Here is a 113,502-nt window from a genome sequence, read left to right as displayed (position 1 = left end):
TTCATGATGTGCGCGGGACTGAAAAAGTGCAGCCCCAGCACTTGATCCGGCCGCCTTGTCGCCGCTGCAATCGCATCGATATCCAGCGCCGACGTATTACTCGCCAGCAATGCCTCAGGCTTGAGCAAACCATCGAGCTCGCGGAAGATTTTTTGCTTGAGTTCAAGGTTCTCGTACACCGCTTCGATCACCAGATCGACATTGCGAATCGCCGCATAGTCCGCCGCTGAGCCAATCCTCGCGATCCGCGCATCGGCCTCGCCCTGATCAATGCGCCCCTGACGCACGTTATGCGCGTAGGTATCGGCCACTGCGCTCAGCGCCTGTTCAAGCATCTGCGGATTGTTGTCGACCCATTGCACCGTCACCCCGGCATTCGCCAGGCACATGACAATGCCACGGCCCATGGTTCCTGCGCCGATCACGGCGGCTTGCTGAATATCGAAGGCTGTCTGGCTCATTGTTGTTCTCTTGTTGGAGATCCAAAGACAAGTTTCACCATAGTCAGCCATCGGCGTTTTTTGAAGTTTATTAGCGTGATGATCAACATTCAGCGCGTGGATGAGACTGACTCAGAGGTGCGCCTCGGCCCAACTGCGCACTTGGGCATACGGATACTCCTCCAGCGCAGCAAATCCCGGAATTGCCCGAGCCTTGAGCTTGGTAAACAGCGGCACACTGATCCCGCACAAGAACCGCGTCAGGCGTTCTGCCGAAGGCGCATTGCCAGTGTGCTGCTCGTGCCTGTGGATAAAATCACTGCACAGCGCCTCGAAGTTTTTATCCACAAGCGCTGGCAAATCCGGGGGCGCCGGCAACCGCGCGATCTGACCATGGCAAACCGAACAATGCCCACATTGCTCGGGCGCATTGTGATCGCCGAAGTATTCGGCCAAGCGATAACCGAGGCAGCGCTCAGTGGCGAACAACTCAAGCATCGCGTGGATCCGCGCGACTTCTGTCTGCTCATGTCGGGTGAAATACGTGTGCAGTTCCGCGCTCAGACTCTGACTGTCGAAGTCAGTGTTCAGCAAACTGTAGACCTCGGTCATCTGCTTGCTCTCAAGCTCTACCCAGCCCTTCTCCTGAAAATAATCCAGCGCCTTCACCACCCGATTACGCTCAGCCGAATACTGCTCGTACATCGCGTCGAAATTCACCGTCGCCCATGTCCGTGCGCGACTGGACGTCCGGATGATCGCTGCGACGAAATCCTTGCGCTCGCCCTCGAAACGCTCCAGCAATGCCTCCGGCTCCAGCAGGTATTTGAAGCGGTACTCGGCGTAATACGCATAGCGCGGTGCGATCAGCCGACGCAGTTCCAACTGCACCAGCAGGGTCTTGAGCGGCAGCGCGCGGATGTTGCTCTGATCCGCCAGTGGCCCGAGCAAAAACTCCCATTGGCCGTCAGGTGCAGCGAGCTTCATTTCATCCAGCACATGACGGATGCCATCGCGCTCCGGCGTGTCACCGTAGACGAAGTTTTCCAGCACGTTGAGGCTGTCGCGGTTGGCCAGCACCAGACAATCCGAAGGCTGACCGTCACGCCCCGCACGGCCGATTTCCTGACTGTAGTTTTCGATGGATTTGGGCAGGTCGAAATGCACCACGTTGCGGATGTCGCTCTTGTCGATGCCCATGCCGAACGCAATGGTGGCGACGATGCAATTGGACTGCCCGCCCATGAAGCGTTTCTGGATCGCCTCACGTTTTTCATGTGGCAGGCCGGCATGATAAGCCTCGGCCTGAATGCCGCTGCGGCCAAGATGTTCGGCAATCTGCTCGGCGGTTTTTTGCAGGGTCACATAGACGATGCTTGGCTGGCCTGGACGCGCGCTCATCCATTCAACCAAGCGTCGGCGCTTGTCCTGGCCACGTACGGGCTCGACCAGCAGATTGAGATTGGGTCGGTAGAAACCGGTGGTTACCACGTCGGCCTCGGCGATGCTGAATTTGCTCTGCATGTCGGCGATGACTTTCGGCGTTGCGGTAGCGGTCAACAGCAAGGTTTGCGGGATGTTGAACTGGCGTTGATAGTCCGGCAGCTTGAGGTAGTCGGGTCGGAAGTTGTGGCCCCACTCGGAGATGCAGTGCGCCTCATCCACCACCAACAGCGAGATCGGTACCTGCTGCAAAAAATTGCGAAAGCGCTCGTTCTTCAAGCGCTCCACGGAAATCATCAGTATCTTCAATTCGCCGGACCGGGCACGAGCCATTACGTCGTTGGCATCATCGCGGCTCTGCGCCGAATCGATGCTGCCGGCCGAAATGCCGTGGCGTTGCAAAAAACCCAGCTGATCCTGCATTAGCGCCAGTAACGGCGAGACCACAAGAGTCAGATGCGGCAGTAGAAGCGCCGACAATTGATAGCAAAGAGACTTGCCCGACCCAGTGGGAAAAATCGCCGCTGCCGAGCGACCGGCGAGCACCGCGCTGACTGCCGCTTCCTGACCGGGACGAAACTGTGGATAGCCGAAAACCTGTTCCAGGGTGTTGTGCATTCGCTGTCACTCCGTTGACCGCTGACATGCCAACAGCCTAGCGGGCGATCGCAGCGAGTCGAGAAAAGGTCGGGGGCAATTCGATACGGGATGATACAGCGTCGGGCGACGGGCCACGGGTTGAAACAGGCGAGGTAATTTGTTTATCGCGCCGTTTGTCCGCCAAGCGGTAATGTGCCGGCTCCACAAAAATCTGCGCATGCCCCTTCACGCCAGGACGGCTGACGGGCGCAGATTCTCACCAAGGAATGATCATGTCGAACCGGTTGAAGTTACCCCTCGCCCTCATCGTCGCGTCACTGCTGCTGAGCGCATGTACGCCGCCACCCGATGGCTTACCGCCGCGCGCCGGTCTCTGGTTAGCGGATGCGGCTCAAGTGCGATGACCCCGCGCTAGGGCAACAGCACCGCAAGGCGCAGTTGCTCGTTCAATACCTGCTCATGCACGCCTGGGCTTTTACTCGCCCAGAGTGCATGGGCAGGGCTGATATCGCCTGTGAAGGCCGCTGCCAACTGACGCAAGTCGGCGACGCTGCGTACCCGCGGGCAAAACGCTTGGGCGTCACAGCTCTGACTGGAGTCGCGGTAAGTGCTCAGCAAACGATCCCAAAGTCCGTCACGTACTTGCCGGATCGATTCGAGGTGCACTTGCGGCACGCCCAGTTGCTGTTTCAATCCGCTCTCGTTCAACGCTTCGCTGGCGAGCAGCGCCTTGCCGAACATCAGCACTTCGGCGCGAGACGCGGTGTCGATGCCTGTCTGGTTCGTCAGCGAATCCGGCCACCCGGTGCGTTCCAGATTGGCCAGCACCAACCCGTTGCCCGCATCGGAAGCCATCGTCAAACGACAACCGCTGGCCCACAGCAAAATGATCGAGGCCATTCGTAGCCAATGCATACCTAATTCCCTTTAAGCGCGTGTCGGACGTTTGGAAACGCCCTACGGATTCTGGCGCGCACCATACAGAGGTTTGCCAGGAAACACCTGATAATCCAGTAGGAAACTTCTCATCTAAGGGTTTGGTGATGAAAAAGCCTCGAAAAGTCGTAGGGCAAATACCCGAGCCACGGAAAACCCCCTACGCATTCTGTCCATCGCGGCTGTCTTGTCCCGCTTGATCAGGCCCTTCTATAGTGGCCGGCGCGGCTGAACACTGGGTGTCGGCCCGCCCAAGCGACTGCATAAAGGACGCGCCTCAACCATGAACACCTTCGAACCGTTTGAATCCCGTTATCGCCCCCTTAAAAGCAACTACTGCGACAATCCGGTGCTGGTGATTGATACCGACGCAACTCAGAGTGATTTGCTCAATGCCGCCGAGCAACGCATGCGTGCAGCCACTGACCTTCTGGAAACTCTTTACTGCTTGTGTTTCAAACAGGCGGATGTGAAAGACATTCCGAACATCACCAATGCGCTTTATTTATTGATGCAGGATGGATGCGACCTGCTGGAAGTTGCAAAGCAACAAATTAAATAAGCCACATAATTTACAGACCTACAAAACTCGCAACAACCCACCGCTTTATTTATCGGAAAAACCAGCACTAGTCTGTTTGCTCTTACATCAACCAAGAGCACTACTCATGACAACATTAACTATTTTCTTTTGCGGCACGGGTTCCACAAAGTTTGATACCACCAATGGCAACTACTGGGACGGCGAACTGGTTTCCACGCTCGCCTCGCATCACGGCGGCCGCGAGTTCGCCGAGTGGCTGGTGGTTGACGGTCCCGGCACCAGCAATTTGCAGGCAGACGAACTGTTCACCAAGTCCAAAGACTACGGGCTCAGCGGCACGCTATTCGGCAAGGGCTGGGACGAAAACGTGCAACACGCCATGAATATCATTAAAGGCAAGTGTGACTGGCACCGCGAGCAACTGACCGAGGCCGAATACAACCGCCTGAAAGCCGCCGGCATCCCCATTGAAGATGTCAAAGTCGAAGGTTCGTGGATGTGGCGCAAATATAACTACGGCGATCGCAGCGTCACGCAACAGAAGTTGCAGGAACAGATAATCAAAACGTTTCGCAAGGACGGTGTTATCCCAACCAAAGTCAATCTTGTGGGTTGGAGTCGCGGTGGCATCAGTTGCCATATGCTGGCCAACGCAATGTTCAACGACAGCGCACTGAAGAACATCCCGGTGAACATCTTCGCGATTGATCCGGTGCCGGGCATCGGCAACTTTCAGGAGAACCGGGTCAAACTCAATTACAACGTAAAAGAGTACGTGGGCTTCTACGCACGCGACGAACGCTCGAAAGGCTTCAGCTGCGTCATCCCGCAAACGGCCACCGGCACCAAAACCAGCATCTACCCAATGCCCGGCCGCCACGCCACGCTGGTAGGCAATGCCGCGGCCGATGGCGTCGCTGGCGCGAAAGTGCTGGCCGAACCGGGCCTGATCGTCCGTCACTTCGCAGAAACCTGCCTCAAGCGCTGGGGCGTTACGCTGGCCAAGCCACTCAACCTGACCCCGGCCGACCTGCAAACCCACCACAACGCCATGACCCGCGCAGCCGCGCAGTACAAGGCGATGGAAAAGCAGTCCTACACCTATTTCACCGAACTGGATCAAGGCGAGCGCTACGTTTCGCTGGGCAGCAAAGGCGTGATTTTCTCGGCGGTGAAGGGCACGATCTACGCGCCGGCCACGGGGCTGAGCACCGCGCTGGGGGATGTTGCGGCGTATCAGCATATTGGTTGAGGCGACGAAAAAACCTACAGCAACGGCCTATGCGAACTTCGTCCTGTTCCTACAAGTGAAGACTCTTTATCGCCTATCGCGGCTTGGTGGCTCGAATCTATAGTCGACTCCGCCGCTGCAAGATATCAGCGGCTCAGGTTTGGTCACCTGAAAAACAGAGATAACTGATGCATGCCCTTGTATGCTGCCGACGTTTTTTGTCGGCTCGCTATATGGCGGCTGTGTTTGGGACGCTTCGGCGTACCGGGTTATCTCTGCCGGTTTGACCAACTTGAACACAGTCCGCCTCCACCGCTTGGTCACGGTAGCAGCGGTTTATCCGAAGCCTACAGAGATCGCATTTATGAATTCACGGAAACAGTTCCCCACCGATCGCTACCAGCCACTCGAATCCAACCTCACCGACACCAAGCCCTTGGTGATCGACACAGAAGCCAACCCGCAAGACATCCTCGAATGCGCCTTCCAACGCCTGCGTGCATCCGCCGATCTGCTCGAAACCCTCTACTGCCTCTGCTTCAAACAAGCCGACGTCAAAGACATACCCCACATCACTCATGCGCTCTACATCCTGACCCAAGACGGTTGTGACCTGCTCCAGGTTGCCCAGCAACGCATGATGAATTGGAAAGCACCGGCCTGAAGCCAAGGGAGAACTCATTCCTGCGCTTCGCGTGGGAATGATCCAAATCAGGAAACAACCATGAGCCGATTTTTTGAAGAGTTACTGGAAAGCGTGCGGGAGATAGACGACATCGTTCGAGGTTTGCAGCGTCCCTCTCGCGAGTTCCATGTTGAAACACCGAAGAACGAACTGGCTAGATTGGAGCCAGATAAATCGAACCTGTCGGCAAATGTGGCCACGGTAACCGCCCAGGATGACCATCGGCACGAATCCTCCAGCGCAGCTAAGTGGCAATATTCTGCCTACCTAGCGATGAAAGCACTGGAATATTGATACTTAACCAATCACTTTACTCATTTAACTCGATCAAGCATGCCCCCTTCCAAGTGCTATTATTCTGGCAGTTAAGCTAAAAAACTGAGGGAATATTGGCACATGGCTAAGAAAACAGCGCCGCTGCTGCCCGCCACATCCAGACTGCTTTCAGAGTTTGGCGAGCGACTGAAACTGGCTCGCCTGCGCCGCAAGCTGACCGCCAGACAAGTCGCCGAAAGATCGGGCATGTCGCTGACAACACTGCGCTCGCTAGAGTCCGGTGGGTCGGGCGTCACCATGGGGGCTTATCTGTCGGTAATGCAGGTGCTTGGCTTGGAGAAGGACTTGAAAAAAATGGCCGACGTCGATGATCTGGGACGCCAACTGCAAGATGCCCAGTTGCTGCCAGGAGCAAAACCCCAGAGAGTCCGTGGAACGGCGAAGATCAACAAATCGCCCCCAGCCAATGGCACAAATACCGGGGTAATTGAGGACAGCGCGTACATCGCAAACCTGACCAAAGACTTTCCGCTCAACACCCACTCGCTTTCCGATCTGCTGAACAAGAAGAAAACCGACCCGAAGCCAGGTAAAGAATGACGCGAATTGCCGTTTATGCAGACTGGGAATCCTTAAAGGGCGCGAGACGCTTAGGGTTTCTGCACGCCAGAAAGGCCCGAGCTAACGAAGGGTTCCAGTTTGAGTACGATCCTGCCGCACTTGCGGATCCGGAATTGAGCTTCATGGGGCTGGATCCCCGGATCAAACTTTTCCAGGGGCACCAGTTTCCGGGTGGTCATCAATCCCAATTCGGGGTGTTCGCAGACTCAAGCCCTGATAGATGGGGACGTTTGCTGATGAAGCGGCGTTTGGAACGAGAAATTCGCGACGCAATAGTGCCTGGAGGCAGCAAGCTCTTTGAGTCCGATTACCTGCTAGGAGTGCATGATGCCTTTCGAGTAGGAGCCCTGCGCTACAAACTCAATGATGAAGGCCGATTTCTCGATGACCGAGAAAACATGGCGGCGCCACCATTCCTGAAATTGCGCGCGTTGGAGCAAGCAAGCCGCGCACTGGAAAACGATCCCGACAATACATCAGTCGAAGGTGGCGAATGGCTAAGAATGCTGATCGCACCCGGCGGATCACTGGGTGGCGCAAGACCTAAGGCCAGCGTCGCAGACCAGCGCGGGCAACTGTGGATCGCCAAATTTCCGAGCATTCGAGACGACTACGACGTCGGGGGCTGGGAAATGGTGGTGAATGCTCTCGCCAATAACTGTGGATTAAGGGTCGCAACCGGTACCGCTCAACGCTACGCCAGTGATCACCACTGCTTTATGGTCAAACGTTTTGACCGAAACGAAAGCGGTGGCCGTTTCCACTTCGCCTCTGCCATGACCATGACTGACCGCGTCGACGGCGACGATGCTTCGACTGGCGCGAGCTACATGGAATTGGCTCGGGTAATCATTGAGCATGGCTCCGATGTAGACACCGACCTGCGCGAGTTATGGTCACGAATAGTCTTCAACATTCTGGTCTCGAACACCGATGACCATCTGCGCAATCACGGCTTCATTCTCGATCCTGGTCGCGGGTGGCGGCTATCCGAGGCTTATGACATGAATCCGGTAGCGCATGCTGATGGGTTGAAGCTGAACATCACGGACTCCGATAACGCTTTGGATCTGGAGCTGGCGCGAGAAGTGGCGGGAACTTTCCGCGTTAATAACGAAGATGCCGAACAGATCATCAATGACTTTCAGCTAACCGTTATGCAGTGGCCGACATTGGCCAGCGCGCTTGGCATTCCAAGGCGTGAACAGGAAAATATGGCTCCTGCTTTTCAACTGTCGGAAAAGTGAAAGTAAGCGTCATCAAACCGTTATCCACAAAAAAGCCGCCCCAAAAGGCGGCTTTCTCATTCACCAGAGCTAAGTCTTACAACTTGGGACCAGCAGCCTTGATCGCGTCGCTCACTTCGAACTTCTTGAAGTTCTCGATGAACAGACCGGCCAATGCTTTGGCGGCTTCGTCGTATGCAGCTTTGTCAGCCCAGGTGTTGCGTGGGTTCAACAGGCCAGTTTCAACGCCCGGTACGGCCAGTGGCACGTCGAGGTTGATGGTGTCCAGGTGCTCGGTTGCAGTGCCGATCAGGGCGCCGCTCTGGATCGCTGCGATCACCGCGCGGGTGGTCGGGATGTTGAAGCGTTTACCGACACCGTAGCCGCCGCCGGTCCAGCCGGTGTTGACCAGGTAGACCTTGGAGCCGAAGCCGCGGATGCGCTTGATCAGCAGCTCTGCGTATTCGCCGGCCGGGCGCGGGAAGAACGGTGCGCCGAAGCAGGTGGAGAAGGTCGACTTGATGCCGCTGCCGGAACCCATTTCAGTCGAGCCCACCAGAGCGGTGTAGCCGGACAGGAAGTGGTAGGCCGCTTGTTCTTCGTTGAGGATCGACACTGGCGGCAGTACACCGGTCAGGTCGCAGGTCAGGAAGATTACAGCGTTCGGCTCGCCACCGAGGTTCTTCTCGGAGCGCTTGGCAACGTGTTCCAGCGGGTAGGCGGCGCGGCTGTTCTGGGTCAGGCTGACATCGGCATAGTCGGCGTGCTTGGCATCGTCGATAACGACGTTTTCCAGCACTGCGCCGTGCTTGATAGCTTTCCAGATGACCGGCTCGTTCTTCTCGGACAAGTCGATGCATTTGGCGTAGCAGCCGCCTTCGATGTTGAAAACAACGCCTTCGCCCCAGCCGTGTTCGTCGTCACCGATCAGGTAACGGCTTTCGTCGGCCGACAGAGTGGTTTTGCCAGTGCCGGACAGACCGAAGAACAGGGTAACGTCGCCTTCTTCGCCGATGTTGGCAGCGCAGTGCATAGGCAGCACGTCAGCGGCCGGCAGCAGGAAGTTCTGCACCGAGAACATGGCTTTTTTCATCTCACCGGCGTAACGCATGCCAGCGATCAGGACTTTTTTCTGCGCGAAGTTGAGGATCACGCAACCGTCGGAGTTGGTGCCGTCACGTTCAGGCACGCACTCGAAGTTGGCAACGTTGAGCACTTGCCACTCTTCACGGCCAGCCGGGTTGTACTTTTCCGGGTTGATGAACAGGCAACGACCGAACAGGTTCTGCCAGGCAGTCTGAGTGGTCATTTTCACGGCAAGGTAGTGATCGTCGGCCGCGCCTACATGCACGTGGGAAACGAAATGCTCTTGCGCGTTGTTGAACGCTTCAACGCGGTCCCACAGGGCATCGAACTTGTCGGCCGGGAACTTGCGGTTGATCGGGCCCCAGGCGATAGCGGCCTGGGTGGAAGGCTCTTCAACGATGAAGCGATCGACTGGCGAACGACCGGTGCGGTGACCGGTGCGAACAACCAGAGCGCCGGTATCGGCAAGCTCGCCTTCACCGCGGTTGAGGGCTTCTTTTACCAGATCATCAACACTCAGATCGGTGTACACGGCGTTATTGGCTTGCGTCATGAGATTCCCCGTCGGCCAGTGGCCGAGTGTGCTCCAAACGTTTTGTAGTAGAAAGTCGTGCACTACTACCGCGACAAAAAGTGGGCCGGATTATGCCAGAAACGCCCAAAAAGAGTAGGGTCCTCCCGTCGTAACGGCGTAATTCCGTCGTGGAGCAGTGAATTTACCTGCGCTGAACCGTTTTAGTGCCGGGTATCTGACGGGGTCTCGACACCTGCACCCGCGAACAATTGGACAACATCTGTCGCATCAAACAGGTAGCGTTCGTTGCAGAACTGGCAATCGATCTCGATATTTCCACCGTGCTCGATGACCAGTGCCTGCGCATCTTCCAGACCGAGGCTGACCAGCGCATTGCCCGAACGCTCACGCGAGCAGCTGCAATGGAAATGCAAATGCTGCACATCAAACAGACGCACCTGCTCTTCATGGTAGAGACGGTGCAGCACGGTTTCGTTGTCCAGGCTCAACAGTTCATCGGCGGTCAATGTACTGCCCAGCGCGGTGATGTGCTGCCAACTGGCGGCGCGTTCTTCTTCGTCCTTCAAGCGGTCGGCCGGCAGCTGTTGCAACAGCAGACCACGGGCGCGACGGCCATCGGCGTACAGCCAGAACCGCGTGCCGACCTGTTGCGACATGACGAAGTAGTTGGTGAAGCACTCGGAGAGGGTTTCGCCGTCGAGATCGACGATACCCTGGTAGCGTTGGCCAACGGTCGGATCGACGGTCAGGGCCAATACGCCGTTCGGCATGAGGTCGCTGAGGGTCGCGTCCGGGGCGATCTGGTCCGCGTGATAACGCGCCAAACCACGGATCTCGCGCTCGCTGGAGCACTCGATCATCAGCATCGGGATCGGGCCTTCGGAGCGCGCCTGCAGAATCAGCAAGCCGTCGAATTTCAGCGTGCCAACCAGCAACGACGCGGCAGCCATCAGCTCGCCGAGCAACTGCGCGACCGGCTCCGGGTACGGATGCTTGGCGAGCACTTCGGCATAGCTGCGTTCCAGCGACACCAATTCGCCGCGAGTGTCGCTGTCATCGAAGATGAAGCGTTGGGTGTAGTCGGTATCCGGGAGATCGGTCATAGGTCTGGGTATCTGAATTGATGACAAAATGGTTACAAGATATGAGAATGCCGCGCTTCTTTGCACCTGTTTGGTGCGTAACGTTCAGCCACGGGAGGCATTTTATGAACAATCCGGGTTTGTTCCAATCCAGATGGAACCTCGGCCGGCTGGTTCTGTGCAATGTGGTGCCGTTGGCGCTACTGGCTTTCTGGTTATGGCCTACGGGTCAGATGCTGTGTGTGATTTTCGACGAGTGGCTGTTCCGCTCACTCAATACGCCGCTGGCCAGCAACCCCATATGGCTCCACATCTGGGCAATTGCAAGTCTGCGCCCGTTCGACATCGTTGTCGGACTGATTCTGCTGACGCTTCTTATCAAAGGCGACTGGGTGTTCAAGGCGATTGATGCGCGTCGGGCATTTTTCGGTTTTTTCTCGATTCTGTTGTTGATGGTGGTGATTCGCGCGCTGTTTTCCAAGTTCGCTGATCGCATGGGCTGGCAGCACAGCAGCCCGTCGATGGTGCTGGAAGGTGCGGTACATCTGAGCGATTACTTCCCGCACCTTGAGAAAACCTGGGAGCTGAAGGATCGCTCGAGCCAGAGCTTTCCCGGTGACCATGCTTCGGTATTGCTGATCTGGGCGCTGTTCATGGGCGTGTTTAGCCGCACGGTTGGCCAGTTTCTGGCAGTGTGGGGTCTGGCGCTGTTGTTTATGCTGCCGCGATTGGTGGCCGGTGCGCATTGGGGCCAGGACGACTACATCGGCGGAATGCTGTTGGCGGTTTGGGCGTTGGGCTGGGGTTACTACACGCCGTTTGCTTATCACGCGGCGAATTTCTGGCTGAAGGTCACGGCGCCGATTTTTAGTTTGCTGGGCAAATTGCCGGTGGTGTCGCGGATGAGTGTGGTGCGTAGCGCCTGATACTGCGTCGCCTATGGCGAGTGCTGCGCACTCGATCGCCAGCAGGCTGGCTCCCACATTGGAATGCATTTCACTGTGGGAGCTAGCCTGCTAGCGATGAGGCCGCAACAATCACTACACAAATATCATCCTTACTCGCTGCTGCTGTTCCCACGAAATTTGAACAGATCCCGCCGCTGCTTTTTGCTCGGCTTGCCATCGGTGGTCACGCCAATCGCACCGGCCTTGCGCATCTCGGCGGAGGCTTCGCGCTTGGCGATGCTGGCTTCGGTCTCCGCATACAGCGTCTGCGCCTCAGGCGCGCCACGGCGTACGATCGACAGAGCCTGCACCACGACAACTTTTGAATCGAACCCGGTGCGAATCTCGAATTCATCGCCGATGCGTGGCTCTTTGCCAGGCTTGCAGCGCTCTCCCCGACAATGCACCTTGCCACTCTCGATGGCGGCTTTGGCCAAGGCGCGGGTTTTGTAAAAGCGCGCAGCCCATAGCCACTTGTCGAGACGGACCTTATCGTCCTCTTCGCTTTTTTGTGCCATGGCATGTCCTCATTCTGAAATATTGGTGAACTGTACTACCGTTCCTGTCATGCCATGAATTACCCCGACGCGCATTGCAATGTGCGCGTCGCCGTCTGGCTTGAACTACCAACAATCCGGGCCGTCGATATCTGTCGCCTTTTAACCATTATTCTGCGTGAATACCGCCAATCCGAGCCAATACAGGCCCGTCGGCAGTTTTCACCGGTTGAGCATTTTTTTGAAGACATTTGACCATTTGACCGTTGTCGGTCTGCGCGAGTGGGTGGCGCTCCCGGATCTGGGAGTCGCCGGCCTTCGGGCAAAAATAGACACCGGTGCCAGCACCTCCAGCCTGCACGCCACTGACATCGAGCCGTTTGAGCGCGATGGCCAGAAATGGGTGCGTTTCACCGCGCACCTGGGCACGGTGGTGCAGTTGCGCCATCGGCGTTGCGAAGCGCCGCTGGTGACCCGCAAGACTATCAAAAGCTCTAACGGCCACGCGCAGGAGCGCTACGTGATCAGCACGACGCTGGCCCTCGGTGATCGAGTCTGGCCGATCGAGTTCACCCTCGCCTGCCGCAAGTCCATGCGCTATCGCCTGTTGCTCGGTTCCAAAGCCCTGATCGACGGCCACCTGGTGGTCAATCCGGGCATCAAATATGTACAAGACAAGCCGGTGTTCCCGGTATCTACCTCTTCCACAGGTGTTGCATGAAGATCGCTGTGCTGTCGCGCAATCCGCGTCTGTATTCCACCCGCCGTCTGGTCGAAGCCGGAACCGAGCGCGGGCATGAAATGGTGGTGATCGACACCTTGCGCGCCTATATGAACATTGCCAGCCACAAGCCGCAGATCCACTACCGTGGCAAACCGCTGGAAGGCTTCGATGCAGTGATTCCCCGAATCGGCGCGTCGGTGACGTTTTATGGCTGCGCAGTGTTGCGTCAGTTCGAAATGATGGGGGTGTTCCCGCTCAACGAATCGGTGGCGATTGCACGTTCACGGGACAAGTTGCGTTCGCTGCAACTGCTGTCGCGCCGCGGTATCGGTCTGCCGGTAACTGGCTTCGCGCATTCGCCGGATGACATTCCAGACCTGATCGACATGGTCAACGGCGCGCCGCTGGTGATCAAGGTGCTGGAGGGCACCCAGGGCATCGGCGTGGTCTTGTGCGAAACCGCGACGGCCGCGGAGTCGGTGATCGAAGCGTTCATGGGTTTGAAGCAGAACATCATGGTCCAGGAATACATCAAGGAGGCCGGTGGCGCCGACATCCGCTGCTTCGTGGTCGGCGACAAGGTGATCGCGGCGATGAAGCGTCAGGCCAAGCCTGGGGAATTTCGCTCCAACCTGCATCGCGGCGGCAGCGCCAGCCTGATCAAGATCACCCCGGAAGAACGCATGACTGCGCTGCGTGCGGCCAAGGTCATGGGACTGGCGGTGGCGGGTGTGGATATCTTGCGTTCCAATCACGGGCCGCTGGTGATGGAAGTGAACTCGTCGCCGGGGCTGGAAGGGATCGAGACCACCACCGGGAAGAATGTGGCGGGGATCATCATTGAGCATCTTGAGAAGAATGGCGGGCCGAATATGACTCGCACCAAAGGCAAGGGCTAAAGCAAGGAGCAAGAGCCCCTCACCCTAACCCTCTCCCATAGGGAGAGGGGACTGATTGGGGGATATTGGAGAACTACGCCGACTTGAGCGATTAAGGGTGAATCCATGATCGCTGGTAACTTGAACGAACCCATAATCGACTGGCTCTCTCAGGTCGATGTATAGCGCGAGACAACTCGGTCGGCCCCCTCTCCCTCCGGGCGGTCCGACGTTTCGGGAGGGCTGGGGTGAGGGGCTTTTGGTGGTTAAACGGCGTCTCTTGGAAGCATCAACCCCAGCGGCAACCGAACCCGCGCCTCCAGCCCACCCCCGGACCGATTGCGCAACTCAACATTGCCGCCATGCATCGAAGCAATCCGCTTCACGATCGCCAGCCCCAAGCCAGTCCCCTTCCCGCCCCGCGCCCGATCACCACGGGTAAACGGATTGAAAATCGCCTCAAGCTCGGACGGGTCAATCCCCGCGCCACGGTCCATCACACTCAGCACCACATACGGCGCACTGGTGTCGCCGGATACATAAGCCGCCACTTCAACCCCGCTACCTGCGTGATTCAAGGCATTGCCAATCAAGTTGTTCAGCAAACGTTTCATCGACACCCGGCGTAACGGAAACGGCTGGATCGGCTCCAGACGCAAACGCACTTTCTCTTCGCTCTGGTTGTACGGCGCAGCCACTTCACGCACCAGATCGCTGAGATCGACCTCTTCCACGGTTTCATCACGGCCGTCACGAATGAACGCGAGGAACTGGTCGAGAATCGCGTCCATGTCTTCGATGTCGCGCACCATATCGTCGGTCAGATCGGTGTGATCGCCCATCAGCTCAAGCGACAAGCGCAGGCGCGTCAGCGGCGTACGCAAATCGTGAGACACGCCCGCCAGCATCAGTTCACGCTCGCGACCGGCCTGCTCGACGTCTTCCGCCATCTGGTTGAACGCGCGGTAAACCTCGGTCATTTCGCTCGGTGTATCGCTGATCGGCAGGCGCACACTGCGGCCCTGACCCAGTTGCCGTGCGGCATAAACCAAGCGCTTCAACGGTTGATTGAGCTGGCTGACAAAAATCCACGCCGACGCGGTGGACAGCAAACCAATGGCGAGGAACCAGCCGAGCACGTTCCAGATCTTCTGTCCGCGCAACGGATGCGGGTACAGCGGCACTTTCAGCCAGCCATCACCCAGGCTAGGCGCGCGCACCCACAGCGCCGGCGGCGAGTGCATACGCAAGCGCACTTCGGTGTCGGCACCGAGTTCTGCCTGCATCTGCCGCTGGTAGATTTCGCTGTAAGGCCAGTGCTGTTCGCCTTCCGGCACACCGGCGCCGACCACGCGGATCAGGGTTGCGGCATCGGCAATCTTCTCGCGGTTTTCTTCGTCGGCCGCCCAATAGGCGCGCAACGTCAGGGCCACGCCGTGGCTGTATTGGCGATCCACCAGCACGTCTTCGTTCATCAACAGATAAACCAGGGTCAGCGCCTTGGAAAACAGCACGACGATGAGCACCAGCCAAAGGGTGCGAGAGAAGAAACTTTGGGGGAACCAGACGGGGGTTTTCATGGATACGCGCTACACACTTGCAGGAGCGAGCAATGCTCGCATATTGCGGATGGCGAGTCTGCGGACAACTCATCCGTCAGACCCGCTCCTACAAATCACCAATCACTTGGTGGCGTTGCCATCCGGTACGAACACGTAGCCCACGCCCCAGACAGTCTGGATGTAGCGCGGTTTGGACGGATCGGGTTCGATCATCCGGCGCAGACGGGAAATCTGCACGTCGATGGAACGCTCCAGAGCATCCCATTCACGACCCCGGGCCAGGTTCATCAACTTGTCGCGAGTCAGTGGCTGACGCGCGTTCATCACCAAGGCCTTGAGTACCGCAAACTCACCGGTAGTGAGCATGTGTACTTCGTCGCCACGCTTGAGTTCGCGGGTCGCCAGCGACAATACGTAATCGCCGAACGTGACGTTTTCGTCTTCGCTGCCCGGCGCGCCTGGCACCGGTGCGGCTTGACGGCGCAGGACCGCTTTGACGCGGGCCATCAGCTCGTCCGGATTGAACGGCTTGGCCAGGTAATCGTCGGCGCCCAGTTCCAGGCCCTTGATACGGCTCAGCTCGTCGCCCTTGGCGGTGAGCATGATGATCGGGATCTGATTGTTCGCGCCACGCAGGCGGCGGCAAGCGGTCAGGCCGTCTTCGCCGGGCAGCATCAGGTCGAGTACCACCAGGTTGAACACTTCGCGGGCCAGCAAACGGTCCATCTGTTCAGTGTTCGGTACAGCGCGGGCACGGTAGCCCTTGCTGACGAAGAAACGTTCCAGCAGGCTGCTCAGCCCCGGATCGTCGTCAACAATAAGAATTTTTTCGCCTTCAGCAGGTTGTGCAGTGCTGCTCATTAGATGCTCCTTTTAGCTCGGCGCGCATTATGGCGTAGCTGTCGTTATACGCACCGTGTGCATTGTTAGCAGATTTTTCCTTCACTGCCAGAAAACCGGGGTTTATGCCTACAGACTGCGTCGCCCCCGAATGACAGAACGCTGGTTATAATGCGCGGCGTTTTGTGTCAGGCAACGTCTGAATCGTTACCTTAGATGGCCGCTGGTTTTTTCCATGGCCAGCGCAGTAATTGTTCGATTTCACGGGTCAATGGCATGCCTCTTGACCCAGGCAGCGGCGAACGTCAGGCCGCTCAACCAGACTCCGGGCCTTTATTTTCTTGCCTGCGAGCCTGCTTTCACAATTTGTCAGGTGGTTTTATGGACAGCATCAACAGCCGCATCGCCGAGGAACTCGGCGTACGCCCACAACAGGTCGAAGCGGCCGTCGCGCTACTCGATGAAGGCTCGACCGTGCCCTTCATCGCCCGTTACCGGAAAGAAGTCACCGGCAGCCTCGATGACACCCAGTTGCGTCATCTGGAAGAACGTCTGCGCTACCTGCGAGAACTCGACGAACGGCGTATCAGCATCCTCGCCAGTATTCAGGAGCAGGGCAAACTCACCCCTGAACTGGAACGCGACATCAAGCTCGCCGACACCAAGACCCGCCTCGAAGACTTGTACCTGCCGTACAAGCAGAAGCGCCGCACCAAGGGCCAGATTGCCCTGGAAGCCGGCCTCGGCGAGCTCGCGGACGGTCTGTTCAACGACCCGTCGCTGATGCCGGAAACCGAAGCCGCACGCTTCATCGACGCCGAAAAAGGCGTGGCCGATGTAAAAGCTGCGCTGGAAGGCGCCAAGTACATCCTCATGGAGCGCTTCGCCGAAGACGCCAACCTGCTGGAAAAACTGCGCAATTACCTGAAACAGGAAGCCACCCTGAGTGCCCGCGTGATCGCCGGCAAGGAAGAGGCCGGCGCCAAGTTCCGCGATTACTTCGAACACGACGAACCGCTGAAAAGCATGCCGTCGCACCGTGCGCTGGCGATTTTCCGTGGGCGCAACGAAGGCATTCTCAGCTCCGCACTGAAAGTCGGCGACGAACTGCCGGGCACCATGCACCCGTGCGAAGGCATGATCGGCCAGCAATTCGGCATCCAGAATCAGGGCCGTCCGGCGGACAAATGGCTTGGCGAAGTAGTGCGCTGGACCTGGAAGGTCAAGCTCTACACCCACCTCGAAACCGACCTGCTCGGCGAGCTGCGTGACGGCGCTGAAGCCGAGGCGATCAATGTGTTTGCGCACAACCTGCACGACTTGCTGCTGGCCGCTCCGGCCGGCCCGCGCGCCACCTTGGGTCTCGACCCGGGCTTGCGTACCGGTTGCAAGGTTGCTGTGGTCGACTCCACCGGCAAGCTGCTCGATCACACCACGGTTTATCCGCACGTGCCGCACAACAAGTGGGATCAGACCCTCGCCGTGCTGGCTGCGTTGTGCGCCAAGCATTCGGTCGACCTGATCGCCATCGGCAACGGCACCGCCAGCCGGGAAACCGACAAGCTGGCCATCGAGCTGATCAAAAAATACCCAGCAATGAAAATGACCAAGGTCATGGTTTCCGAGGCTGGTGCGTCGGTGTACTCGGCGTCGGAACTGGCAGCCAAGGAATTCCCGGATCTTGACGTGTCGATCCGTGGCGCAGTGTCCATCGCCCGCCGCTTGCAGGATCCACTGGCCGAGCTGGTGAAAATCGATCCGAAATCCATCGGCGTCGGCCAGTACCAGCACGACGTATCGCAGCTGAAGCTGGCGCGTGGTCTGGATGCAGTGGTCGAGGATTGCGTGAACGCCGTCGGCGTGGATGTGAACACTGCCTCCGTGGCGCTGCTGGCACGGATTTCCGGCCTCAACGCGACCCTGGCGCAGAATATCGTCACCCACCGTGACGAGAACGGCGCGTTCAAGACCCGCGCTGCATTGAAGAAAGTCGCACGTCTGGGCGAAAAAACCTTTGAACAGGCTGCCGGCTTCTTGCGCGTGATGAACGGCGACAACCCGCTGGATTCCTCGGCGGTGCACCCGGAAGCCTATCCGCTGGTACAGCGCATCGCCGCTGAAACCGACCGCGATATTCGCTCGCTGATCGGTGATGCCGCGTTCCTGAAGCGTCTGGATCCGAAGAAATTCACCGACGAGACTTTTGGTCTGCCAACCGTTACCGACATTCTGCAAGAGCTGGAAAAACCGGGTCGCGATCCGCGTCCGGAGTTCAAGACTGCCGAGTTCCAGGAAGGCGTCGAAGAGCTCAAGGATCTGGAGCTGGGGATGATTCTCGAAGGCGTAGTGACCAACGTCACGGCGTTCGGCGCGTTCGTCGACATCGGTGTGCATCAGGATGGTCTGGTGCATATCTCGGCGTTGTCGGAGAAATTCATCAAGGACCCACGCGAAGCGGTCAAGGCCGGCGACGTGGTGAAAGTGAAGGTCATGGAAGTCGATATCCCGCGCAAACGCGTAGGTCTGTCGATGCGCATGGGCGACACGCCGGGCGAGAAAATCGACGGCGCACGTGGCTCGCGTCCGGGATCGGCTTCGCGACAGTCTTCCGGCAACGCGCCGCGTAAAGAAGCCCCAACCGCGACTGCCGCGCCGAGCAACAACGCCATGGCGTCGCTGTTCGCCAACGCCAAGCAGTTGAAGAAGCGCTGATGAAAATTCCGGCCGGGCTGGTCGAGAGCGCATTTTTCAAGCTGTTGGGCTGCCGCCTGCACAGTCTGGAAACCGGGGTGGCGCAAGTTGCCCTGGCGCTGGAACCGCAGTTGCGCAACCGTGGCAACAAACTGCACGGCGGCGCGCTGTTCAGCCTGGTCGACATCGCCATGGGGCTGGCCTGTTCCAGCACCCACGGCTTTGATCAGCAAAGTGCGACCATCGAATGCAAGATCAACTACATCCGCGCCGTTTCCGACGGCGAGGTGCTGTGCACGGCGCGGGTCATCCACCCGGGCCGACGCACGCTGGTGGTTGAAGCCGACGTGATGCAGGGCGACAAACTGGTCGCAAAAGCGCAAGGCACGTTCGCTGTCCTGTAGATGTTGCCCATCATTTTGAGTTAATTTCGGCGCTGTGACCGCAGCGTTGGAATTTTCTTCGCCCGCGTCTGCCAGATTCAGGGAACGAAGTCGGCATTTCCAGTGGGGCTTCCATGGCCCGAAAACCAGGCGAAAACGCCAGTTTCAACTTCACCCTTGTAGACCGTCCTGCCCACCCCCATATTGGGGCGACTGACGCGTGAAGGAATCCAAATTGAGCGAACTTCTCAACCGCCGCCTGGCTCTGCTCGGTGAGCGCGCCAACCTCTCTCTGCTCGAGCAGTGCCTGCACGGTATCGAACGTGAATGCCTGCGCGTGACCGGCGAGGGTCGTCTGGCGCAAACACCGCATCCCGAAAGCCTGGGTTCCGCGTTGACCAACGAACAGATCACCACCGACTATTCCGAGTCGCTGCTGGAGTTCATCACGCCTGCCCTGCCGGATCCGGCCGATACGCTGGCCAGCCTCGACAAGATTCATCGCTTCGCCTACAGCAAGCTCGGCAACGAGTACCTGTGGAGTCCATCGATGCCGTGCCCGTTGCCGGCCGAGGAAGATATCCCGATCGCCTATTACGGCAGCTCCAACATCGGTCAGTTGAAGTACGTCTACCGCAAGGGCCTGGCCCTGCGTTATGGCAAGACCATGCAGTGCATCGCCGGGATTCACTACAACTTTTCCTTGCCGGAAAAACTCTGGCCGCTACTGAAGGAAGCCGAAGGCTTTGTCGGCACTGACCGCGATTTTCAGTCGGTTTCCTACATCGCGCTGATCCGCAACTTCCGTCGCTACAGCTGGCTGTTGATGTACCTGTTCGGTGCCTCGCCGGCGCTGGACGCGGGCTTCCTGCGCGGTCGTTCGCATCAGCTTGAACAGCTCGATCCGGACACCCTGTACCTGCCTTACGCCACCAGCCTGCGCATGAGCGACCTCGGTTACCAGAGCAACGCTCAGGCCGGCCTGACGCCGTGCTACAACGATCTGGCGAGCTACACCGACAGCCTGCGCAAAGCCGTGGCCACGCCGTACGCGCCGTACGTTGAAGTCGGTACGCACCAGGACGGCGAGTGGGTGCAACTCAACACCAACATCCTGCAGATCGAAAACGAGTACTACTCGAACATCCGCCCGAAACGCGTGACCTACACCGGCGAACGGCCGATTCAGGCGCTGGTGGCGCGTGGCATTCAGTACGTCGAAGTACGTTGCCTGGACATCAACCCGTTTTTGCCGATGGGCATCGACCTCACCGAGTCGCGCTTCCTCGACGCGTTCCTGCTGTACTGCGCGCTCAACGACAGCCCGCTGCTGACCAACATATCCTGCAGCGGAGCCACTTCGAACTTCCTGAGCGTGGTCAAGGAAGGTCGGCGTCCGGGCCTGCAATTGCAGCGCGACGGTGAGCCGGTCGAGATGAAGGCATGGGCCGCCGAGCTGCTGGAGCAGATCGCCCCACTGGCCGCGCTGCTCGATCAAAGCCACGGCGGCGACGCTCACAGCAAGGCGCTGGATGTGCAACTGGCCAAGGTCAAGGATTCGTCGCTGACGCCTTCGGCTCAAGTGCTGGCGGCGATGGCGGAACACAAGGAGAGCTTTGCGCAGTTCTCCCTGCGCAAGAGCCAGGAGCATGCCGAGTATTTCCGTAGCGAGCCGTTGGCAGCTGAGGAACAGGCGAAGTTTGAAGAGCTGGCGCGGACATCACTGGCGGCGCAGGCAGAGCTTGAGCAGAACGAGGTTGGGGATTTTGATGTGTTTGTCGGGTCGTATCAGGCGAGTATTTTGGCGATCAGTAATTGACAGAGATCCCCTGTGGCGAGGGAGCTTGCTCCCGCTCGGCTGCGCAGCAGTCGCAAACCCATAAAACACGGATTACTTGTCACACCGCGTTGAATCGATTTGGGAGTCCTTCGGCCTCCAGCGGGAGCAAGCTCCCTCGCCACGAGAGTTCATCCCTGCCTTAGATTTTTCCGTTAATAAGCTAATTCGAAAAAGTTATTTATTTCTGGATTCTTAGATCATTTAGTCTCCTCACACGCCGACCCTCGGCCGCCTGATGAGGAGCTCCCCCATGAAAATGAATTCCCCGCTTCGCCTGCTGGCAGCAGCCTCTCTGGCTGCCGCGAGTTTTATGGCGCAGGCCGCCGACTTCACCGTCGCCTACCAAACCACCGTTGACCCGGCGAAAGTCGCCCAGGCCGACGGCGCTTACGAAAAAGCCACCCACGCCAAAATCGACTGGCGCAAATTCGACAACGGTGCCGACGTCATCACTGCCATCGCTTCCGGCGACGTGCAGATCGGCTACCTCGGTTCCAGCCCGCTGACTGCTGCGATCACGCGCAAAGTCCCGGTGGAAACTTTCCTCATCGCCACCCAGATCGGCGCCGCTGAAGCACTGGTCGCTCGCGACGGCTCCGGGATCAAGACGCCACAGGATCTGATCGGCAAGAAGATCGCCGTACCGTTCGTGTCCACCGGTCACTACAGCCTGCTGGCGGCGCTGAAACACTGGAACATCGATCCATCGAAAGTCACCGTGCTCAACCTCGCGCCGCCAGCGATCATTGCCGCGTGGAAACGCGGTGACATCGACGCCACTTACGTGTGGGATCCGGCGCTGGGTGTAGCCAAGGAAAACGGCAAAGTGCTGATCACTTCCGGCGAGCTGGCGAAGTTCGGCGCGCCGACTTTCGATGCGTGGATCGTGCGTAAAGACTTCGCCGAGAAACACCCGGAAATCGTCACCGCGTTCGCCAAGGTCACCCTCGACGCCTACGCCGATTACCGCAAAGACCCGAAAGCCTGGCTCGCCAATCAAAGCAACGTCGACAAGCTGGTGAAACTCTCCGGCGCCAAGGCCAGCGACATTCCATTGCTGCTGCAAGGCAACGTCTACCCGCTGGCAGCGGACCAGGTCAGCGACCTCGGCGCGCCGACCACCAAAGCCATCACCGACACCGCCGTGTTCCTCAAGGAACAAGGCAAGGTCGACGCGGTACTGCCGGACTACGCGCCGTACGTCAGCGCCAAATACATCACCAACTGATCGGGAGCTAAATGCGATGGCCTTGCTACAGCTGGAGCGTATCAGCGCACAGTATCCCGGCAGCCCTGCACCTGTGCTGGCGGATATCTCTCTGACCCTGGGGCCTCAGCAATTGCTGGTGGCCCTCGGCCCGTCCGGCAGCGGCAAGACTTCGCTGTTGAACCTGATTGCCGGTTTCGTCGAGCCGAGTGCCGGGCGCATCACCCTTGATGGCGTGCCCGTCAAAGGCCCAAGCGCCGAGCGCGGGGTGGTGTTCCAGGACGACGCGTTGCTGCCATGGCAGGACGTATTGGCCAACGTCGGTTTCGGTCTGGAACTGGCCGGAGTGGCCAAGGACAAACGCGAAAAAATCGCCCGTGAAATGCTTGCGCTGGTTGACTTCTCCGGTTTCGAAAACCGGCGTATCTGGCAACTCTCTGGCGGCCAGAAACAGCGCGTTGGCCTGGCCCGCGCCCTCGCCGCCGATCCGCGCGTTTTGTTGATGGACGAACCCTTCGGCGCCCTCGATGCGTTCACCCGCGAACAGATGCAGGAACTGTTGCTGCAAGTCTGGCAACGCACCGCCAAACCGGTGTTCCTGATTACTCACGACATTGAAGAAGCGGTGTTCCTTGCCACTGACCTGATTCTGCTCGCGCCCAATCCGGGGCAGATCGTCGAACGTCTGCACCTGGATTTCGGCCAGCGTTACGCTGCTGGCGAGTCGGCGCGGGCGATCAAATCCGACCCGCGCTTCATCGAAACCCGCGAACACGTGCTTGGCAAAGTGTTCTCGCAACGCAGCGCCGCCCAGCGGCAGGAGCGCGCATGAGCAGTTACGACGTTTCTGCAGCCACGGTAAAACCCGCCGGCACTTCGGTGGTAATTCCGGTTCGGCGCGGCCTGAGCACGCGCTGGATCAGCCTGCTGACATTGTCGGCATTGGTGCTGATCTGGTGGGCCGTAACCGCCAGCGGTTTGATCGAACCGCTGTTCCTGCCGCCACCCTCCGCCGTGCTGCAAAAAGGCTGGCTGCTGGTGACGACTGGCTATATGGACTCAACCCTGTGGCAGCACTTGGGCGCGAGTTTGAGCCGCATCGGTCTGGGCCTCGGCTTCGCGATTCTGACAGCGGTGCCGGTCGGCATCGCCATCGGTTCCAACCGCATCGCCCGTGGCGTGCTTGATCCGCTGATCGAGTTCTACCGGCCGATTCCGCCACTCGCCTATTTGCCGCTGATCGTGATCTGGTGCGGCATCGGCGAGTTGTCGAAAGTGCTGCTGATCTACCTGGCGATTTTCGCGCCGATTGCCATCGCGACCGCGACCGGCGTACGCACGGTCGACCCGGCCAAATTGCGCGCGGCGCAGTCGTTGGGCGCGACGCGGGCACAGCTGATTCGCCATGTGATTTTGCCCAGTGCCCTGCCGGATATTCTGACTGGCGTGCGCATTGGTCTGGGAGTTGGCTGGTCGACCCTGGTCGCCGCTGAACTGATCGCCGCCACCAGCGGTTTGGGCTTCATGGTGCAGTCAGCCGCGCAGTTCCTGGTTACCGATGTGGTGGTGCTGGGGATTCTGGTCATAGCCCTGATCGCCTTCGCCATGGAAATGGGCCTGCGCGCCCTGCAACGCAAACTGGTGCCGTGGCACGGCCAGGCCCACTGACAGCCCCGGAATTGAAGAGAACCACCATGAGCAGCCTGCATATCACCCCATTAAGCTCAGCCCTCGGCGCGCAGATCAGCGGCGTCGACGTCAGCCAGCCGCTGAACCTCGAACAACGCAACGCCATCGAACAGGCGCTGCTCAAATACCAGGTGTTGCTCTTCCGCAACCAGCCGATTCAGCCGTCGCAACAGGCGCGCTTCGCCGCCTATTTCGGCGACCTGCACATTCACCCGATCTACCCGAATGTGCCCGAGCAACCCGAAGTGCTGATCCTCGACACCGCCGTCACCGACGTGCGCGACAACGCGATCTGGCACACCGACGTGACTTTCCTGCCGACCCCAGCGATGGGCGCAGTGCTCAGCGCCAAGCTGCTGCCAGAGTTTGGTGGCGATACGCTGTGGGCCAGTGGCATTGCGGCGTATGAAGCGCTGTCGGCACCAATGAAAAGTTTGCTCGAAGGCCTGACTGCGACGCACGATTTCACGCGTTCGTTTCCGCTGGAGCGCTATGGCAACACGCCGCAAGCGCTGGCGCAGTGGGAAGAAGCGCGGCGCAAGAATCCGCCGCTGTCGCACCCGGTGATTCGCACGCATCCGGTGAGCGGACGGCGCTCGCTGTTCGTCAACGAAGGCTTCACGTCGAAGATCAATGAGCTGTCGGAGACCGAGAGCGAAGCGATTTTGAAGTTTCTGTTTGCGCATGCGACACGCCCGGAATTCACCATTCGCTGGCGTTGGCAGCAGGACGATATTGCGTTCTGGGATAACCGCGTGACGCAGCATTATGCGGTGGACGACTACCGCCCGGCGCGGCGGGTGATGCAGCGGGCTACGGTGTTGGGGGATGTGCCTTTCTTCCGCTGAACCCAGAATAGTTGGTTGAATGTGAGGGCCTCATCGCGGGCAAGCCCGCTCCCACAGGACTGGTGGCGTACACAAAACTTGTGAACGCCGCTGTACCTGTGGGAGCTGGCTTGCCAGCGATGGGGCCGGAAGAGGCGCCGAAGAATCCGGCGCCGAACAGTTACTCAGCCGTTGAAGGCCGCTCCCAAAGATTAATCCCGCCCTCCTGCGCAAACCGGTCAATCTCCGCCAATTCCTCCGCACTGAAACTCAAATTCTTCAACGCCCCGACGTTCTCGATAATCTGTTCCGGCCGGCTCGCACCGATCAGCGCCGAAGTCACTCGCGGATCACGCAGTGTCCACGCCAGCGCCAGTTGCGCCAGGCTCTGCCCGCGACGCTTGGCAATCTCGTTCAGCGCGCGCACGTGAGCAATATTCGCCTCGGACAAGTGCGAAGCCTGCAACGAACCGCCGCCCGGGCGATTGACCCGCGCATCCGCCGGCACGCCGTTCAGATATTTGTCGGTCAACAGACCTTGCGCCAGCGGTGTGAAAGCAATCACGCCAGTGCCGAGCTCTTCGGTGGTGTCGAGCAGGTCTTTTTCCACCCAGCGATTGAGCAGGTTGTACGCCGGTTGGTGGATCAGCAGCGGCACTTTCCATTCTTTGAGCAGCGCAGCAATCTCACGGGTTTTCACCCCGGAATACGACGAGATGCCGATGTACAACGCCTTGCCCTGTTGCACCGCAGTGGCGAGGGCGCTGGCGGTTTCTTCCAGCGGGGTGTCCGGGTCGAAGCGGTGCGAATAGAAGATATCCACGTAGTCCAGACCGAGGCGTTGCAGGCTCTGGTCGAGGCTGGCCAGCACGTATTTGCGCGAACCGCCGCCTTGGCCATACGGGCCGGGCCACATGTCCCAGCCGGCCTTGCTCGAAATGATCAGCTCATCGCGGTACTGCTTGAAGTCTTCGCGCAGCAGACGACCGAAGTTGACCTCGGCGCTGCCGTACGGCGGGCCGTAGTTGTTGGCCAGGTCGAAGTGATTGATACCGAGGTCGAACGCGGTGCGCAGCAGCGAGCGCTGGGTATCGATCGGCGTGCTGTCGCCGAAGTTGTGCCAGAGGCCGAGCGACAGCGCCGGCAGCACCAGACCGCTGCGGCCGACGCGGCGGTAAGGGATGGAGTCATAGCGGTTTTCGGCAGCGGTGTAAGTCATCGAATCCTCTCTTGTCTGTCTTGAATTGGGTGTCGATTGCTACGCAAATCGATTGCCGGGCCGGGCGAGGCCAAGGTTCTGGCGCAAGGTTCGGCCTTCATACTCGGTTCTGAACAGCCCACGCCGTTGCAGTTCCGGCACTACGCCGTTGGCGAAGTCTTCGAGACCGCCGGGCAGATGCGGCACCAGCACGTTGAAACCATCCGCCGCGCCTTGCTCGAACCACTCCTGCAAGCGGTCGGCAATCTGCGCCGGCGTGCCGATCAGGCTGTAATGCCCGCGACCACCGGCAATCCTGCGACCGAGTTCGGCGAGCGTCAGGTTCTCGCGGCCCGCCAGTTCGGTCAGCAGTTTCTGACGGCTCTGCTGGCCACTGTCGGTCAGCGGTAATTCCGGCAACGGCCCGTGCAGCGGGTACTTCGACAAATCGAAGTTGCCCAGCATACGCCCAAGTAATGCCACGCCAACCTCGGGTTCGACTAATTGCTGAAACGTTTCATATTTCTCCAGCGCTTGCTGCTCTGTCTCGCCAACCACGACAAAAACACCCGGCATGATTTTCAATGAATCGGCGCTGCGGCCGAACTTGGCCAAGCGTCCTTTGAGGTCGGCGTAAAACGCTTGAGCGCTGGCCAGTGAAGTCTGCGCGGTGAACACCACTTCAGCCGTTTGCGCAGCCAGTTCGCGACCGGTTTCCGAAGACCCCGCCTGCACAATCACCGGTTGCCCCTGCGGCGAACGCGCGACGTTCAGCGGGCCCTTGACTCGAAAGTGTTCGCCGACGTGATTCAGCACATGCAACTTCGCCGGGTCGTAGTAAGCACCGCTGGCCTTGTCGCGAATGAAGGCATCGTCCTCCCAGCTGTCCCACAACCCGGTCACGACTTGATGAAACTCGCGCGCCCGGCTGTAGCGTTCGGCGTGGCCGATGTGTTCATCGCGGCCGAAATTCTGCGCTTCGGCGGCGTTGTCCGAAGTCACCAGATTCCATCCCGCGCGCCCGCCCGACAAATGATCGAGCGAAGCGAATTTGCGCGCGACGTGATACGGCTCGTTGTAACTGGTGGTCGCCGTGGCGATCAGCCCGATGTGTTCCGTGACTGCGCTCAAAGCCGAAAGCAAAGTCAGCGGCTCGAAGTGATCCGAGCGCGCCATGCGGCTGGCGATGTCGTGGGTCGGCGCTGCAACGCTGTCGGCGACGAACAACGCATCAAACTTTGCCGCTTCGGCGATCTGCGCCAGCCGTTTGTAATGAGCGAAATCCAGCCCGGCATTCGCCGGTACATCCGCATGCCGCCACGCCGCCACGTGGTGCCCGGTGGCCATGAGAAACGCGCCGAGTTTCAGCTGTCTGCTCATCTCAGAAATCCTTGCGCAGTTGCACGCCGAAGTAGCGTTCGTCATCACGCGGCACGGCGCGATAGATGTAGCTGCCGCCGCTGGCCAGCAGGGGCGAATAAGACTTGTCGGCGAGGTTTTTGCCGAGCAAAGCCACGCGCCAGCCATTGGTGTAATCGGCCAATCCGATGCTGGCGTTCCAGATGCCGTAAGCGCCCTGTTTGGTGTCGACGTTCTGACTGATGTCGTATTGCACTTCGCTCTGCCAGCTGTAGTCGGTGCCGAGTTCGACATCCAGGCCGTTATCCAGCGGGATTGTGTAATCGGCGCGCACATAGCTTTTCCAGTCCGGGCTGAACGGCAGCGGTTTGCCGTTGACGTTGCACGATGCCGCCGCGCCTGCCGGGCAGGCGAATTCGTCGATGCGTGCGCGGGTGTAGGCCAGTGCGCCGGAGAGTTTCAGCTGCTGAGTGGCCTGCAACACATAGTCGAGTTCGACGCCTTCAGTGCTGACGCTGCCAGCATTGATCAGGCGCGTTACGACTTGGCCGGCAACGGTGTCAAAAAAGTTCGCCTGATAGTTGTCGTAATCACTGTGGAAAATTGCCAGGTTGGTGGTCAGGCGATTGTTCCAAGAGGTGGCTTTGATCCCTGCTTCCCAAGTGTTGGAGGTTTCCGGTTTCAGCGCCTCGGTGTCGCGCGGCTGCATGTTGAAGAACACGTTGTAGGCCGGGCCTTTGTAGCCGCGCGAGTAGGTCAGATAGCTGGTGACCGCATCGCTCAAGTCGTATTGCACACCGAGGCGCCCGGACCAGCCGTCCTCGTCCACCGAACCGGAGCTGCTGGTCGCTGGTTGAATGCCGCTGACGGTGGTCGCCGAGGTCGAGACGCGGCGGTGATCGTATTCCAGATCATCGTGGGTGTAGCGCAGGCCGGCGATGCCACGAAAGTCCGAAGTGAAATTCAGCGTGCTCTCACCGAACACCGCGTAGCTGTCGCTGGTGGTGCTGTAATCGGCCACGCCTCGCTCGGTGCGGGTGGTTGTGGTGAGTGTGCGCTGATAGGTCTCGTCGTCCTTGCCGTGCATGTAGAACAGGCCACCGACGTATTCGAGGAATTCACCTTTTGGCGAAGCGAGGCGCAGCTCTTGCGAGTATTGATCGAAGGCCAGATCGCCCTTGTCCGCCGTGCCGGGGAATGCTGCGGTCACCGTGCCGAGACGGTCGCCGTCCTGATACTGGGTGTTGTCCCAGCCGCGCCACGCGGTGATCGACGTCAGGGTGTAATCGCCGAGTTGCCAGTCGAGTTGCCCGGACAAACCTTTGTTGGTGTCCTCGACGTGGCTGCGGGTGTCGGTGTTGATGTCGCGGTTGTAGCTGGTCGCATTGACGGGGCGCAACGCGTTAGTGAACGCTGGGGTCAGCGACTTGCTGACCACGCCGTTAGGCGCGTCGTCGTGCGACTGCATGTAGTCGGCGATCAGGGTGAAGGTGAGCTCATCATTCGGGGTGAATTCGAGTTTTCCGCGCACGCCGCGATGGTTGTAACCGTTGACCTCGTGCCCGTTATGTTGGTTGTCGACGTTGCCGTCGTAGCTGCCGAACAAAGTGCTGATCGAGCCTTTGAGCGTGTCCGGAATCAGGCTGCCACCAATGCCGAAACGCGTGCGGCTTTCGTTGCCGCTGTAGTACGACTGATCGATGTAGCCGTGGGTCTCGTTGGTTGGTGCCTTGCTGGTGATATTCAGTACGCCGGCCGAGGCGTTCTTGCCGAACAACGTGCCTTGCGGACCGCGCAGGACTTCGACACGTTCCAGATCCAGCAAATCCAAAGTGGACTGTCCGGGACGCGCATAAACAACACCGTCGATCACCGTGGCCACGGTCGGCTCAACGCCTGGAGAAGTGGAAATCGTACCCACGCCGCGCACGAACAACGAGGTGTCCTTGTTCGATGCGCCAGTGCGGAAGTTCAGCGACGGCACTTGCTGGACGATGCTCGCCACGCCGTTGCGGTTATCGCGTTCCAGCTGTTCGCCGTCGATCACCGAGACCGCCACCGGGACCTTTTGCAGCGACTCTTCACGACGAGTGGCGGTGACCGTTACGGACTTGAGTGTCGGTTCTTGATCGCTGCTGTCGGCGGGGAACGCAGCGGGCATTGGCAACGCGGCCAATCCGGTGAGTAGCCAGCCCGCAGCGCGAATCGATTGCGCCAGTTTGTGTGTCGCCCCAGGAATGTTGTGCATGCTCTGCCCGCTCGAAAGTTGCCCTGGACCGCTGCCGTTCTGCGACGACAGCGCCTGTTTTGGTGTCATGGGCATTCGCTCGAGCGAGTAGCAGACAACGCGCTTTGTTAGCGCTAACATCGCCAGTATTGGCAACTCAGCCATAGAGCGTCCAATACTGAAAAATTACTTTTATATGCGATTTGGTTTTCAAGAAGGATCGACCCTTGAGTGAAGAAAAACCGCGCAGACGCCGTGGCGCCGGGCGCGTGACCCTGAATGCGGTGGCTCGGCAAGCGGGTGTTTCGGCGATCACCGTGTCGCGTTACTTCAATCAACCGGAGCAGGTTTCGCCTGAGCGCCGCGAGCGGATTGCGGCGGTGGTGGAAGCGTTGGGCTACGTGCCGAATCTGGTGGCCGGAGGATTGGCTTCGGCGCGCGGCAAAATCGTTGGCATGGTGATCCCCAACATCTCCGGGCCGATCTTCGCCAACACCATTCAAGGCTTCAGCGACACCCTCAGTCGTCACGGTTATCAGCTGTTGTTGGCGTCGAGTTATTTCAGCACCGAGCAGGAAGAAAACGCAGTGCGCGCGTTCCTCGGCTGGTCGCCGGCGGCACTGGTGCTGACCAGTCATTTTCACAGCGTGGGCACGGAAAAGATGATCGCTGAGGCGGATATTCCGGTGATCGAAACCTGGGATTACCAGCCTGATCGCGAGCCGATGCAGATCGGTTTTTCGCACTTTGCAGTGGGCGTCAGCGCCGCGCGCTACCTGCACGACAAAGGCTATCGGCGCATCGCGTTCGTGCAAAACAGCGCGCCCGGCGACTTCAGCGCATTGGAGCGCCGCGATGGGTACGCTGCCACTGTGCGCGAGTTGGGGCTGCAGCCGTGGGTGTTTGCACCGGATGCCGACCGTGCGCCGTTCGAGGCCGGCAAGCAGGCGATGCAAACGCTGATGAGCGCTTCACCGCGCCCCGACGCAATCATCTTCGCCAACGACAACCTCGCTGCCGGCGGCTTGCTCGCGGGCCAACGCGCCGGCCTGAAAATCCCCGAAGACTGCGCCGTGCTCGGCTTCGGCGATTACCCGTTTGCCGAGATGCTGCTGCCGAGTTTAAGCACGATCAAACCGCCGGCACTGGAGATTGGCGTGCTGGCGGCGACGCGGGTGCTGGAGAGCCTCGGGGTAATACCAACTGATGAAGTGCAGCGCTTGAATTTGCTGGAGTGCCGAATCATCGAACGCGAAAGCACCAGCCCCACAGAACTGTAGCTGCTGCCGCCAAAAAACCGTAACGCCTGCGGAGAAGCACCCCGGTACATCCGGGACAATCACTCCGTAGTCCGAGTCGGCATCCTTGTGCAGAACGACCGGGAATTTCATGTGGCTGAATCCTTCCTCTGCTAGCCCGCGTCAGCAAACACTTCCCCCAACCAATCCACAAACACCCGAACCCGTGGCGACATGTGTCGGTTGTGCGGATACAACACCGAGACCGGCATTGGCGGCGGTGGCGTTTCAGTGAGCACTTCGCGGACCAGGCCCTGTTCGATCTGGGTTTGCATGCGGTAGTGCGGGCACTGGATCAGGCCTAGCCCGGCAATGGCCGAGGCGGCGTAGATTTCGGCGCCGAACACCGACAGAGCACCGTCGATGGCGACTTCCTGCAGTTCGCCGTCGACCATGAATTCGAAGGGAAACAACTTGGCCGTGGTGCGCGAGACGTAGTTCACCGCGCGATGGTTTATCAATTCAGAGAGGTTCTTCGGCTCACCGTATTGACGCAGGTACGCCGGGCTGGCGCAGGTGATCTGGCGCAGGTTGGCGACTCGCTTGCCGATCAGGCTGGAATCGCCAAGCGTCCCGGCGCGCAGCACGCAATCGACGCCTTCGGCGATCAGATCGACGAAGCGGTCGGCCTCGCTGATCGACAATTCGATGTCGGGATAACGCTCCATGAATTGCGGCAGCGCCGGGATCACAAAATGCTTGGCCAGCGTCCCGTGCAGATCCACCCGCAGCCGTCCTTTTGGCGCCACGCCGCGAAACGCTAATTCGGCATCCTCCAGTTCCGCGAGCAATTGCACACAGCGTTGGTAGTAAGCCTCGCCGTCCAGTGTCGGCCGCACTTTGCGCGTACTGCGCTCAAGCAAGCGAGTGCCGAGCCAGGCTTCGAATTGATTGAGGGTGTGAGTCAGTGTCGCCCGTGGCAGGTTCAGGTCATCGGCCGCCAGGGTGAAGCTGCTGCGCTCGTAGATCCGCACGAACACCTTCATTGCTTTGACTTGATCCACGGCGCTTTCCCCGGCTTTTGATTGTTGGCGATTTTTGAACAGTCAAGGCAACTCTCGTGCATTTATCGGTGTGAGTAAACATGTGAAATTGGCTCCACACCCAATCAACACCTGCACAAGGATCATCGCCATGACTCAGCAAACTTCGAAAGTCGCCCTCGTAACCGGTGCTTCTCGCGGCATCGGCGCCGTGATTGCCAAGCAACTGGCCAGCGAGGGTTTCGCCGTCGCCATCAACTATGCGAGCAGCGCCAGTGAAGCCTCGAAACTGGTGGTGGAGTTGCGCCAGGCCGGGCATCAGGCCATGGCGGTCAAGGCCGATGTCGCCAATGCCGACGACGTGCAGCGCATGTTCGATGAGACCGAGGCACAACTGGGCAAGATCGATGTACTGGTGAACAACGCCGGCATCCTCAAGGTGTTGCCCTTGGCGCAACACACGGACGAACTGTTCGAGCAGAACTTCAACATCCACGCTCGCGGCACTTTCAATACCCTGCGCGAAGCAGCGACACGCTTGAACAGTGGCGGGCGGATCATCAACTTCTCCAGCAGCACCGTCGGCATGAACCTGCCGGGTTACGCGGTGTACATCGCCAGCAAAGCAGCGGTGGAGTCGCTGACCCAGGTATTCGCCAAGGAAATGCGCGGACGCAACATCACCGTCAATGCCGTGGCACCGGGCCCGGTCGCTACTGAGTTGTTTCTGCACGGCAAGAGTGAAGAGCAGATTCAGACCTTCGCCAAGATGCCTCCGCTGGAACGCCTGGCTCAGCCAGAAGACATTTCCCGCGTCGTGTCCTTCCTGGTCGGCCCGGATTCGGCTTGGGTCAACGGGCAAGTCCTGCGCGTCAACGGCGGCCTCGTCTGAGCGTCCTCACCCGAGTCAAGGAGAAGAAAATCATGAGTCATCCAGCCAATACCGCCCACACCGGGCAATCGAAACTGATGTTTACGCTGTTCACTGCGGTGGCTGCCGCCACTGCCGCACTGGCGGCCGGTTCCAGCCTGTTGCTGACCCTGCCAGTGTGGGCGATGTTTGTCGGTTGGGTTGCGTTCTTTAGCCGTGGCCTGACCTTACGCGACGGCCTGGTGAACCTCGGCTGTGTGCTGATGGGCATCGCCTTCGGCATGGGTGCGGCGCTGAGCATCGGCGCCCTGACGCCCATGTTGGGCCTGTTTGCCCTGCCGGTCGTGGTGTTTGTCGTGGCAATGGTCGTGGTGTCGCTGCGTGCCACCCGGACGATGAACAACCTCGTCGCTTACTTTCTCGGCCTGATCGCCTACTTCGCCTCGCACCTGGAACCCTCCCTGGAAAGCTTCGTTGAACTGGGCGGCGCCGGCGCCCTCGGTTCCTTCGCCGGCTGGTTGTCCCACGTCGCGCAACAACGCCTTCCTCGTCGCGCCTGAAACCACCCTCACTGTGCAGAGATCAACGCCATGAAATCCGTCATTCTGATTACCGGTGCCTCCAGCGGTTTTGGTGCACTGACCGCCCGCTCGCTCGCCGACGCTGGCCACACCGTCTACGCCAGCATGCGTGAAACCCTGGGCCGCAACGCACCACAGGTGACTGAAGTGCAGCGCTACGCCGACCAGCATCAGGTCGACTTGCGCAGCGTCGAACTGGACGTTGCGTCCACCGAATCGGTCGAGGCCGGTGTCGCAAAAATTATCGAGGATTGCGGTCAGCTGGACGTGATCATCCACAACGCCGGACACATGTCGTTCGGGCCCGCCGAGGCCTTTACTCCGGAGCAGTTTGCCCAGCTCTACGACATCAACGTGCTGAGCACCCAGCGGGTCAACCGCGCAGCACTGCCGCAACTGCGCAAGCAAGGCCAAGGCCTGGTGATGTGGGTGTCCTCCAGCAGTGCTCGCGGCGGTACTCCGCCGTATCTGGCGCCGTACTTTGCGGCGAAGGCAGCCATGGATTCACTGGCGGTGTCCTACGCCAGTGAGTTGGCACGCTGGGGCGTGGAAACCTCGATTATCGTGCCGGGTGCCTTCACCAAGGGCACCAACCATTTCGTGCACTCCGGCTCGCCCGCCGATCAGGCCCGTGCCGCCGAATACAACGAAGGCCCGTACGCCGGGGTACCGGATCAGGCACTCAAAGGTCTGGCCGCGCTGGAACCGGCAGACGCAGATGTGGGCGAGGTGGCCGAGGCTATCGTCGAGATCGTCGGCATGCCCTTCGGCACTCGCCCGTTCCGCCACCATATCGACCCGTCGCAGGACGGCGCGGAAATCGTCAACGCCATGGCCGATCGGGTACGCGCCGAGATGTTCCGCCGCATCGGTCTGGAAGACCTGCTGAAACCGACACTGCGCTAATGCCTGCTCTGCCACCGATCGTTCCCATGCTCTGCGTGGGAACGATCATTGATGACCCGTGCCTCGGAGCTCCCCATGCGCCAGAACCCGACCTTGCTTATTCTCGCCCTTGCGCCGTTCTATCGCCTCGGTGAACCCATTTCCTACGCCCTGTTACGCGCCACGTACGGTGTGATCATGGTGACCCACGGCTTGCCCAAACTGCTGGGTCAGTCGCACGGTTCGATGGCCGATCCGATGGCCGCGTCGATCAACCTGATCCAGAACGTCCTGCACCTGCCTATGCCGGGCCTGATTGGCCTGCTGGTGGCACTGCTGGAAGGTGTCGGCGGATTGCTGCTGGCTCTGGGACTGGGCACGCGCCTGCTGGCGGCGATGATGGGTATCCAGATGCTGACGATCGCCAGTATTCTCGGACCTACGTGGCCCTGGATCGACCGTGGCATCGAATACCCGGTGCTGATGGCGTTTCTGTCGCTGTACATCCTGTTTCGCGGAGCAGGACGCTACTCACTCGACCACACTTTAGGTCGAGAACTCTGAAAGTTGCGGTCGCGAGGACGTCGCCATGCACACCACCATCATCATCTTCTTCGGCCTGGTTCTGCTGACCCTGATGCTCTACATCGGCGAGCGCATCGGCTTCAGTCGCCAGACGATGGCGTACAGCTTCGCCGCGCTGTGGCTCGCGTTGACGGTGATTAATGGTGCAGTGGGCGTGGTGCATGCCGGCCAGCCGATGGGGGCGGAACTGGTGATCGGCAGTATGGTTTTCGGCGTGCCAGTAGCGGCGATGGTGTTGTACATGGTGCTGAGCGCCGAGTCCTGACCGGACCCGACGCTCAGCCTCCAATCAACGCACCAGATGCAGGAACTGCATGTGCCGTTCGTACTGGTCGAGGATGTCGTTGATGATCTGCTCTTTGGTGTAGCCGACCAGATCGTAGTCCTGACTGCCCTCGCTCAAATGCACTTCGGCACGGTAGTAGCGGCGGTTGTTGAGTTGTTTGGAACCCATGCCGCCCCGCGCGAACGATGGCGTGAAGTAGCCACGCATCTGCACTTGATAGATGAACGGATGCTGCTCGCCGTGACCGATTTCCAGGCTGACGTTGTCATGCGCCGGATCCGGCTGAGTGACCACGTTCAGGCCCTTCTCGACGAACACAGCGGTCACTTCTTCAATCGCCGGGCGTACCGTGGAGTCCATGAAGCGGTACACCTCGTCCCGCGACGGGAAGTGCACAGCCTGGCTCAGACGCTGACGCCAACCGCCGGTGCCACGCCGCGAACCGGAAACCGGTGCCAGCGAATGCAGCTGCGCGATCTGCTTCTGCGATTCCAGATAGAACGCTTTATGCAGGCCCCACATCATCAACAACAGAATCAGCGAGAACGGCAGCGAGGTCAGTACCACCGCTGATTTCAGCGCATCGATGCTGCCGGAGAACAGCAGCGCGCTGGTAATCAGCGCGGTCATCGCACCCCAGAACACCCGCAGCCATTTCGGCCCGTCTTCGTCCGGATTGCCGCCCTTGGCCGACAGGGTCGAGAGCACCACGGTGCCGGAGTCGGCAGAAGTCACGAAGAACACGAAGCTGATAAACACCGTCACCGCGATGACGGTTTTGCTCCACGGGTAGGTTTCCAGCAGCAGATACAGGGTCATCGACGGGTTTTCAATCGCCGACATACCCATCGCCGACATGCCGTGATTAAGCACCTGATCGATGGCGCTGTTGCCGAAAATCGACATCCACGCCAGGGTGAAACCCAGCGGAATCAACAGCACGCCGAAGACGAATTCGCGGATGGTACGGCCACGGGAAATCCGCGCGATGAACAGGCCCACGAACGGCGACCAGGCAATCCACCAGGCCCAGTAAAACACCGTCCAACCACCGAGCCAGTCGCTCGGTTTGTCGTAGGCGTAAAGGTCGAAACTCTTCATCGGCAGCGCGCCGAGGTAGTCGCCGACGTTCTGGATCAAGGTGTTCAACAGGTGCTGAGTCGGACCGGCAAACAGCACGAACAGCAGCAGCGCGCAGGCCAGCAGCATGTTGATGTCGGACATCACCCGAACGCCTTTATCGACGCCGGCCACAGCCACCAGAATCGCCGCGCCCATCATCAGCGTGATCAGGCCGACCTGAATCCATTGCGTATGGGCGATGCCGAACAGGTAGTCGAGACCGGAGTTGAGGTGCAATACACCAAAACCCATGTCCGCACCCAGGCCGAACACCGTGGCGATAATGCCGAAGCCATCCACCGCGTAACCGATCGGGCCGTTGATGCGCTTGCCGATCAGTGGATACAACGCCGAACGCAGGGCCAGCGGCAGGTTATGCCGGTACGCAAAGTACGCCAGCGCCATGCCGACGAAAGCGAACACGCCCCAGCCATGCAAGCCCCAATGCAAAAACAGAATCTGCATCGCCTGGCGCGCCGCATCCGCAGTGCCCGCCTCGCCTTGAGGCGGCTGAAGCATATGCGTCAGCGGTTCGGAGACGCAGAAGAAGAACAGCGTGATGCTGATCCCGGCCGCGAACAGCATGCCGGCCCAGGACAGGTAACTGAACTCGGGCTCGTCGTGGTCGGCACCGAGTTTTATCTTGCCGTAGCCTGATAACGCGGTGACCACCACGAAGACCAGATACAACGTCATCGCGAGCATGTAATACCAGCCGACCGTATTGGCCGCCCAGTTTTGCGCTTCCAGCAGCCAGGCACCGGCCTGCTCCGGGATGGCGATGACCACCAGGCCAAACAGCAGAATCACCGTCGCGGCGAAGTAGAAAACCGGCGGATTCATCCGCACCAGACCGCTGGCGGGAGTAGACGATGCACTCATGAACCGTGCACCTCGAGGGGTTGAAACGTGGCTGAAATAATCGGACTCAGCAAAGGCAAGCCTCCTGTTGTGAGCGGGCAGCGAGCTACCGGTTTAACTTGAATGAACGTTCAAGTTAAACATGGATAGTACGCTAAGGACTAATCGCAGGGCTGGGCGGTAGTGTTTGTACGCTAGCTCAAGGAGGGGTATGACGCGCAATTGAGCCGAATCGTTCAACAGGGTTCGATTACTTCTGCGTCCCGTCATCATGCTGCAAATTCGCCTGGGTCAGATTGCACCCGGCCGGCACGCTCCGGGTCAGCCAGACATTGCCGCCAATCGTCGAGCCCTTGCCAATCGTGATGCGCCCAAGAATCGTCGCTCCGGCGTAGATCACCACATCATCCTCAACAATCGGATGCCGCGGATGGCCCTTCTGCAACTGCCCGTCTTCATCCGCCGGAAAGCGCTTGGCGCCCAACGTCACCGCCTGATAAATGCGCACGCGCTCGCCGATGATCGCGGTCTCGCCGATCACCACACCGGTCCCGTGGTCGATGAAAAAACTGCCGGCGATCTGTGCACCCGGATGAATGTCGATACCGGTTGCCGAATGCGCGATTTCCGAACTGATGCGCGCCAGCAAAGGCAACCCTGCGCGATAAAGGTGATGCGCCAGTCGATGGTGGATCACCGCCAGAATCCCCGGATAGCACAGCAGTACTTCATCCACGCTGCGCGCCGCCGGATCGCCGTGATAAGCCGCCAGCACATCGCTGTCGAGCAGACTGCGCAACTTTGGCAACGCCAAAGCGAAATCCTGAATGATGCGGATTGCCTGCGCTTCGACTTCGGTATCGACCTGCGCACTGTGCCGGGCAACGTAGCGCAGCTCCAGACGCGCCTGAGTCAGCAGCGCATTCAGTGCCACATCGAGGGTGTGGCCGACGTAGAAATCTTCGCTTTCCTCACGCAAATCCACCGGCCCCAGACGCATCGGAAACAGTGCGCCACACAGCGCTTCAAGAATCTCTGCCATCGCCGCGCGGGACGGCAACTCGCGTCCGCCCTGCTCGCCCGAAGCGCGGCCATTCTGTGCGCGCCACTGATCGCGCGCGGTACGCAGCTGGCTGACGATGGTCTGCAATTGCCAATGACTGGAACGCTCGCTCACGGTAAAGACTCCTCAAGGGCGGCCGGACTGTCTGGCCGCGTCAACGGCGACTACTTTACGGCAAGGCCACTGGCGCGAATTAAGAACCGATAGTGCTGGACTCAGTGGATTTGGCTATAAGCGATTGGCGGTTGATCCGGCAAATCGGCGTGCCTATAGTCCTGACATCTTCCTCCGCCAGTACGGGCTCATGATCAAACAACAGCTGGAACGCTTCAATCGTCTCGACTTGCTCGGCCAACCGACTGCCCTGGAAAAACTCGACCGCCTGTCCACCTGGCTCGGTCGCGACGTGTACCTGAAACGCGATGACCTGACGCCGCTGGCCATGGGCGGCAACAAGCTGCGCAAACTCGAATACCTCGCTGCCGACGCCCTCGCCCAAGGCGCCGACACGCTGATCACCGCTGGCGCGCTGCAATCGAACCACGTACGCCAGACCGCTGCGATTGCCGCGAAACTCGGGCTGAGCTGTGTGGCGCTGCTGGAAAACCCGTTGGGCACCGACGACAGCAATTACACCGGCAACGGCAACCGCCTGCTGCTGGATCTGTTCGACACCAAGGTCGAGCTGGTGGAAAACCTCGACAACGCCGACGAGCAACTGGCCGCCCTCGCCGCACGCTTGCGCAACAGTGGCAAGAAGCCGTATCTGGTTCCGATTGGCGGTTCGAATGCGCTAGGTGCCCTGGGATATGTGCGCGCCGGTCTGGAACTCGCTGAACAGATCAAGGACACCGGTTTGCAGTTTTCTGCCGTGGTGCTCGCCTCTGGCAGCGCCGGTACTCACAGCGGCCTGGCTCTGGCCTTGAGTGAAGTGCTGCCGCAACTGCCTGTGATTGGCGTAACGGTCTCGCGCAGTGAAGAGGATCAGCGTCCGAAAGTCCAGGGGCTGGCCGAACGCACTGCCGAGCTACTGGGCATCGAACTGCCGGAGAGTTTCAAGGTCGAGTTGTGGGACGAATATTTCGGGCCGCGCTACGGGGAGCCGAATGCCGGAACCCTGGCAGCGGTGAAGTTGCTGGCGAGTCAGGAAGGTGTGTTGCTTGATCCGGTGTACACCGGCAAGGCCATGGCCGGATTGCTCGACGGAATTGGTCGCGGACGCTTCGATGAAGGCCCAATCATCTTCCTGCACACCGGCGGCGCCCCGGCGTTGTTCGCCTATAAAGATTTTCTATAATCCACTTCTCGTGGCGAGGGAGCTTGCTCCCGCTGGGGTGCGAAGCGCCCCCAAAATCGATTGATCGATGAACAGTAATTGCCTGTTTTACGACTGCTGCGCAGCCGAGCGGGAGCAAGCTCCTTCGCCACAATGATTGGTGCCAACCATATATTCTCTATAGGAATAACAAATGGAAAATTCATTATTTTCCATTCTAAACAAACGGTCTTATAGTCTCGCCGCAGGCGAATTTGGCGCGAGACGCATAAGCTGCTTTAAGGCAGGATAGCGCTGTCGTTGAACTCCCGGATTTGCCAACTTTCCTTAAGCGTCTTCCATAAGAAAACACAGGGGCTTGTCATGAATTTTTCCGCACTACGTCGAAATCTGCTGGTAGGTTCGCTGGGCCTGGCGCTGGGCGCCGGTCTGCTCGGGCAAGCGGTTGCCGGTGAGCAACTGAAAACCATCCAGGACAAAGGCGTGATCAACGTCGGTCTGGAAGGCACTTATCCTCCGTTCAGCTTCGTCGATGCCGACGGCAAACTGTCGGGGTTCGAAGTTGAACTCTCCGAAGCGCTGGCGAAGAAGCTCGGTGTGAAAGCCAAGATTCAGCCAACCAAGTGGGACGGCATCCTCGCTGCTCTGGAATCCAAGCGTCTGGACCTGGTGGTCAATCAGGTGACCATCTCCGAGGAGCGCAAGAAGAAGTATGACTTCTCCGCGCCGTACACCGTTTCCGGGATTCAGGCACTGGTGCTGAAGGACAAGGAAGCTGCGCTGAACATCAAGACCGCTGCTGACCTGTCCGGCAAGAAAGTCGGCGTGGGTCTGGGCACCAACTACGAACAGTGGGTCCGCGCCAACGTGCCGGGTGCTGACGTGCGCACCTACGACGATGATCCGACCAAGTTCGCCGACCTGAACAACGGCCGTACCGACGCGATTCTGATCGACCGTCTTGCCGCACTCGAGTACGCCAGGAAAGCCCCGAAAACCGTCGCCGCGGGCCAAGCGTTTTCGCGTCAGGAATCCGGGATTGCCCTGCGTAAAGGTGAGCCGGAACTGCTGGCGGCCCTGAACAAAGCGCTCGATGAGCTGCGTGCCGACGGTACGCTGAAAAAGCTTTCGGAAAAATACTTCAGCGCTGACGTCACTCAATAATGGAAGAAGCTTTCCAACTCGCACTGGACTCCGCGCCCTTCCTGCTGAAGGGTGCGTATTACACGGTGATCCTCAGTCTCGGCGGCATGTTCTTCGGCTTGCTGCTGGGCTTTGGCCTGGCGTTGATGCGCCTGTCGCGCTTCAAATCGGTCAGTTGGCTGGCACGCATCTACGTGTCGTTCTTTCGCGGCACGCCGTTGCTGGTGCAACTGTTCGTGATCTATTACGGCTTGCCGCAAATGGGTCTGGAACTCGACCCGCTGCCGGCAGCCCTGATCGGTTTCTCGTTGAACATGGCCGCTTACGCTTGTGAAATCCTGCGTTCCGCGATCAGCTCGATCGAGCGCGGTCAGTGGGAAGCCGCTGCGAGTATCGGCATGACCCGCGCGCAGACTTTGCGCCGGGCCATCCTGCCGCAAGCCATGCGCACGGCCTTGCCGCCGCTGGGCAACAGCTTCATTTCACTGGTCAAGGACACTGCGCTGGCCGCCACCATTCAGGTGCCAGAGCTGTTCCGCCAGGCGCAGTTGATCACCGCCCGGACTTTCGAAGTCTTCACCATGTATCTTGCCGCCGCGCTGATCTACTGGGTTCTGGCTACAGTGCTTTCGCACTTCCAGAACAAGTTGGAAGAGCGGGTCAATCGGCACGACCAGGAGTCCTGACCCCATGATTGTCGTGGAAAAACTGACAAAGCAATTCAAGGGTCAAGTCGTGCTCAACGGCATCGATCTTGAAGTGAAAGAAGGCGAGGTCGTGGCGATCATCGGCCCCAGCGGTTCGGGCAAGACCACGTTCCTGCGCTGCCTGAATTTCCTAGAAGAACCCACCAGCGGCCGGATCAAGGTCGGCAAGATCGAGATCGATACCAGCCGTCCGTTGAACCAGCAGCAAAGCCTGGTGCGCAACCTGCGCCAGCACGTGGGTTTCGTGTTCCAGAACTTCAACCTGTTCCCCCATCGCACCGCGCTGGAAAACGTCATCGAAGGCCCGATTGTGGTCAAGAAGATGCCCCGCGACACAGCCATTGCCCTGGGCAAGAAGCTGATGGCCAAGGTTGGTCTGGCGGGCAAGGAAGACGCCTATCCCCGACGGCTTTCCGGTGGTCAGCAACAGCGCGTGGCGATTGCCCGGGCGCTGGCGATGGAGCCGGAAGTGATCCTGTTCGATGAACCGACCTCGGCGCTCGATCCGGAACTGGTCGGCGAAGTACTGGCGACCATCCGTGGCCTGGCGGAAGAAAACCGCACCATGGTCATCGTCACTCACGAGATGGCTTTCGCTCGTGATGTGGCCAACCGTGTGGTGTTTTTCGACAAGGGTGTAATCGTCGAGCAAGGTGACGCGAAAGAGTTGTTTGCCAATCCGAAAGAAGAACGCACGCGACAGTTTCTCAGCAAATTCAGAAGTCACGCCTGACAACTTAAGCATCAAACTTCCAAGGATGGAAGTTACATCCGCCCCGCCTTACCTTCCTTTTAAACATCAATCTAAATTAGCGATCCATGCGGTACATATATATGTCCTGCAACAGATCTGTCACGCCTGAAATCTGTCAATACCCTAAGACAAAGGTGGGCAGAGACATTCGCCGCGACCACCTGAAACCACCGATATACGTGGCCGTCTTCGCAAAACAGGCTAGGCACAGTGCTTATTCAGCGTAGGAGCTTTCTGATTAACTTGTAATTCAAGGATTAAGTAAGCGTCTCTATTGACACTTCTCAAGGCGAACTTTTATCTAGTCATCCACCGGCACCCCGCATTGCAAACAAGCACTGTCAAAGTTCAACAACTGTTGATTATTTTATTGCCCGGTAATACACGACTTTTGTTCTTTCAGAAACGGACTTCTTTGCAATGCTTCAAGGAGAGAAAGCATGATTCGCACTTCGCACACCGCGCTGCTGGCAGCCCCCACCCTGGCGCCTGCGCAAAATATCGGCATCAACCTGGCCGCTGCCGCTCATTTGCTGATCGACGTGGCGCCGTACCCTGGAATGGACGCAGGAGATCTGATCGAACTGTTCTGGGACGGCTGCTACGTGGCTTCGCGGGTGTTGGTCGACGAAGAGCTCGGTGCGCCAATCAGCTTGCGGGTGCCAGAGAGCTTTATTGCCAGCGGTTTTTCGACCATTCATTACCGGGTCATGCAGGTCGGCCAAGGCCCGGCGTTGTCGGCGACCACCCGGATCGAGGTCAAGCTCGACTGCCCCGGCGGCCAGCCTTCGCCGCTGTGCGGTGACGAAAACCAGCAACTGGCGCCGGTGACTCTGCCCGAGACCATTCGCCGTCAGGGCGTAAATCCGAACCAGATCAAACGCGGCGTACCGCTGACCATCGAGCCGTATCTGAACATGGCTGAAGACGATGCAATCACGCTGCGCTGGGGCGACGTGCGCATGGACCTGGCGCGGATCACGGCCGACGATATCGGCCGGCCGATCCAGGTTTGGGTGCCGCCGGCAATCATTGTCGAAGGCGGCGAAGATCTGCGGCTGGACGTGACCTACTGCATCCTCGACCGGGTCGGTAACAACTCGCGCTGGGCACCACCGCGAACGCTGAAAATCGGATGTGTGAATCCCTATCTCAAAGTCCCGCTCAAACAAATCCCCAAAGCCGCTGAGTCCCGCCAGGACTAAATCCAATTCCCTGTGCTCCACCACAGGGAATTGCTGCATGTCTGCAAAAGTTGTTAACCAACCAGAACAGTCACCCTTCTATACATATTCCTAAAAGTTAGTTTATTTAATATTTATACACGCTTAGGGTATATACACCGGACCACCGGACATTCTTTCTTTCGTCGCACGTTGCGGCGTTTTTCATGAGATGTGAGGTAGGTATGGTCCGGAACACAATCACCCCAGTGCAGATCGCCAGGGCATTGCGTGCAGCCAAGGAGCGGCACTGATGTCCAGTCTGGCAGACGCAAACGTCCAGTCTGATCTGGACATCGCCCCACTGTTGTTGCCCGCGCAAGTGCTACGTAGCGACGCCCAAGCCATTAAGGCTGCCCATGACCTGGCGCAAGTCGCCCGCGTGCAAGCGGCCAAACGCGACCGTCAGCGCAAGTTGCCGTGGTCAGAAATCGAGCAGTTCACCCGCAGCGGTCTGGGCAGCATTGCCATCCCGCGCGAGTACGGCGGACCGCAGGTTTCGTACGTCACTTTGGCCGAAGTGTTCGCGATCATTTCCGCGGCCGATCCGGCATTGGGGCAGATTCCGCAGAACCAGTTCGGCATCCTCAATCTGGTACTCGGCTGCGCCACCGAAGCGCAGAAAAAACAGCTGTTCCAGAGTGTTCTGGAAGGCTGGCGCATCGGTAATGCAGGTCCCGAACGTGGCACCAAAGACACCCTGGAATTGAAAGCGCGGATCACTGCCGACGGCGATGATTACGTGATCAACGGCCAGAAGTTCTACTCCACCGGCGCGCTGTTCGCGCATTGGGTTGCGGTCAAGGCGCTGAACGATGACGGCAAGCAAGTGCTGGCCTTCGTGCGTCGCGGTACGCCGGGCCTGCGCATCGTCGATGACTGGTCGGGCTTCGGTCAGCGCACCACCGCCAGCGGCACCATCCTGTTGAACAACGTGCGGGTCGAGGCCGGCCTCGTTGTGGACAACTGGAAGATCAACGAAAAACCCAATACTCAAGGCGCCGTCTCGCAGCTGATTCAAGCGGCGATTGACGCCGGTATCGCCCGTGGCGCCATCGATGACGCCATCGAATTCGTCAAAACCCGCGCCCGGCCATGGATCGACGCCAAAGTCGAGCGCGCCAGCGATGACCTGTACGTGATCGCCGACATCGGCAAACTGAAAATCGAACTGCACGCCGCCGAAGCGCTGTTGCGCAAGGCCGGGCAAGTGCTTGATCAGGTCCAAGCCGCACCACTCACTGCCGATTCTGCCGCCCGCGCGTCGATTGCCGTGGCCGAAGCCAAAGTGCTCACCACCGAAATTTCGCTGCTGGCCAGTGAAAAACTTTTCGAGCTGGCCGGCAGCCGCGCGACCCTCGCCGAATTCAACCTCGACCGGCACTGGCGCAACGCCCGCGTGCACACCCTGCACGACCCGGTGCGCTGGAAGTACCACGCGGTCGGCGCCTATCGCCTCAACGGTAAATTGCCGGCCCGTCACTCCTGGATCTGACGACCAGAACTTTTGACCAGATCTCTGGAGAACCCTATGACCTTTTCCCATCCCGTCGCGATCATCACCAGCGACGAGCAAGCCCTGATCGTCGCCAGCGACCTGGCCGAAGATTTCCAGCGCGACAGCAACCTGCGCGACCGTGAACGCCGTCTGCCGTTGCCGGAGCTCGACGTGTTTTCCCGCTCGGGCCTATGGGGCATCAGCGTGCCGAAGGAGTACGGCGGCGCTGGCGTATCCAACGTGACCCTGGCCAAAGTCATCGCCCTGATCGCTCGGGCGGATGGCTCGCTCGGGCAGATTCCGCAGAACCATTTCTATGCCCTTGAAGTGCTGCGCGTGAACGGTAGCCATGAGCAAAAACAACGCCTGTACGCCGAAGTCCTCGCCGGCCAGCGCTTCGGCAATGCGCTGGCGGAACTGGGCACCAAAACCGCCCACGACCGGGTCACCAGCCTGACTCGCGACGGCGATGGTTATCGCATCAACGGCCGCAAGTTCTACGCGACCGGAGCGATTTACGCGCAGCGCATTCCGACTTCAGTGGTCGATGAAAATGGCGTGCAGCAACTGGCGTTCGTGCCGCGCGACAGCAAAGGTTTGACGGTGATCGACGACTGGAGCGGCTTCGGCCAGCGCACCACCGGCAGCGGTTCGGTGGTGTTTGAGGACGTGTACGTTGCAGCCGAAGACGTGATTCCGTTCCAGAGCGCTTTCGAGCGTCCGACCCCGGTCGGCCCGCTGGCGCAGATTCTTCACGCGGCGATCGACACCGGCATCGCCCGCGCCGCCTATGAGGACGCGCTGCACTTCGTGCGCAGCAAGACCCGGCCGTGGATCGATTCCGGCAACGACAAAGCCACCGAAGATCCCTTGACCCTGAAAAGCTTCGGCCACTTGAGCATTCGTTTGCACGCCACCGAAGCTCTACTCGAACGCGCCGGGGAATTCCTCGATGCGGCCCAGGCTGAAACCAATGCCGAGACCGTAGCCGCTGCATCAATTGCCGTGGCTGAAGCACGCGCGATCAGCACCGAGATTTCTCTCGCCGCTGGCAGCACGCTGTTCGAACTCGCCGGCAGCCAGGCAACCCTGATCGAGCACGGCCTCGATCGCCACTGGCGCAACGCACGGGTGCACACCCTGCACGACCCGGTGCGCTGGAAATATCACGCGGTCGGCAATTACTACCTCAACGATGAAAACCCGCCACTGCGGGGGACGATCTGATGAGCGAGGCGAAGAAAAAGATGCTGCTGAATGCGTTCAACATGAACTGCATCGGCCACATCAACCACGGCTTGTGGACCCATCCACGGGATAACTCGACCCAGTACAAAACCATCGAATACTGGACCGAACTCGCGCAGTTGCTGGAGCGCGGGCTGTTCGACGGTTTGTTCATTGCCGACATCGTTGGCGTGTACGACGTCTATCAGAACTCGGTGGATGTGCCGCTGAAAGAGTCGATCCAGTTGCCGGTCAACGATCCGCTGTTGCTGGTTTCGGCGATGGCCGCCGTGACCAAAAATCTCGGTTTCGGCCTGACCGCCAATCTCACTTACGAACCGCCGTATTTGTTCGCCCGGCGCATGTCGACTCTTGATCATCTGAGCCGTGGCCGCGTCGGCTGGAACATCGTCACCGGTTATCTGGACAGCGCCGCCAAAGCCATGGGCCTCAGCGAGCAAGTCGAACATGACCGTCGTTACGACCAGGCCGACGAGTACCTCGAAGTGCTCTACAAACTCTGGGAAGGCAGCTGGGAAAACGGCGCGGTGCTCAACGATCCGCAGCAGCGTATCTATGCCCAACCGGACAAGGTGCACAAGGTCGAGCATAAGGGCGAGTTCTATCAGGTCGAGGGTTATCACCTGTGCGAACCGTCGCCACAGCGAACGCCGGTGCTGTTTCAGGCCGGCAGTTCGGATCGTGGTTTGCTGTTCGCCGGGCGGCATGCCGAGTGCGTGTTCATCAGCGGCCAGAACAAGCCGTCGACCAAGATCCAGGTGGACAAGGTGCGCGCCAGCGCCGTCGAGGCCGGGCGCAATCCTGAGGACATCAAGGTGTTCATGGGCCTGAATGTGATCGTCGGCGCGACCGAGGAAGCCGCTTGGGCCAAGCATGCCGAATACCTGAGCTACGCCAGTGCCGAAGCCGGTGTGGCGCATTTCTCGGCGTCTACGGGCATCGATTTCTCCGAATACGCAATCGACGAACCGATCCAGTACGTGAAGAGCAACGCCATTCAATCAGCCACGAAAAACCTGCAAAACAACGACTGGACCCGGCGCAAGTTGCTCGAACAACACGCCCTCGGTGGACGCTACATCACCGTGGTCGGCTCGCCGCAACAAGTGGCCGAGGAACTGGAATCATGGATCGCCGAAACCGGCCTCGACGGCTTCAACCTGACCCGCATCGTCACCCCGGAAAGCTACGTGGATTTCATCGAACTGGTGATCCCCGAGCTGCAACGCCGTGGGTCATACAAGACCGCGTACGACAGCGGCAGCCTGCGCGAGAAGTTGTTTCACGCTGAAGCGCATCTGCCTGAGCAACACACAGGATCGGCATTCCGCCGCTAAAAACATCGCTGGCAAGCCAGCTCCCACAGGGATATGTGGCGTTCACAGAACACTGTGGGAGCTGGCTTGCCAGCGATGAGGCCTGACCAGACAACACAAATTTCATGCACTGACTGGAAAATCACTATGACCAAGAAGCTCCTGTCCCACCCAGTCAAAGCACTGGCCCTGGCCCTCGGCCTGTTCAGCTCGGCAGTCTTCGCCGCCGACGCACCACTCAAAATCGGCACCACCGCCGCCTTCGCGATTCCGCTGGAAGCCGCGGTCGAAGAGGCCAACAAACAAGGCCTGAAAGTCGAGCTGGTGGAGTTCACCGACTGGATCGCGCCCAACGTCAGCCTCGCCGCCGGCGACATCGACGTGAACTACTTCCAGCACATCCCGTTCCTGGAAAACGCCAAAGCCGCCGCCGGTTTTGATCTGGTGCCATTCGCGCCGGGGATCATCAACAACGTCGGCCTGTACTCGAAGAAATACAAAAGCTTCGACGAGTTACCGCAAGGCGCCAGCGTGGCCATCGCCAACGATCCGATCAACAGCGGCCGCGGTCTGCAATTGCTGGCCAAAGCTGGCCTGATCACGCTGAAACCGGGCGTTGGCTACAAGGCCACCGAAGACGACATCATCGCCAATCCGAAGAACATCAAAATCCTGCAAGTCGAAGCCGTGCAACTGGTGCGCGCCTACGACGACGCCGATCTGGTGCAGGGCTACCCGGCTTACATTCGTCTGGCGAAGACTTTCGATGCCGGTTCGGCGCTGCTGTTCGACGGTCTCGATCACAAGGAATACGTGATCCAGTTCGTGATCCAGCCGAAGAGCAAAACCGATCCGCGCCTGATCAAATTCGTCGACATTTACCAACACTCCCCGGCCGTGCGCGCTGCGCTGGATAAAGCTCACGGCAAGCTGTATCAGGCCGGTTGGGAAAGCTGAGTGAGCGCCGCCATCCAACGGCGACCGGAGATTCCGGAGCCAACCGCACTCGCCGAGCGCACCGAACTGCACCCCGAGCTGAACCGCGCCCACGTGCGCTTTATCGGTCTGGGGAAAACCTATGAAGGTCGGCAAGGCCCGGTCGCGGCGCTGCACGGCATCGATCTGGCGATCCAGCGCGGTGAGGTGTTCGGCATCATCGGCCGCAGCGGCGCCGGCAAGTCGTCGCTGATTCGCACCATCAATCGTCTGGAACTACCGACCTCCGGCCGGGTGTTGATCGATCAGGTGGACATCGGCGAATTCGACGAGGATCGTCTGGTCGCGCTGCGTCAGCGGATCGGCATGATCTTTCAGCACTTCAACCTGATGTCGGCCAAGACTGTCTGGCAGAACGTCGAATTGCCGCTGAAAGTTGCCGGCGTACCGAAAGAACAACGCGAGAAAAAAGTCCGCGAACTGCTGGAACTGGTGGGTCTTGAAGCCAAGCACAAAGCCTATCCGGCACAGCTCTCCGGCGGACAGAAACAGCGTGTCGGCATCGCCCGCGCGCTGGTGCACGACCCGGACATTTTGCTGTGTGATGAAGCCACTTCGGCGCTCGATCCGGAAACCACCCAGTCGATCCTAGGCCTGCTGCGCGAGATCAATAAACGCCTGGGTCTGACCATTGTTTTGATCACCCACGAAATGGCGGTCATTCGCGAGATCTGCGACCGCGTCGTGGTACTGGAGCATGGCCGCGTGGTCGAGCAAGGCCCGGTGTGGGAAGTGTTCGGCAACCCGCAGCACGAGGTCAGCCAGACCTTGCTCGCGCCGTTGCAACACGCGTTGTCGGACGAATTGCACAGCCGCTTGCACACGCAAGCGCCATCGTCAGACGCAGCGGTGGTGCTGCGCTTGCAGTTCACCGGCAGCAGCGCCGATGAGCCGGATCTGGCGGCGTTGTTTGCCGCGCTCGGCGGGCGGGTGAAATTGCTTCAGGGCGGCGTCGAACGAATTCAGGGCCATGCGCTGGGGCAGTTGCTGCTGGCGGTCGCCGGTTCAGCGCTGGATGCCGAGCAATTGCGCCAGCGCGCCGCGCAATGGGCGCAACGGGTGGAGGTATTGGGTTATGTGGTTTGATCGCTTGCTGCACGGTTTCATCGACACGTTTTTGATGGTCGGCGTTTCGTCGCTGATCGCGTTGCTGGTGGGGATACCGATGGCGGTGATTCTGGTCACCAGCGACAAGGGCGGGATCTATCAGGCGCCGGTTTTGAACCGTGCACTGGGCGCGTTCGTGAACCTGTTTCGCTCGATCCCGTTCCTGATTTTGATGGTCGCGCTGATTCCGTTCACGCGGTTGATCGTAGGCACCACTTACGGCGTGTGGGCGGCAGTCGTGCCGCTGACCATCGCCGCTACACCGTTCTTTGCGCGGATTGCCGAAGTCAGTTTGCGCGAGGTCGATCACGGCTTGATCGAAGCCGCACAAGCCATGGGCTGCCGGCGCTGGCACATCGTCTGGCATGTGCTGTTGCCCGAGGCGTTGCCGGGCATAGTTGGCGGCTTCACCATCACGCTGGTGACGATGATCAACTCCTCGGCGATGGCCGGCGCGATAGGTGCCGGCGGGTTGGGCGACATCGCGTATCGCTACGGTTATCAGCGCTTCGACAGCCAGATCATGCTCACGGTTATCGTGTTACTGGTTGCGTTGGTGGCGGTGATCCAGCTAGGTGGCGATCGTCTGGCGCGAGGACTGAACAAGCGCTGAGTCCCGCTGCATGGCGTATATTCGGCAAATCCCATTGCCTGCGCAGCCCCGACCATGAAACAGACCCCCACCGATCTAGAGCAGATCACCTCCACCACCCTCGGCCACTACAACTCGGTGGCCGAGGATTTTCGTGAAGGCACCCGCGACCACGATGTCAGCCAGAACATCGACGCATTGCTGCGGCATGTTCAGGCTGAAGCACCGATGAGCATTCTGGATTTCGGCTGTGGGCCGGGGCGGGATTTGCAGACGTTCACGCGGATGGGGCATGTTGCGGTCGGTCTGGACGGCTCGGAAAAACTCGCACAGATGGCGCGTGATGACAGCGGCTGCGAAGTCTGGCAGCAGGATTTTCTCAAGCTTGATCTACCCGCTGAGCGCTTTGACGGGATCTTCGCCAATGCCGTGCTGTTTCATGTGCCGTTGCAGGAATTGCCTCGGGTACTGCAGCAACTGCACGGCACATTGAAGCCGGGTGGTGTGTTGTTCAGCTCCAATCCGCGTGGGGATAACCGCGAAGGCTGGAACGGACCGCGCTACGGCTCGTATCACGATCTTGAGGCGTGGCGGGTGCTACTGACGGCTGCAGGGTTCACTGAACTCGAACATTACTTCCGGCCAGCCGGGTTGCCGCGCGAGCAGCAGCCCTGGCTGGCCAGCGTCTGGCGCAAAAGCTGACGTTCAGGGTCTAGCGCCAACCTGGAATTGCTTCACCGTGCCGTCGGGCGAGCGCACCGTTATGCTTTGCCCGGGCAAGGTCTGCCCCTGAACTTCGCGCACCCGCACATCAAAATTTGCCAATAAACGCGTGCCATCTGCAAAAGAGGTCTGCTGCACGAGTCGATCCTCGCTCAGCCATTCGAAACCGCTAAGCGCCTGGGTCGCCAGGCGCTCATGCAGCGGTCGGAAAAAAACATCCTGACGGGCAATCAGCGGCAATCGCTGCTGCAACGTGTCGGCGCTCAAGTGATAGAGCGGCGGCACGTTGTACAGCAGTTGCGTCAGCTCATTCTCGACCCGCACGTTGCTCAATTTCAGACTGTCGAACAGCCAGTGATGGGTGGTGATGACCGATCCATGGAATACCGCCTGATACAGCGGCAAACGACTGGCCGGTTCAAAGTGGACGCGGCGGAAGGCTTCTTTGATTGGCACCGGTTTGAAGAACACCTCAGGCTGTTCCGGCGGATACCACTTGCCGACATAGTATTTGGACCGGGTGTCCTTGCTCATATCGACGTCGCCCCAACCAATCACCGGCGTCTGCATGCCATGCGCGAACAACACGCCTTGCGCGGTGGTCGCATTGCCGTCCTCCGAACCGCTGGGCAGTTGCAGCACTTGATTGATCCAGCGTGAAGCCTCGACATTACCTTGGGCATTCTGCGCCTGGGTCATGGTCGCCTCGGGACGGTAGCTGTCGAACAGCATGCCGGTGGCATAGGCATCGAGAAACCAGCTATTGAAACCGGCGGCGTCGCGAATCGCAGGGACGCGTTTCTCCAGCAATGGGCGCACACAACGCGGATCGGTGTAGTGACCCGACTGCTGGAAACCGCTTTTCATCTGGCCGTTTTTCAGCACGATTGCGCACTCAAGATGCGCCGTGTCGCCCAGATGTGCGGTGGTCCAGTCAGGATTTTCGCTACGACCGAGCGCGGTTTCATACGAGTCATATGGCGCGACCAGATACCCCGCCGCCACGCCCGCGCGGACCGCTTGCGGATGCCAGAGTCCACCCTCCCAGCCCTCGCCCAACCCCAGCCACAAGCGTGACAGCCCGGCACTCTGCAATTGCCTGACCGTATCCAGCGACAAGGTGTTGCCCCAGCGCTCGGGCTCGGGATTCAGCGCGTCAGAGAGCTCAGTTTCCACCTGCGTCCGCACCTTGGCATAACCGTTGACCAGCGCCTGCATGTCCGGCACCGCTTGGGCTTGCCAGGTCTTGCGCGCCAGCGTATTCAACGCGCCATTGAGACCGCGCATCAGCACAGTTTTCTGGTAGGCATTCAACGCCATCGTGCTGGCCACAACCTGCAATGCTTCACGATCCATCCCCGCGCGTAGCTGACTGGCCAGCGCGTCTTGGGCGCGCAACTTGCCGAGCAGAATCGGCCAATTGCGCACGTCCTTGCTGCCAAGCAAGTCATTGCCCCACAGATAAACATGACTGGCACCCAAGAGCTTTTTCGCCTCAGGGGTTTTCTCGAATTTGCTGCTCAGGGTTTCGTAGCGGCCGTGATCGATCAGCCATTGCCGGTAGCGTTTTGCGCCGGCTAACGGATCGGCTTCCCCGAGAAACAGGCTGAAGGTCAGTGGCGTCGACGGCTGGAGTGAGGTGAATTGGTGCCGGGCGCGCAACGCCAGCGTCTGGTCCTCTGCGCTGAACAGGATCTGATTGTTATAGGGATTGGTCATCAGCCAGTTCAGCGTGAAGCTGCCGTGATCGACACCCCACAGCGGCAGGCTCAGATCCTGAGTGGTATTGAACGCGCCCTGCCCCAGCAGAAATTCCTGCCACACCGGGTCACCGCGCGGCACGTAATGCCCCTCGGCCAGCGGCCAGATCAGGCCCTTGCCCATGGCGCTCGCGGGTTGGCGCAGAAACTCCAGCTCGGCCGGATCGCGCGCAGTGATCGAGAACGCCAGATCACGCTGATCAAGCCTTACGCTCAGCGTCCACGCGCCATCGTCCCACTGCCAGTCAGCCCGCGTGGAAGTCGTGGTGAGCTGGCTGACCTTGTGTGCGGCAACGCCGGCAGACGCCTGTAGCGTTTGCGCCTGTGCGGGAGTGACACGAATCGCCAGGGTTGCCGGGTCTAGTTCGACCCGCCATAACCGGTTTTCCAGCACGGTGTTGGCCGAGGCCCAGGGCGATAGCAACAAAGCGAAGCCGAGCACGGCACAGCGCAAGCCGAGATGGAGAAGCTGCATGGGGAGGTCCCTTCTGCGTCAAAGCAAGGGAGGGTAAAGCAGGCGGAGCGGGATGTCGGTCAGCAAGATGTTGGAGAATTGTAGAAACGATCGCTGGCAGGCCAGCTCCCACAGTTGCAATGCATTTGTCTGTAGGAATTGGCCTGCCAACGCACCATCACGCCCCGTCTTTTTTCGGCTCGCGAATTTTGTACCAAGCCACGTAAAGCGCCGGCAAAAACAGCAGCGTCAACAACGTCGCGATAATAATCCCGCCAATCATCGCGTACGCCATCGGCCCCCAGAACACTTCCCGGGCAATCGGGATCATGCCCAGACTCGCTGCCGCCGCCGTCAGCAAAATCGGCCGGCGCCGATGCTCCGTCGCTTTCGCCACCGCATCCCAAGGCTCAAGGCCTTCCTTCTCCAGTTCTTCGATCTGCGTCACCAGAATCACCGAGTTACGGATGATGATGCCGATCAACGCGAGGATCCCGAGGATCGCCACAAAGCCCATCGGCGTACCGGTCGGGATCAGCGCCAGCACCACGCCGATCAGCCCCAGCGGCGCGACACTGGCGACCAGAAACAGCTTCTGCACGCTGTGCAACTGGATCATCAGGAAGGTCGCCATCAGGAACAGCATCAACGGCACAACCTTGGCAATCGGCCCCTGGGCCTTGCCGCTTTCCTCCACCGTACCGCCAGTAGCGACCTTGTAGCCCACCGGCAAACCGGCGGCGAATTGATCGATGGTCGGTTTCAATTGCTTGACCAGATCGGTCGGCTGAATCTCGTCGCGCACCGCGGCTTTGATGGTGATGGTCGGTTTGCGGTCGCGGCGCCACACCAGTGGCTGTTCCAGCTCATAACGCACGGTGGCGAAGGCCAGCAGCGGAATCGAAGTGCCGCTTGGCGTGACGATCTGAAGATTCTGCAGGGTTTCCGGAGTGCCACGTTCAGCATCCTCGGCACGCCCGACCACGTTGATCAGATAGATGTCGTCATCGACCTGAGTCACCGGCGATCCGACAACGATGCTGTTCATCAGATTGGCCACGTCTTCCGAAGACAAGCCCAATTGCCGCGCCTTGTCCTGAGCGATGTCGATACGCAGGACCTTGCCCGGTTCGTTCCAGTCGTAAATGATCTCGCCGATGTGCGAGTTCTTGTCCAGCTCGGTGGCCAGTTCGATCGCGTGTTTGCGCACCTGATCGATGTCCTTGCCGCTAACCCGGTACTGGATCGGCCGCCCGACCGGCGGGCCCATTTCCAGCGCTTGCACGTAACTGCCGATGCCGACGAAGTCCTTGCGCAGGCGTTCGCGCAGCTTCTGACTCAATGCTTCGCGGGACTCGAAGTCCTTACTCACAATCACCAGTTGCGCGTAGTAAGGGTTCTGCAATTGCTGGTCGAGCGGCAGATAGAAACGGATCGCGCCTTCGCCTATGTAAGTGCTCCAACGGACGATATCCGGGTCACCCTTGAGGGTGGCTTCGAGCTTGTCCACAGCCTTGCGCGTTTCGGCCATCGAGGCGTTTTGCGGCAGGTTGAGATCGACGAGAATTTCCGGCCGGTCCGACGAAGGGAAAAACTGGTTCTGCACAAACTGCATGGAAAACACCGACGCCGCAAACAACGCAACGGTGATGCCGATTGCCCACCAACGGTTGCGCATGGCCCAGAGCATGCCGTAGTTGAAGGCACGGCCGACGCGTCCTGGTTCTGCGTTATGCGGCTTCACCTTGGCGCTGAGAATATGCACGCCGATCACCGGCGCGAACAGCACCGCGACAATCCACGACACCAGCATCGCCACCGCGATCACTGCGAACAGGGTAAAGGTGTACTCGCCGGCCGAACTGGCGTTCAGGCCAATCGGCACAAAACCGGCGACCGTCACCAGGGTACCGGTGAGCATCGGGAATGCGGTCGAGGTGTAGGCGAAGGTCGCGGCTTGTTCCTTGGTCTCGCCCATCTCCAGCCGCGTGACCATCATCTCCACCGTGATCATCGCGTCGTCCACCAGCAGGCCGAGGGCGATGATCAGTGCGCCGAGGGAAATCCGCTGCATGGTGATGCCGCTGTATTCCATGAACACGAAGACCATCGCCAGCACCAGCGGAATCGAGCACGCCACCACCAGACCGGCGCGCACACCGAGGCTGATGAAGCTCACCACCAACACGATGATCACCGCTTCGAACAGCGCGCTGGTGAAGCCGCCGACGGCTTTTTCCACCACGTCGGCCTGATCGGAAACCGTGTGCACGCCAACGCCTACCGGCAAATCAGCGGTCAGCTGGTCCATGCGCTGGTGCAGCGCCTTGCCGAATTCCTGGATGTTGCCGCCCTTCTTCATCGCGATGGCGAGGCCGATCGCAGGTTTACCGTCGAAGCGGAATTCGGGGGTTGCCGGGTCAACGTAACCGCGACTGATGTTGGCGATATCCGCCAGACGATAGAAGCGGTCATTCAGGCGCAGGTTGACGTCGGCCAAGTCTTTCTCCGAAGCGAACTGCCCGGAAGTGCGCACAGAAATCCGCTCCGGCCCGGCTTCAATCACACCGGCCGGCGTCACAGCGTTCTGCGATTGCAGGCTCTGTACAACCTGGCGCTGATCAATGCCCAGTGCCGCGAGTTTGCGCGTGGAGAAGTTCAGGTAGAGGACTTCGTCCTGCTCGCCGACCATCTCGACCTTGCCCAGCCCCGGCACTTCACGGATCTCGGCCCGTACTTGTTCGACGTAATCGCGCAACTGGCGCATCGACAAACCGTCGGCAGTGAACGCATACACCGAACCGAACACATCACCAAACTCGTCGTTGAACCCCGGCCCTTGCAGGCCTTTGGGGAAGTCGCCGCGGATGTCGTTGATCTTCTTGCGCACCTGGTACCAGATGTCCGGAATGTCCTTGGCGCTGGTGGTATCGCGCAGGTACACGAACACCGTGGATTCACCCGGCCTCGTGTAGCTTTTCACGTAGTCGAGGGAATCGAGTTCCTCGAGTTTTTTCTCGATGCGGTCGGTGACCTGCTTGAGGGTTTCTTCCTGCGTTGCACCGGGCCAGCGTGTCTGGATAACCATGGTCTTGATGGTGAACGAGGGGTCTTCCTCACGCCCGAGGTTCATGTAAGAGAACACGCCCATCAGCAGCGCGACGAACATCAGGTACCACACGAACGACTGATGCTTGAGAGCCCACTCGGATAAGTTGAAAGGCCCTTTCATCGTGGACTGTCCTCGTCGATTTTGACTTTCTGCCCCGGTTTGAGGCTGTTCACTCCCGCCGTCACCACACGCTCACCAGCCTTCACCCCACCGGCCAGCACCACCGTGCTGTCAGTGCGGCTAATCAGGCTCACATCGCGTGGCGATACGGTTTGTGCCTGCGTGTCGATGACCCAGATGCGTGTCTTGCCGTCGACTTCCTGCACCACGCTAGCCGGCAATTCCAGACGCGGCTTGATTGCCGAGCTGAGGGTGACGCTGATTGCCGTCCCCAAGCGGAAACCTTGCGGCGTATCGGCCAGGGTCAGGCGCGCACGGCGCGTGCGCGTTGCACTTTGCGCCTGCGGTTCGATTTCGCGGATGGTTGCGGTGGTGTTGATGCTCGGGTCGAGTTGCGCGGCCACCGAGAACACCACGTCCGCCGGCAGTTGATCGACCAGCGTGTCCGGCAAATCGATCACCGCTTCCTTGATGTCCGGTTGCGCCAGTGTCACCACTTGCTGGCCGGCAGTAACCACTTGCCCGGCCTCGGCATTCCACGCGGTGACCACGGCTTTGTGGTCGGTGCGCAGTTGCACGTAGTCGAGCTGATCCTTGGCCTGACTCAGCGCCGCCCTGGCTTGATCGAGCGAAGCCTGGGTGGTTTTCAGATCGGTCTGCGCGATATCGAGTTGCGCCTGAGCGCCGACGCCACGGTCGAACAATTGCTGCTGGCGACGAGCGTTGGCCTGAGCATTAATGTACTGCGCCTGAATGCGCGCCAGATCACCTTGGGCGGCGCGTAACTGGTTCTGCTGATCGGTTGGGTCGAGGGTCGCGAGCAAGGCGCCCTTCTCGACCTCGGCACCGACATCGACATTACGGCTGGCGATGCGACCCGGCACACGGAAACCGACATTGCTTTCGTAACGCGCCTGAATGCTCCCGGCGAATCGTCCGAGGTCTTCTTGATTGAGGGTTTTGACTTCCACCGACAGCACCGGACGCACCGGCTCCGGTGGCGCTTCCTTTTCCGAGCAAGCGCCGAGCGCCAGTAACACGGACAACAGCAGCAGGCGCTTCATGGCTGGGCTTCCACTTGCAGATCCTTGTAGGTGTTTTCAGCGACCTCGACTTTCATCCCCGGATGCAGCAGTTGGCCGCCGGCAATGATCACTTTGTCGCCAGCCTTCAAGCCGTCGCTGACGATGACTTTGCCGGTGAGGTAACGGCCAACGGTGACCGTGTGCAATTGCGCCTTGCCCTCGCCGTCGATGATCCACACCGCCGGGTCGCTGAGGTTTTTCGTCAGCGCCGACCACGGCAATTCGACGGCGGATTTGCCCGCAGTTTTCGCTGTGGCGCTGACCACCGAACCGAGCTGCATGCCGTCCGGCAAGGCATCGAGGGTGACTTTGACCTGCACGGTGCCGGTCTGCGCCGAAACTGCCGGGGTGATTTCGCGCACGGTGCCGGTGGTTTTGATTTTCGGGTTGTCGAGCAGGCTGACCTCGATCGAACGATCCGATGGCGGCCCGGACAATAGTGATTCGTAGATGTTGAACACCGCGTCACGACCGCCGTCGCGCGCCAGGCTGTAGATCGGCACGGTGGCTTGCACGACTTGCCCGACTTCAGCCTGACGCGCCGTGATGATGCCCGGCGCATCGGCGACCAGCGCCGTGTAGCTCAGCTGTTCGCGGGCATTGGCCAGTTGCGCCTGCGCAGCGGTAAGCGCGCTCTGACTGCTGCGCAATGCGGCTTGCGCGGAGTCGTATTCGGATTGGCTGGTGTAGCCCTTGGGCAAGAGTTTTTGCTGACGCACGAATGCCGCCGCAGTCTGTTTGACCCGCGCCTGCTCGGCCAACACTTGAGCGTTGGCCGAATCGACATTGGTCTGCAAATCTTTCGGATCGAGTTTGGCCAGCACTTGTTTGGCCGTGACGCGGTCGCCGACATCGACTGTACGCTGGATGATCTTGCCACCCACGCGGAACGACAAATCGGTCTGCACGCGCGCCTGCACGTCACCCGTGAGGGTCACGGAAGCGGCGTAATCCGCCGGTTTGACCTCTTGCACGAACACGCGCGGCAGGTCCTTTTCGGCCTGCTTCTTTTCGCCACAGGCGCTCAGCAGCACGAGCAGACTCAGTATCACCACTGTTTTCAAACCGGGACTCGCCATGCAGACTCCTTTGCGTTTGTACGAACGTGCAAGTGACGATACGACTGTGAGCTTAGAACAGGGTTCCGCCTTCGCCTGCGCGATACCTGCATTTACCCGCGCAGGCGTATCCTGACGCAGATTCGGGGTACCAGAGAAGGACTTTCATGCTCAAAACCCTCGCGGTGGCCAATTACCGCTCGATCAACAAATTGGTGATTCCGCTTGGCCGCCTGAACCTGATCACCGGCCCCAACGGCAGTGGCAAGTCCAACCTGTACCGGGCACTGCGCCTGCTCGCGGAAACCGCACAGGGCGGCGTAGTGAATGCACTGGCGCGTGAAGGCGGGCTGGACTCGACGTTCTGGGCCGGGCCGGAAAACATTAGCCGACGCATGCGTAATGGTGAAGTGCCGATTGAATCGACCGTGCGCCATGGCGTTAAACGCCTGCGACTGGGATTTGCCGGGGAAGATTTCAGCTATGCGATCGCGCTTGGCTTGCCTGAGCCGAGCCGTTCGTTCTTTGCCCTCGACCCGGAAATCAAAAAAGAATGCATCTGGGCCGGGCCACTGTATCGTCCGGCCAGTCTGCTGGTAGAACGCGCCGGGGCAATGATCCGCACGCGCGACGGGCGAAGTTGGGATGTATTGGCCCAGCACACGCCGACCTTCGACAGTCTGTTTGATCAAGTCGGCAGCCTGCGCACCTCGCCGGAAGTGTTCCAGATGCGCGAATTCATCCGGCGCTGGCGCTTCTACGATCACTTTCGCAGCGACGCCGACGCGCCGGTGCGCCAGCCGCAACTGGGCACGCGCACGCCGGTGCTGCATCACGATGGCCGCGACCTGGCGGCAGCGTTGCAGACGATCATTGAAATCGGCGATCCCGAGGCGTTGCAAACAGCGATCAGTGACGCTTTTCCCGGAGCACGACTGCATATCGAACCGCAGGCCGGCGGACGTTTCGCCATCGAGTTTTATCAGGAAGGATTGCTGCGGCCATTGTCGGCGGCGGAGTTGTCGGATGGCACGCTGCGTTATCTGCTGCTGGTCGCGGCGCTGCTGACGCCACGGCCACCGTCGCTGATGGTGCTGAACGAGCCGGAAACCAGTCTGCACCCGGATCTGCTGCCGGCGTTGGCGCGGCTGATTATTCGGGCGTCGGAGGAGTGTCAGGTTTGGGTGGTGTCGCATGCTCGGCGGTTGATTTCGGCGTTGCAGGAGGATGAGGAATGCAATTGCATCGTGCTGGAGAAGACGCTGGGGCAGACCGGGATTGTCGGGCAGCGGATGCTCGATGAGCCGGCGTGGAATTGGCCTGACTAAGTGTGTCAGTTGGAGAGCCCCTCACCCTAACCCTCTCCCGGGGGAGAGGGGACTGATTGGGGGATGCTCAGGAATTACACCGACCTGAAAGTGCCTCTGTGAATCCATAATCGACTCAGTATTTCAGGTCGATGTACAACGCGAGACACCTCGGTCGGCTCCCTCTCCCTTGGGAGAGGGCTGGGGTGAGGGGCAGGCCTCACCACCGAATCAACAGGCAATCACCTCACCCCTGCCACTTCCCACCCTCGACAATCACGCTCTCAGGCCTGGTGTCATCGCTCAGCTCTTTACGCACGTATTGGTCATACAGCTTAAGCAGGTATTTCTCCTCACCCAACTTGGCCAACTCAGCGTTCACCCAGTCACGCAGTTCGATGTTGCCCTTCTTCACCGCCGGGGCAATCGGTGCTTCGGCGCCGAGTTTTTCATCCAGCACGCGGTAGCCCGGGTTCTGTTTGGCCCAGCTGAACAGCACCAGATTGTCCTGCGCGTAAGCATCGCCACGACCATTGGCCAGGGCTTGCAGTGACTCGGAGTTTTTCTCGAATTTCAGCAGCTTCCAGTCCGGGTGATTCTTGGTCAGCCAGATATCGGCCGTAGTACCGGTGGTGACGATGGTGGTGCGGCTCGCCAGATCATCGAGCTTCTTCACGTCGCTGCCCTGCGGCACCAGCGCCTGCACCGCAACCTTGAGGTTCGGGTTGGTGAATTCCACCGCTTCCTTGCGCTCCGGGGTGACGGTCATGTTGGCCAGGATCAGGTCAACCTTGTCGCTTTGCAGGAACGGAATGCGGCTCGCCGGCTCCACCGCGACGAACTCGACCTTGTTCTCGTCGCCGAGCAGATCCTTGGCGAAACGACGGCCGATGTCGGTATCGAAACCGACATAGCGGCCAGTTTCATTGACGAAGCCGAATGGCGGCTTGTCGGTGAATACGCCGACGATCAATTTGTCGCGCGCCTTGATCTTGTCCAGATAGCTGGCAGGGGCGGTGCTTTCGCTGGCGACTTTCGGCTTGGCCGGTTCGTCGGTCTTGTTGCAGCCGGCCAGCAGCGCGAGGCTAAGTAGCGGCAGTACGAATAATGCTTTGGCAGTTTTCATGGCAGTTCCAGTTCCTTGGTTCGAGTCGTTTTGGGCAGTGCTGCGACGTAGGAGAATTTCTCCAGGAACTGCTGCGCGCGTGCGGTTTGCGGGTTCGTAAAGAAAAGCTCGGGCGGGTTCTGTTCGAGGATGCGCCCGGCATCCATGAACACGATGCGATCGGCCACCGCGCGGGCGAAGGCCATTTCGTGGGTGACGATCAACAGGGTCATGCCTTCGCGGGCCAGCCCCTGAATCACTTCAAGTACTTCCTTGACCATTTCCGGATCAAGCGCAGCGGTAACTTCATCGAAGAGCATGACCCGTGGGTTCATGCACAACGAACGGACGATAGCGATGCGTTGCTGCTGACCGCCGGAGAGCTGGCGCGGAAAAGCATCACGCTTGTCCGCCAGGCCCACGCGTTCGAGCAGCGCTTCGGCTTGCTGCTGCGCTTCGCGGCGTTGGCGTTTCTGCACTTTCAGCGGGCCAAGCAACAGGTTGTCGAGCACGCTCATGTGGGGAAACAGGTGATAACTCTGGAACACCATGCCGATCTGCTGGCGGATATCACGCCAGTCGGTGTCCTTGTCCAGCAGCTCACGGCCGGCAAATTTCAGCGAACCACTGTGGGCCACTTCGAGACCGTTGAGGCAGCGCAGCAGCGTGCTTTTGCCGCAACCGCTGGGGCCGAGAATGACGATGACTTCGCCGGATTTGACGCTCAGGTCGATGCCGTTGAGCACCTGCTGCTCGCCGAAGAATTTGTTGAACCCGTGAAACTCGATCAATGCGCTCATGCTTGTGTCCAGCGCCGCTCGAGCACGCGCGAGGCGGCCGAAAGCGGGTAGCAGATGAAAAAGAAAAACAGAAACAGCACGCCGTAGATCAGCACCGATTCGTAGGTGCGCTCAATGATTTGCTGGCCGACCTTGATCACATCGACCACGCCGATCAGCACCGCCAGCGAACTGGTCTTGATGATCCGTGTGTAGACGTTGATGGTCGGTGGCGTCATGCGTTTGAGCGCTTGCGGCAGCAGCACGTAGCCGAACAGTTGCGGTGCACTCAGGCCAATCGACAGCCCCGCCTCACGCTGCCCGCGCGGCAACGAATGCAACGCACCGCGCGCCACTTCGCCAACCTCGCTCGCGCCCCACAACGACAGCACCAGCACTGCGCACCAGAAACTCGGCAAGCTCACGCCAAAGAAAATCGGCAGACCGAAAAACAGCAGATACAGCCAAACCAACACCGGAATCGCGCGGAACAGCTCCAGATAAATCCGCAGAATCACGTTCAGCCACCTCACGTTCAGCGTGCGCAGCACACCGTAGAGCACGCCGCCGACGGTGCTGATGGCGATGCTCAGAAATGAGATCGACAAGGTCTGCCCGGCACCTTTGGCCAGTTGCGGCAACGACACCCAGAGCAATTCAAGACCCGAACTGGCCATGCTGGATCCTCCGTTCCAGACGGCTGAGCAGCAGCGACAGCGGCAAGAACAACAGCACGCAAATCAGCGTCAGCACGGCGAGCATTTCGTAGGTTTTGTAATACAGCGCGATGTAGCTCTTGGTGGTGTAGAGGATTTCCGGCACCGCCACGGCAGAGACGATGGTGGTTTCCTTGAGCAGAAAAATGAAATTGGCGAACAGCGACGGCAGGCTGAGGATTCCCGCTTGCGGCAGGATCACGTAACGCAGCAACTGGCCGTGAGACAACCCGATGGAACGGCCGGATTCAAGCTGCGCCTGCGGCACGGCATCGACCCCGGCACGCAGCACTTCCGTCAGGTAAGCACCGCCAAGGAAGGTCATGGTGATAATCGCAGCGGCGAAACCGGAGACTTTGATCCCCAGCGCCGGCAAGGCGAAATACACGAAGAACAGCTGGATCAGCAGCGGCGTGTTACGCGCCAGTTCCACATACAGGCCGACCAGTCTTTGCAGGTACGGCGTGCGGAATACCAGAATCGTCGCGTTGAGCAACGCCACCAGCATTGAGGTGCCGATAGCGATCAAACCTACCTGCAGGGTCACGCCCACGGCTTTGAGAAACGCCGGCAGGGTGCTGAGGATAAATGCGTAATCGAAGGTCATGAAACGTCCTGACGCCACTGGGTAAGCGGCGGTGATGCACTCCATGGACAGCGAATGGCTGTCCGGCAGGCATCGACTTTAAAGGTATAAAAACCAGAATTTAAATACCTTTAAAGCATATTGATATCACTCAAAAAACTATCCCGTGGGTTTGCCGGGAAGGAATAAGAAGGCTATTTTCCTTTTCGCTGTAGGAAGGGTCTTTTTTTCGGGAAAGCCCTCCAAGGACGAACAGCTTTTGGCCAGACTCCCCGGCCAAACCATTACAAGGAAGAGAATATGGCTGACGTAAAAGTGCCGCAGCGACTGGATCCGCAGGACATTGTGAAATTGCTGGTGGCGTTGCGCCGGGCGTTGAAGACCACGGCGTAAACCAAAAGCCCCTCACCCCAGCCCTCTCCCGGTGGGAGAGGGGGCCGACCGAGATGTCTCGCGGCATACATCGACCTGAGAAAACGAGTCGATTATGGATTGCACAAGGCAGGACTCTGAACGACTGAGTCGATTATGGATTCGGCAAAGCAGGATCAGGTCGGCGTATATCTGAAGCATCCCCCAATCAGTCCCCTCTCCCCCCGGGAGAGGGTTAGGGTGAGGGGCTTTTAAGGCATACAAAAACGCCGATGACTATCACTAGCCATCGGCGTTTTCACACCTGAAGGGGGTGTTTCAAAGCGTCAGATCAGAACGCCGGCAATACCGCGCCGTTGTACTTCTTCTCGATGAACGCTTTGACTTCCGGGCTGGTCAGGGCTTTGGCCAGTTTCTGGATTGCGTCGCTGTTCTTGTTGTCCTCACGGGCCACCAGGAAGTTCACGTACGGCGAATCAGCACCTTCGATCACCAGCGCATCCTTGGTCGGATTGAGCTTGGCTTCCAGCGCGTAGTTGGTGTTGATCATGTCCAGATCAACTTCCTTCAGAACGCGTGGCAGCAGGGCCGATTCGAGTTCCTTGAACTTGAAGTTGTGCGGGTTCTTGGCGATGTCTTTCGGCGTGGCCAAAGCGTTTTTCGGGTCTTTCAGTTCGATCAGGCCAGCCTTCTGCAGCAGGATCAGGGCACGGCCGCTGTTGCTGCCTTCGTTCGGGATCGCGATGGTCGCGCCGTCTGGCAGTTCGGCCAGGGTTTTGTACTTACTCGAGTAGCCGCCGAACGGTTCAACGTGCACGCCCTGCACAGTCACCAGATATTTGGCTTTGTCGTCCTTGTATTTGCCGGCGTTGAAGCTGTCCAGGTACGGTTTGGTCTGGAAGTAGTTGGCGTCCAGACGCTTCTCGCCAACCTGCACGTTCGGCTGCACGTAGTCGGTGAAGACTTTGATTTCCAGATCCACGCCTTCTTTGGCGAGGGTCGGTTTGATCAGTTCGAGAATTTCAGCGTGCGGTACCGGGGTCGCAGCAACTACCAGCTTCTCGCCGGCCTGAGCCAGGGAAGCAGTCAGAGCAGCCGCCAATGCGGTAAACAACAGAACCTTTTTCATGCAGTGTCCTTATCGAAAATCACGGTCGTCATCGACGACGGCATTAATACGTGTGCCAGCGATGTGCTACTGCTGGCGTGAGTCGGACAATACCGGGATTTTTTATTCCCGGACAATAACGATTATTCACCTTCATATGCATTTTGTTCATATGCAGGCGTTAGACCAGTCCGCTGTTCTTCAATAGTTGTTTAAGCGCGGTCTGGTCAGCGTTGGAGCCGCTGTCGAGGATCTGTCTGATCTGGTTTTCGATCTGCGTCAGCACCGGCGGCAGGTTCAGATGCTCGGGCAAGATCTCGTCGCCAGTGCTCACCAGCAGCGCAAAGTGAATGACGTTTTCCAGCTCGCGGGTATTGCCCGGCCAACTGTGCTGTTCGAGTACATGCTGCGCGGCTTCGCTGATCAGCGGCACCGGCAGATCCAGACGCTGGCTATAGATGCCGAGGAAATATTCGGCCAACGACAGGATATCGCCGATGCGCTCACGCAATGCCGGCAGTTCCAGATGACCTTCGCTGAGATAGTGATAGAGCCGCTCATGGAATTTCCCCGCCGCCACCGCTTGCGCCAGATCGATGCTGGTCGCCGCCACCAGGCGCACGTCCACCGGACTTGGCTGATGCGCGCCGACGCGGGTGACTTCGTGATTCTCCAGCGCGCAAAGCAATTTGATCTGAATCGGCAGCGGCAGGTCGCCGATTTCATCCAGGTAAAGCGTGCCGCCATTGGCCGAGCCGAACCACCCGGCGCGACTGCTGGCCGAACCGCTGTAACTGCCGGCGGCATAGCCGAAGAGTTCGGCGTCGGCGTAGGTCGGGCTGATCGCGCCGCAGTTCACCGAGACGAACAGACCGCTGCGATCACTGGCGCGATGAATATGCCGGGCGAGCAATTCCTTGCCGGAGCCGGTTTCGCCGCGAATCAACACCGAAATCGAACGCGGGGCCAGATTTTCCAGCTCTTCGCGCAATTGCCGCGAGCGTGGATCGACGAACACCAGCGCCTTGGCGCGGATGCTCAGGGGACTTTTTTCCGCATCGGGAAAGGTCAGCAACGGCTGACCGAAGGTTTCAAGACTCATGGCAGACTCCCGCCCAAAACCGCCGGGAGACGGGGGCGATTGTTAGATAAAAAAGAAAGGCTTCAAGCGCGACGCCGGGCGTGGTGTTCCAGGCGATTTTGCAGGCGATACAGATAGGCAAAACCCTGCTCCCAGCGCTGATGCCCGGACTTCACATTGATGTGCCCGGCACCGGCGAGAATCCCCGCCTCGGCGCCCCAGTTGCGCGCCAGCTCCAGCGCGCGCGGCGCACTGACGGCGGCGTCGTTGTCGGAACTCACGACCTGGCTCGGAAACGGCAAAAGGTCAGTTGGAATCGGTGCGAAATTACGCAATGCCGGCGCGCAGGCCGGACGTTCGACATCTGCCGGCGCGACCAGCAACGCACCGCGTACCTGACGCAGGTAATGCAACGGCGCAGTCGCCGCCCAATGCGCGACGGTGACGCAGCCGAGGCTGTGGGCGATCAGGATCACTGGCGTGCTGTCGGCGGCAATCGCCTCGGCCAGCGCGGCGACCCAGTCTTCGCGACGCGGGGTCAGCCAGTCGGCCTGCTCCACGCGCGCGCTGTTGGGCAGGCTGTTCTGCCAATGGGTTTGCCAATGATCTTCTGGCGATCCTTGCCAGCCCGGCACAATCAGATAGCGGATTGATTCGTTGCGCATGGGGGTGCACTCCTGCGTCGTGTCTGTTACTGGAGGAGTATAGGGAGAGGATTTATATTCGTTAAGGAATAAGAAGCTATTTATTAAGACCTGAAACGCATATGTAGTGCGAAGCAAAAAAAGGGCCGCACCCTGCCAAGGAGACGGCCCCGGAAAACTTGAAAAACCCTTACCGCGCAGTAATCACCGACAACTTGGTAATCCCCGCCCGCTCGATCGACGCCATGGCTCGCGCCACTTCGCCGTAATTCACTCCGTCATCCGCCTGCAATTGCACGCGTACTTCCGGGTCTTTGGCCTTGGCCGATTTAAGGTTGAACTCCAGCAGATCCGGCTGGATTTCATCCTTGTTGATAAACAGTTTGCCGGCGCCGTCGATGCTCACCACCAGCGGGTCTTTCTGCTCGACCGGCGCCACCGCTTCGGTCTTCGGCAGGTTGATCGGGATCGCGTTGGTCAGCAGCGGCGCGGTGACGATAAACACCACCAGCAGCACCAGCATCACGTCCACCAGCGGTGTCACGTTGATCTCGCTCAGCACCTCATCGCTGTCTTGCGTGGAGAAGGCCATATCAGGATGCCTCCTTCACTTTCGCTGCGTTGCCCTGCGCCGCGACTTTGTTTGCCGTCGGGTGAATCAACACGCGGAACGCACTCTTCTGCGCCAGGCTGTAGAAGTCGTGGGCAAAATCGTCGAGATCCGCCGCGGTCAATTTCAGAAGCCGCAAAAAGTAGTTGTAAACCAGCACCGCCGGCACCGCGACCGCGATCCCCACACCCGTGGCGACCAGCGCCGCACCAATCGGGCCGGCGACGGTTTCCAGACTTGCCGAGCCTGCTGCGCTGATGCCCTTCAACGCTTCCATGATTCCCCACACCGTGCCGAACAAACCAATGAACGGCGAGGTACTGCCAATACTCGCGACCACCGCCAGACCGGTTTCCAGCGAACGCCGCTCGCGGACGATCTGCTGCCGCAAGGCACGTTCCAGACGATCCTGATGGTTGATCGCATGGCTCAGATCCGCTGCCTGCGGCGCCTCGCCCACCTGAATCGCCGCGTAACCGGCCTGCGCCACTCGGGCCGCAGCGCCGGGCTGGGTTTCGCTCAGCTCGGCGGCGGAATCGAGACTCGACGCCGCCCAGAAGCGTTTATGGAACTTGCGATCCTGCGCTTTCAATCGACCGAACTGCACAGCCTTGAGCAGAGCCAGACCCCAAGTGGCGACGGAAAAAACCACCAGCAGCCAGATCACCGCGCTTTCGATGGATTCCAGTGGAGATGCCAGTAACGTCATGATGTGTTCCCTCGTGTAAACGTTTAGCGCGAATTAGGTTTCGGTTTAATGAATCTTGAAATCGATGGGTACGCTGACCCAGCCGTCCTGGGCGACATCACCCTGCTTGGCCGGGACGAAACTCCATCGCTTCACGGCGTCCTGTGCCGCGTCGTCGAGTTGTTGCCGGCCGCTGCTTTTCTGAATCTGGATCTCACCCGGTTTGCCGTTGGCCAATACGTGCACCCGTAACAACACCGTGCCTTCCCAACCGCGACGCTGGGCCAGCGACGGATATTCCGGCGCCGGGTTTTTCAGGTAAGCGGCATTGGCCGAGGCCGGGGTTACCGGTGCCGGCGCTGGTGGTGCAGGAGGCGCAGGCGCGGCGACGGGTGCTGTCGGTTGTGGCGGCGCCGGGGGTTGTTCAACCGCCTTCGGGGCCGGTTTTGGAAGCGGTTTGGCCACCGGCTTCGGTTTTGGCTTGGGGATCGGTTTCGGTGGCGGCGGCTTCACCGCGAGCTCGTCTTCAACCGGCGGCGGTGGCTCGACCACAGGCGCTGGCGGCGGCGGTTCAACCACCGGTGGCGCTGGCGGCGCCGGGCGCGAAAATTCGATGGTCATCGGTGGAATTTCCGGCGGCACAATTGGCAGTGCTGGCGTCGGATGCTGGTTGATCCAGTAGATCACCGCGCCATGCACCACCAGCGCCAGCACGCCGAGCAGAATCGTTTCGCGGCGGCTCAGAATTCCCTTGGGCGCCCGCTGCAAACGCAGCTGCCCCAACGGCACGCGATGCGGCCGGCCGAGATCGACCAACTCACCATTCGGCGCCTGGCGCCACAGCACCTCCTGTGCACTGGCGGCGGTCTGGACATTGCCCATTGATTAACTCCCTGCGGTCTCTTTGCGGTCTCTTTGCAAAAGCTGTCGATTGCGCCGCTGTTGAATCCCCCACGACGCCATCGATGGGTCAAATCATTGGGCTTGACGCTTATCTCCGAAAGTAATCTTTCATGTTATGGATAGACGTTTATGGAATATGTAAAACGGTCAACCTCGCCAACGCCGCGGCCCATAAGGCCTACAGCTATACGAGTAAAACGGCATGCTTTTGCGGCATTGAAAATATTCGCGCAAGGCATCGGATAAAACGCTGATCCGGTATCCGGGGACAACTGATACGAAGTAGATAATTGATTTAATTTTTAATTACGCAAATAAAAAGGCCGATGCGTTGAATGCACCGGCCTTTATTTATTTCAGCGGCATTACTGTTTGACGAATTCTCCTGCGAGACCTACTACATCACCGTCAAAGTTGGTACGCGAGCCGACTGCACGCACTTTCGAGTAATTGTGATCCGGTGAGAACAGGGTCCAGGACTGATAGCCAGTGCCGTCATTCAGAGCCGAAAAAGTGATGATCGTAGGCTGACCGGTACTGTTCTGGAAGTGGTAGTGACCGTACGCGATGTCGTAGTTCACGCCATTCTGGCTGAATTTTCCGCTGAACGTGCCGTTGGAGTCGTTGCCATCGGTAATCGTCAGTTTGGCGCCAGCGTTGGCGTTTACATAAGTGCCATTAATGCTCGACATAATTCGATTTCCTTTATCGTTGGATAAGAGTCTTCCGATGAGAGCAAGTTTCCTCCTGGAAACTCACGAGACTCAGGATGGTTCGACATCGATAGCTTGTCCACGCGATTTATAAACCGAATTGCGATAAGTACCGTTCAAGTAACTCATAGCTTATTTCGATTTGCTCGAACATTAATTACATTTCAACTAACGACTGGCGTTGGTCTGTTGCACGCCAACCACAGGCGCAATCACTGCGGTTTCCGAACGCGGCGTCCCGGCTGGCACCCAGTCATAACTCACAGGCAACGCTCGATAGACCCAGTTGCTGATTGCATCGCTGCCCGGCGCCTTGCCTTGATACGGGCTGACGTATTCCCAAACGTTCTCGCCGCTGGCGGTGACCTGAAAAAAGCGCCCGTTCATGCCTTCATCGATCAGTGTGTTGCCGTTGGGCAAACGCCGCGCACTGCTGATGAACGAGCTGTAGAACGCCCAGCCCGGTTGCTTCGAATTGGCGGCGCTGTACTGCCAGACGATCTCGTTTTTCAGGTAAAGCGGTTTTGATGCGCAACATGATGCAGCTCCTTAAGGGTCGGATCAGAAGTCGTAGCGACCGGTAACGCCGAGGGTGCGCGGCGTGCCGAGCAGGCCTTCATAACCACCGTTGCCGCCGGTCCACAGGGTCGTGTAGTAGGTTTTGTCGAAGGCGTTTTTCAGCCACAGCGAGACGTCCCACTGGCCCTGATTGAAATCGCCGCGCAGACCTGTGGATAAGTTGACCACCGCGTAGCTCGGGATCTGCCCGTAGTCGGAATCTTCCACGGTGCCCACCGCTTTCGAGCGGAACGCATAGCTGCCGGTGACGTACGGCTGCAGGCCATTGGCGAGATTCCATTCGTACTTGCCGCTGGCGTTGCCGATCCATTTCGAAGCACCGACCACTTGATGGCCACTGAGATCGCAGGAGGCCGGAGCACCTGGCGCCTGGCTGACTTCCGGCGGGCATGGCGCATCTTTGTAAGAGAGGTAGCTGACGTCATTGAACGAGCCATTGAAGTTCAACGTCAGGCCGCGCACGGGGACAACGGTGGTTTCGAATTCCACACCGCGCGAGCGCACGGAACCGGCGTTGGTCAGATATTGCACGCGGTTGACGTCGTCGTAGGCATTGGTCTGATAGGCGTTGACCTGAGTCCAGAACAGGTTGGCATTGAGCTGCAAACGCCGATCCCACAAGGTGCTTTTGAAGCCAAGTTCAGCGTTGTTGGCGCGCTCGGTGCCGATCAGCAACGAGTCGGCGCCGGCAGTCGGTGCCGAGCCGACCGCGAGGTTGACCCCACCGGACTTCTCGCCGTGAGACAGGGTGGCGTAGCCGAGCAGATTATCGGTGACGCGATAGCTCAGGTTGAGCAAACCGGAAGGGCTGGAGCTGTACTGATTCAGATCGCCGGAATCATAAGCGCCCACCCTGCCGCGACGCGCCGTGGCCGCCGCGCCAGTTACTGCTACTCCGCCAACCGGTGCGTCGCGAGAGACATCGGCGTTCTTCTCTTCGTAGGTGCCACGCACTCCGGCGGTGAAGTCCAGACGCTCACTGAGGTGCCAGGTGCCTTGGGCGAACAGCGCGAAACTGTCGGTCTTGATATGGCCGTTGCCGACGCTGTCGACGTTGGCCAGCGCACCGCGTGGCGTGCCGTTCCAGATGTCCGCTTGCGGGCCGTAATTGAGGAAGGATTTGTTGTCCAGATCCGAGCCGAAGTAGTACGCGCCAAGCACGTAATCGAAGAACTCACCCTTGGGCGAAGCCAGGCGAAATTCCTGAGAATACTGTTTGTCCTCCACCGACACCCCGGCGTTGTAGCTGGCCGGCACGTTGAGGCCGTCGTCATTGCGCGGGGTGAAATTCCAGAAGCGATACGAGCTGACCGAGGTCAGGGTGTAGTCACTCGGCAGCGTCCAGTTGGCTTCGACCGAGGTGCCGCCCTGATGCACGGTGACGTGTTGATCGTTGTCCAGATTGACCTTGCGGTGCGAGCCGTTGACCAGCGTTGCGCCCGCAGCAGCGGCGCGCGCCGAATACAGGTTGGTGCCGTTGGTGGTCGGGCCGGTGCTGTACAGCACGCGAGTGCCGGCGCTGGAATCTTCTTCGTTGTAGTCGCCGATCCAGCGCAGATTGAAATTCTCATTGGGCTTGAACAGCAACTGCGCGCGGAAACCCTCGCGCGAACCGCCGTTCAGATCATGGCCGTTGTATTCGTTCTTGATGTCGCCGTCGCTGCGCGTGCGATACGCCGAAAAACGTCCAGCCAGCACATCGTTGAGCGGCCCGGAAATCGTGCCCTTGGTCTGGAAATATCCGTCCTCGCCAACCGAGGTTTCAATGCTGCGCTCGGGGGTGAAACTCGGTGCGCGGGTGCTGATGTTGATCACCCCGGCGGTGGTGTTCTTGCCGAACAACGTGCCCTGCGGCCCGCGCAAAACTTCGAGCTGTTCGATGTCCATCAAATCGAACACCGCCATCCCCGGACGGCCCAGATACACGTTGTCGATGTACAGCCCGACGCTGCCTTCCAGACCGTCACTCGCCGGGTTATTGCCCAACCCGCGAATCGACACGCTGGACTGGCGCGCATGCATATAGGCGACGTTGACGCTCGGCACCAGTTGCTGCAAATCCTGAATCCGGTAAACCCGCTGCGTCTCCAGCGTCTGCCCGCTGACCACGCTCATTGGTGTCGGCACGTCTTGCGAACTTTCTTCGCGACGGCGGGTGGTGACGGTCACGGTTTCCAGTTGCGAACCAGCGGTCGCAGTTTTTCCGGCGGTGGCCGGCGCAGAGGCTTCGGTCTCGGCCGCGTAAGCGTGAGTCCAACTTGCACTTCCTGCCAGCAACAGGGCCAGGGGCAGACGTTTGAGCCGTCGTGGCGGCGGCGGTGAAGCGAGGTTCAACGGACTCATAAAGGCTGCTCCTGATCAAAAAACACACAGATACCTTTCTCGCTGCATATTCTTTTAAGTTATTTATTTATGTTTTTAGAAAGATTTACTGCATAAGAGATTGCCTTTATAAGGAGTCGACCTAATGCATATCCAATGCATTTCTCGGATATTTTTTATGTGAAAAATGCATATCGACTTGCGGCAACTTCGTCACTTCATCGCCTTGGCTGATCAACGCAGCTTCGTCGCCGGCGCATTGGCGGTGAACCTGTCGCAGTCGGCCTTCAGCCGCAGCATTCAGGCGCTGGAGCACAGCGTCGGCTGTCAGTTGGTGGATCGCGGGCGCAAGGATCTGCCGCCGACCAAGCAAGGCCAGGTGCTGCTCGAACATGCGCGGCGGCTGGTCAGCGGCGCGCAGCAGATGGCCAACGAGATCAGCCAGTTCAACGGGCTGGAAGCGGGCGAGTTGCGCTTCGGCTGCGGCCCGGCGCCGGCAGCGGGTTTGATCCCGCGCGCGATTGGCAGCTTCATCAGCCGCTATCCGAAAGCGCGGGTGCATTACCAGGTCGATGACTGGCAGAGCCTGAGCAAACGCCTGCTCAGCGAAGAGTTCGAATTCTTCGTCGCCGACACTCGGCAATTCGAGGCAGACCCGGATTACCAGACCCATCGCCTGCGCCCGCGCAAATGGCATTTTTGCTGCCGCATCGGCCATCCGCTGGCGGGGCGCGAGCGAATCAGCGCGGCTGAATTGATGAGTTATCCGCTGGCGGTGAGCATCCGTCCGCCGAACCTGCGCAAGGTCATCGTCGACCTCAGCGGTCGCCCGGATTTCACGCCGAATGTGGAGTGCGAAAACAGCGCGAGTTTGCTTGGCGTAGTGCTGCGTTCGGATGCGATCGGGATTGTTGGCGCGTATTCGGATGCTTTGCATCTGGCCAAGGGTGAGCTGGTGTCTTTGAAGATCGAAGGGCTGGCGGATGATCTTGAGGAGCTGTACACCCGCTATGGGATTGTCAGCCGCGCCGGGTATCGCCTGTCGCCGCTGGCGGAGGCGATGATTGCGCAGATCAAGGCGATTGATGAGGTGGATGAAGAAGTGTGTTCCCTGGAGAATTTTGCGGTGTGATCCACCGCTATCGCTGCGATGCGGCGGGCCGACAAGCCAGCTCCCACAGGATTCGCGCCGAGCACAGATAATGCGAACTCCCCAGATACTGTGGGAGCTGGCTTGCCAGCGATGGCGGCAGCCCAGGCACCGATGCATTCCCTGCATAAAATCCATTCCCCGAAAGCACTTGCCGAACACCCCCATCGAAAGCGAAAACCCTCGCCTGTCCTTCTGACCGGTGAGCCTCATGTCCAAGCCCGAAAACCCCGTGCGCAACGTGCTGTACATCATGTGCGATCAGCTGCGCCGCGATTACCTGTCCTGCTACGGCCACCCGCATCTGCACACGCCGAACATTGATCGGCTGGCGGCGGCCGGCGTGCGTTTCAGCCGTGCCTACACCCAAGGCACGATCTGCGGGCCGTCGCGCATGTCGGCCTACACCGGGCGTTACGTCAGCAGCCATCAAGTGGCGTGGAACGCCGTGCCGTTGCCGCTGGAAGAACTGACCATCGGCGATTACCTGCGCCCGCACGGCATCCGCACTGCATTGGTCGGCAAGACCCACGCCACCGCCAATGTCGATGCCTTGCAGCGGCTGGCGATCAATCCAGACAGCGCGCAGGCCGAAGTGCTGAATGAAGTCGGCTTCGAACCCTACATGCGCCACGACGGCATCTTCCCCGACGACCCACTGTTCGACGACAAACGCGAATCCGCGCCCTACACCCATTACCTGCGCGAGCAAGGCTTCGAAGCTCGCAACCCTTGGCACGACTGGGCCAACGCTGCCGAAGGCGAAAACGGTGAAATCCTCAGCGGCTGGAAAATGCGCAACGCCGGTTTGCCCGCGCGCATTCCCGAGCAGCACTCCGAGACGGTTTACACCACTGATCGGGCCATCGACTTTATTGGCGAACAAGGCGAGCAACCCTGGTTTTTACACCTATCCTTCATCAAACCGCACTGGCCTTACATCGCACCTGCTCCGTACCACACCTTGTACAGTACGAAATCGATCCTCGATCCGGTGCGCGCCGCGCCCGAAAAAGCCAGCAACCACCCCGTCTACACGGCGTTTCGTCAACACGAGGAAAGCCTCAACTTCTCCCGCGACGCAGTACGATTGACTGTAATCCCCACCTACATGGGCCTGATCAAGCAAGTCGACGATCAGCTCGGGCGTTTGTTCGATTTTCTGCAAAGCAACGGCCGTTGGGACGACACCTTGATCGTGTTCACCAGCGACCACGGCGACTTTCTCGGCGATCACTATCTGGGCGAGAAAGAGTTCCTGCTCGAACAAGCCGTGGGCGTGCCACTGATCGTGCGCGATCCGCGTGCTGCAGCGGATGTCACGCGCGGAACGGTGGATGAGCGCCTGGCGGAAACCATCGACGCTCTGCCGACCTTTCTCGAAGCACTGGGAGTACCGAGTGCCGAGCATCGGCTCGAAGGGCGCTCATTGATTCCTCTGCTGCACGGCGAAAATCCGGACTGGCGCCGCTATGCGATCAGTGAATACGACTATGCCTTCCAGGCTCCGGCGCGGGAGCGACTGGGTCAGCCGATTGATCGTTGCCGCATGACCATGGTGCGCAGTGAACGCTGGAAATATCTGGCGTACGACGGCTTTCGACCGCAGTTGTTTGATCTGCTGAATGATCCGCAAGAGCTGGTTGATCTGGGGGCTGATCCGGCTTATGCGACGGTGCGTGAGGAGCATGCGGGGTATTTGTTCGAGTGGGTGCGCGGGCTGAAGCGGCGCACGACGATCAGCAATCGGGAGATTGATTTGCGCGGGCAACAGTTTCGCTATGGCGAGCCTGAGACCGAGAAATTGGTGCAGATCGGCGTTTGGTAGGTGAGCAAAATCAAGAGCCCCTCACCCTAACCCTCTCCCGGAGGGAGAGGGGACTGATTGGGGGATGCTTGAGAACTACATCGACCTGACCCTGCTTTACGAATCCACAATCGACATAGCTTTTTCAGGTCGATGTAACCCGCCAGACACCTCGGTCGGCCCCCTCTCCCACCGGGAGAGGGCTGGGGTGAGGGTAGCTTTTGATCCTCAGTCACGCCCCTTGATCGTCTGACTGCGCTGCCCCGAAGCCCCCACCGGCACTTCACCCTTGAGCGTCACCCGCCGCACCACCCGATCCTGAGTCCCGTAATCATCAATCGCATAATGCTGCGTCGAACGGTTATCCCAGATCGCCACGTCACCGGCCTTCCAGCGCCATCGCACGGTGTTCTCCTGACGAATCACATGACTCTGCAACAGCCCGAACAAATGCGCCGAATCTGCCTGGGAATAACCCTTGATGCGCTTCACAAAATGCCCCAGCAACAGGCTCTTCTCGCCGCTGATCGGGTGCACGCGCACCACCGGGTGCTCGGTCTCGTAGACGGTCGAGGTGAAGATCTTGCGATAGCGCTCAAGCTTCTCCGCCGACACGTCCGGCTTGGCGCCGGCGTAGTCATATTCGTTGCTGTGCACCGCGACCAATTTGTCTGCCAGTTCACGCAGCTCGGTCGGTAGTTCGTTGTATGCGGTGGCGGTGTTGGCCCACAAGGTGTCGCCACCGAACGCCGGAGCCACCACCGAACGCAGGATCGAGGCCTTCGGGTAGGCGTCGACGAAGGTCACGTCGGTGTGCCACGAGTTGGCGCGCTGCCCTTCTGCGCCGTCCAGTTCCAGCAAATAACGGGTGCCCTCGCGGGACGGCACGGTCGGGTGCGCCACCGGTTCGCCGAGCAAATGGGCAAAGGCTTCCTGGCGTTGATCGTCGAGCTGGGTCTGCTCGCGGAAGAACACCACCTTGTATTGGACCAGCGCCTGTTGAATCGCTTCGACGGTGACGGCGTCCAGGTCACCGGACAGGTGCACGCCACGGATTTCGGCGCCGATACGACCGGCCACCGGATGGATTTCCAGCGCGTGGACAGCGGGTTTTACAGCGCGTGCGGCATTGCTCATGGGTAGACCCTCATCGACTGCTTGCGGTTGGACGGCAGCGAAACAACGCTCTATCTATATTCATTTTAGATCTAATAGATATTTACATGCTTCGTTGACGGAATAAGAGCTTGCATTTAAAACCTCAAGCAACCCTCGTCGCAAATGCCTTCGAGCTATTTTTAGGATGCCGGAAAAGCATATGGATCTTCGCCAGTTGCGCTACTTCATCGCCCTCAACGAGCACCGCAGCTTTGTACGTGCGGCGGACGCCATGGGCATCACTCAACCGGCGTTCAGCCGCAGTATTCAGGGGCTGGAGCAAGAGTTTGGCTGTGTGCTGGTGGATCGCGGCAACAAGGATTTGCGTCCGACTCCGGAAGGCCAGGTCGTGCTGCAACACGCTCTGACCCTGGTGCAAGGTGCGGCGTTGCTCAGCGCTGAAGTGACGCAGATGACCAAGCTCGACGCCGGCGAACTGCATTTCGGCTGTGGTCCGGCGCCAGCGGTGAAGCTGGTGCCGGATGCAGTGGCGCAATTCATTAACGCGCACCCGAAAGTGCGCACCTGTTTTCAGGTGGATAACTGGGAAAAACTCAGCCGCGCGCTGACTCGCGAAGAGATCGAATTTTTCATCGCCGACATCCGCCATTTCGAGTCCGACCCGAACTTCCAGACCCAGCCACTGACGCCCAAGCGCGGAGTGTTTTTCTGCCGGCCGGGGCATCCACTGCTGGCCAAGGAAAGCCTGTCGACCAACGACATGTTCGACTATCCGCTGGCAACCACACTTATCCCGCCGGGCATTCGCAAACTGCTGGCGAACCTCAGCGGGCGGATCGATTTTTCACCGACCATCGAGACCGAGCATTTTCCGGCGCTGGTGAAGGTGGTGCTGCAATCGAATGCGATTGGCATCGGCACGGAAGAGGCGTTTTACGAGGACATTGCCCAGGGCTCGCTGGCGCTGCTGCACTGGCGCAACTTGCCGCAAAATCTGGAAAGCATGAATGCGCGGTGCGGGATTGTCAGCCGCACCGGGTTTCGCTTGTCACCGGCGGCGCGGGCGATGATCGAGACGTTGGTGGCGGTGGATAAGCAGCAGATCAGTGTTGCGGTTTAGGTTTTCTAAGATCAAAAGATCGCAGCCTTCGGCGCCACCCAATCGTTAACCTTGAACGGCTTGCGAATCAGCTTCTGCTGCGCCGCCAGATCGACCTTGTCCTGCAAGCTGCCAAGGAACACCGGGTCCAGCGTCGACGGAAACACTTCAGCCAATTTCTGATCCTTCAGATCCTCGGTCAAAATCACCGGTGGATAACTCGCCAGTCCCGAAACCAGCTGCACGTACGCGTCCTTGTTGCTCTCCTGCGTCAGCCATTCCACCGCTTGCTGCTGCGCCTTGAGCAGTTTGCTCACCGCCTCAGGATGCGCATCGACAAACTTGCCAGTGCCCACCAGCACCGACTGCACACTGCCGGCGCCACCCAGATCCTTGGTGTTCAGCGGTAACTCGGCCAGGCCTTTGATCTGCAACGCGGCCAACCCGGAACTGCCCCATGACGCGTCGATCTGCTTCGCTGCCAACGCTGCAACCGCCGCAGTGAAATCGAGGTTGATGACCTTCAGATCTTTTTCGCTCAAACCCTGACTGGCCAGCGCCGCATCGAACGACAACTGGGTCGCCGTACCGCGAAAGATCGCCACGCGTTTGCCTTTGAGATCCTGCAAAGTCTTGATCCCGGAAGCCGGCACCACGCCGAGATATTGCTTCACGCCACGTGCGCTGGCGCTGAGCAGACGCGTGTCCAGTCCGTTGGACTTGCCAATGATCGCAGCCAGGTCACCGAGGTACGCCAGATCCACCTGACCATTGGCGAACGCCTCGTTGATCACCGGGCCAGCGCCTTTGAAGAAACTCCACTGAATCTTGATGCCCTGCTCGGCGAAGGCTTTTTCGAAGATCTGCTGATCGCGCAATACATCGACCACACCACCGCCACTGTGCTGAGTGCCGGCGCTCAGATCGGGCACGGCGATGCGGATTTCCTTGAGCTCGTCGGCGCGGGCACTGAGCGCCAGCAGACCCGCCAGTGCCGGGATGGCAAACAGACTGATGACACGTTTGAAGGGAAGGTTCATGGGTGCGGCTCCTGGTCACGATGGGTGTTGAGGAGCTGAAAGTAGGCGCAATGCACATCTGCACTTAAATACTATAAAAGAACATTTTTATAGCTTTTTGAGCTAAGCCAGCAAATTCGGGACGTGGGGGAAGGTATGCATTGAGAGCATCGAAAATATTCTTCGAATGCATTGGATGCGCAGGGGCCGCAGGCCTTAAATGGCGTGCCTTATCTCTAAACAGATCAATAAATTGTTTTTATATAACTATTTGTTATCTGCTAATTCCGCTAAAGATCCAACCCGACAACGGAGGTCACCCATGGCCCGTGATTCGCTGCTCAGCCTGCCGCTGCCCGCGCCGCCGCTCAAAAGTCAGCGCGTGTGGCCGAGCCTGAGCCATCGGCTGTTGCCATGGATTGTGCCGCTGGCATTGTTTGCCTTGTGGTGGCTGGCGGCGCGCAATCACTGGATGAGCGAGCAGATCCTGCCGGCGCCATCGTTGGTGTGGAGCAGCGCCGTTGAATTGTCTCAAGGCGAGCTATGGAGCCATTTGTGGATCAGCCTGCAACGGCTGTTCTGGGGCTTGCTGGCCGGGATCTCGGCCGGTGCAATTTTCGGCGCGGCGCTGGGTTTCAGTCGGCGCCTCGAACGCCTGATCTTCCCGACCTTCGCCGGGCTTGCACAAGTGCCGACGCTGGCGTGGATTCCGCTGTTCATGGTGTTTTTCGGCATCGGCGAGGTGTTGAAACTGGTGGTGCTGATCAAAGCCATCGTGGTGCCGGTGACCCTGCACACACTGGTCGGCGTGCGGGATGCGCAACCGAAATTACGCGAAGCGGCGGCGGTGTTGCGCCTGCCGCCACACTTGCTGATCCGACGTCTGGTGCTGCCTGCCGCCCTCCCCGCATTCATGGCCGGCGTGCGTCTGGCACTGGCTGCTGGCTGGACCTCGTTGCTGGCTGTGGAGCTGCTGGCCTCGAGTGAAGGCATCGGTTATCTGATGGTCTGGGCGCGGCAGCTGTTCATGCTCGACATCGTGTTCGTGTGCATCGTGGTCATCGGCCTGATCGGTGTGGCGATGGACCGCGGTATCGGTCTGCTCGACAGCAAACTGGTGCACTGGCCGCACCCGGCCACCGCCGAAATCCGCCGTGGCCCGCGCTATGAAGGCTGGCAGCGTTTGCAGCCGTGGTTGTTGCCGCTGGGCTTGCTCGCGCTGTGGCAACTGGCGGTCGATCAACAGTGGGTCGATGCCGCGATTCTCGCCAGCCCGCTGAATGTGCTGGAAGCCACGCTGAATGGTTTGCTCGACGGCACGTTGGTCACCGGCATGGGCCTGAGTCTGGGCCGCACCCTTGGCGGTCTGTTGATCGGCGGCAGTCTCGGCCTGGCGCTGGGCTTGCTGCTGGGCCTGTCGCGCACCAGTGAACGGCTGCTCGGGCCGACCTTCGCCGCAATCCGCCAGATCGCAATTTTCGCCTGGGTGCCGCTGCTCACTGCGTGGTTCGGCCTGGGCGAACTGGCCAAGTGGGTGTTCGTCGCCCTCGCCGCATTCTTCCCGCTGTTCATCGCCACCCAACGCAGCGTCGCCAACCTCTCGCCGCAACTCAACGAAGCCGCACAAGTGCTGCGCCTGAGCCTCGGCCAGCGTCTGCGTCGACTGGTCCTGCCCGGCGCTGCACCGGGGATTTTCGCGGGTCTCAGGCTGAGCCTGATCTACGCCTGGCTCGGCACCATCGGCGCCGAATATTTCATGCCGTCCAACGGCGGCATCGGCAGCCAAATGATCGGCGCACAACAACTGCTACGCATGGATCTGATCATGGCCGGCATGCTGCTCGTCGGCCTCACCGGCGCCCTGCTCAACCTGATCGGCCAACGCCTGGAAATTCGCGCGACCCGCTGGAGACACGCATGAACGCACCGATTGTCAGCTTCAACCACGTAGGCAAATCCTTCGACGTCGACGGTTTCGAACTGGAGGCGATCCGCGAATTCAACCTCGACATCGCCGAAGGCGAATTCGTCGCCATCGTCGGCTCCAGCGGCTGCGGCAAATCGACTTTGCTGCGCTTGCTGGTGGGCCTCGATACGCAATTTCGCGGGCAGATCACTGTCGATGGCAAAGCCGTCAGCGGCATCGGCGGCGAGCGCGGCATCGTCTTTCAGGAACACCGTTTGTTCCCGTGGCTGACGGTGGCCGACAACATCGGTCTGGGCTTGGTCAACGAGCCGTTGAGCGCTGCCGAAAAGCAGCGCCGCGTCGAAGATTTCATCGACCTGGTCGGTCTGCGCGACTTCACCCGCGCCTATCCGCATCAGCTCTCTGGCGGCATGGCGCAGCGGGTGGCGATCGCGCGCGGCCTCGTCGCCAGCCCACGAATTCTGCTGCTCGACGAACCCTTCGGCGCTCTAGATGCGCTGACCCGTCAGCAGATGCAGGATGAGCTTCTGGCTATTCGCGCACGGGCAAAAATCACCACGATTCTAGTGACCCATGATGTCGAGGAAGCGATCTTCCTCGCCGACCGCGTGGTGGTGATGGAACCGCGTCCGGGTCGCATCAAGCAAGTGGTCGACATCGCGCTGCCCCATCCGCGCCAACGCAGCAGTTTTGACTTCCACCAATTGCGCGAAGAACTGCTGCACGAGCTGACCAGCGACGACCATTACCAACCGAGTGTGCCGGTGCAGATCCGTGATCTGCCGCTGTCATTTATTGCCTGCTGACCTGGAGTGTTTTGATGCCGCAACGTCCCAATTTTCTGGTGATTCTGGCCGATGACCTCGGCTTCTCCGACATCGGCGCGTTCGGCGGCGAAATCGCCACGCCGAACCTCGATGCGCTGGCCAACAATGGCCTGCGCCTGACCGATTTCCACACGGCGCCGACCTGTTCACCGACGCGCTCGATGCTGCTTACCGGCACCGATCATCACATTGCCGGCATCGGCACCATGGCAGAAGCGCTGACGCCGGAACTGATCGGCAAGCCAGGTTATGAGGGCTACCTCAACGACCGCGTCGTCGCCCTGCCGGAGCTGCTGCGCGAGGCCGGCTACCAGACCTTGATGAGCGGCAAATGGCACCTCGGCCTGACTGCCGAACTCGCGCCGCAGGCTCGCGGTTTCGAGCGTTCGTTCTCGCTGCTGCCTGGAGCCGCCAACCACTACGGTTTTGAGCCGACCTACGATGAGCAGACGCCGGGCCTGTTGAAATCCACTCCGGCGCTGTACATCGAAGACTCCACGTTCGTTGATGAATTGCCCAAGGATTTCTACTCCTCGGACGCCTTTGGCGACAAGCTGTTGCAGTACCTCAAGGAGCGCGATCAGAGGCGGCCGTTCTTCGCTTACTTGCCGTTTTCTGCGCCGCATTGGCCGTTGCAGGCGCCCAAGGACATCGTCGACAAGTACCGTGGCCGCTACGACGCCGGCCCGGAAGTCTTGCGCCTGGAACGCCTGGAAAAACTCAAGGCTCTGGGGCTGATCGAGCCGGATGTCGAACCGCATCCGCTGGTCCAACTAACGGCGCAATGGGATGCGTTAAGCGATGAGCAAAAACAGATTTCCGCGCGGGCAATGGAGGTCTACGCGGCGATGGTCGAGCGCATGGACTGGAACATCGGCCGGGTGGTCGATTACCTGCGCCAACAAGGCCAGCTCGACAATACTTTCATCCTGTTCATGTCCGACAACGGCGCCGAAGGCGCGCTGCTTGAAGCTTTCCCCAAATTCGGCCCGGAGCTGGTGACGTATCTGAGTCAGCATTACGACAACAGCCTCGACAACATTGGTCGGGCGAATTCCTACGTCTGGTACGGGCCGAACTGGGCGCAGGTGGCGACCGCGCCGTCGCGGCTGTTCAAGGCGTTCACCACCGAGGGCGGGATTCGCGTGCCGGCGCTGTTGCACTATCCGCAGTTGCCGCTGAAGGGGCAGATCAGCCACGGCTTTGGCACGGTGATGGACGTTACGCCAACCATTCTCGATCTGGCTGGCGTGCGTCATCCGGGCAAGCTGTGGCACGGCAAACCGGTGGCGCCGTTGCGCGGTAAATCGTGGCTGGGGTTCTTGTCTGGCGAGACGGCGCAGGTGCATGACGAACACACGGTGACTGGCTGGGAATTGTTCGGGCGCCGGGCGATTCGGCAGGGGCAATGGAAGGCTGTGTGGATTCCCGGGCCGGTGGGGCCGGCGACGTGGCAGCTTTATGATTTGGGGAGTGATCCGGGGGAGATTCATGATCTGGCGGTGAGTCAGCCGCAGAGGCTTGAGGCGTTGATCGAGCATTGGCAGCGCTATGTTGAGGAGACTGGGGTGATTCTCAGTGAGTCGCCGTTTCAGCCGGATTGAGGGTGCCTGAGCTACCGCTATCGCTGGCAAGCCAGCTCCCACAGGGTAATGCATTCCAAATGTGGGAGCTGGATTGCCAGCGATGAGGCCTTTGCCGTCACCCTTTAAGCCTGAACGATACGTACCTCTTCCTGCGCCACGCCTTCCTTGCGAACAAACCGGTTCGCCCGCCCAAACGTCCCGAAATCATTAAACCGAACTCCCATCTCGCGCATCACCTTGTGCGCCACCGGCACGGTCATCTGACGAATGTAAAACGGTTCCTTCACCACAAAATGATGAATCCCGTGGCTGCTGCCAAAGTTGAAACAGAACGCCTGCAACGGCCACAGCCACCAAGGGTTCAACACCTGACATTGCTGCAGCACATTGCCCGGCTCGACATCGCCGTAGTAATGCATGTTTGAACTGACGAAGTGCAGGCAAAAAGTGCGCAGTACGTTAGGGCCAATGATCACTACCGCCGCGATGTCGATTACTTGCATCACCGACAGCGTGGTCACCGACCATTCGATGGGCGAGCCGCTTAGATACGCGATGCCATTGGCCGCGTGAAATCCGAGAAACACATACCAGGCACCCCAATGCAGCAGCGCCAGCGGCGCGTAGACCTTGAAAACCTTTTTCAGAATGTTCCACTTGTGCGCCCACGTCGGCGTTCGCAGCAAGCGGATGAACGCCGACATCATGTTGTCCCCGACCATCAGCAACCGCGCAAAGCCCCACGGCTCGCCGTTGGTGATTGCGCGTTCTTCCATGTCGGCCTCGGTGCCCGAGACCTTGTGGTGATTGAGGTGCAGATGCCGACGGATCCACGGATTGATCGTGCTCGGCCGCGCCAGCCAGACCAGGCCCATCATCAGGTTGTGCGGCACGCGCTGTTTGCGAAAGTACATGCTGTGGATCAGGTCGTGTTCCAGTTCGTGGGTCAAGGATGCGAAAAACGCGTTGAGCAGCAGGCACACCCACCACGCCATATGCCCGGTGATGTACAGCGCCGCCGAGCCGATCATTCCGAGCAATGCGAACGTCAGAATCCCTGCACCAAGCGCGTCCTGATGTTTGAGAATCGGGTAGCGCTCGCGTAGCTCCACACCCTTGGCCAGCACCACTTGACGAATATGCGCTGATCGCTGAGCAGCATTGTGTTGCTGGGGACTTGCAGAAGTACCGTCCATGCTTCCATCCTCGGGTTTATGATGTTCGCATCCTGCCCTGCGCAGATGACGAACACGGTAGCCGAAAACGCCAACCTGTTGACCGGAAGCGCCAATCAGAATGACGGAACCGACCTCACTCGCCAGCTGGACCCGTGCCCTGCGCAAGCAACTCGATGCGCTGGGGCTGGACAGCACTGCCCTGTGCCAACAGGCCGGGCTCGATCCATCACTGATGGATGACCCGAACGCGCGCTATCCCTTATCCGGCACTACGCGCCTGTGGGAGCTTGCGGTACAGGCCAGTGGCGATCCGGCGCTCGGTCTGCGCGTGTCGCGGTTCGTCAGCCCGACTACGTTTCACGCACTGGGCTATGCGCTGGTCGCCAGTGGCAGCCTGCGCGAGGTGTTCGAGCGCATCGTGCGTTATCACCAGGTGGTCAGCGATGCGCTGGAGTTGGAACTTGTGCGCACGGAGGATCGCTATCGCTTCAGCCTGAAAATCCCGGTCGGTAATCCGGCTCCCGCCTTCGAAGCCATCGATGCCTTCGCCGCAATCTACGTCCGTACCTGCCGCAATCGCCTCGGCCGCGATTACGCACCGCTGGCAGTCTATCTACGACGCCCGGAACCGGCTGATGCGCATCAATGGCACAAAGTCTTTCGCTCGCCGGTGCATTTCGCCGCCGAGGTGGATCGCATCGAGTTCGCGCTGAGCGATTTCGACAGCCACCTCGACGACGCGAACCCGGAACTGGCCGAACACAACGAAACCGTACTCAAACGCACCCTCGCCCAGCTCAAACCACTGACCTGGGAGCGCAAAGTGCGCGACGCGATTGAAGAACAACTGCCCGAAGGCGAACCCAGCGCCGAACGCATCGCCCAGGCTTTGCACCTGAGCCTGCGCAGCCTGCAACGGCATTTGGCAGATGAAGGCTGCCGCTTCGACACGCTGCTTAACGAAAGCCGCGAGAACCTCGCGCTGCTGCATTTGCGCGATCCGCAATGTTCGCTGAGTGAGGTGAGTTATTTGTTGGGATTCGCGGATACCAGCAGCTTTAGCCGCGCGTTCAAGCGCTGGACCGGGATGACGCCGGGGCAGTTTCGCGATCAGTTGCGTTGAGCAGAATTTGTGCTGGATTCAATTACGCCATCGCGGGCAAGCCCGCTCCCACAGGGATCTGCAGGGAATGGGCGTTTTGTGTCCAACACAAAAACCTGTGGGAGCGGGCTTGCCCGCGATGGCGTCAGTCAGATCAACAAAAATCCAAGCTCAAAAACCGTACCCCTCGCATCACTGCTAACCCGCACCTGGCCGCCATGCAATTGCATGATCGAATGCACAATCGCCAGCCCCAAACCACCGGAATCACCCGGTTCAGCACGGGCCGGATCGACGCGGTAGAAGCGGTCGAACAGTTTGCTCAGGTGTTCGTTCGGGATGGCCGGGCCGTGGTTGTGAACTTGCAGCCAGCACATTCCCGGTTCATCGCGCCGACGCAGGCTGATCACGGAATCGATATCGGCATGGCGGACGGCGTTGGCCAACAGGTTGCCCAAGGCGCGTTGCAGCAGTTGCTGATCGGCGAACAACTCGCCGCTGAGGTTGTTTTCCAGTCGGATTCCCCGGTCATCGGCCAAGGCTTCGAAGTAGTCGCATAACTCTTCGCCAATTTCGTTTAGATCCAGCGTGCGCAGATCGAGCGCGCGCTCGGCCTGCTCCGCGCGCGCAAGGAACATCAAATTCTCGGCCATGCGCTTGAGCCGTTCGAATTCCTCCATATTCGAGGCCAGCACTTCCTGATATTCCGCGCTGCTGCGCGGGTGATTCAGCGCCTGGCCGTTGCTCGCGAGCAAGGTGTGCAGCGGCGTACGGATTTCGTGGGCGAGGTCGGCGGAGAACTGCGAAAGACGCTGGAAGCTGTCGTCCAGCCGCGCCAGCATGCCGTTGAGCGCTTGTACCGGTTCGAGTAATTCAGCTGGTGTGTCGTCCGCCGGCAAACGTCGATCGAGGCTGCGCAGGTCGATGCCGCGCACCGCTTCGCTCAGTTTGCCCAGAGGACGCAAGCCACGGCGTAACAGCAACAGACCGAGTGCAAAGGCGAGCACAGCACCGAGACCGACTGCCAGATACAAGCGCATGCGATAACTACCGAGCATCTGCTCGCGTTCGCTGAGCACTTTACCGGCAATCACGGTCAGCGATTCGCCGTTCGGGCCTTGGGCCTCGCCGGATAACAAGGCCAGTTCAGCACCATCGGGCGCCTCCCAAGTCAGTACGTCTCGGCGTTGCGGGGATTGATCACGCGCGATTGCGTTCAACTGCGGAAGATCGCGCTGGCGCGGGTTGATCGCGATTACGCTGGAGCCGTCCGCGCGGCGCACCAGCAGCAAACTGTCGAGGTTGCCGAGCATGTTCTGATACAGCCGTGGCCGCGCCTGCAAGGCGTCGAGGCTGTCGCTGTCAGCAAGCAAGGCGCGCACTTGCTCCAGACGACCGAGCAACGCCATGTCGTCGCGCCAGGCGATTTCCGAGGCCAGCGAGCGATACAGAAACAGGCCAATCGCACTGAGTACCAAAGCGCAGACCGCAGCGAATGCCAGAGCGAGCCGCCAGGCGATGGATCTAGAGCGCATCGTCCGGCGCTTCCAGTTGATAGCCGACCCCGCGCACGGTGTGGATCAGTTTCGGCATGTACGGATCATCGATCTTCGAGCGCAGACGCCGCACCGCGACCTCGACCATGTTGGTGTCGCTGTCGAAATTCAGGTTCCACACCTGCGAGGCGATCAGCGTACGCGACAACACTTCGCCCTGACGGCTGGCGAGCAATTGCAGCAAAGCGAATTCCTTGTTGGTCAGTGAAATGCGCTGACCTCCCCGACTGACCCGCCGCCGCAGTACGTCGATTTCCAGATCGGCGATGCTGTACGACTCGGCTTCGCGCATCGGCCCGCGGCGCAGCAGCGTGCGCACGCGCGCCAGCAACTCGGCGAAGGCGAAAGGTTTGAGCAGGTAGTCATCGGCGCCAAGTTCGAGGCCGCGGACGCGGTCTTCGATGGCATCTTTCGCAGTCAGAAACAGCACCGGCGTGGCACCGCGCTGGCGGATCAGTTGCAACAATTGCCAGCCGTTGAGGCCCGGCAGCATCACGTCGAGGATGATCAGGTCGTATTCCTGCTGCTCAATGAAGTAGCGCCCGTCGAGGCCATTGAGCGCCACATCTACCGCAAAACCCGACTCTCCCAGCCCTTTGGCGAGGAAGTTCGCGGTTTTGGCTTCATCTTCTACAACCAGCAAACGCATGGCACACCTCGATTATTCAGGCACACAGGCTAGGCGCCTTCGTCGGTTTTGCCCATTACAAACTTGTAATCCGGCTGACGAGGTTTCGACGGGGACTGGCGGCTAAGGTGGCGACCTCAGTTTCTGGAGCCTACCCATGACCGTCAAATACTTGATTGCCAGCCTCGCGATCAGCCTCAGCAGCGGCGCGTTTGCCGCGCCTGAACTGCCGCGTCACGCCGACCTCGACCTGAAAAACGCACGACTGCTCGCCGACATGGCGCTGGAAAACTGCAGCGGTACGGTGTCGGTGCTCGACCGTGGCGGCAACCTGTTGGTGACCTTGCGCGGCGACGGTATCGGCCCGCACAACACCGCTGCCAGCCAGCGCAAGGCCTATACAGCGCTGTCGACGAAAACCCCGACCCGACTGTTCGCCGAGCGCGCTCGCAGCAATCCGGAGACGGCCAACCTCAATACCCTCGATGAATTGCTGTTGCTGGGCGGCGGCATTCCGCTGTTTGCCGGCAAGGAATTGGTCGGCGCCATCGGTGTGGCCGGTTCCGGCGGCGGCGAGCAAGACGAAAACTGTGCGATCAAGGCTGCCGAAAAGGTCGGCCTGTCTTTCAACCGTTCTTGAACCCAGGAGAATCACCATGACTGCTTTGCGTATGACTTTCGCGGCACTCGGCCTGAGCGCTTTTTCAAGCCTGGCGCTGGCCGCCGGCAACCCTTTGAGCGTGCACGTGCTCAACCTGGAAAACGGCCTGCCGTCGCCGGGCATCAACGTCACGCTGGAGAAACACGTCGGCCAGGACTGGCAGCCGCTGGCTAAAGGCACCACCAATGAGCAGGGGCGGATTGCCGAACTGTTCCCGGCGAACAAGCCGTTTGAGGCGGGTGAATATCGGGTGGTGTTCAAGACCGGCGAGTACTTCGAGAAGGCCAAGCATGAGACGTTTTTTCCGGAAATTCCGGTGATCTTTCAGGTGAAGCAGACGGATCAGCACTATCACATTCCATTGCTGCTGAGCCCGTATGGCTTCTCGACCTATCGCGGGTCGTAAGAACAACACATGACTCCATGTGGGAGCTAGCCTGCTAGCTCCGACAAGGGTTTTGAGTGATTTAGGGGCCTACAACTTTAAAATCGAAAATTTTCGTGAACGGCGACCTTTCACGGTTATTCGTCTGGAATGCGACTGCGGAGTAGGAACGTACATCCAAGTTGAAATCATTAGTCCAGTTACCGTTACCATCAGCCGTAGCCGATGCCAGCTCTGTACCATCAATCGGGACTGAAACAACGACCACCATCCAGCCCGCCAGAGCGGTGCCCGAAAAATTCACGGGATTGTTGACGTCACCATTCGGGCTATTGACCACCGGCGGTTCGATGCTCTTGTTTTCATTCAGTTTGGTGTGATCAACGCCGCTGGTTACTTTACTGTTCATCGGTTCAACTCCTTTTGTTGTCTTGATTGACCTAGCTCTTTTACATCGCCCGATGTGCGCCAGCTACTGTCAGATCTGACAGGTGGCGCGCAGTTTCTGCATGTCCAGAATCTCGATTTCCCCATAGCCGAGACCAATAATTCCCTGCTCTTTCAAGTCCTTGAGAATCTGATTGGTGGTCTGCCGTGACAGCGACAGCATCGACGCCAGCTGTTCCTGTGGCAGCTGCAAAACCCGGCGTGGCGGATCGAGTTCGCCATAGCCTTCGGCAATCATCAGCAACCGATGGGCCAGACGCGCCGGGGCCGGCAGCAGGCTCAATTGCTCAAGGTTGATAAAGGTCAGCCGCAGTTTGTGGGTCATCAGCAGCGCCAGATGCCGCCAGTACACCGGTTGCTCATCAAGCAATTGCAGCAGCGCAGCCTGCGGGATATTCAGCAACGTACACGGCCCCACCGCGTAAGCGTCGTGAGTGCGCGGCTGGCCGTCGAACAGGCAGATCTCGCCGAACCAGTGCGGCGCTTCCACCAGGCTCAGCAGGGCCTCTTTACCCTGCTCGCTGACCGCCCCGATGCGCACCGCGCCTTCAAGCACCGCGTACAAGCCGCACGGTGCATCGCCGCGCTGAAACAAGCGCTGCCCCGCCGTCAGCCGCCGCTCCCTGGCCGCTGCCAGCAGACTATCCTGAAAGGACGCAGGCAGATGACTGAACCACTGCCCGGTCAGCAGCCGTGAACGCATTTCCATGAACACTCCTGGATTGTCGTCTGCCTGACAGAGTGAACGCCGATTGCGGCGCATGCTGCGATCACCCTACAGGAGGAACAACAATGAAAAGCCTCGTCGATCATTTGAGTCAATACGCCGCTTACCACCGTGACCCGCGCAACATTGCCAGCCACTTTATCGGGATTCCGCTGATCGTAGTGGCGGTCGCGGTTTTGCTGTCGCGGCCGGAGTGGTCGCTTGGCGGATTGTGGATTTCGCCTGCCGTGCTGGTGGCGCTAGCCTCAGCGTGGTTTTACCTGCGACTGGAATTGAAACTCGGGGTGTTGATGACGGCGTTGTTGGCGCTGTCGGTATGGGCCGGGCATGTGCTGGCGCAGCAGAGCACGCTGGTGTGGCTGAGCAGCGGGCTGGGGATGTTTGTGGTGGGCTGGGCGATCCAGTTTGTCGGGCATCACTACGAAGGGCGCAAACCGGCGTTTGTCGATGATGTAACGGGGCTGATTGTCGGGCCGTTGTTTGTGGTCGCGGAGTTGGCGTTCGTGCTCGGGTTGCGGCATGAATTGAAAGAGCAGATCGAGGCGCGGGCTGGAGCGGTGCGGGTCAATCCGAATCGCGCAGCTGTGTAGATCGCAATCGCGGGCAAGCCCACTCCCACAGTGATCGAGTCGTTCACAAATTATGTGTTCGCCGAAGAACCTGTGGGAGCGGGCTTGCCCGCGATGCTTTTAGAGATTGGCGACTTTCTGCCAGACCTTGGGTTTGAAGAACAGAGTTTCACCCTTGGCCAACCCGATCAGGCTGTCGTGATCTTTCACCACTTCCGCTTCGATCAGATCAGTCTGCCCTTCAACCTTCAACGTCACCCGTGTGGTCGCGCCCAGCGGCCGGATATCGCGTACTTCGGCAGCGTGGTGATCTTCCAGCTCATGCTTGGACAACGACACTTCGTGAGGACGGAACAGCACGTGATTGTCGTCGCTCAGCAGCAAGCGATTGGAATCGCCGAGGAAGTGATACACGAAATCGCTGGCCGGGTTTTCGTACACCTCGCCCGGTGAGCCGATCTGCTCGATCACACCCTTGTTCATCACCACAATACGGTCGGCGACTTCCATGGCTTCTTCCTGGTCATGGGTCACGAACACCGAAGTCAGGTTGATGTCTTCGTGCAGGCGCGCCAGCCAGCGGCGCAATTCCTTGCGCACCTTGGCGTCGAGGGCGCCGAACGGTTCGTCGAGCAGCAGCACTTTCGGCTCGACCGCCAAGGCGCGGGCCAGAGCGATCCGCTGACGCTGACCACCGGACAGCTGTTCCGGATAACGATCCGCCAACCAGTCTAGTTGCACCATGTTCAGCAGCTCATGCACCTTGGCCGCAATCTGGCTCTCGCTCGGACGCTGGTTTTTCGGCTTCATGCGCAGACCGAACGCGACGTTGTCGAACACCGTCATGTGGCGGAACAGAGCGTAATGCTGGAATACGAAACCGACGTTGCGATCACGCACATCGTGACCGGAGACGTCTTCACCGTGGAATACGATGTTGCCTTTGTCCGGGGTTTCCAGACCGGCGATGATCCGCAGCAGCGTGGTCTTGCCGCAGCCGGACGGGCCGAGCAACGCGACCAGTTCACCGCTGTGAATGTCCAGGCTGATGTTGTCCAGCGCCTTGAAGGCATTGAAATTCTTGCTGACGTTACGCACTTCGATCGACATGAATTATTCCTCCGCGGCGCTGGCGCGCAGGCGGTTGATACGGTTTTCGCTCCACTGCTTGGCCAGCAGGATGAAGAGCGCCAGGATCAGCAACAGGCTCGCCACAGCGAACGCGGCCACGTGGTTGTATTCGTTGTAGAGGATCTCGACGTGCAACGGCAAGGTGTTGGTCACCCCGCGAATGTGCCCGGAAACCACCGACACCGCACCGAACTCACCCATGGCCCGCGCGGTACACAGCACCACGCCATAAATCAGGCCCCATTTGATGTTGGGAACGGTGACGTGCCAGAACATCTGCCAGCCGTTGGCGCCGAGCAGACGTGCGGCCTCTTCTTCCTGCGTGCCTTGCTCCTGCATCAGCGGAATCAACTCACGCGCCACGAATGGCACGGTGACGAAAATCGTCGCCAGCACGATACCCGGCAAAGCGAACACGATCTGGATGTCGTGCTCCTGCAGCCACGGTCCGAACAAGCCCTGAGCACCGAACATCAACACGTAGACCAAACCGGCGATCACCGGCGATACCGAGAACGGCAGGTCGATCAGCGTCACCAGCATGCTCTTGCCACGGAACGAGTACTTGCTCACGCACCACGCGGCGCTGACGCCGAACACCAGATTCAGCGGCACCGAAATCAGCACGGCGAACACCGTGAGTTTCAGCGCCGACAAGGCATCCGGTTCAAAGATCGCGGTGAAGAATGCGCCGAGGCCGTTTTTCAAACCCTGGGATACGACGATGAACAGCGGCAGCAGTAGAAACAGCGCAAAAATCAACCAGCCGAGGCCGATCAATATTCTGCGTGCAGTCGCACTGCCACGCCGGGCAGCGTTGGCCGAGGAAGCGGCCGCAATAGACGATTGGGACATGTTCGCGCCTCCTTATGGGGTTTCGATGCGCCGCTGCAGCAAGTTGATCAGCAGCAACAAGACGAAGGAAACCACCAGCATCAGCACGCCGATGGAAGTGGCGCCGGTGTAATCGTATTGGTCGAGTTTGACCATGATCAGCAGCGGCAGGATCTCGGTTTTCATCGGCATGTTGCCGGCGATGAAAATCACCGAACCGTACTCGCCGACGCCACGGGCAAACGCCAGGGCAAAACCGGTCAACCAGGCGGGCAACAGCGCCGGCAGTAATATGTGCCGGAACACCTGGAATGGTTTGGCACCGAGGCACGCGGCGGCTTCTTCCACTTCACGCGGGATATCGGCCAACACCGGCTGCACTGTACGCACCACGAATGGCAGCGTGACGAAGGTCAGCGCCAAAGTGATGCCGAGCGGGGTGTAGGCGATCTTGAAACCGAGGTCAGCGGCGAACTGTCCGACCAGCCCGTTGGGCGCGTACAGCGCGGTCAGCGCGATGCCGGCGACTGCCGTCGGCAGAGCGAACGGCAGGTCGATCATCGCGTCGATCACCTTGCGCCCCGGGAAGGTGTAGCGCACCAGCACCCAGGCCAGCAGCGTGCCGATGATGCCGTTGATGATCGCGGCGCACAGCGCGGTGCCGAAGCTCAGCTTCAAGGCTGCCAGCACGCGCGGTGCGGAGATGATCGTCCAGAACTGATCCCAGGTGAGCTGCGAGGCATGGACGAACATCGCCGCCAGCGGGATTAGCACAATCAGGCTGAGGTACACCAAGGTGTAACCCAGCGTCAGCCCGAAGCCGGGTATGACGGGGGAGATACGACGCGACATAGAAGTCCCTGGTTAAAAACGCATCAATGTGGGAGCGCGCCCTGTGGCGAGGGGATTTATCCCCGTTGGGCTACGCAGTAGCCCCAAAATCGGCAATTGCGGAAAACAGACACACCGCATGCGAAGGTTTTGGGGCAGCTACGCTGCCCAACGGGGATAAATCCCCTCGCCACAGAAGCTCACTCCCACACGTAGTGAGTCAGATTACTGCGCCTGATAGATCTGGTCGAATACACCGCCGTCGTTGAAGAACTTCGGCTGAGCGGTTTTCCAGCCGCCGAAGTCTTTGTCGATGGTCACCAGATCGAGGGTCGGGAACTGCTTGGCGTACTTGGCAGCCACTTCTTTATCCCGTGGACGATAGAAGTTTTTCGCGGCGATTTCCTGACCGGCCGGGCTGTACAGGTGTTTCAGATAGGCTTCGGCGATCTGCGCGTTGCCCTTCTTCTCGGCGTTCTTGTCGACCACCGCTACCGGTGGCTCGGCAAGGATCGACAACGAAGGCACGACGATCTCGAACTTGTCCGCGCCGCCGTCTTCTTTCAGCGCCAGGAACGCTTCGTTTTCCCAGGCCAGCAACACGTCACCCTGACCGTTGTTGACGAAGGTGATGGTCGAACCGCGAGCGCCGGTATCCAGCACCGGAACGTGCTTGAACAAGGTCTGGACGTATTCTTTGGCTTTGGCTTCGTTGCCGCCATTGGCTTTCAGACCGTAGGCCCACGCGGCGAGGAAGTTCCAGCGTGCGCCGCCGGAGGTTTTTGGATTCGGGGTGATCACCGAGACGTCGTTCTTGACCAGATCGCCCCAGTCCTTGATGCCTTTCGGGTTGCCTTTGCGCACCAGGAACACGATGGTGGAGGTGTATGGGGTGCTGGCGTCCGGCAGGCGTTTCTGCCAATCGGCCGGCAGGGTTTTGCCGAGCTTGGCGATTTCGTCGATGTCGCCGGCCAGAGCCAGGGTCACAACGTCGGCACGCAAGCCGTCGATCACCGCGCGGCCCTGTTTGCCCGAACCACCGTGAGATTGCTGGATTTTCACGTTGTCGCCAGCGTGCTCCTGCTGCCAGAACTTGATGAACTCAGCGTTGTAGTCCTGATACAGCTCGCGCGTCGGGTCATACGACACGTTGAGCAGTTCGTAATCCTTGGCAACCGCGGAACCGGCAAACACAGCGCTGGCCAGTGCGGCCAAAGCGTAACGGCGAATCGACGACATGGTGAAAGCTCCTGGAATTCTTGGTGGTGGCTTTTTCTTATGAATATCTGGAATCGGGTTTGCCGGTTTAAAGATCGCAGCCTGCGGCAGCTCCACACACAGCCCCCTGTAGGAGCTGACGCAGGCTGCGATCTTTTGATCTTCACTCAGCCCGGTTGTTTACCTGGTTGCTGCAAACGGAATTTCTCTTTGCGTTCGATCTGAACCACCTGGGCGTTATGCACAGTGATTTCCACCGCGCCGAATCGCAGGTCGCGCAAAGCGGCCTGGATTTCGCGCAAGATGGTGCTTTCGTCCTGACCGTCAACGCTACGCAGGGATGCGCTCATGGTGCTGCTCCTTTGGATGAAATATGCCTGGCAGTGGGCGGCACTGCGTTCGGCGTAGGAGCAATATAAGAGAGCTTTAGATATTCTTAAAAAGACTATTTAAGAATGTTTATATAACTGAAAAACATTATGTGACAGGGCAAGGGTTTGCGCCGCGTTCAGCCGATGGCGGGCGCTCTGGCCCAATCGATTTCCTGCCCCGGTACTGGCCGCCCAAACCAGTAGCCTTGTCCCAGATCGCATTCCTGTCCGAGCAGAAACGCTGCCTGCTCCACCTGTTCGATCCCTTCGGCGTGCACCTGCATGCCCATGCTCCGCGCCAGCGCGACGATCACCCGCACAATCGCCGCGTCGTCCTCGTCCCATGGCAGCCCGGCGACAAAACCCTGATCGATCTTGAGCTTCTGCACCGGCAGCCGCTTGAGTCGCAACAACGACGAATAACCGGTGCCGAAATCATCGATGGCCAGACGAATGCCCAGTTCGCGCAGACGATGCATCTGTTCCAGCGCCACTTCCGGGTCGTCCATCACCGCGCTTTCAGTGACTTCCAGTTCCAGACAGGCCGGATCCAGCCCAGTCTCGTGCAGCACCTGCGCCACCTGTTGATACAACTCACGCCGGGCGAACAGCCGCGACGACACGTTCACCGCGACAAACGACAGCACGATGCCGGACTGCTGCCATTGGCACATCTGCTCACAAGCCTGCTGCATTACCCAGGCGTCGATTTCGGCAATCAACCCGGTGCGTTCGGCAATCGGGATGAATTCCGCCGGTGACACCAGACCGCGCTGCGGATGCTGCCAGCGCACCAGCGCTTCGACGCCGATCAGGCGACTGCTTTTCAGGTCGTGCACCGGTTGGTAGTAGACGCGCAACTCTTGCTGCTCCAGCGCACGACGCAGCTCGAAGGCGATTTCCACCCGTTGTTGCGCATGGGCCGTCAGTTCCTCGGTGTACAACGCGTAACCGTTGCGACCGCTGCTCTTGGCTTTGAACAGCGCCGCGTCGGCGTTGCGCAGCAGTTGCTCGGCGCTCAAGGCATCGCTGGGAAACAGGCTGATGCCGACGCTGGCATGGATGAGCAGCGGATTACCCTCGAGGCAGAACGGCTGCTTGAGGCCGTCGAGAATGCGTTGTGCCAGAGCGGCAGCCTGCGCGGGTTGTGGACAACTTTCCGCGAGCACCGCGAACTCGTCACCACCGAGGCGCGCCAGAGTGATGCCCGCCCCGAACAACTCCTGCAAACGCCCGGCCACGGCCTTGAGCAAGCGGTCACCAATATTATGGCCGAGGCTGTCATTGATCAGTTTGAAGTGATCGAGATCGATCATCAGCAGCGCGCAGCCGCGCTTGTGCGTCTGCGCCGAAGCCAGCGCCTGCTCGGCGCGGTCACTGAACAACAGGCGATTGGGCAGGTCGGTCAGTGGATCGTGGTGCGCGAGGCGCTTGAGCTCGTGCTCGGAATCCTTGATCGCGCTGATGTCGGAAAACACCGCCACGTAATGGCTGAGCCGGCCATCATCGTCACGAATCACCCGGATCGTCTGCCACTGCGGGTAGATCTCGCCGTTTTTGCGCCGGTTCCAGATCTCGCCGCTCCATTCATCGCTGGCTTGTAGCGTGGCGAACATCGCCTGGTAGAAGCCCGGCGGGTGATGGCCGGACTTGAACAGGCTGGGTTGCTGGCCGAGGACTTCTTCGCGCTGGTAACCGGTGATCTCGATGAATGCGCGGTTGACGTGCACGATCAGCCCTTCGCGGTTGGTCACCAATACACCTTCGCGAGTGCAGTCGAACACCGCTGCGGCCTGACGCAGGCGCTCGCGATCTGCTTCGCGCTCACGCAGACGCGCGCCGATGCCGAGAAACCTGAATAACCGCGCCCGGGCGAGGAAGATCAAACCGGCACTGATCGCCACAAACAGATAACCGTTGATCAGTTGCCAATGCAGTAAATCTTCTGCGCCGTCCACGGAGCTATCGAAGAAACTGTTCAATAAATAACCAGTGCCCTGCAACCAGACAACGGCAAGTACCAGGTAAAGCAGCGCTGCACGCAATGCATCGCGATAAGTGGCAGACATTCGGCCGTCCATGTCCCTACAAAAAGGCTGGATTATAGGTCAAGAAACATTCAGCCATCTCTTATCTGAAAGGGTGACTGGTTTTATCTGTGTGCTTGGTGATAATGCTACGGCTGTTTTTATCTTTATCGAGGGCCCTATAGCCTATGTGGTACGAAGGTTTTCTTGGCTTGTCGGCCTGGTCACTGGTGGCAGTCACCCTGCTGATGACCCACGTGACGATTGTTGGCGTGACGGTCTACTTGCACCGCTATTCAGCCCATCGCTCGCTTGAGCTGAATGCCGGCCTGAAGCATTTCTTCCGTTTCTGGCTGTGGCTGACCACGGCGCAGAACACCCGTGAGTGGACCGCTATCCACCGCAAACACCACGCCAAGTGCGAAACCGTTGATGACCCGCACAGCCCGGTTATCAAGGGTTTGTCGACGGTGTTGCGTACCGGCGCCGAGCTGTACCGCAGCGAAGCGCAGAACCCCGAGACCCTGCGCATCTACGGCAAGAACTGCCCCGAAGACTGGATCGAACGCAACCTCTACAGCCGTTATCCGCTGCTGGGCGTGGCGATCATGGGTGTGATTGATCTGCTGCTGTTCGGCACCATTGGCATCACCATCTGGGCAATCCAGATGATGTGGATCCCGGTGTGGGCTGCCGGCGTGATCAACGGCCTCGGGCATGCCATCGGCTATCGCAACTTCGAGTGCCGTGATGCGGCGACCAATCTGGTGCCGTGGGGCATCCTGATCGGCGGTGAAGAACTGCACAACAACCATCACACCTATCCCAATTCGGCCAAGCTGTCGGTGAAGAAGTGGGAATTCGACCTCGGCTGGGCGTGGATTCAAGTTTTCAGCTTCCTGCGTCTGGCCAAGGTGCAGCGCGTCGCGCCGATTGCCCACCGCGTCGAAGGCAAGGGCAATCTGGACATGGACACCGCCATGGCGATCCTCAACAACCGCTTCCAGATCATGGCCCAGTACCGCAAGTTGGTGATTGGCCCGTTGGTCCAACAGGAACTGGCCAAGGTCGATCATTCGGTGCGTCACCAGTTCCACCGGGCCAAGCGCCTGTTGTCGCGGGAAACCAGTCTGCTGGAAGATCGCCACCACGCGCGCATCCAGAGCATGCTCGAACACAGCCACGCGCTGAAGGTCATTTACGAAAAACGCCTGGCCTTGCAGCAGATCTGGGTCAAGACCAGCGCAAATGGCCACGACATGCTTGCGGCGATCAAGGAATGGATTCACGAGGCTGAGGCCAGTGGCATCCAATCCCTGCGCGAGTTTGCCGACCAGCTGAAAACCTACTCGCTGCGCCCAGCCGCAGTCTGAAGCCATTGATCGGTGCGCCCGGACCCGGGCGCACCCTTTGGAACTTCCCCTTCAATCCCCTATCTCAATGACACTTCGCCACCCCCGGCGGGTTGAACCGTGGCCGTTGTCGACTTGCGGCACGCCTTTTGAGATTGGTGCCGATGGTCAACAACAACCAAAAAGACTCATCCCTCCCCCAGTGGCCCGAGGCCGCGCAAACCCTCATGGCTTTGATGCACGCCCAAGGCGAAGTCGCTCGACTGAGCGAGCGCGAACAGCTGTTCAGTTCGCTGCTGGTCAGCGTCAACGCGGTGCTTTGGGCGTTTGACTGGGAAACCCGTCAGGTGCTTTACGTCAGCCCGGCCTATGAGCGGATTTTCGGCCGCTCCGCTGCACTGCTGATGGCCGACTACAACCAGTGGCGTGACAGCATCTACCCCGACGATCTGGACTACGCCGAGCGCAGCCTCGCCGACGTGCTGCACAAAGGCGCAGTGGAAGACCGTGAGTACCGGATCATCGCCGCCGATGGCCAGGTGCGCTGGATCAGCGACAAATGCTTCATCAACCGCCAGGACGAACCCGGCCAACCGGTGATCATCGTCGGCATTGCCGAAGACATCACCGAAAAGAAGCAAATGGAAAGCGAGCTGCAACGCCTGGCCACCACCGATGTGCTGACCCAGAGCAGCAACCGCCGACACTTCTTCGAATGCGCCCACCGCGAGTTCGCGCAGGCGCGCCTGCAAGGCGCGCCGCTGGCGTTTCTGCTGCTGGATATCGATGACTTCAAGCTGATCAACGACACCTTCGGCCATCAGGAGGGCGACAGCGTTTTGCAGAAGATTGCCGAGTGCGGACGCGCGTCATTGCGCCGGGGCGATCTGTTTGGACGGATTGGTGGTGAGGAGTTTGCGGCGGTGTTTCCGGGCTGCGCGCCAGACATGGCCATGCAAGTCTCCGAGCGCTTGCAGAAGGAGATTCAGCGGTTGAGTTTCAGCCATGGCGAGCAGACGTTTGGCGTGACCGTCAGTCAGGGATTGACCAGCATGACCGCCGAAGACGAAAGCCTCGACAGCCTGTTTGCCCGGGCGGATGCGTCGATGTACGAAGCCAAACGCCAAGGCAAGAACCGCATTATCTCCGACTAACGCAAAACCACTGTGGGAGCGGGCTTGCCCGCGATGACGGTGTGTCATTCAGTATTGCATAGCCCGACAGGACGCTATCGCGGGCAAGCCCGCTCCCACAAGGTTCAGCGTCGCTGCATTATTTACGCATCCGCAGCAGCTCCGGCAAACCGATCTTGAGCAACCGCGCCGTGCGACTCTTCGCCAGCTCTTCAATGCCCTCATGCTCGGTCAGCCGCGCCATCTGCGCGGCCATGTTCATCACCAGCGCTTCACGCGAATACACCCCGCCACCGAGCTGATACACCGCCGCAATCAACTCGCGCAGTTCCAGCGGCAGCCGCCAGCGGGTGCGCAGCGCCGACCCGTAACCGGCACCGAATTCCGCCAGCGCCTCGCCGACCTCTTCAAGATCATCCAGCTCGCCGCCAGCCTGCTTCCATTCCTGCAAACAACGCAGCAGCGCCAGATCGCCGAGACGATGCAGCATGCCGGCGCAATAACAGCGCTCCTGATCCAGATCGAGCAGCCGCGCCAGAGTGCGTGCGTACTCAGCGGTGTGCAGTGACAATCCCCAGTAACGCTCGGCGTAGTCCGCCAGACACGGATCGCTGAGTTTCGCGCTGCGCTTGAGCGACAGACCAAGAATCAGGTTCATGCTTTGTCCGGTGCCCAGCCGATGCAGGGCCTGCGCCAGCGTCTGCACCGGCGCACCGTGATGCTGCGCGGCGCTGTTGGCGGCGGCGATCAACACCGCAGTGATCTGCGGATCCTTACGGAATTCTTCCTCCAACACCTTCAGATCAAGGCCATTGGGATTGAGACTGCGTTTGACCGCCACTTGCACGTCGGTCATCAACGGCGCGCCGTCGGCCTGCTCGCGGCGTCGTTCGAGGAACACCGACAGCGTCATGCCGGCGGCCAATGCCGGCACTTCGCAAAACACTTCTTCGCCCGCATCGAGCAGCAGATCCTGCAAGCGCTGGGTCAGGCTTTCCATGTTCAGCGGTTTGGTCAGATACGCCAGCGGCGCCAGCGGCAAGGCTTCGCGCACACTGGCGCTGTCGTTGCGGCTGCTCATCAGAATGAACGGCAACGGTGGATTGCGTTTGCGCTGACGCACGCTGCGTAACACGCTCAAACCGTCGATGCCGGGCAATTCCCAGTCGACAATGGCCAGGTCATAGGGCACGTCGCGCAGCAGCGACATCGCCTCTTGGCCATCGGCACACAGATCGAGCCGCGCATCGCAACGCACGTTGAGCAACACTTGTTTAAGCAGGTCACGAGACCAGGGGTCGGCCTCGGCAATCAGCACTCTCGGTACGGCGGGTAAATCAACGGCAGTCATGCGCGCGCTCCCTTGCAATGCTTGAACCTTAGCCAATGCTGGCGTTTCGATACAGCCCTCAATCGCCGGTTGTGTTTCAACAGGCGAAAAAAAACCCGCCGCGGCGGGTTTTTTGTCGATCCGATCACACGGTGCTGCGGATTACAGCTCCGAGAAGCATTCTTCGATGATCGCCAGACCTTTGTCCAGTTGCTCGTCCGGCGAGGTCAGCGGTACGAGTACACGCAGAACGTTGCCGTAAGTGCCGCAGGACAGCAGGATCAGGCCCTTGTCGCGAGCTTTGGCCACAACCGATGCCACGGCAGCAGCATTCGGTTTGTGGCTGTCGCCGTTTTCGAACAGCTCGACCGCGATCATCGCGCCCAGTGCACGGACTTCGCCGATTACCGGGTACTTGGCTTGAATCGCCTTCAGGCCAGTCACCAGACGCTCGCCGACCGCTTTGCAGCGATCCAGCAGGTTTTCTTCTTCGAACACTTCCATCACGGCCAGAGCAGCGGCGCAAGCGATCGGGCTACCGGCGTAAGTGCCGCCCAAGCCACCTGGCGCGATGGCGTCCATGTATTCGGCCTTGCCGCACACACCGGCCAGCGGGAAGCCGCCAGCGATGGATTTGGCGAAAGTGGTCAGGTCGGCAGCAACGCCCATCTGTTCCATGGCGAAGAAGGTACCGGTACGGCCAGCGCCGGTTTGTACTTCGTCAGCGATCAACAGGATGCCGTGCTGGTCGCACAGCGCGCGCAGGCGCTTCATGAAGTCTTTCGGCGCGACGTAGAAACCACCTTCGCCCTGAACCGGCTCGATGATGATCGCGGCGATGTCTTTCGGCTCCGCGTCGTTCTTGAAAATGCGTTCGATGCTGGCGATCGAATCGTCAGTGCTCACACCGTGCAGTTCGTTCGGGTACAGCGCGCGGAAGATGCCGCCCGGCATCAGACCCATGCCGGCCGAGTACGGCACGACTTTACCGGTCAGGCCCAGAGTCATCATGGTGCGACCGTGGTAAGCGCCGGTGAACGCGATCACGCCAGCGCGGCCAGTGGCGGCACGGGCGATTTTCACGGCGTTCTCAACGGCTTCGGAACCGGTGGTGACCAGCAAGGTTTTCTTGGCGAAATCGCCCGGCACTTTGGCGTTCACTTTCTCGCACAGTTCCACGTACGGCTCGTAGGCCAGAACCTGGAAGCAGGTGTGAGTCAGCTTGTTCAGTTGCTCGGTCACGGCAGCGATGATTTTCGGGTGCAGGTGACCGGTGTTCAACACAGCGATACCGCCGGCGAAGTCGATGAACTCGCGACCTTCAACGTCAGTCACGGTAGCGTTCTTCGCGGACTCGGCGAAGATCGGGTGAATCTGGCCTACACCACGTGGAACAGCTGCGGTACGGCGGGCCATCAGTTCAGCGTTAGTCTTGCTCATTACAGTCCTCATTCGCCGCTCATCGGGCGGCGTGGTTCAAGGATGAAGCAGCGGGGAATCAGCGGCGGCAGCATGCGATGATCGACTGCCACGGCGTTCCCGGCCGCAGAGAAATTGCGGTTGCAGCGGCGCAAAGGGACAGCGCTCTCGTGCCCTTCGCGCTTGAAACGTTCTCTGACCGGGGTTAGATGCCCAGGCAGAGGTATTTGATTTCCAGATAATCTTCGATGCCGTACTTGGAGCCTTCACGGCCCAGGCCCGAGGCCTTGATGCCGCCGAACGGCGCGACTTCGTTGGAGATCAGCCCGGTGTTGACGCCGACCATGCCGTATTCCAGCGCTTCAGCCACACGGAACACACGGCCCAGGTCACGCGCATAAAAGTACGACGCCAGCCCGAACTCGGTGTCGTTAGACATCGCGATCACTTCGGCTTCGTCTTTGAAGCGGAACAGCGGCGCCAGTGGGCCGAAGGTTTCTTCCTTGGCCACGGCAGCATTTTTTGGCACGTTGGTGAGAATGGTCGGCTCGAAGAAGTTGCCCTCGATGACCTTGCCGCCGGCCAGCACGGTCGCGCCTTTGCTGATCGCGTCAGCAATGTGTTCTTGCACCTTGGCCACGGCTTTCTCGTCGATCAGCGGACCAGTGGTGGTGCCGTCTTCCAGACCGTTGCCGATCTTCAGTTTGGCGACTGCGACTTTGAGTTTCTCGGCGAACGCGTCGTACACCGAATCCTGAATGTACAGACGGTTGGCGCAGACGCAGGTCTGGCCGTTGTTGCGGTATTTGGAAATGATCGCGCCTTCTACGGCCTTATCCAGATCCGCGTCGTCGAACACGATGAACGGCGCGTTGCCGCCCAGTTCCAGCGAGACTTTCTTGATGTCCTTGGCGCATTCGGCCATCAGCTGACGGCCGATTTCGGTCGAGCCGGTGAAGGACAATTTACGCACGATCGGGTTGCTGGTCAGCTCGCTGCCGATGTCGCCGGCGCTGCCGGACACCACGCTGAACACACCGGCAGGAATACCGGCGCGCTGGGCCAGTTCGGCCAGAGCGAATGCAGAGAATGGGGTTTGCGAAGCAGGCTTGAGCACCATGGTGCAACCGGCGGCCAGGGCCGGGCCGGCTTTACGGGTGATCATCGCCGCCGGGAAGTTCCACGGGGTGATGGCTGCGGTCACGCCGATTGGCTGCTTGATCACGATCAGGCGCTTGTCTGGCTGGTGGCCCGGAATCACGTCACCGTAGATGCGCTTGGCTTCTTCGGCGAACCACTCGATGAACGAAGCGGCGTAAACGATTTCGCCCTTGGCTTCGGCCAGTGGCTTGCCTTGCTCGAGGGTCATCAGGCGCGCGAGGTCGTCCTGGTTCTCGATGATCAGTTCGAACCAGCGCCGCAGCTTGTTCGCGCGGTCCTTGGCGGTAAGTGCACGCCAGGCCGGCAGCGCCTTGTCAGCGGCTTCAATGGCACGACGAGTTTCGGCAGCGCCCATCTTCGGCACGGTGCCGAGAATTTCCCCGGTGGCCGGGTTGTTGACCTTGATCGTCTGACCGTTGTCCGCATCGACCCAAGCGCCATCGATGAAGGCTTGCTGGCGGAACAACTGGGTGTCTTTAAGCTGCATGTCGGCTTTCCTTAACAGCACCGCGACGGGCGCGGAGCAAAATTATGATTGTAGAAAGGCGCCTCGCAAGGCTGCCGTCAGGGAAATCATTCACCGGGCTGAAGCACGTATATAGCGCACGACTGGCAACGCGTGCGGCTCAGCATCCAGACAAGGAGCGTTTGAAATCTCAAACGAATCCTAGGTTCAAAGGGGTTAAAGGACAATAGGACGTTCGAAAAAAAGAACAAAAACGCCGCATTCACGCATTTTTCCCGATCAACGTAGCAAACGCCCGTTACAGCTTCAAAAAACACAGACGATTCAGCAGCATGGACGCCCGCAATGCATATGCGTATCATGGCGCCCGCTGCACCAGTAGCTCAGCTGGATAGAGTACTGCCCTCCGAAGGCAGGGGTCGTGGGTTCGAATCCCGCCTGGTGCACCATAGATAGAAACGAAAAAGCCTCAGACCGTCAGGTCTGGGGCTTTTTTGTGTCTGAGATTTGGTGATCGAAGAAATCTCATCAATACAAAATCCTTAAGCGATCTCAGCGCCTAGGCTCATCAACCGACAGGGGCCGTGTAGAGCCGAACATACGCGTTGAGCATTTGGCTTCAATCTGACGAAACGCCCACTCACATATTAGCTTCCGTTGGCCCGCGCAGGTTTCAAAATGAGCGATATGACTTCCGCGCTTGCTTTGAGCCCATCGAACTCAGACGCCATCCTGCTTTAACTCGATCTCGTTAATGAGCGCATCAAGCTCAGAGAACACTGTTTCAGCGGGTATCGAAGACCGTGGGTCTTCACGAGAGGCGGCAAAGCATTCACGAATTACTGCGTCCTGCGAACGACTGCCTGAATCAACTACGTCTCGGCCAAATCCTGAAGAGGCCTTATTCATTCCGTCGTCCAATCAAACTCATCATAATCATCGTCGTCCTCTTCATCCTCCCCAACCTCCTCCTCAAAGACGTCCTCTTCCTCAAGCACATCTTCTTCCGGCTGGTTCAGCAGAAATTCCTTACGCGTCTCGGTGATCGCGCGGCGCATTTCGTCGCCCTTCCTGGGGCAGTTGAGGAGTTGGGCGATGCGGTCGATTTTTGGTGCCACGGTGGTCTCCAGCGCATCGGCAATGTCCCGATAGTGCGCGTTTTTGCGGGGCAATGCCAAATGGCTGGAGGATTGAAAGGTCAGTTTTTGCGGATTTCTTTCAATCGCAGGTCGAGATCGACGTTTGGATAGCGTTTGTGCAGGTTGTTGAGCAGTGTGTCGGCGGCTTGCGACTGGCCGGATTCGCGCAGGCGCAGGACTTCGCGCAGTTGCTCGTCGAGACTGTTGACCGGGGCGGCGGCGCGCTTGGCGACTTTGGCTTCGTCCGCCGTGTCGGCGCTGATCGATTCGCTTTGCATTGTTGCAGCCATTTCCGCCCTCGGTGCGGGGGCGGACATGGCGCCCGCCGGAGCCGCGAGTGAGCGGGCTTCTTCACGAGCCATTGGCGCGGCGGGTTTGGCGGCCGGGGCGAAATCGTATTGGGGTACGGATTCCGGCGCGCGCTGCACCAGCGACAGCATCAGCGCCACGCCGACCAGGCTGGCGAACGCCACTTGATAGCGCGGCTTGCGGCAAGCCTGAAGCCAGCGCTGCCACAGATTAGACTTCGGTGCCGGAACTTGGCGCAGGGCCGCATTAAGAATAAACGCATCAAGCTGCGCCGGCGGCTCAGCGTCGTGCTGCTCACGAACATGCTTGAGCAGTTGTTCTTCGGGTGTCTGGCGGGCGTCAGTCATGTCAGTACCTCCTCGGCCAGCAGCCGGCGCAGTTTTTGCTGGGCGTAGCGCAAGCGGCTTTTCACGGTTTCCAGCGGTGTTTCGGTGAGGCTGGCGATTTGCACCAGGTCGAGGTCGCCATGGGCGCGCAGCAGAAATACTTCGCGCTGGTCGGCGGGCAGGGTTTGCAGGGCGCTCTCCAAACGTTGGCTGTCACGGCTGAGGGACAAGAGTTGCTCGGGGTCGCTGGCGTCGTCGCTGATGGCGTGGGTCTGTTCGTCGTAGCTGTCGTGCAGCGGTTGATGAGCGCCGTGTTTGCGCCAGTGATCAATCAGGCGATTGCGGGCAATCTGGAACAACCATGTACGAAATGTCGCTCGACCTTGTGGCTGACTGTTACTGCGGATCAGGCTGAGCCAGGTTTCCTGGAACACTTCATCGGCGAGTTCAGACTTACCGCTCAAGCCCAGCAGAAAACGGTACAGGCTTTGACGGTGCCGGGCGTACAAGATTTCGAACGCCGCACCGTCGCCCTCGCGGTACCGCGCCAGCAGCGATTCGTCACTGCTGGCCTCCGGGCTGTCTGCGGAGGCAAACAGCTGGGTGATGAAACCTTTCAATCGGCTCACTATTCAATCCGTCGTTCAGTGTCAGTCGGGCTCGATGCGATGGTAGTCCGTAAGCTCTGCGCCAGCTCCACCATCTGCACGAACTCGCTGCGCAGGCCGAAGCGGTCATCACCACGGGCGCCGCGCGCTAAAGCTTCGGTATCTTGCAGGCTGAATTCGCCGGTGTAGCGACCATCCTTGAGCTGCTGGGAAAACGCGGCGACCGCGGCGGCGAAGCGTAAATCCTCACTGGCCGGCGTGACCTGATTGGCGATTGGCCGTTCGATCAGCAGACTTTTCCCACCGTCAGGCTGTTGATAACGCACACGCAGCATCGCCAATTCTCCACTCTGGTCAGCAACCGACGACCCCGATTTCCCGTAGCGCAGCGGCTCCAGCCAACCCTTCTCACCCACCGGAACAATTTCATACAACGCAGTCACCGTATGTCCTGCGCCGATTTCACCGGCATCGACTTTGTCATTGCTGAAATCCTCACGCTTCAGCGCGCGGTTTTCGTAACCCAGCAGACGATATTCGCTGACTTGCGCCGGGTTGAACTCAACCTGCAACTTGACGTTTTTCGCCACCACCGCGAGAGTCGAACCGAGCTGATCCACCAGCACTTTGCGCGCCTCGCGCAGGTTGTCGATGTAGGCGTAGTTGCCATCGCCAGCGTCGGCCAGTTGTTCCATCAAGTGTTCATTGTAGTTATCCACACCGAAACCCAGAGTCGTCAGGGAGATCCCGGTTTTGCGTTTATCCACAGCCATTTGTTTGAGGCTGTCGAAGTCGCTGACGCCAACGTTGAAGTCACCGTCGGTGGCCAGCAGGATGCGGTTGATGCCCTTGGGGATAAATGCCTGTTGCGCCATCTGATAGGCCAGTTCGATGCCGGAAGCGCCAGCGGTCGAACCGCCCGCAGTCAATTGCTCGATAGCTGTGCGAATTTTGGCTTTATCGCGTCCGGAGGTCGGCTCCAGCACCACTCGCGATTCGCCGGCATACACCACCAGCGACACGCGATCCTGCTCGCGCAGCTGATCGACCAACAATTTCAGGGTGCTTTTGACCATCGGCAATCCCTCACGGCGATCCATCGAACCAGAGACGTCCACCAGAAACACCAGGTTGGCCGGGGCCAGTTCCGCCACGGCGCGGTCGGAGGCTTTGATGCCGATGCGCAGCAAGCGTGTGTGCGGATTCCATGGCGCGGCGGCCAGTTCGGTGGTCACGCCGAACGGCGAGCCATCGCTGGGCAGCGCGTAGTTGTAGGGGAAATAGTTGACCATTTCTTCCAGCCGCACCGCGCCTTCCGGTGGCAGGCGCCCCTGATTGAGCAGGCGCCGGACGTTGGCGTAAGCGCCGGTGTCGACGTCGGCGCTGAAGGTCGAAACCGGGGTTTCGGCAACGCTGTGGATCGGGTTATCAACCAGCGCCTGATACTGCTCGCGCTGTTCGTCACGATAGCCCTGTGGATAACTTTCACCGGCCGGCATCGGCGCAAAACTGGCCATTGGCGCCGCACGCACGCTGCGTTTGGCCAGCGCGCCGTCAGCCTGCAACGCTTCGTGTTGCACTGCAGATTCAGGCTGAGCCGCAGGCGTCACAACGGCGGAGTCAGGATTGGAAGAAACGCCGCACCCGGCGATCGCCAGCAGCACACCGAGGGCGACAGGTCGCAACGAAGACAAAGGCAGGGAAAGGGACATGGGGGCTGACCTCAGGAGGAAATTGATCCATTCATCCTGTGAGACGGGCAGCCCTTTCAGTTCGGGTTAAACGCGCTGAAAAAAACTTCAGCGGTGATAACGCCGCACCGCACTGCTGTTGCGCAGCACGTGGCCTTTGATCTTTTCCATCAGCTCGGCGCGGGTCAGACCGGCAGGCAAGGCATCAGGAGCGAGATCCAGTGCGTAAATCTGAATGATGTAATGGTGCGCGCTGTCGCCCACCGGCGGGCACGGCCCCATATAGTGCGTATTGCCTTTGCTGTTTGTGCCGCCAACGCCTTCGAGCGCGGATTTGGCGCCTACCCCGGCGGCAATCTGTCGGGTGGTCGATTTGATGCCGTAATGAATCCAGTGATCAACGCCCAGGCCTTTCTGGCCGTCCGGATCGTGCATCACGATGGCGTAGCTTTGGGTGCCCGCGGGTCCGGCGTTCCAGCTCAGGGCCGGCGACTGGTTCTTGCCGCCGCAGCCGCTGGCATCGCTGGCCGCCGCCGAGGTGAACAGACGGTTATCCGAAACACCCGGAATGCTCAGGGTGAAGCGCTCCTGGGCCTGCGCCGGAAACTGCACGCAAAGGGCGACAGCAACGGCCGCCAGCCAAGGGTTGAGAGAGGTCAATCGGGTCATTCCGGGAGCACCTTGTGCGGTTGGGCCGTCGTCGGCTTGCAAACTATAGCCGTACCGTTCGTACCTTGGCAGTGGCAAATGGCTGAACCTCGTGTTCCAGACCTAACTCGTATGAGAGACAGCCCATGGAGCGCGATCATGTCCCTGCACCTTGTTGCCCGTTTGACCGATGTGCCTGATGAGCGCGGTCTGCAAGTGCAGATCGGTGACTGCAAAATCGTTCTGCTGCGCACGGCCGGGCAATTGCGCGCATTTCAAGGCGAGTGCCCGCATGCCGGGGCACCATTGGCCGAAGGTGCGCTGTGCAATGGGCGACTGATCTGCCCGTGGCACAAGGCTGCGTTTCGCGTTGAAGACGGCGCATTGTGCGAACCGCCGGCACTCGACAGTCTCAAGCGCTATCCGCTGGAACTGCGGGGAGATGAGGTATGGGTCGATGACCAGCCGCTGCCAGACCCGCACACGCCGCCCGAGGATGATCCGCGCACCTTTGTGATCGTCGGCGCAGGCGCAGCCGGCACCGCGTGTGCGGCAGCGTTGCGCGAAAAAGGTTTCGGCGGGCGAATCGTGATGATCGACCGCGAAGCCGACGCCGGTTACGACCGCACGGTGTTGAGCAAATTTGTCCTCGCCGGGGAGATGCCGCCCGAGGAAATACCGCCGTTGCGCGACGCAGATTTTTATCGCGAACAGCGCATCAACCGGCTTCAGGGTGAAGTCAGCGCACTGGATGCCGAGGCGAAAACCTTGCATCTGCAAGATGGCCGGGTACTGCATTATCACGCAGCGGTGCTGGCCACCGGCGCCACGCCAAATCCGCTGGAGCTGCCGGGTGCAGACCTGCCGCAAGTATTTGTTCTGCGCTCCAAAGCCCAGGCTGAAAGCATCATCAACAGCGCTAAACCCGAGCAGCGCGCAGTGATTATCGGCGACAGTTTTATCGCCCTGGAATGTGCTTCGGCGCTGCGCCAATACGGGCTCGAAGTGACGGTGCTGGCGCGCCACGCGATTCCCTTCGCGGCGCAATTCGGCGAAGCGGTCGGCCAAGCGATCCGCGCGCTGCATGAAGCCAACGGCGTGAAATTCATTACCGAGCATGCGGCCACCGAGATTGTCGGCGACGGCAAGGTCGAAGCGGTGCTGCTGGACAATGGCCTGCGCTTGTCGGCGGATCTGGTGGTGGCGGGAATCGGCGTCAAACCGGCGACCGCGGCGTTCGCCTCACTGACGCGCGAGGACGATCAATCGCTGCGCGTCGATGACGGCATGCGTGTCGCCGATGGTCTGTGGGCCATCGGCGACATCGCCACCTTCCCGCTCAGCGGCCAAGCGCAACGCATAGAACACTGGCGACTGGCGCAACAGCACGGGCGGATCGCTGCGGCGAACATGCTCGGCGGCGAGGAACATTACCTCGACGTGCCGTATTTCTGGACCTGGCATTTCGGCAAGAACTACGACTATCTCGGGCATGCCGAGCGCTGGGACACCGTCGAATTCGTCGGCGAACCGCAACAGCCGCCCTTCATCGGACTGTTCGGCGAGCACGGCATCGTCGTGGCCGCCGTGGCCTGTGAAGAACAACGGGCGATGGCTTTACTCGCCGAGCGCATGAAGCAGCCGTTGTCGATGGAGGACGCGTGGCGGCTGATTCGCGAGATCAGGTGATACGGTTCACCGCCTCGCGGTTGTCATCGTCCTCGGCGTGCAAAAAGATCACCCGTGGATGCTCCTGCGGAGCCAGCGGTGCCGGCAGTTCCTGCTGATGCACCGGCCAGAAATGCGGCACCACATGGCTGACGTCACCTTCCTGGTCGTTGTGAATGGTCATCACGCCTTGGCCGCGAAGCTGCTGCAAGCGGTCGCCACAGAGCTTGAAGCTTTTGCTCAATCCCGCATCGTCAACCACCGGTGAAGGTAAACGGCGCTGAGCGAAGCTACGGCTTTTGCGCTGTTGATAACGCGCCCAACCGATCAGGATCAGCGCGTTGACCAGCGCCACCCATAGGTAAATCTGCAGAGTGCCCAGCGCATCAAACGCCGGGTTGTCCAGCCGTGGGCCGCCCTCACGGGTTTCAATCAATGGCCACAAACCGCTTACCAACAGATAGAGCAGGCCGATCCACGCGAGCACGGTGAAGACCGCATCGATCACAACCAGAAACGGCCGTTGGCGGGTCCGGATGATTTTCATTAGAGAACCTCCTCTTCATCGTTCAGCGGTTTGATGCCACGGTCGGGGCTGACCCAACGGGCACGTTTCTGATGTTGGCCGAACAGCACCTTGGGGAAGCTGACCAAGGTGGTGAGCAAACTGACCAGCCAGAACGCAATCGGGTACCAGACCACCCAGAACATGGTCTTGCCCAAACCCGGTTCGTAGCGGCGGTCGATGATGATGCTGACCGCGAATTGCACCAGGCAGACGAAGGCCAGCAGCAACCCGGTAAATGCCGGCGGCATCAGGTGATCGACGGCGATGGCTTCAGGCATGACCACGAATTTGCCGACGCCCCAGAAGATCACCGACAGCAGGAAGGTGAAGGCCCAACCCGTCGACAGGCAGTATTCGAACAGCAGCGGCCACAGGTAACGATGGCGGTACTGCCAGATCCCGCGAATGTTCTTGAACAGCACCTCGGCGCCGCCCTGAGCCCAGCGCAAGCGCTGCTTCCACAAGCCGCCGAGAGTTTCCGGCATCAAGATCCAGCACAGCGCGCGCGGCTCGTAGAAGATGCTCCAGTGGTCGAGTTGCAGCTTCCAGCTGATGTCGATGTCTTCGGTGATCATGTCCGGGCTCCAGTAGCCGACCCGGTGCAACGCGCTGCGGCGGAACGCGACGATCACTCCGGACACGGTGAAGATTCGCCCGAACACTCGCTGTGTACGCTTGATCAAACCGATGATCGAAGAAAATTCGCCGACCTGCACCCGTCCGACCAATGTCGATCGGGTGCGAATCCGTGGGTTGCCTGTCACTGCACCCAGCCGCGCGTTGTCGAGCATCGGCGCCACCAGATAGGCAGCGGTGTTCGGCGCCAGCAGTGCATCACCGTCGATGCACACCAGATACTCGCTGCGCGCGGCAATCGCACCCATCCGCAGCGCAACAGCCTTGCCCTGGTTTTCCGCCAGATGCAGGACGCGCAAACGCGGGTCTTCCTTGGCCAGTGCATCGAGCACTTCGGCGGTGTTGTCCTTGGAACCGTCGTTGATCGCGATGACTTCGATGTTCGGGTAATGCTGGGCCAGCGCCGCGTGGATGGTGTCGGCGGCGTTGTCGCCTTCGTTGTAGCACGGAATCAGGATCGAGATCAGCGGTTCGCCAGCCAGTGGCGGCGGCAGGGTGTCGTCCTTCCACGGCCAATGGCGTTCCCAATGCAGCCAGAAATACAGGCCGCCGGCGATCCACAGCCCGGACATGAACAGCGGGTAGAAGAACACGAAGTCCATCAGGAACTGCCCGGTGACCAGGAAGATCAGCCCCAGCGGCACGCCGAGGACGAGCGCCAGAACAAGCAGGGCTAACAGTCTATCCAGCATGTTATGGATTCCATTTATTGGAGAGTGCAGGCCGCACGGCTTTGAGGTCCGGCAGGTTCTCGAGGAAGTTATCCGGGTAGTAACCGAAACTGGTCGCGCCCTGACGCTTGAGCGTGCTCATCCAGTCGGCCAATAGCTGGCCGTCGATGTCGGCCTGATCCTTTTTCGTCCAGTCGCGCGCCTGCAATTCGAACACCGTACGGTTCAGCGCACCCGGGCGCGCCTTGACCGTTGCCACCAGCTCTTCGAGCCAGGGATTGGATTGCGCATGGGTTTGTTTTTCCATGAGCGGCATGGCCATCGGCGCCGTCCAGTCGTAGGTCGCGAGGAAATCGTCGAGGTTCTGCGCGAACCACGCTTCGCTCTCGGGATTGAGCATCGGCTCGGCGAAAATATTGCGCGCGGTCTGCACCTGCGGACCGCGAATCGCCCGCACCTTGGCAGTCAGTTCTTTGGTGAAGTCGATCAGGTAGCGACTCTTGAAACGCGTCCAGCGCTGCATCGCCGCCGGATCATCGCGCAAGGCGCTGATCGAGCCGGGCAATCCGTTGGCGGCGTAGACCTTGAGCGCTTGCGGGCTGGCGTCTTCGAAGTCCGAAAGCACCGCATCGTCGTGATAAAGCACGCCATCGACCGATGTCAGCCGCGCGAGGTCTTCGTAGATTTCGCCGATGATCCGCCGGACTTCGGGATCGAACGGCGACAGACGTTTGTACTGCTGCGGATCGACCGAAGTGCTGCCGGTCTGCGGATCCCAACGGGTGACCCGTGGCAGTTTTGCATCGAGGGCAAAACTCAGTACCGGCATCCACGCAAAGACCTTCACATGCGCACGGGTGCGCAGTTGCCAGGCGACACGATCAAAGATGTCGGCGCGCACCGGCAAGTGACGGTTGGGAAAGTACAACGAGTGCACCAGACCATCGCCTTTAGGATCGCCAAAGGCTTGCAGAAACACCGTGTTGGCGCCCATGTCGGCCATGCGCTGCACAAGTTTGCCGAGGTTGATGTCCTGCTGTGCCGGGTCCGGGTCGTAGACGTTGTCCAGATCGACATGCACCACGCGCATTGGCGCTTCAGACTGCACGCCGACGATGCTGTTGGCGAAGTGTTCGCCATCCGGGTCGGACGCCACGAGGAAGCGCGGACTGCTCATCAGGTTGTCGAGGGCGTCGAGACCGTCGTCGAGCGTCAGGGCCATTTCGTAGCCCTGCTCGCCGACCACCGTCAGCGAAGTGCCGTCCGCCGCGCCGTAAGGCCAGACCCACACGCGCGGTTTGCTGCCGGTGACCTTGCGGATTTTTTCCGAGATCGCCGCTACGTCTTTGCGAATGCGCGCCTTGAATTCGGCCTCGGTTTCATATTGCTTGGTGACCGCGTTGTATTGGCGGGTCGCGGCGGCCGGTTGCAGGTTGCCCTGCGGGTTGGCCAGCACGCCTTTGTGGTTGGCGTCGGTGTGGGCGGCGATTTCCACCAGCCCCGATTTTGAAATTTCGCGGACCTGCTCCCAGGTCAGGAAGTCCGACCGCTGACGCGGGGTGCCGGCGAAATCCACCGGTTGATTCAGCGGGGTGTCGATCCAGCTGCCGACCGGCGCCAGCAGCGCGGGCCAGTTGTAGGCGCGCAACACCGGCAGAACACGGGTATAGAAGCTCGAATAACCGTCGTCGAAACTCAGCAGAATGGCGCGCGGCGGCAGCTGCGGCCCGCCCTTGCGTGCGGCCATGATCTGATCGACCGTCACCGGCTGATAGTTGTTCTCGCGCAGCCAGGCGAGCTGCTCGATCATGCGCTCGGTGCGCACCGCCACCACGGCCTGATCGGGATCGCGATCTTCAACGTCATGGTAGGCAATGCCGAGCACGTGGTTTTTCGGCCACGGTTTTTCGTTGGCCGCGACCGGGCGTTCGGACGGAGGCGTGAACGCCGGAGCTTGCTGGGCGCAGGCGCTGACCACCAGCGCTCCCAGCAAAAGGATGAAACGCGAGATAAAAGGCATCTTCAAACTCTTCTAGAAGCGGAAAGTGAGGTCGACGAGCAGACGCAGATCGGTTTCCCGATCACCGTCGTAAGGCCGGTTGATCGCGCTCAACATGCCGCCCACCTCGAACACGTCGTTCCAGGCGTAGCGCTGGCCGTAGCCGACCAGTGCCATGCCGCCGGTGCCGTGATCGCGCTGACTGTAAGTACCGGCGCCGAGCTGGAATTGCTGGCTCCAGGCAGTTTCGTAGCGGTGGTAGAGCACGTGGTTGACGTTGAGCAACGGCATCACGCTGAAGTCCGACTTCGGGTTGAAGTACGGCACGTCGTCTGACTTGGAGTTGTGGCTGGTGGCGACTTCCAGACCGGCATCGACCTGCACG

103 protein-coding genes, 1 tRNA gene and 2 pseudogenes (2 of these 106 running past the window's edge) are annotated in these 113,502 nt (G+C 59.7%); 49 read left to right on the top strand and 57 right to left on the bottom strand.

The window, feature by feature from the left end:
* The 3 genes from ACP7EE_RS00710 to ACP7EE_RS00700 all read right to left on the bottom strand — a co-directional run.
* Window positions 1-461: the start of a 3-hydroxyacyl-CoA dehydrogenase NAD-binding domain-containing protein gene (locus ACP7EE_RS00710; protein ID WP_426232825.1), read on the bottom strand. The gene continues 763 nt to the left of window position 1, outside the view; only the first 461 of its 1,224 coding nucleotides appear in the window; it begins with the start codon at window positions 459-461; its stop codon lies off the left edge, out of view.
* 111 nt (window positions 462-572) lie between these two features.
* Window positions 573-2,501 carry a RecQ family ATP-dependent DNA helicase gene (locus ACP7EE_RS00705; RefSeq protein ID WP_426232823.1) on the bottom strand — a complete coding sequence of 643 codons (1,929 nt, stop codon included), beginning with the start codon at window positions 2,499-2,501 and terminating at the stop codon, window positions 573-575.
* A 393-nt stretch (window positions 2,502-2,894) separates the two neighbouring features.
* Window positions 2,895-3,398, bottom strand: a complete 504-nt coding sequence (locus ACP7EE_RS00700; RefSeq protein WP_426232821.1) for a polysaccharide deacetylase — start codon at window positions 3,396-3,398, stop codon at window positions 2,895-2,897.
* Window positions 3,399-3,702: 304 nt separating this feature from the next.
* On the opposite strand from ACP7EE_RS00700, the gene ACP7EE_RS00695 reads away from it, so the two are divergent.
* The 6 genes from ACP7EE_RS00695 to ACP7EE_RS00670 all read left to right on the top strand — a co-directional run bounded on the left by ACP7EE_RS00695 (window position 3,703) and on the right by ACP7EE_RS00670 (window position 8,023).
* Entirely contained in the window at window positions 3,703-3,981 is a 279-nt protein-coding gene (locus tag ACP7EE_RS00695; protein WP_426232819.1) for a hypothetical protein, read from the top strand.
* 106 nt (window positions 3,982-4,087) lie between these two features.
* Window positions 4,088-5,215, top strand: coding sequence for a hypothetical protein (locus ACP7EE_RS00690; protein WP_426232817.1), 1,128 nt, complete (start codon window positions 4,088-4,090; stop codon window positions 5,213-5,215).
* Window positions 5,216-5,558: 343 nt separating this feature from the next.
* Complete coding sequence (locus tag ACP7EE_RS00685; protein WP_426202209.1) at window positions 5,559-5,858, top strand: hypothetical protein; 300 nt, start codon at window positions 5,559-5,561, stop codon at window positions 5,856-5,858.
* Window positions 5,859-5,918: 60 nt separating this feature from the next.
* Window positions 5,919-6,173, top strand: a complete 255-nt coding sequence (locus ACP7EE_RS00680; protein ID WP_426232815.1) for a hypothetical protein — start codon at window positions 5,919-5,921, stop codon at window positions 6,171-6,173.
* 102 nt (window positions 6,174-6,275) lie between these two features.
* On the top strand, window positions 6,276-6,755 hold the full coding sequence (locus tag ACP7EE_RS00675) for a helix-turn-helix domain-containing protein (protein WP_426201978.1): 480 nt from the start codon (window positions 6,276-6,278) through the stop codon (window positions 6,753-6,755).
* Window positions 6,752-8,023 carry a type II toxin-antitoxin system HipA family toxin gene (locus ACP7EE_RS00670; protein ID WP_426232813.1) on the top strand — a complete coding sequence of 424 codons (1,272 nt, stop codon included), beginning with the start codon at window positions 6,752-6,754 and terminating at the stop codon, window positions 8,021-8,023. The genes ACP7EE_RS00675 and ACP7EE_RS00670 overlap by 4 nt, the downstream gene beginning before the upstream one ends.
* Before the next feature lie 76 nt (window positions 8,024-8,099).
* On the opposite strand, the gene ACP7EE_RS00665 is transcribed toward ACP7EE_RS00670, so the two are convergent.
* Both ACP7EE_RS00665 and hslO read right to left on the bottom strand, forming a co-directional pair.
* On the bottom strand, window positions 8,100-9,641 hold the full coding sequence (locus ACP7EE_RS00665; protein WP_426232811.1) for a phosphoenolpyruvate carboxykinase: 1,542 nt from the start codon (window positions 9,639-9,641) through the stop codon (window positions 8,100-8,102).
* Between the two features lie 182 nt (window positions 9,642-9,823).
* The gene (hslO, locus tag ACP7EE_RS00660) at window positions 9,824-10,726 is read right to left on the bottom strand and encodes an Hsp33 family molecular chaperone HslO (protein WP_426201984.1); all 903 of its coding nucleotides are present in this window, start codon (window positions 10,724-10,726) and stop codon (window positions 9,824-9,826) included.
* Window positions 10,727-10,830: 104 nt separating this feature from the next.
* On the opposite strand from hslO, the gene ACP7EE_RS00655 reads away from it, so the two are divergent.
* Window positions 10,831-11,631, top strand: coding sequence for a phosphatase PAP2 family protein (locus tag ACP7EE_RS00655; RefSeq protein ID WP_420646767.1), 801 nt, complete (start codon window positions 10,831-10,833; stop codon window positions 11,629-11,631).
* A gap of 131 nt (window positions 11,632-11,762) precedes the next feature.
* Here the strand turns inward: ACP7EE_RS00655 and ACP7EE_RS00650 are convergent, their stop codons facing one another.
* Entirely contained in the window at window positions 11,763-12,170 is a 408-nt protein-coding gene (locus ACP7EE_RS00650; RefSeq protein ID WP_426201988.1) for an RNA-binding S4 domain-containing protein, read from the bottom strand.
* A gap of 253 nt (window positions 12,171-12,423) precedes the next feature.
* On the opposite strand from ACP7EE_RS00650, the gene ACP7EE_RS00645 reads away from it, so the two are divergent.
* Window positions 12,424-12,870, top strand: coding sequence for an ATP-dependent zinc protease family protein (locus ACP7EE_RS00645; RefSeq protein WP_175559556.1), 447 nt, complete (start codon window positions 12,424-12,426; stop codon window positions 12,868-12,870).
* A complete protein-coding gene (gene rimK, locus ACP7EE_RS00640) occupies window positions 12,867-13,772 on the top strand; it encodes a 30S ribosomal protein S6--L-glutamate ligase (protein ID WP_007949201.1) in 906 nt (301 codons plus the stop codon). The genes ACP7EE_RS00645 and rimK overlap by 4 nt, the downstream gene beginning before the upstream one ends.
* A 245-nt stretch (window positions 13,773-14,017) precedes the next feature.
* Here the strand turns inward: rimK and ACP7EE_RS00635 are convergent, their stop codons facing one another.
* The gene (locus ACP7EE_RS00635; RefSeq protein ID WP_420646765.1) at window positions 14,018-15,331 is read right to left on the bottom strand and encodes an ATP-binding protein; all 1,314 of its coding nucleotides are present in this window, start codon (window positions 15,329-15,331) and stop codon (window positions 14,018-14,020) included.
* A gap of 102 nt (window positions 15,332-15,433) precedes the next feature.
* Entirely contained in the window at window positions 15,434-16,174 is a 741-nt protein-coding gene (ompR, locus tag ACP7EE_RS00630; RefSeq protein WP_426201991.1) for a two-component system response regulator OmpR, read from the bottom strand.
* Between the two features lie 360 nt (window positions 16,175-16,534).
* Between ompR and ACP7EE_RS00625 the strand changes: the two genes are divergently transcribed.
* The 7 genes from ACP7EE_RS00625 (at window position 16,535) to tauD (ending at window position 24,811) form a co-directional block, all read left to right on the top strand.
* Window positions 16,535-18,865, top strand: a complete 2,331-nt coding sequence (locus tag ACP7EE_RS00625) for a Tex family protein (RefSeq protein ID WP_426232807.1) — start codon at window positions 16,535-16,537, stop codon at window positions 18,863-18,865.
* Complete coding sequence (locus ACP7EE_RS00620) at window positions 18,865-19,248, top strand: PaaI family thioesterase (protein ID WP_426232805.1); 384 nt, start codon at window positions 18,865-18,867, stop codon at window positions 19,246-19,248. Before ACP7EE_RS00625 ends, ACP7EE_RS00620 begins: the two co-directional genes overlap by 1 nt.
* A 214-nt stretch (window positions 19,249-19,462) precedes the next feature.
* Window positions 19,463-21,046: a glutamate--cysteine ligase gene (gene gshA, locus ACP7EE_RS00615; RefSeq protein ID WP_426232803.1), complete on the top strand. Its 1,584-nt coding sequence runs from the start codon at window positions 19,463-19,465 to the stop codon at window positions 21,044-21,046.
* Between the two features lie 271 nt (window positions 21,047-21,317).
* A complete protein-coding gene (gene tauA, locus ACP7EE_RS00610) occupies window positions 21,318-22,295 on the top strand; it encodes a taurine ABC transporter substrate-binding protein (RefSeq protein ID WP_426232801.1) in 978 nt (325 codons plus the stop codon).
* A 16-nt stretch (window positions 22,296-22,311) separates the two neighbouring features.
* Window positions 22,312-23,106, top strand: coding sequence for a taurine ABC transporter ATP-binding subunit (gene tauB, locus ACP7EE_RS00605; RefSeq protein WP_426232799.1), 795 nt, complete (start codon window positions 22,312-22,314; stop codon window positions 23,104-23,106).
* On the top strand, window positions 23,103-23,942 hold the full coding sequence (gene tauC / locus ACP7EE_RS00600) for a taurine ABC transporter permease TauC (RefSeq protein ID WP_426201998.1): 840 nt from the start codon (window positions 23,103-23,105) through the stop codon (window positions 23,940-23,942). The genes tauB and tauC overlap by 4 nt, the downstream gene beginning before the upstream one ends.
* A 26-nt stretch (window positions 23,943-23,968) precedes the next feature.
* Window positions 23,969-24,811: a taurine dioxygenase gene (gene tauD / locus ACP7EE_RS00595; RefSeq protein ID WP_426232797.1), complete on the top strand. Its 843-nt coding sequence runs from the start codon at window positions 23,969-23,971 to the stop codon at window positions 24,809-24,811.
* Between the two features lie 160 nt (window positions 24,812-24,971).
* Here the strand turns inward: tauD and mgrA are convergent, their stop codons facing one another.
* The 3 genes from mgrA to ACP7EE_RS00580 are packed head-to-tail and all read right to left on the bottom strand — an operon-like array spanning window position 24,972 to window position 29,595.
* Complete coding sequence (gene mgrA, locus ACP7EE_RS00590; RefSeq protein WP_426202002.1) at window positions 24,972-26,009, bottom strand: L-glyceraldehyde 3-phosphate reductase; 1,038 nt, start codon at window positions 26,007-26,009, stop codon at window positions 24,972-24,974.
* Between the two features lie 39 nt (window positions 26,010-26,048).
* Window positions 26,049-27,368: an LLM class flavin-dependent oxidoreductase gene (locus tag ACP7EE_RS00585; RefSeq protein WP_426232795.1), complete on the bottom strand. Its 1,320-nt coding sequence runs from the start codon at window positions 27,366-27,368 to the stop codon at window positions 26,049-26,051.
* 1 nt (window position 27,369) lies between these two features.
* Entirely contained in the window at window positions 27,370-29,595 is a 2,226-nt protein-coding gene (locus ACP7EE_RS00580; protein ID WP_426233408.1) for a TonB-dependent receptor, read from the bottom strand.
* A gap of 206 nt (window positions 29,596-29,801) precedes the next feature.
* Between ACP7EE_RS00580 and ACP7EE_RS00575 the strand changes: the two genes are divergently transcribed.
* Window positions 29,802-30,854 carry a LacI family DNA-binding transcriptional regulator gene (locus tag ACP7EE_RS00575; RefSeq protein WP_426232793.1) on the top strand — a complete coding sequence of 351 codons (1,053 nt, stop codon included), beginning with the start codon at window positions 29,802-29,804 and terminating at the stop codon, window positions 30,852-30,854.
* A gap of 15 nt (window positions 30,855-30,869) precedes the next feature.
* Here the strand turns inward: ACP7EE_RS00575 and ACP7EE_RS00570 are convergent.
* Both ACP7EE_RS00570 and ACP7EE_RS00565 read right to left on the bottom strand, forming a co-directional pair.
* Window positions 30,870-30,965, bottom strand: a pseudogene (locus ACP7EE_RS00570) (type II toxin-antitoxin system HicB family antitoxin); the annotation flags it as partial.
* A gap of 20 nt (window positions 30,966-30,985) precedes the next feature.
* Window positions 30,986-31,876, bottom strand: coding sequence for a LysR substrate-binding domain-containing protein (locus ACP7EE_RS00565; protein WP_426232791.1), 891 nt, complete (start codon window positions 31,874-31,876; stop codon window positions 30,986-30,988).
* Between the two features lie 130 nt (window positions 31,877-32,006).
* Between ACP7EE_RS00565 and ACP7EE_RS00560 the strand changes: the two genes are divergently transcribed.
* From ACP7EE_RS00560 to ACP7EE_RS00540, 5 genes are all read left to right on the top strand, one after another.
* The gene (locus tag ACP7EE_RS00560) at window positions 32,007-32,747 is read left to right on the top strand and encodes an SDR family oxidoreductase (protein WP_420646752.1); all 741 of its coding nucleotides are present in this window, start codon (window positions 32,007-32,009) and stop codon (window positions 32,745-32,747) included.
* Window positions 32,748-32,779: 32 nt separating this feature from the next.
* Window positions 32,780-33,286 (top strand): DUF1097 domain-containing protein, encoded by a 507-nt coding sequence (locus tag ACP7EE_RS00555; protein WP_426232789.1) that lies wholly within the window; start codon window positions 32,780-32,782, stop codon window positions 33,284-33,286.
* A 30-nt stretch (window positions 33,287-33,316) separates the two neighbouring features.
* On the top strand, window positions 33,317-34,213 hold the full coding sequence (locus ACP7EE_RS00550) for an SDR family oxidoreductase (RefSeq protein WP_426232787.1): 897 nt from the start codon (window positions 33,317-33,319) through the stop codon (window positions 34,211-34,213).
* Between the two features lie 75 nt (window positions 34,214-34,288).
* Window positions 34,289-34,756 (top strand): DoxX family protein, encoded by a 468-nt coding sequence (locus tag ACP7EE_RS00545; protein ID WP_228731944.1) that lies wholly within the window; start codon window positions 34,289-34,291, stop codon window positions 34,754-34,756.
* Between the two features lie 25 nt (window positions 34,757-34,781).
* Entirely contained in the window at window positions 34,782-35,042 is a 261-nt protein-coding gene (locus tag ACP7EE_RS00540) for a hypothetical protein (protein ID WP_426232784.1), read from the top strand.
* 24 nt (window positions 35,043-35,066) lie between these two features.
* Here the strand turns inward: ACP7EE_RS00540 and betT are convergent, their stop codons facing one another.
* Both betT and epsC read right to left on the bottom strand, forming a co-directional pair.
* Complete coding sequence (gene betT / locus ACP7EE_RS00535; RefSeq protein ID WP_426202212.1) at window positions 35,067-37,028, bottom strand: choline transporter BetT; 1,962 nt, start codon at window positions 37,026-37,028, stop codon at window positions 35,067-35,069.
* A gap of 268 nt (window positions 37,029-37,296) precedes the next feature.
* Entirely contained in the window at window positions 37,297-38,223 is a 927-nt protein-coding gene (gene epsC, locus ACP7EE_RS00530) for a serine O-acetyltransferase EpsC (RefSeq protein WP_426232782.1), read from the bottom strand.
* A gap of 190 nt (window positions 38,224-38,413) precedes the next feature.
* Here epsC and ACP7EE_RS00525 point away from each other — a divergent pair, with 190 nt between their 5' ends.
* The 12 genes from ACP7EE_RS00525 (at window position 38,414) to ACP7EE_RS00470 (ending at window position 50,671) form a co-directional block, all read left to right on the top strand.
* Window positions 38,414-39,406: a D-cysteine desulfhydrase gene (locus ACP7EE_RS00525; protein WP_426232780.1), complete on the top strand. Its 993-nt coding sequence runs from the start codon at window positions 38,414-38,416 to the stop codon at window positions 39,404-39,406.
* A 342-nt stretch (window positions 39,407-39,748) separates the two neighbouring features.
* Complete coding sequence (tcyJ, locus tag ACP7EE_RS00520; RefSeq protein ID WP_426232778.1) at window positions 39,749-40,549, top strand: cystine ABC transporter substrate-binding protein; 801 nt, start codon at window positions 39,749-39,751, stop codon at window positions 40,547-40,549.
* A complete protein-coding gene (tcyL, locus tag ACP7EE_RS00515) occupies window positions 40,549-41,214 on the top strand; it encodes a cystine ABC transporter permease (protein ID WP_420646745.1) in 666 nt (221 codons plus the stop codon). Before tcyJ ends, tcyL begins: the two co-directional genes overlap by 1 nt.
* 4 nt (window positions 41,215-41,218) lie before the next feature.
* The gene (tcyN, locus tag ACP7EE_RS00510) at window positions 41,219-41,968 is read left to right on the top strand and encodes an L-cystine ABC transporter ATP-binding protein TcyN (RefSeq protein ID WP_426232776.1); all 750 of its coding nucleotides are present in this window, start codon (window positions 41,219-41,221) and stop codon (window positions 41,966-41,968) included.
* A 461-nt stretch (window positions 41,969-42,429) separates the two neighbouring features.
* Window positions 42,430-43,194 carry a hypothetical protein gene (locus ACP7EE_RS00505; protein ID WP_426232774.1) on the top strand — a complete coding sequence of 255 codons (765 nt, stop codon included), beginning with the start codon at window positions 42,430-42,432 and terminating at the stop codon, window positions 43,192-43,194.
* Between the two features lie 271 nt (window positions 43,195-43,465).
* Window positions 43,466-44,707, top strand: a complete 1,242-nt coding sequence (locus tag ACP7EE_RS00500) for an SfnB family sulfur acquisition oxidoreductase (RefSeq protein ID WP_426232772.1) — start codon at window positions 43,466-43,468, stop codon at window positions 44,705-44,707.
* A gap of 36 nt (window positions 44,708-44,743) precedes the next feature.
* Window positions 44,744-45,937 carry an SfnB family sulfur acquisition oxidoreductase gene (locus tag ACP7EE_RS00495; RefSeq protein ID WP_426232770.1) on the top strand — a complete coding sequence of 398 codons (1,194 nt, stop codon included), beginning with the start codon at window positions 44,744-44,746 and terminating at the stop codon, window positions 45,935-45,937.
* Window positions 45,937-47,295 carry an LLM class flavin-dependent oxidoreductase gene (locus tag ACP7EE_RS00490; protein WP_426232768.1) on the top strand — a complete coding sequence of 453 codons (1,359 nt, stop codon included), beginning with the start codon at window positions 45,937-45,939 and terminating at the stop codon, window positions 47,293-47,295. Before ACP7EE_RS00495 ends, ACP7EE_RS00490 begins: the two co-directional genes overlap by 1 nt.
* Window positions 47,296-47,421: 126 nt before the next feature.
* Window positions 47,422-48,231, top strand: a complete 810-nt coding sequence (locus tag ACP7EE_RS00485) for a MetQ/NlpA family ABC transporter substrate-binding protein (protein ID WP_426232766.1) — start codon at window positions 47,422-47,424, stop codon at window positions 48,229-48,231.
* Window positions 48,232-49,356 (top strand): methionine ABC transporter ATP-binding protein, encoded by a 1,125-nt coding sequence (locus tag ACP7EE_RS00480; RefSeq protein WP_426232763.1) that lies wholly within the window; start codon window positions 48,232-48,234, stop codon window positions 49,354-49,356.
* Window positions 49,346-49,990, top strand: coding sequence for a methionine ABC transporter permease (locus tag ACP7EE_RS00475; protein ID WP_426232761.1), 645 nt, complete (start codon window positions 49,346-49,348; stop codon window positions 49,988-49,990). Before ACP7EE_RS00480 ends, ACP7EE_RS00475 begins: the two co-directional genes overlap by 11 nt.
* 54 nt (window positions 49,991-50,044) lie before the next feature.
* Entirely contained in the window at window positions 50,045-50,671 is a 627-nt protein-coding gene (locus ACP7EE_RS00470; RefSeq protein ID WP_426232759.1) for a class I SAM-dependent methyltransferase, read from the top strand.
* 3 nt (window positions 50,672-50,674) lie between these two features.
* On the opposite strand, the gene ACP7EE_RS00465 is transcribed toward ACP7EE_RS00470, so the two are convergent.
* The 4 genes from ACP7EE_RS00465 to ACP7EE_RS00450 form a co-directional block, all read right to left on the bottom strand.
* Window positions 50,675-52,927, bottom strand: coding sequence for a glycoside hydrolase (locus ACP7EE_RS00465; RefSeq protein ID WP_426232757.1), 2,253 nt, complete (start codon window positions 52,925-52,927; stop codon window positions 50,675-50,677).
* Between the two features lie 157 nt (window positions 52,928-53,084).
* Window positions 53,085-56,138, bottom strand: a complete 3,054-nt coding sequence (locus tag ACP7EE_RS00460) for an efflux RND transporter permease subunit (RefSeq protein ID WP_426232755.1) — start codon at window positions 56,136-56,138, stop codon at window positions 53,085-53,087.
* Window positions 56,135-57,202, bottom strand: coding sequence for an efflux RND transporter periplasmic adaptor subunit (locus ACP7EE_RS00455; protein ID WP_426232753.1), 1,068 nt, complete (start codon window positions 57,200-57,202; stop codon window positions 56,135-56,137). Before ACP7EE_RS00455 ends, ACP7EE_RS00460 begins: the two co-directional genes overlap by 4 nt.
* On the bottom strand, window positions 57,199-58,302 hold the full coding sequence (locus ACP7EE_RS00450) for an efflux RND transporter periplasmic adaptor subunit (RefSeq protein ID WP_426232751.1): 1,104 nt from the start codon (window positions 58,300-58,302) through the stop codon (window positions 57,199-57,201). The genes ACP7EE_RS00455 and ACP7EE_RS00450 overlap by 4 nt, the downstream gene beginning before the upstream one ends.
* A 146-nt stretch (window positions 58,303-58,448) precedes the next feature.
* Between ACP7EE_RS00450 and ACP7EE_RS00445 the strand changes: the two genes are divergently transcribed.
* Window positions 58,449-59,609 carry an AAA family ATPase gene (locus ACP7EE_RS00445; protein WP_426232749.1) on the top strand — a complete coding sequence of 387 codons (1,161 nt, stop codon included), beginning with the start codon at window positions 58,449-58,451 and terminating at the stop codon, window positions 59,607-59,609.
* Between the two features lie 226 nt (window positions 59,610-59,835).
* Here the strand turns inward: ACP7EE_RS00445 and ACP7EE_RS00440 are convergent, their stop codons facing one another.
* The 13 genes and pseudogenes from ACP7EE_RS00440 to ACP7EE_RS00380 form a co-directional block, all read right to left on the bottom strand.
* Window positions 59,836-60,714 carry a transporter substrate-binding domain-containing protein gene (locus tag ACP7EE_RS00440; protein ID WP_426232747.1) on the bottom strand — a complete coding sequence of 293 codons (879 nt, stop codon included), beginning with the start codon at window positions 60,712-60,714 and terminating at the stop codon, window positions 59,836-59,838.
* Complete coding sequence (locus ACP7EE_RS00435) at window positions 60,711-61,493, bottom strand: amino acid ABC transporter ATP-binding protein (protein ID WP_426202054.1); 783 nt, start codon at window positions 61,491-61,493, stop codon at window positions 60,711-60,713. Before ACP7EE_RS00435 ends, ACP7EE_RS00440 begins: the two co-directional genes overlap by 4 nt.
* A complete protein-coding gene (locus tag ACP7EE_RS00430) occupies window positions 61,490-62,149 on the bottom strand; it encodes an amino acid ABC transporter permease (RefSeq protein ID WP_426202055.1) in 660 nt (219 codons plus the stop codon). The genes ACP7EE_RS00435 and ACP7EE_RS00430 overlap by 4 nt, the downstream gene beginning before the upstream one ends.
* Complete coding sequence (locus tag ACP7EE_RS00425) at window positions 62,130-62,795, bottom strand: amino acid ABC transporter permease (RefSeq protein WP_426202057.1); 666 nt, start codon at window positions 62,793-62,795, stop codon at window positions 62,130-62,132. The genes ACP7EE_RS00430 and ACP7EE_RS00425 overlap by 20 nt, the downstream gene beginning before the upstream one ends.
* A 682-nt stretch (window positions 62,796-63,477) precedes the next feature.
* The gene (locus tag ACP7EE_RS00420; RefSeq protein ID WP_426202059.1) at window positions 63,478-64,275 is read right to left on the bottom strand and encodes a MetQ/NlpA family ABC transporter substrate-binding protein; all 798 of its coding nucleotides are present in this window, start codon (window positions 64,273-64,275) and stop codon (window positions 63,478-63,480) included.
* Window positions 64,276-64,435: 160 nt separating this feature from the next.
* The gene (locus ACP7EE_RS00415) at window positions 64,436-65,356 is read right to left on the bottom strand and encodes a sigma 54-interacting transcriptional regulator (RefSeq protein WP_426202061.1); all 921 of its coding nucleotides are present in this window, start codon (window positions 65,354-65,356) and stop codon (window positions 64,436-64,438) included.
* Window positions 65,357-65,418: 62 nt separating this feature from the next.
* Window positions 65,419-66,000, bottom strand: a complete 582-nt coding sequence (locus ACP7EE_RS00410) for an alpha/beta hydrolase (RefSeq protein ID WP_420646724.1) — start codon at window positions 65,998-66,000, stop codon at window positions 65,419-65,421.
* Window positions 66,001-66,169: 169 nt separating this feature from the next.
* The gene (locus ACP7EE_RS00405) at window positions 66,170-66,571 is read right to left on the bottom strand and encodes an ExbD/TolR family protein (protein WP_003220570.1); all 402 of its coding nucleotides are present in this window, start codon (window positions 66,569-66,571) and stop codon (window positions 66,170-66,172) included.
* Window position 66,572: 1 nt separating this feature from the next.
* Window positions 66,573-67,298: a MotA/TolQ/ExbB proton channel family protein gene (locus tag ACP7EE_RS00400; protein WP_426232743.1), complete on the bottom strand. Its 726-nt coding sequence runs from the start codon at window positions 67,296-67,298 to the stop codon at window positions 66,573-66,575.
* A gap of 45 nt (window positions 67,299-67,343) precedes the next feature.
* The gene (locus tag ACP7EE_RS00395; protein ID WP_426202066.1) at window positions 67,344-68,159 is read right to left on the bottom strand and encodes an energy transducer TonB; all 816 of its coding nucleotides are present in this window, start codon (window positions 68,157-68,159) and stop codon (window positions 67,344-67,346) included.
* 386 nt (window positions 68,160-68,545) lie between these two features.
* Window positions 68,546-68,872, bottom strand: a complete 327-nt coding sequence (locus ACP7EE_RS00390) for a hypothetical protein (protein WP_420646721.1) — start codon at window positions 68,870-68,872, stop codon at window positions 68,546-68,548.
* A gap of 189 nt (window positions 68,873-69,061) precedes the next feature.
* Window positions 69,062-69,406: pseudogene (locus tag ACP7EE_RS00385) on the bottom strand (ArsR family transcriptional regulator); the annotation flags it as partial.
* Window positions 69,407-69,454: 48 nt separating this feature from the next.
* Entirely contained in the window at window positions 69,455-71,815 is a 2,361-nt protein-coding gene (locus ACP7EE_RS00380; RefSeq protein ID WP_426232740.1) for a TonB-dependent receptor, read from the bottom strand.
* Between the two features lie 166 nt (window positions 71,816-71,981).
* Here ACP7EE_RS00380 and ACP7EE_RS00375 point away from each other — a divergent pair, with 166 nt between their 5' ends.
* Together ACP7EE_RS00375 and ACP7EE_RS00370 are read left to right on the top strand one after the other, a co-directional pair.
* Window positions 71,982-72,926: a LysR family transcriptional regulator gene (locus ACP7EE_RS00375; protein WP_426232738.1), complete on the top strand. Its 945-nt coding sequence runs from the start codon at window positions 71,982-71,984 to the stop codon at window positions 72,924-72,926.
* Window positions 72,927-73,155: 229 nt separating this feature from the next.
* The gene (locus ACP7EE_RS00370; protein WP_426232736.1) at window positions 73,156-74,772 is read left to right on the top strand and encodes an alkaline phosphatase family protein; all 1,617 of its coding nucleotides are present in this window, start codon (window positions 73,156-73,158) and stop codon (window positions 74,770-74,772) included.
* Window positions 74,773-74,979: 207 nt separating this feature from the next.
* On the opposite strand, the gene ACP7EE_RS00365 is transcribed toward ACP7EE_RS00370, so the two are convergent.
* Window positions 74,980-75,888: a TauD/TfdA dioxygenase family protein gene (locus tag ACP7EE_RS00365; RefSeq protein ID WP_426232734.1), complete on the bottom strand. Its 909-nt coding sequence runs from the start codon at window positions 75,886-75,888 to the stop codon at window positions 74,980-74,982.
* Between the two features lie 181 nt (window positions 75,889-76,069).
* On the opposite strand from ACP7EE_RS00365, the gene ACP7EE_RS00360 reads away from it, so the two are divergent.
* Window positions 76,070-76,990, top strand: a complete 921-nt coding sequence (locus tag ACP7EE_RS00360) for a LysR family transcriptional regulator (protein WP_426232732.1) — start codon at window positions 76,070-76,072, stop codon at window positions 76,988-76,990.
* 11 nt (window positions 76,991-77,001) lie between these two features.
* Here the strand turns inward: ACP7EE_RS00360 and ACP7EE_RS00355 are convergent, their stop codons facing one another.
* On the bottom strand, window positions 77,002-78,009 hold the full coding sequence (locus ACP7EE_RS00355) for an ABC transporter substrate-binding protein (RefSeq protein WP_426232730.1): 1,008 nt from the start codon (window positions 78,007-78,009) through the stop codon (window positions 77,002-77,004).
* Between the two features lie 301 nt (window positions 78,010-78,310).
* Between ACP7EE_RS00355 and ACP7EE_RS00350 the strand changes: the two genes are divergently transcribed.
* Genes ACP7EE_RS00350 through ACP7EE_RS00340 form a run of 3 tightly spaced genes read left to right on the top strand, consistent with a single transcriptional unit; the run spans window position 78,311 to window position 82,346 of the window.
* Window positions 78,311-79,909 (top strand): ABC transporter permease, encoded by a 1,599-nt coding sequence (locus ACP7EE_RS00350; RefSeq protein ID WP_426232728.1) that lies wholly within the window; start codon window positions 78,311-78,313, stop codon window positions 79,907-79,909.
* Window positions 79,906-80,721: an ABC transporter ATP-binding protein gene (locus ACP7EE_RS00345; protein WP_426232726.1), complete on the top strand. Its 816-nt coding sequence runs from the start codon at window positions 79,906-79,908 to the stop codon at window positions 80,719-80,721. The genes ACP7EE_RS00350 and ACP7EE_RS00345 overlap by 4 nt, the downstream gene beginning before the upstream one ends.
* Before the next feature lie 14 nt (window positions 80,722-80,735).
* Window positions 80,736-82,346 carry an arylsulfatase gene (locus ACP7EE_RS00340; protein WP_426232724.1) on the top strand — a complete coding sequence of 537 codons (1,611 nt, stop codon included), beginning with the start codon at window positions 80,736-80,738 and terminating at the stop codon, window positions 82,344-82,346.
* A gap of 104 nt (window positions 82,347-82,450) precedes the next feature.
* Here the strand turns inward: ACP7EE_RS00340 and ACP7EE_RS00335 are convergent, their stop codons facing one another.
* Complete coding sequence (locus tag ACP7EE_RS00335) at window positions 82,451-83,524, bottom strand: fatty acid desaturase (protein ID WP_426232722.1); 1,074 nt, start codon at window positions 83,522-83,524, stop codon at window positions 82,451-82,453.
* Between the two features lie 100 nt (window positions 83,525-83,624).
* On the opposite strand from ACP7EE_RS00335, the gene ACP7EE_RS00330 reads away from it, so the two are divergent.
* The gene (locus ACP7EE_RS00330; RefSeq protein ID WP_426232720.1) at window positions 83,625-84,629 is read left to right on the top strand and encodes an AraC family transcriptional regulator; all 1,005 of its coding nucleotides are present in this window, start codon (window positions 83,625-83,627) and stop codon (window positions 84,627-84,629) included.
* Window positions 84,630-84,757: 128 nt separating this feature from the next.
* On the opposite strand, the gene ACP7EE_RS00325 is transcribed toward ACP7EE_RS00330, so the two are convergent.
* Both ACP7EE_RS00325 and ACP7EE_RS00320 read right to left on the bottom strand, forming a co-directional pair.
* Window positions 84,758-86,143 carry a heavy metal sensor histidine kinase gene (locus tag ACP7EE_RS00325; protein ID WP_426232718.1) on the bottom strand — a complete coding sequence of 462 codons (1,386 nt, stop codon included), beginning with the start codon at window positions 86,141-86,143 and terminating at the stop codon, window positions 84,758-84,760.
* Window positions 86,133-86,813 (bottom strand): heavy metal response regulator transcription factor, encoded by a 681-nt coding sequence (locus ACP7EE_RS00320; protein WP_426232716.1) that lies wholly within the window; start codon window positions 86,811-86,813, stop codon window positions 86,133-86,135. The genes ACP7EE_RS00325 and ACP7EE_RS00320 overlap by 11 nt, the downstream gene beginning before the upstream one ends.
* 136 nt (window positions 86,814-86,949) lie before the next feature.
* Here ACP7EE_RS00320 and ACP7EE_RS00315 point away from each other — a divergent pair, with 136 nt between their 5' ends.
* The gene (locus ACP7EE_RS00315; RefSeq protein ID WP_426232714.1) at window positions 86,950-87,432 is read left to right on the top strand and encodes a GlcG/HbpS family heme-binding protein; all 483 of its coding nucleotides are present in this window, start codon (window positions 86,950-86,952) and stop codon (window positions 87,430-87,432) included.
* 16 nt (window positions 87,433-87,448) lie between these two features.
* Entirely contained in the window at window positions 87,449-87,859 is a 411-nt protein-coding gene (uraH, locus tag ACP7EE_RS00310; RefSeq protein WP_426202096.1) for a hydroxyisourate hydrolase, read from the top strand.
* A gap of 61 nt (window positions 87,860-87,920) precedes the next feature.
* Here the strand turns inward: uraH and ACP7EE_RS00305 are convergent, their stop codons facing one another.
* The gene (locus ACP7EE_RS00305; protein WP_426232711.1) at window positions 87,921-88,247 is read right to left on the bottom strand and encodes a hypothetical protein; all 327 of its coding nucleotides are present in this window, start codon (window positions 88,245-88,247) and stop codon (window positions 87,921-87,923) included.
* A gap of 69 nt (window positions 88,248-88,316) precedes the next feature.
* Window positions 88,317-88,994, bottom strand: a complete 678-nt coding sequence (locus ACP7EE_RS00300) for a Crp/Fnr family transcriptional regulator (RefSeq protein ID WP_426232709.1) — start codon at window positions 88,992-88,994, stop codon at window positions 88,317-88,319.
* Between the two features lie 83 nt (window positions 88,995-89,077).
* Between ACP7EE_RS00300 and ACP7EE_RS00295 the strand changes: the two genes are divergently transcribed.
* A complete protein-coding gene (locus ACP7EE_RS00295) occupies window positions 89,078-89,602 on the top strand; it encodes a DUF962 domain-containing protein (RefSeq protein WP_420646703.1) in 525 nt (174 codons plus the stop codon).
* A gap of 99 nt (window positions 89,603-89,701) precedes the next feature.
* Here ACP7EE_RS00295 and ACP7EE_RS00290 read toward each other — a convergent pair whose 3' ends face one another.
* From ACP7EE_RS00290 to dibA, 6 genes are all read right to left on the bottom strand, one after another.
* The gene (locus ACP7EE_RS00290; RefSeq protein ID WP_426232707.1) at window positions 89,702-90,691 is read right to left on the bottom strand and encodes a sulfate/molybdate ABC transporter ATP-binding protein; all 990 of its coding nucleotides are present in this window, start codon (window positions 90,689-90,691) and stop codon (window positions 89,702-89,704) included.
* A gap of 3 nt (window positions 90,692-90,694) precedes the next feature.
* The gene (gene cysW / locus ACP7EE_RS00285; RefSeq protein ID WP_420646701.1) at window positions 90,695-91,567 is read right to left on the bottom strand and encodes a sulfate ABC transporter permease subunit CysW; all 873 of its coding nucleotides are present in this window, start codon (window positions 91,565-91,567) and stop codon (window positions 90,695-90,697) included.
* Window positions 91,568-91,579: 12 nt separating this feature from the next.
* Entirely contained in the window at window positions 91,580-92,398 is an 819-nt protein-coding gene (cysT, locus tag ACP7EE_RS00280) for a sulfate ABC transporter permease subunit CysT (RefSeq protein WP_420646700.1), read from the bottom strand.
* Window positions 92,399-92,602: 204 nt separating this feature from the next.
* On the bottom strand, window positions 92,603-93,616 hold the full coding sequence (locus ACP7EE_RS00275) for a sulfate ABC transporter substrate-binding protein (protein ID WP_426232704.1): 1,014 nt from the start codon (window positions 93,614-93,616) through the stop codon (window positions 92,603-92,605).
* A 146-nt stretch (window positions 93,617-93,762) separates the two neighbouring features.
* On the bottom strand, window positions 93,763-93,945 hold the full coding sequence (gene oscA, locus ACP7EE_RS00270) for a sulfur starvation response protein OscA (protein ID WP_420646698.1): 183 nt from the start codon (window positions 93,943-93,945) through the stop codon (window positions 93,763-93,765).
* 158 nt (window positions 93,946-94,103) lie between these two features.
* On the bottom strand, window positions 94,104-96,035 hold the full coding sequence (gene dibA, locus ACP7EE_RS00265) for a phosphodiesterase DibA (RefSeq protein WP_426202107.1): 1,932 nt from the start codon (window positions 96,033-96,035) through the stop codon (window positions 94,104-94,106).
* Window positions 96,036-96,181: 146 nt separating this feature from the next.
* Here dibA and desA point away from each other — a divergent pair, with 146 nt between their 5' ends.
* Both desA and ACP7EE_RS00255 read left to right on the top strand, forming a co-directional pair.
* Window positions 96,182-97,366, top strand: coding sequence for a delta-9 fatty acid desaturase DesA (gene desA / locus ACP7EE_RS00260; protein WP_426232702.1), 1,185 nt, complete (start codon window positions 96,182-96,184; stop codon window positions 97,364-97,366).
* A gap of 143 nt (window positions 97,367-97,509) precedes the next feature.
* The gene (locus tag ACP7EE_RS00255; protein WP_426232700.1) at window positions 97,510-98,499 is read left to right on the top strand and encodes a GGDEF domain-containing protein; all 990 of its coding nucleotides are present in this window, start codon (window positions 97,510-97,512) and stop codon (window positions 98,497-98,499) included.
* Between the two features lie 118 nt (window positions 98,500-98,617).
* On the opposite strand, the gene ACP7EE_RS00250 is transcribed toward ACP7EE_RS00255, so the two are convergent.
* The 3 genes from ACP7EE_RS00250 to gabD all read right to left on the bottom strand — a co-directional run bounded on the left by ACP7EE_RS00250 (window position 98,618) and on the right by gabD (window position 102,875).
* The gene (locus ACP7EE_RS00250) at window positions 98,618-99,829 is read right to left on the bottom strand and encodes an HDOD domain-containing protein (protein ID WP_426232698.1); all 1,212 of its coding nucleotides are present in this window, start codon (window positions 99,827-99,829) and stop codon (window positions 98,618-98,620) included.
* A 141-nt stretch (window positions 99,830-99,970) separates the two neighbouring features.
* A complete protein-coding gene (gene gabT / locus ACP7EE_RS00245) occupies window positions 99,971-101,248 on the bottom strand; it encodes a 4-aminobutyrate--2-oxoglutarate transaminase (RefSeq protein WP_420646693.1) in 1,278 nt (425 codons plus the stop codon).
* Between the two features lie 184 nt (window positions 101,249-101,432).
* Window positions 101,433-102,875 (bottom strand): NADP-dependent succinate-semialdehyde dehydrogenase, encoded by a 1,443-nt coding sequence (gene gabD, locus ACP7EE_RS00240; RefSeq protein ID WP_420646692.1) that lies wholly within the window; start codon window positions 102,873-102,875, stop codon window positions 101,433-101,435.
* 351 nt (window positions 102,876-103,226) lie between these two features.
* Here gabD and ACP7EE_RS00235 point away from each other — a divergent pair.
* Window positions 103,227-103,303 (top strand) — tRNA-Arg (locus tag ACP7EE_RS00235).
* 456 nt (window positions 103,304-103,759) lie between these two features.
* Here the strand turns inward: ACP7EE_RS00235 and ACP7EE_RS00230 are convergent.
* From ACP7EE_RS00230 to ACP7EE_RS00210, 5 genes are all read right to left on the bottom strand, one after another.
* The gene (locus ACP7EE_RS00230; protein WP_426232695.1) at window positions 103,760-104,032 is read right to left on the bottom strand and encodes a hypothetical protein; all 273 of its coding nucleotides are present in this window, start codon (window positions 104,030-104,032) and stop codon (window positions 103,760-103,762) included.
* A 20-nt stretch (window positions 104,033-104,052) separates the two neighbouring features.
* Window positions 104,053-104,649: a hypothetical protein gene (locus ACP7EE_RS00225; RefSeq protein WP_426232693.1), complete on the bottom strand. Its 597-nt coding sequence runs from the start codon at window positions 104,647-104,649 to the stop codon at window positions 104,053-104,055.
* Window positions 104,646-105,227, bottom strand: a complete 582-nt coding sequence (locus tag ACP7EE_RS00220) for an RNA polymerase sigma factor (RefSeq protein WP_426233406.1) — start codon at window positions 105,225-105,227, stop codon at window positions 104,646-104,648. Before ACP7EE_RS00220 ends, ACP7EE_RS00225 begins: the two co-directional genes overlap by 4 nt.
* A 29-nt stretch (window positions 105,228-105,256) precedes the next feature.
* Complete coding sequence (locus ACP7EE_RS00215) at window positions 105,257-106,948, bottom strand: vWA domain-containing protein (protein ID WP_426232691.1); 1,692 nt, start codon at window positions 106,946-106,948, stop codon at window positions 105,257-105,259.
* 87 nt (window positions 106,949-107,035) lie between these two features.
* Window positions 107,036-107,596: a YbhB/YbcL family Raf kinase inhibitor-like protein gene (locus ACP7EE_RS00210; RefSeq protein WP_426232689.1), complete on the bottom strand. Its 561-nt coding sequence runs from the start codon at window positions 107,594-107,596 to the stop codon at window positions 107,036-107,038.
* Between the two features lie 138 nt (window positions 107,597-107,734).
* Between ACP7EE_RS00210 and ACP7EE_RS00205 the strand changes: the two genes are divergently transcribed.
* Window positions 107,735-109,264, top strand: a complete 1,530-nt coding sequence (locus tag ACP7EE_RS00205; RefSeq protein WP_426232687.1) for an FAD-dependent oxidoreductase — start codon at window positions 107,735-107,737, stop codon at window positions 109,262-109,264.
* Here the strand turns inward: ACP7EE_RS00205 and pgaD are convergent.
* The 4 genes in view from pgaD to pgaA are tightly spaced (at most 12 nt apart) and all read right to left on the bottom strand, a layout consistent with a single transcriptional unit that may run on beyond the window.
* Entirely contained in the window at window positions 109,257-109,790 is a 534-nt protein-coding gene (gene pgaD / locus ACP7EE_RS00200) for a poly-beta-1,6-N-acetyl-D-glucosamine biosynthesis protein PgaD (RefSeq protein ID WP_426232685.1), read from the bottom strand. The genes ACP7EE_RS00205 and pgaD overlap by 8 nt on opposite strands.
* Entirely contained in the window at window positions 109,790-111,139 is a 1,350-nt protein-coding gene (gene pgaC / locus ACP7EE_RS00195) for a poly-beta-1,6-N-acetyl-D-glucosamine synthase (protein WP_420651030.1), read from the bottom strand. Before pgaC ends, pgaD begins: the two co-directional genes overlap by 1 nt.
* A 1-nt stretch (window position 111,140) precedes the next feature.
* Window positions 111,141-113,138 carry a poly-beta-1,6-N-acetyl-D-glucosamine N-deacetylase PgaB gene (gene pgaB, locus ACP7EE_RS00190; protein WP_426232683.1) on the bottom strand — a complete coding sequence of 666 codons (1,998 nt, stop codon included), beginning with the start codon at window positions 113,136-113,138 and terminating at the stop codon, window positions 111,141-111,143.
* Between the two features lie 12 nt (window positions 113,139-113,150).
* Window positions 113,151-113,502: the 3' end of a poly-beta-1,6 N-acetyl-D-glucosamine export porin PgaA gene (pgaA, locus tag ACP7EE_RS00185; RefSeq protein ID WP_426232681.1), read on the bottom strand. The gene runs 2,129 nt beyond the window's last position; 352 of the gene's 2,481 nt are visible here — the last part of the coding sequence; its start codon lies off the right edge, out of view; its stop codon occupies window positions 113,151-113,153.

It is taken from the genome of Pseudomonas sp. TWP3-2, from assembly GCF_049897765.1.
In the GTDB taxonomy this organism is placed as follows: Bacteria; Pseudomonadota; Gammaproteobacteria; order Pseudomonadales; family Pseudomonadaceae; genus Aquipseudomonas.
Note: the sequence above shows the minus strand (reverse complement) of the source record. Positions and strands in the feature narration are given on the sequence as shown.

Bases quoted from the DNA above. Each gene is read 5' to 3' on its own strand.
- ACP7EE_RS00705 (WP_426232823.1), bottom strand. From the start codon at position 2,501: ATGCACAACACCCTGGAACAGGTTTTCGGCTATCCACAGTTTCGTCCC.
- ACP7EE_RS00700 (WP_426232821.1), bottom strand. From the start codon at position 3,398: ATGCATTGGCTACGAATGGCCTCGATCATTTTGCTGTGGGCCAGCGGT.
- ACP7EE_RS00695 (WP_426232819.1), top strand. From the start codon at position 3,703: ATGAACACCTTCGAACCGTTTGAATCCCGTTATCGCCCCCTTAAAAGC.
- ACP7EE_RS00690 (WP_426232817.1), top strand. From the start codon at position 4,088: ATGACAACATTAACTATTTTCTTTTGCGGCACGGGTTCCACAAAGTTT.
- ACP7EE_RS00685 (WP_426202209.1), top strand. From the start codon at position 5,559: ATGAATTCACGGAAACAGTTCCCCACCGATCGCTACCAGCCACTCGAA.
- ACP7EE_RS00680 (WP_426232815.1), top strand. From the start codon at position 5,919: ATGAGCCGATTTTTTGAAGAGTTACTGGAAAGCGTGCGGGAGATAGAC.
- ACP7EE_RS00675 (WP_426201978.1), top strand. From the start codon at position 6,276: ATGGCTAAGAAAACAGCGCCGCTGCTGCCCGCCACATCCAGACTGCTT.
- ACP7EE_RS00670 (WP_426232813.1), top strand. From the start codon at position 6,752: ATGACGCGAATTGCCGTTTATGCAGACTGGGAATCCTTAAAGGGCGCG.
- ACP7EE_RS00665 (WP_426232811.1), bottom strand. From the start codon at position 9,641: ATGACGCAAGCCAATAACGCCGTGTACACCGATCTGAGTGTTGATGAT.
- hslO (WP_426201984.1), bottom strand. From the start codon at position 10,726: ATGACCGATCTCCCGGATACCGACTACACCCAACGCTTCATCTTCGAT.
- ACP7EE_RS00655 (WP_420646767.1), top strand. From the start codon at position 10,831: ATGAACAATCCGGGTTTGTTCCAATCCAGATGGAACCTCGGCCGGCTG.
- ACP7EE_RS00650 (WP_426201988.1), bottom strand. From the start codon at position 12,170: ATGGCACAAAAAAGCGAAGAGGACGATAAGGTCCGTCTCGACAAGTGG.
- rimK (WP_007949201.1), top strand. From the start codon at position 12,867: ATGAAGATCGCTGTGCTGTCGCGCAATCCGCGTCTGTATTCCACCCGC.
- ACP7EE_RS00635 (WP_420646765.1), bottom strand. From the start codon at position 15,331: ATGAAAACCCCCGTCTGGTTCCCCCAAAGTTTCTTCTCTCGCACCCTT.
- ompR (WP_426201991.1), bottom strand. From the start codon at position 16,174: ATGAGCAGCACTGCACAACCTGCTGAAGGCGAAAAAATTCTTATTGTT.
- ACP7EE_RS00625 (WP_426232807.1), top strand. From the start codon at position 16,535: ATGGACAGCATCAACAGCCGCATCGCCGAGGAACTCGGCGTACGCCCA.
- ACP7EE_RS00620 (WP_426232805.1), top strand. From the start codon at position 18,865: ATGAAAATTCCGGCCGGGCTGGTCGAGAGCGCATTTTTCAAGCTGTTG.
- tauA (WP_426232801.1), top strand. From the start codon at position 21,318: ATGAAAATGAATTCCCCGCTTCGCCTGCTGGCAGCAGCCTCTCTGGCT.
- tauB (WP_426232799.1), top strand. From the start codon at position 22,312: ATGGCCTTGCTACAGCTGGAGCGTATCAGCGCACAGTATCCCGGCAGC.
- tauC (WP_426201998.1), top strand. From the start codon at position 23,103: ATGAGCAGTTACGACGTTTCTGCAGCCACGGTAAAACCCGCCGGCACT.
- tauD (WP_426232797.1), top strand. From the start codon at position 23,969: ATGAGCAGCCTGCATATCACCCCATTAAGCTCAGCCCTCGGCGCGCAG.
- mgrA (WP_426202002.1), bottom strand. From the start codon at position 26,009: ATGACTTACACCGCTGCCGAAAACCGCTATGACTCCATCCCTTACCGC.
- ACP7EE_RS00585 (WP_426232795.1), bottom strand. From the start codon at position 27,368: ATGAGCAGACAGCTGAAACTCGGCGCGTTTCTCATGGCCACCGGGCAC.
- ACP7EE_RS00580 (WP_426233408.1), bottom strand. From the start codon at position 29,595: ATGCACAACATTCCTGGGGCGACACACAAACTGGCGCAATCGATTCGC.
- ACP7EE_RS00560 (WP_420646752.1), top strand. From the start codon at position 32,007: ATGACTCAGCAAACTTCGAAAGTCGCCCTCGTAACCGGTGCTTCTCGC.
- ACP7EE_RS00555 (WP_426232789.1), top strand. From the start codon at position 32,780: ATGAGTCATCCAGCCAATACCGCCCACACCGGGCAATCGAAACTGATG.
- ACP7EE_RS00550 (WP_426232787.1), top strand. From the start codon at position 33,317: ATGAAATCCGTCATTCTGATTACCGGTGCCTCCAGCGGTTTTGGTGCA.
- ACP7EE_RS00545 (WP_228731944.1), top strand. From the start codon at position 34,289: ATGCGCCAGAACCCGACCTTGCTTATTCTCGCCCTTGCGCCGTTCTAT.
- ACP7EE_RS00540 (WP_426232784.1), top strand. From the start codon at position 34,782: ATGCACACCACCATCATCATCTTCTTCGGCCTGGTTCTGCTGACCCTG.
- betT (WP_426202212.1), bottom strand. From the start codon at position 37,028: ATGAATCCGCCGGTTTTCTACTTCGCCGCGACGGTGATTCTGCTGTTT.
- ACP7EE_RS00525 (WP_426232780.1), top strand. From the start codon at position 38,414: ATGATCAAACAACAGCTGGAACGCTTCAATCGTCTCGACTTGCTCGGC.
- tcyJ (WP_426232778.1), top strand. From the start codon at position 39,749: ATGAATTTTTCCGCACTACGTCGAAATCTGCTGGTAGGTTCGCTGGGC.
- tcyL (WP_420646745.1), top strand. From the start codon at position 40,549: ATGGAAGAAGCTTTCCAACTCGCACTGGACTCCGCGCCCTTCCTGCTG.
- tcyN (WP_426232776.1), top strand. From the start codon at position 41,219: ATGATTGTCGTGGAAAAACTGACAAAGCAATTCAAGGGTCAAGTCGTG.
- ACP7EE_RS00505 (WP_426232774.1), top strand. From the start codon at position 42,430: ATGATTCGCACTTCGCACACCGCGCTGCTGGCAGCCCCCACCCTGGCG.
- ACP7EE_RS00500 (WP_426232772.1), top strand. From the start codon at position 43,466: ATGTCCAGTCTGGCAGACGCAAACGTCCAGTCTGATCTGGACATCGCC.
- ACP7EE_RS00495 (WP_426232770.1), top strand. From the start codon at position 44,744: ATGACCTTTTCCCATCCCGTCGCGATCATCACCAGCGACGAGCAAGCC.
- ACP7EE_RS00490 (WP_426232768.1), top strand. From the start codon at position 45,937: ATGAGCGAGGCGAAGAAAAAGATGCTGCTGAATGCGTTCAACATGAAC.
- ACP7EE_RS00485 (WP_426232766.1), top strand. From the start codon at position 47,422: ATGACCAAGAAGCTCCTGTCCCACCCAGTCAAAGCACTGGCCCTGGCC.
- ACP7EE_RS00475 (WP_426232761.1), top strand. From the start codon at position 49,346: ATGTGGTTTGATCGCTTGCTGCACGGTTTCATCGACACGTTTTTGATG.
- ACP7EE_RS00470 (WP_426232759.1), top strand. From the start codon at position 50,045: ATGAAACAGACCCCCACCGATCTAGAGCAGATCACCTCCACCACCCTC.
- ACP7EE_RS00465 (WP_426232757.1), bottom strand. From the start codon at position 52,927: ATGCAGCTTCTCCATCTCGGCTTGCGCTGTGCCGTGCTCGGCTTCGCT.
- ACP7EE_RS00460 (WP_426232755.1), bottom strand. From the start codon at position 56,138: ATGAAAGGGCCTTTCAACTTATCCGAGTGGGCTCTCAAGCATCAGTCG.
- ACP7EE_RS00455 (WP_426232753.1), bottom strand. From the start codon at position 57,202: ATGAAGCGCCTGCTGCTGTTGTCCGTGTTACTGGCGCTCGGCGCTTGC.
- ACP7EE_RS00450 (WP_426232751.1), bottom strand. From the start codon at position 58,302: ATGGCGAGTCCCGGTTTGAAAACAGTGGTGATACTGAGTCTGCTCGTG.
- ACP7EE_RS00445 (WP_426232749.1), top strand. From the start codon at position 58,449: ATGCTCAAAACCCTCGCGGTGGCCAATTACCGCTCGATCAACAAATTG.
- ACP7EE_RS00440 (WP_426232747.1), bottom strand. From the start codon at position 60,714: ATGAAAACTGCCAAAGCATTATTCGTACTGCCGCTACTTAGCCTCGCG.
- ACP7EE_RS00435 (WP_426202054.1), bottom strand. From the start codon at position 61,493: ATGAGCGCATTGATCGAGTTTCACGGGTTCAACAAATTCTTCGGCGAG.
- ACP7EE_RS00430 (WP_426202055.1), bottom strand. From the start codon at position 62,149: ATGGCCAGTTCGGGTCTTGAATTGCTCTGGGTGTCGTTGCCGCAACTG.
- ACP7EE_RS00425 (WP_426202057.1), bottom strand. From the start codon at position 62,795: ATGACCTTCGATTACGCATTTATCCTCAGCACCCTGCCGGCGTTTCTC.
- ACP7EE_RS00420 (WP_426202059.1), bottom strand. From the start codon at position 64,275: ATGAAAAAGGTTCTGTTGTTTACCGCATTGGCGGCTGCTCTGACTGCT.
- ACP7EE_RS00415 (WP_426202061.1), bottom strand. From the start codon at position 65,356: ATGAGTCTTGAAACCTTCGGTCAGCCGTTGCTGACCTTTCCCGATGCG.
- ACP7EE_RS00410 (WP_420646724.1), bottom strand. From the start codon at position 66,000: ATGCGCAACGAATCAATCCGCTATCTGATTGTGCCGGGCTGGCAAGGA.
- ACP7EE_RS00405 (WP_003220570.1), bottom strand. From the start codon at position 66,571: ATGGCCTTCTCCACGCAAGACAGCGATGAGGTGCTGAGCGAGATCAAC.
- ACP7EE_RS00400 (WP_426232743.1), bottom strand. From the start codon at position 67,298: ATGACGTTACTGGCATCTCCACTGGAATCCATCGAAAGCGCGGTGATC.
- ACP7EE_RS00395 (WP_426202066.1), bottom strand. From the start codon at position 68,159: ATGGGCAATGTCCAGACCGCCGCCAGTGCACAGGAGGTGCTGTGGCGC.
- ACP7EE_RS00390 (WP_420646721.1), bottom strand. From the start codon at position 68,872: ATGTCGAGCATTAATGGCACTTATGTAAACGCCAACGCTGGCGCCAAA.
- ACP7EE_RS00380 (WP_426232740.1), bottom strand. From the start codon at position 71,815: ATGAGTCCGTTGAACCTCGCTTCACCGCCGCCGCCACGACGGCTCAAA.
- ACP7EE_RS00375 (WP_426232738.1), top strand. From the start codon at position 71,982: ATGCATATCGACTTGCGGCAACTTCGTCACTTCATCGCCTTGGCTGAT.
- ACP7EE_RS00370 (WP_426232736.1), top strand. From the start codon at position 73,156: ATGTCCAAGCCCGAAAACCCCGTGCGCAACGTGCTGTACATCATGTGC.
- ACP7EE_RS00365 (WP_426232734.1), bottom strand. From the start codon at position 75,888: ATGAGCAATGCCGCACGCGCTGTAAAACCCGCTGTCCACGCGCTGGAA.
- ACP7EE_RS00360 (WP_426232732.1), top strand. From the start codon at position 76,070: ATGGATCTTCGCCAGTTGCGCTACTTCATCGCCCTCAACGAGCACCGC.
- ACP7EE_RS00355 (WP_426232730.1), bottom strand. From the start codon at position 78,009: ATGAACCTTCCCTTCAAACGTGTCATCAGTCTGTTTGCCATCCCGGCA.
- ACP7EE_RS00350 (WP_426232728.1), top strand. From the start codon at position 78,311: ATGGCCCGTGATTCGCTGCTCAGCCTGCCGCTGCCCGCGCCGCCGCTC.
- ACP7EE_RS00345 (WP_426232726.1), top strand. From the start codon at position 79,906: ATGAACGCACCGATTGTCAGCTTCAACCACGTAGGCAAATCCTTCGAC.
- ACP7EE_RS00340 (WP_426232724.1), top strand. From the start codon at position 80,736: ATGCCGCAACGTCCCAATTTTCTGGTGATTCTGGCCGATGACCTCGGC.
- ACP7EE_RS00335 (WP_426232722.1), bottom strand. From the start codon at position 83,524: ATGGACGGTACTTCTGCAAGTCCCCAGCAACACAATGCTGCTCAGCGA.
- ACP7EE_RS00330 (WP_426232720.1), top strand. From the start codon at position 83,625: ATGACGGAACCGACCTCACTCGCCAGCTGGACCCGTGCCCTGCGCAAG.
- ACP7EE_RS00325 (WP_426232718.1), bottom strand. From the start codon at position 86,143: ATGCGCTCTAGATCCATCGCCTGGCGGCTCGCTCTGGCATTCGCTGCG.
- ACP7EE_RS00320 (WP_426232716.1), bottom strand. From the start codon at position 86,813: ATGCGTTTGCTGGTTGTAGAAGATGAAGCCAAAACCGCGAACTTCCTC.
- ACP7EE_RS00315 (WP_426232714.1), top strand. From the start codon at position 86,950: ATGACCGTCAAATACTTGATTGCCAGCCTCGCGATCAGCCTCAGCAGC.
- uraH (WP_426202096.1), top strand. From the start codon at position 87,449: ATGACTGCTTTGCGTATGACTTTCGCGGCACTCGGCCTGAGCGCTTTT.
- ACP7EE_RS00305 (WP_426232711.1), bottom strand. From the start codon at position 88,247: ATGAACAGTAAAGTAACCAGCGGCGTTGATCACACCAAACTGAATGAA.
- ACP7EE_RS00300 (WP_426232709.1), bottom strand. From the start codon at position 88,994: ATGGAAATGCGTTCACGGCTGCTGACCGGGCAGTGGTTCAGTCATCTG.
- ACP7EE_RS00295 (WP_420646703.1), top strand. From the start codon at position 89,078: ATGAAAAGCCTCGTCGATCATTTGAGTCAATACGCCGCTTACCACCGT.
- ACP7EE_RS00290 (WP_426232707.1), bottom strand. From the start codon at position 90,691: ATGTCGATCGAAGTGCGTAACGTCAGCAAGAATTTCAATGCCTTCAAG.
- cysW (WP_420646701.1), bottom strand. From the start codon at position 91,567: ATGTCCCAATCGTCTATTGCGGCCGCTTCCTCGGCCAACGCTGCCCGG.
- cysT (WP_420646700.1), bottom strand. From the start codon at position 92,398: ATGTCGCGTCGTATCTCCCCCGTCATACCCGGCTTCGGGCTGACGCTG.
- ACP7EE_RS00275 (WP_426232704.1), bottom strand. From the start codon at position 93,616: ATGTCGTCGATTCGCCGTTACGCTTTGGCCGCACTGGCCAGCGCTGTG.
- oscA (WP_420646698.1), bottom strand. From the start codon at position 93,945: ATGAGCGCATCCCTGCGTAGCGTTGACGGTCAGGACGAAAGCACCATC.
- dibA (WP_426202107.1), bottom strand. From the start codon at position 96,035: ATGTCTGCCACTTATCGCGATGCATTGCGTGCAGCGCTGCTTTACCTG.
- desA (WP_426232702.1), top strand. From the start codon at position 96,182: ATGTGGTACGAAGGTTTTCTTGGCTTGTCGGCCTGGTCACTGGTGGCA.
- ACP7EE_RS00255 (WP_426232700.1), top strand. From the start codon at position 97,510: ATGGTCAACAACAACCAAAAAGACTCATCCCTCCCCCAGTGGCCCGAG.
- ACP7EE_RS00250 (WP_426232698.1), bottom strand. From the start codon at position 99,829: ATGACTGCCGTTGATTTACCCGCCGTACCGAGAGTGCTGATTGCCGAG.
- gabT (WP_420646693.1), bottom strand. From the start codon at position 101,248: ATGAGCAAGACTAACGCTGAACTGATGGCCCGCCGTACCGCAGCTGTT.
- gabD (WP_420646692.1), bottom strand. From the start codon at position 102,875: ATGCAGCTTAAAGACACCCAGTTGTTCCGCCAGCAAGCCTTCATCGAT.
- ACP7EE_RS00225 (WP_426232693.1), bottom strand. From the start codon at position 104,649: ATGACTGACGCCCGCCAGACACCCGAAGAACAACTGCTCAAGCATGTT.
- ACP7EE_RS00215 (WP_426232691.1), bottom strand. From the start codon at position 106,948: ATGTCCCTTTCCCTGCCTTTGTCTTCGTTGCGACCTGTCGCCCTCGGT.
- ACP7EE_RS00210 (WP_426232689.1), bottom strand. From the start codon at position 107,596: ATGACCCGATTGACCTCTCTCAACCCTTGGCTGGCGGCCGTTGCTGTC.
- ACP7EE_RS00205 (WP_426232687.1), top strand. From the start codon at position 107,735: ATGTCCCTGCACCTTGTTGCCCGTTTGACCGATGTGCCTGATGAGCGC.
- pgaD (WP_426232685.1), bottom strand. From the start codon at position 109,790: ATGAAAATCATCCGGACCCGCCAACGGCCGTTTCTGGTTGTGATCGAT.
- pgaC (WP_420651030.1), bottom strand. From the start codon at position 111,139: ATGCTGGATAGACTGTTAGCCCTGCTTGTTCTGGCGCTCGTCCTCGGC.
- pgaB (WP_426232683.1), bottom strand. From the start codon at position 113,138: ATGCCTTTTATCTCGCGTTTCATCCTTTTGCTGGGAGCGCTGGTGGTC.